Raw genomic sequence first — 113007 nt, 5'->3', positions numbered from 1 at the left:
GCTGCAGCAGGGTGAAGCGCTGCCCTATCAGCGTCCCAGCGTCGCCAACGACGACCTGGCGTTTTTGCAGTACACCGGCGGCACCACCGGCATCGCCAAAGGGGCAATGCTGACCCACCGTAATATGCAGGCTAACCTTGAGCAAACCAAGGCGACCTACGGCAAACTGCTGCGCGACGGCAAAGAGAATGTGGTGACCGCGCTGCCGCTCTACCATATTTTCGCGCTAACGGTGAACTGCCTGCTGTTTCTCGAACTGGGTGGTCAGAACCTGCTAATTACCAACCCGCGCGATATACCCGGCTTCGTAAAATCGCTGTCGAAATTTCCCTTCACGGCGATTACCGGCGTCAACACGCTGTTTAACGCGCTGCTGAACGATGCGCAGTTTAATAAACTCGACTTTTCCACGCTGCGCCTTTCGGCGGGCGGCGGCATGGCGGTGCAGAAAGCGGTGGCGGAGCGCTGGGAAAAGCTCACCGGCCACTATTTGCTGGAAGGATACGGCCTGACGGAGTGTTCGCCGCTGGTGTCGGTTAATCCCTATGACATTACCGAACATACCGGCAGCATCGGCCTGCCGGTGCCTTCGACCGACGTGCGCGTAGTAGACGATCAGGGCAACGATGTCGAACCTGGCGCGCCGGGCGAGCTCTGGATCCGCGGCCCGCAGGTGATGGCGGGCTACTGGCAGCGGCCAGACGCCACGGAAGAGGTGCTGAAAAATGGCTGGCTCCTCAGCGGCGATATTGTTACCGTTGACCCGCAAGGCTTTATCCGCATCGTGGACCGCAAAAAAGATATGATCCTCGTCTCAGGTTTTAACGTTTATCCCAATGAGATTGAAGATGTCCTGATGCAACATCCCAAAGTGCGGGAAGCGGCGGCGATTGGCGTGCCGAGCGATCTCTCGGGCGAAGCAGTGAAAGTCTGCATCGTGAAGAAAGAGGCGTCGCTGACCAAAGAAGAGCTGCTCGACCACTGTCGGCGTCAGCTGACGGGCTATAAGGTCCCGAAAATTATTGAGTTCCGTGACGAGTTGCCGAAAAGCAACGTCGGGAAAATCCTGCGTCGCGAACTGCGTGATGAGGCCCGACCCAGCGCAAGCTGACGTCAGGCAAGATTTCTGGTTGAACGCCGGCGAAGCCCGGCGTTTTTATTGATGATGAGATGGAGCGCCGCGCGCAGTCTGTCGCGGTGAAAACGAGATTTGAATTATTCCCTGATCGACCAAAATGAGCAGCTGGCCGTTGTTTGCCAGAAGGCCCGCCAGCATGCGGCCGTCGCGCTCGACACCGAATTCGTCCGCACCCGCACCTATTATCCACAGCTGGGCCTGATTCAGCTGTTCGATGGCGAACAGCTGGTGCTGATCGATCCGCTGACCATCAGCGACTGGACGCCGTTCATTGCGCTGCTGAGCGACACGCAGGTAAAAAAGTTTCTGCACGCGGGCGGCGAAGATCTCGAAGTCTTCCTGCACCGTTTCGGCGTGCTGCCGCAGCCGATGATCGATACGCAGATTCTGGCGGCCTTCAGCGGTCAGCCGCTCTCCTGGGGTTTTGCCGCGATGGTGGCGCATTTCACCCAGGTCACGCTGGATAAGAGCGAATCGCGCACCGACTGGCTGGCGCGCCCGCTGACACAGCGTCAGTGCGACTACGCTGCGGCGGACGTGCACTATCTGCTGCCGATCGCGCAGCAGCTGATGACCCTGACCGAGGCGGCGGGCAATATGGCCGCGGCGCTCAGCGAATGCGACCAGCTCTGCCAGCGACGTCTCGACGTCCTGCAGCCGCAGGAGGCCTGGCGCGATATCACCAACGCCTGGCAGCTGCGTCCCCGCCAGCTGGCGGCGCTGCAGCTGCTGGCGGCATGGCGTCTGAATGTGGCGCGCGAAAAAGATATGGCGGTCAACTTCGTGGTGCGCGAAGAGAATCTGTGGAAAGTGGCGCGCTTTATGCCGGGCTCCATGGGCGAGCTGGATCACCTTGGCCTGTCAGGCCATGAAATCCGCTTTCACGGCAAAACCCTGGTGGCGCTGGTGGCCGACGCGCAGGCGCTGCCTGAAGAGGCGCTGCCGCCGCCGCTGGGCAACCTGGTGGATCATCCGCACTACAAGAACGTATTCAAGGCGATCAAGGCGCTGGTGCAGGACGTGAGCGAGGAGACCGGTTTCAGCCAGGAGCTGCTGGCGTCGCGCCGTCAGATTAATCAGGTATTGAGCCAGTACTGGGGACTCAAGCCGCAAACGCGCGTGCCGGAGCTGCTGGCAGGCTGGCGCGGCGATCTGTTTAAAACCCGCATTGAGGCGATTCTGGCGCAGTACTGACAGGAAACATTCCCCTGCTGAGCAGCAGGGGAATATCAGGAAACCGACACCGTCATTTGGCCGCTTCTTCCGTTTCTGGCAGCGTCACGTTCAGTTCCAGAATGGAGATATCATCGCCTTTCTGGTCAAGCTGGACGGTGACCATATCTGGATCGATCTTCACATATTTGCAAATCACTTCCAGAATGTCGCGCTTAAGCTGCGGAAGATAGTGGGGCTCACTGTCGCCCCTTCTGCGTTCTGCCACGATAATCTGCAGCCTTTCCTTGGCTATGTTGGCAGTGTTCTTCTTCCGGGATAAAAAGAAATCGAGTAATGCCATGGTTTATCCCCCGAACAGGCGTTTCAGGAAACCCTTCTTCTCTTCTTCGATAAAGCGGAAGGGACGTTCTTCGCCGAGTAACCGATCTACGGTATCAGCATAGGCTTTGCCGGCGTCGGAATTCGTGTCGAGGATCACTGGTTCGCCCTGGTTAGAGGCGCGCAGCACCGACTGGTCTTCCGGGATGACGCCCACCAGAGGAATGCGCAGGATCTCAAGCACGTCTTCCATGCTCAGCATGTCGCCACGATTCACGCGGCCAGGGTTATAACGGGTCAGCAGCAGGTGCTCTTTAACTGGCTCCTGGCTGTTTTCGGCGCGGCGAGATTTAGAGGCGATAATACCGAGAATGCGGTCGGAGTCGCGCACCGACGACACTTCCGGGTTGGTGGTGATAATCGCTTCATCAGCAAAGTAGAGCGCCATCAGCGCGCCGGTCTCAATGCCTGCCGGGGAGTCGCAGACAATAAAGTCGAAATCCATCGCCGCCAGATCGTTGAGCACTTTTTCCACGCCTTCGCGGGTCAGCGCGTCTTTATCGCGCGTCTGGGAGGCGGGCAGGATATGCAGCATCTCGGTGCGCTTGTCTTTGATCAGCGCCTGGTTCAGCGTGGCGTCGCCCTGGATAACGTTAACGAAGTCGTAAACCACGCGGCGTTCGCAGCCCATGATCAGGTCCAGGTTACGCAGGCCAATATCGAAATCGATGACGACCGTTTTTTTGCCTTTTTGCGCTAAACCGGTGGCGATGGCCGCGCTTGACGTGGTCTTGCCAACGCCCCCTTTACCGGATGTAACTACAATAATGCGTGCCATAAATATTGATTTCCTTAACAGAAGAAAAGGGGCCTAATTAAGTGTCTGGATAGTCAGCGCGCCCGCTTCGAGGCTAAGGCGCGCGGCTTTACCAAAAAATTCCGCCGGGATTTGATCCATGATCCAGTACTCGCCGGCGATGGAGACCAACTCTGCTGCCAGGTTGGTGCAGAAAATCTGGCTGTTGCGATCGCCGCCGGCGCCCGCTAGCGCGCGTCCTCGCATCATGCCGTAAATATGAATGTTGCCGTCGGCGACCAGTTCGGCGCCGGCGCTCACGCTGTTGGTAACGATCAGATCGGCGTTACGCGCGTAAATCTGCTGTCCGGAACGCACCGGCGTGGTGATGATGCGCGTTTTGCTCGCCACCGGTTCTGCGGGGGCGGCAGGTTGCGCCGCTGGCGCTGGCGTTTCGTTGCGCCGCACGCTCTCTTTGCCTTCCGCCAGTACCGGCAGGCCGGCGCGGGCGATCATGCGTTTCAGCGCCTCGTCTTTACAGCCGCTGACGCCAACGATGCGCAGTCCGGTCGCGGCGATCGCCTGCTGCAGCTGTTTCCAGTTGACGTTGCCGTTAAGGGCCGCCACGTTAAGTACTACCGGCGCGTTTTTTAAGAAATCCGGCGCCTGATCGATTTTGTCCTGAAGCGCCTTGCGAATCACTTCAGGTTCGGGATGGTGCAGATGAACAACAGACAGGGTAAAACTGCTACCTTTGAATTCGATTGGCGTTTGTGACATCTGTCCCACTCAGTCCTGTTTTCTCGCCCGGCGAACAAACGTCGATAAAATCATCATTTCAGTCCATCCGGTGAATATTCGAAGTTCTGCAAGCATGTTATAGTTACTGTTATTTCCAGGCAAGCCACCATCCAGGTTTATTCGAGTAAAAAATATGTTTTGTGTGATCTACCGAAGCCCGACCCGTGACCAGACTTATCTTTATGTTGAAAAAAAGGACGATTTCTCCCGCGTGCCCGAAGAGCTGCTGCGAGGCTTCGGCAAGCCGCAGCTGGCGATGGTGCTAAACCTGGACGGGCGCGATCGTCTGGCCAACGCCGACATCAATAAAGTTAAACAGGCGCTTATCGATCAGGGCTATTATTTACAAATCCCGCCGCCGGTTGAAAGTTTGCTAAAAGTTCATCTTGAGTCGGCAAAAAAAGATTAATTCAGATTCATCTGTAAATATAATCAGTGCTTCCTGATTCTTCAGCATAATTATATATAACGATTTCCAGCAAAATAAAGGCGCGATTACCGCGCCTTTTACTGTTCATTATTCTTTATTGCCCGCTTGCTGGCGATAAATCCACCGCCCCGGCAGCATATATTCATGCTTTTTTGACAATTTACGCACACTAATCTTTGCTAAAGCATCTTATCATGGCCGTCACGGCGGGCTAAAGATCCGCTGAACCGCAAACATCAACGTGCCGGCGTGGCTGGCAACACATTAACCAGAGCAGGGGATTAGCATGTATCAGCATCGTAACTGGCAGGGCGCCTTGTTGGATTTTCCGGTTAACAAAGTGGTCTGCGTTGGCAGCAACTATGCGAAACACATTAAGGAAATGGGCAGCGCTACGCCAGCTGAGCCGGTGGTGTTTATCAAACCGGAAACCGCTATCTGCGATCTGCGTCAGCCGCTCTCTCTTCCCTCCGCCTTTGGTGACGTGCATCACGAGGTCGAACTGGCCGTGTTGATCGGCGCCACGCTTAAGCAGGCGGGCGAAGAGCACGTGGCCAAAGCGATTGCCGGTTACGGCGTGGCGCTGGATTTGACGCTGCGCGATCTGCAGGCGGGATTCAAAAAGGCAGGCCAGCCGTGGGAAAAATCGAAGGGCTTTGATAATTCCTGTCCGCTCTCCGGCTTCATTCCCTCAGCGGAGTTTCCGGGAGATCCGCAGGATACCGAGCTTAAGCTGGTGGTGAACGGCGAGGTGCGTCAGCTCGGCAGAACGTCCGATATGATCCATAAAATTCTGCCGCTTATTGCCCATATGAGCCAGTATTTCACCCTGCGCGCGGGCGATGTGGTGCTGACCGGCACGCCGGAAGGGGTAGGCCCGCTGCGCTCGGGCGATACGCTGGAAGTGTCGCTGGCCGGCCACGGCATCAGTACGCGCGTGCTGTAAAGCTTGCAACGCCGCGCCTGACCCGATATAAGGTGCGGTTTTGTGATTAACCCGGACGCAGCCATCATGAGTGAACTTCCTTTCTGGCAGACAAAACGCCTCGATCAAATGAACGACGACGAGTGGGAATCCTTATGCGATGGTTGCGGCCAGTGCTGCCTGAATAAGCTGCAGGACGCCGATACCGATGAGATTTACTTTACCAACGTCGCCTGCAATCAGCTCAATATCAAAACATGTCAGTGCCGCAACTATGAGCGCCGCTTCGAATATGAAGAGGACTGCATTAAGCTGACGCGCGAGAACCTGACGCAGTTTAACTGGCTGCCGCGCACCTGCGCCTATCGCCTGTTGGGCGAGGGAAAAGGATTGCCGGCGTGGCATCCGCTGGTGAGCGGATCAAAGTCGGCGATGCACGCGCAGCGTATTTCAGTGCGCTATATCGCAGTGCGGGAAAGCGAAGTGCGCGACTGGGAAGATCATATTATCGATCGTCCCGACCGCAACGGATAGGCGTTAAAAAGCTGGCAGTGAGAGCGCGGATGCGGGTGACCAGGCCCGTTTGCAAAGACGCGAAAAGCGTCATCCATGGCGCGGGACGCTCTGCGCTTTGTTCCATGTCACCCGCCTTGTCAGATATTAGCGGGAGAAAATATCCCGGCCTTTCGGTTTCAGCGGCTGCGCAATCAGTACCGCGATGGCCACAATCAGGTAGGCGGCGAACACCACAATCATCCACTGCGGCATGCTCAGCGTCAGGAAGGCCCAGCTGCGCTCGGCACAGTCACCGCTGGCGACGAACACCGACGGCAGCCACTTGTCCAGCGGCAGCCAGGTCGGAAAGCGCGCGGCGAAGTCGCAGGTGGTAAAAGGATTGGGATGAAGCTGGATCATCGTATGTTCATACGAGAGGCGTAGTCCCTCCCAGGCGCTGTAGATCCAGATAGCCAGCCCGGCCCAGCGCAGCGGTGATTTAGGCGCGATGGCGCCGACGATGCCCGCGCCCATGACGCCAAACAGCGCGCAGCGTTCATAAATGCACATGACGCATGGCTTCAGGCCCATCACATGCTGGAACCATAACGCCGTCAGCTCCAGCGCCAGCGCTGTTAACGCCAGCAGCAGCCAGGCGGCGCGACCGCGCGAACATTGATTCAGATATCGCAACATCTTGCTTTCCCTGTAAACGGTAGTGCCACGCAGTGTAAACCAAAAGCGCGCCGGTGCCAGCCATGCGCTGGCGAAAATCCTGGTCAATTTGGGCTTTACCTGATCCAGTCCGGGCATTTACATCAGCGGCGTCGCTATCCATCCCCACTGCTGCAAAATGTCGGTGACCGGCTCCAGCAGCCAGTGAAGAGAGACAAAGCCCACCAGCGACATCACGATAGTGAAGGGCAGCGCCATCCACACCATACGTCCATACGAGAGACGGATAAGCGGCGCCAGCGCGGACGTCAGCAGGAACAGAAACGCCGCCTGACCATTGGGCGTCGCCACCGACGGCAGATTAGTGCCGGTATTGGTCGCCACAGCCAGCAGTTCATATTGCTGCAGATCGATCGCGCCGTGGGCAAAGGCCTGTTTCGCCTCGTTGATAAACACCGAGCCAACAAAAACGTTGTCAGATATCGATGAGAGCAGGCCGTTAAAGATGTAATACCAGCTTAGCTGGGCATGCGGCTCAGCCTGCAGTACAAAAGCGATGAGCGGGCTGAAGAGCTGCTGCTCGACAATCACCGCCACCACGGCGAAAAACACCGTCAGTAGCGCGGTGAAGGGCAGCGCTTCGGTAAAGGCCTGGCCGATGGTGTGCTCGTCCGTGACGCCGCACAGCGCGGTGGCGAGCACGATCACCGACAGGCCAATCAGGCCGACCTCCGCCAGATGCAGCGCCAGCGCGACGATAAGCCAAAGGCCGATAGCCGCCTGAATCCACAGTTTCAGCCGATCCTGGCGCGTGCGCTGCGCCTTCTCCTCGCGATCGCTCTGCAGCAGAATGACGCGAACCGCGTCCGGCAGCGTGGCGCCGTAGCCGAACAGGCGAAAGCGCTCGACCAGCAGGCTGGTGAGAATGCCGCACAGCAGCACCGGCACCGTAACCGGCGCCATACGCAGGAAAAAGCTGGCGAAATCCCATCCGGCGGCATGAGCGATAATCAGGTTCTGCGGCTCGCCCACCATGGTCATCACGCCGCCCAGCGCGGTACCGACGCCAGCCTGCATCATCAGGCTGCGCAGAAAGGCGCGAAACTGCTCTAGCGTGGCGCGCTGATCGGGATCCGTCGCGCCGTAGTCGGGGTCGGAAGAGACGCGATGGTAGATCTGATAGAAACCTACGGCGACGCTGATGACGACGGCGACCACGGTCAGCGCATCAAGAAAGGCGGAGAGAAACGCGGCCGCCAGGCAAAAGGTGAGGCTGAGCAGCACCTTTGACCGCAGCGACAGCAGCAGCCGCGTAAAGACGAACAGCAGCAGTTGCTTCATGAAAAAGATGCCGGCGACCATAAAGATCAGCAGCAGAAGCACTTCAAGGTTATCCGCCAGCTGATGCTTGACCTGTTCGGCGCTGGCCATGCCGATGGCGATCGCTTCCAGCGTCAGCAGGCCGCCGGGCAGCAGCGGGTGGCATTTCAGCGCCATGCCGAGCGTAAAGATAAATTCGGCAATCAGCAGCCAGCCGGCAAGAAACGGGCTGACGAAAAAGAACAGCAGCGGATTGACGACCAGAAACGCCAGCAGCAGCTTTTTGTACCAGTCAGGCGACTGACCGAGAAAGTTGCGATGCAGCGCCTGACCCCAGGTGATCTCCATGGCGAAAAGTCCTGTATGAAAAAAGATGGGCAAAGGGTAATCAGCGAATCAGCGAGGCGCAATCTTCCCTTGCCGGATTGCGCGCGGCCGCTGATTTTTGCGCCAGCCCGCGCTTTTAATCCCTGCTCAGTCTATACACGCCCAGGACGTCTGGTATGATGAGTGCCATTTCGACAAAGAAAGCAACGAGAACATATCGCTATGGTCATTAAGGCGCAGAGCCCTGCGGGATTTGCTGAAGAGTATATTATTGAAAGCATCTGGAACAGCCGCTTTCCTCCTGGGTCCATCCTTCCCGCTGAACGTGAGCTTTCTGAACTTATCGGCGTAACCCGCACCACGCTGCGTGAAGTGTTGCAGCGTCTGGCGCGCGACGGATGGCTGACGATTCAGCACGGTAAACCGACCCGCGTAAACGACTTCTGGGAAACCTCTGGTCTGAATATTCTGGAGACGCTGGCGCGTCTGGATCACGATAGCGTGCCGGTGCTGATCGATAACCTGCTGTCGGTGCGCACCAATATCGCCTCGATCTTTATCAGCCGCGCGCTGCGTCACCATCCCGACAAGGCGCGCGCGGTGCTGGAGAGCGTCGCCGGCATTGAGGATCAGGCCGATGCCTATACCGAGCTCGACTACCGCGTGTTCCGCGGTCTGGCCTTCGCTTCCGGCAACCCGATTTACGGTTTGATTCTTAACGGTCTGAAAGGGCTTTATACCCGCGTGGGACGCTACTATTTCTCTAATCCAGAGGCCCGCGAGCTGGCGCGTAATTTCTATTCGCGACTTGAGGCGCTGTGCGTTAAAGAGCCGTCGCAGGATCAGATTGTCGATGCGGTGCGCGAGTATGGCCGTCGCAGCGGCGAGATCTGGCACAGCATGCAGAAAAGCATGCCGGAAGATCTCGGCAGCAAACGCTAAAAGCGGAAAACCGGACTGCGTCCGGTTTTTTTATGCCTGTGAGTCAGGTGCGGTCGCGGGTAGCATGAACAGATCGCAAAGACGCTCAAGGCATCCCTGCGCGCTCGGCCCGCGGCATCCCTGCCGCGGGACGCTTTGCTCTTCTGTTCATGCTGCCCGCTTCCTGAACAGATGTGCGGCCTGAAAAAAAACCGGACGGCGTCCGGTTTTTTCTTTTTACCTGTCTCTCAGAGCGCGCTGCCGCGCGTCGGACAGCGGTCCAGCAGCTCGACGCTGCCGTCTTCGTTCTGCTGCTCGAGGATCACATCGAACCCCCACAGGCGATGAACGTGCTTCATCACCTCGCGACGGCTCTTGTCGAGCGGCGTGCGGCTTTGCGGCACGTAGCGCAGCGTCAGCGAGCGGTCGCCGCGCAGGTCGACGTTGTAGACCTGAATATTGGGTTCCAGATTGCTCAGGTTGTACTGCGCGGAAAGCTGCTGGCGAATGGCGCGGTAGCCCGCTTCATCATGGATGGCGGCGATCTCGAGATAGTTGTTGCGGTCGTCGTCCAGCACGGTAAACAGGCGGAAATCGCGCATTACCTTGGGCGACAGGAACTGGCTGATAAAGCTTTCGTCCTTGAATTCGCGCATGGCGAAGTGCAGGGTCTCCAGCCAGTCGGAACCGGCGATATCCGGGAACCAGTAACGATCCTCCTCCGTCGGCGACTGACAGATGCGCTTAATATCCTGGAACATCGCGAAGCCGAGCGCGTAAGGATTAATGCCGTTGTACCAGGGGCTGTTGTAAGGGGGCTGGAACACCACGTTGGTATGACTGTGAAGGAACTCGATCATAAAGCGTTCCGAGACTTTCCCCTCATCATAAAGATGATTAAGGATGGTGTAGTGCCAGAAGGTCGCCCAGCCCTCATTCATCACCTGCGTCTGCTTCTGCGGATAGAAATACTGGCTCACCTTGCGCACGATGCGCAGGATCTCGCGCTGCCACGGCTCCAGCAGCGGCGCATTCTTCTCCATAAAGTAGAGCAGGTTCTCCTGCGGCTCAGAGGGATAGCGCGCCGCCTCGACCTGCACCGCCTCTTTCTCGCGGCGCGGCAGGGTGCGCCACAGGGTATTCACCTGGCTTTGCAGGTACTCTTCGCGGCTCTTCTGCCGCGCTTTCTCTTCCTGTAAGGAGATTTTCTGCGGACGCTTATAGCGATCGACGCCGTAGTTCATCAGCGCGTGGCAGGAGTCGAGCAGCCGTTCGACCTCTTCGACGCCGTAGCGCTCTTCGCAGTCGGAGATATATTTCTTCGCAAACAACAGATAGTCGACGATAGAGCTGGCGTCGGTCCAGCTGCGGAACAGGTAGTTATTTTTGAAAAACGAGTTGTGGCCGTAGCAGGCGTGCGCCATCACCAGCGCCTGCATGGTCATGGTGTTCTCTTCCATCAGATAGGCGATACAGGGATTGGAGTTGATCACAATCTCATACGCCAGTCCTTGCTGCCCATGCTTATAACGCTGCTCGGTTTCGATGAACTTTTTGCCGAACGACCAGTGAGCGTAGTTGATCGGCATACCGACGCTGGAGTAGGCGTCCATCATCTGCTCGGAGGTAATCACTTCAATCTGATGGGGATAGGTGTCGAGTCGGTAGAGTTTGGCTACGCGGTCTATTTCCGCAAGGTAGACATCGAGCAAATCAAATGTCCAGTCCGGTCCATCGCTGAGTCGTTTGCTGTCCTTAATCGGATCGTCAAAGATTGTCGTCATAGCGCACCTCTGTTTTGCAAACAGGCCTGCCCGCTGCGAGCAGCCGGTTTCGGTAATTTCAAGGCTCATCCCTAAGAAAGAGAACCCCAAAAACAGGCGAACACTTCAATGATAGCCCACTGTCACCTATCTGATCGCGGAACTCAACTGAATTATTCGGCACAAAATCATCTGAAAAAGAGCGCAAAAGCATTTGATGAACGCTTGTCAGCCTAAATGGCGAAAAGTTGGGATAAAATGCTGTTTATAAGAAGATTGTATGGCGTTGGCTTATTCTCCTGAAATAAGTGGATATTGCCGCATACGCTATTATTAACTGCTAAGAAGCGGTAAAAAGGCGCATAAGTTACTGATTTTGTCTCTGACCAACGATTTTAGTGTTCGAAAAAGTGAAAAACATGTGAAATAAGTTAATGAGGTAAGGGCTGTTACCGGCAGGTGTGAATGCGCTGGTATTGCCCTGCAGTCTAGTGAATTATGCTTTTGAATTTGCCGGTGGGGGCGATATGCACGTAGTGATTCTCGGTAGTGGTGTGGTTGGCGTGGCGAGCGCCTGGTATCTGGCGCGCGCGGGCCATCAGGTGACGGTGCTGGATCGCCAGCCCGACGCTGCGCTGGAGACCAGCGCAGGCAACGCGGGGCAGATCTCGCCCGGTTACGCGGCGCCCTGGGCCGCGCCGGGCGTGCCGCTAAAGGCGGTTAAATGGATGTTCCAGCGTCATGCGCCGCTGGCTATCCGCCTGGACGGCAGCAGCTTCCAGCTGGAGTGGATGTGGAACATGCTGCGCAACTGCGACATGCAGCACTATCAGCAGAATAAAAGCCGCATGGTGCGCATCGCCGAATACAGCCGCGACTGCCTGAAGGCGCTGCGCGAAGCGACCGGCATCGCCTATGAAGGCCGGCAGGGGGGCACGCTGCAGCTGTTCCGCACTCAGCAGCAGTTTGACAGCGCCAGCAAAGATATTGAGGTGCTGCGTGAGGCGGGCGTGCCTTACGAACTGCTGCACGCGCACGAGCTGTCGCGCGTCGAGCCGGCGCTGGCGACCACGCAGCATAAGCTGACCGGCGGGCTGCGCCTGCCTAACGATGAAACCGGCGACTGCCAGCTCTTTACGCAAAAGCTGGCGAAAATGGCGCAGGAGGCGGGCGTGGTGTTTCGCTTTAATACGCCGGTCGATCAGCTGCTGCGCGAAGGTAACCGCATTTACGGCGTGAAGTGCGGCGACGAGGTGATCAAAGGCGACAGCTACGTGGTGGCTTTCGGCTCCTACTCTACCGCGCTGCTGAAGCATATCCTCGATATCCCGGTCTATCCGCTGAAGGGATACTCCCTGACCATTCCGGTGAAAAATCCGCAGGCTGCACCGGTCTCTACCATTCTCGACGAAACCTACAAAGTGGCGGTTACCCGCTTCGACAACCGTATCCGCGTGGGCGGCATGGCGGAAATCGTTGGTTTTAACAACAAACTCTTGCCTGCGCGGCGGGAAACGCTGGAGATGGTGGTGCGGGATCTTTATCCTGAAGGCGGTCATATTGAGCAGGCCAGCTTCTGGAGCGGTCTGCGCCCTATGACGCCAGACGGAACGCCGATTGTCGGACCGACGCCGCTCAGCAATCTCTATCTGAATACCGGACACGGCACGCTCGGCTGGACGATGGCCTGCGGCTCCGGTCAGCTGCTGGCCGACCTTATCAGCGGCAAAACCCCGGCGATCGCCGCCGACGATCTGTCGGTATTCCGCTATTTGCCGGGTTTTACCCCGTCATCGTCACCATTACGCAACGCGAACGCCACGCGTTAACAGTCAGGGAGAGGGAGTATGTCACGTCCAGTTTTCGCCACGATCGATCAGCAGGCGCTGCGGCATAACCTGGCCATAGCGCGCCAGGCGGCGCCCGGTGCGCGCGTCTGGTCGGTGGTCAAAGCCAATGCCTACGGGCACGGCCTGGCTCGCGTCTGGGAGAGCCTGGCGCAGACCGACGGCTTCGCCCTGCTGAATATGGAAGAGGCGATCCTGCTGCGCGACAGCGGCTGGCGTAAACCGATCCTGCTGCTGGAGGGCTTTTTCCATGCCGAGGATCTGCAGCTGATCGATCGCTATCGCCTGACCACCAGCGTGCACAGCAACTGGCAGATCAAAGCGCTGGCGGAAGCGCGGCTCTCGGCGCCGGTGGATATCTACCTCAAGGTCAACAGCGGCATGAACCGTCTCGGCTTCCGGCCTGAGCAGGCGCACGGCGCATATCAAAAGCTGCGCGCGCTGGAAAACGTCGGCGATATTACGCTGATGGCGCACTTTGCCGATGCGGAAAACCCAGAAGGGCTGATCGCGCCGCTGCAGCGCATTGAACGCGCCGCCGAAGGGCTCGCGATTCCCCGTTCGCTCTCCAACTCCGCCTGCACGCTCTGGCATCCTGAAGCGCATTACGACTGGGTGCGCCCCGGCATCATTCTTTACGGCGCGTCGCCCAGCGGCGACTGGCAGGATATCGCCAGCACCGGCCTGAAGCCGGTGATGACGCTTAACAGCGAAATCATCGGCATCCAGCAGCTGAGCCGCGGCGACGGCGTTGGCTACGGCTATCGCTACCATGCGCAGCAGGAGCAGCGTATCGGCGTGGTGGCGTGCGGCTATGCCGACGGCTATCCGCGCCACGCGCCCACCGGCACGCCGGTGTGCGTTGACGGCGTAATGACCCAGGTGGTTGGGGCGGTCTCGATGGATATGATTACCGTCGACCTGACGTCCTGTCCGCAGGCGGGCATCGGTTCAACGGTCGAGCTGTGGGGCGAGCAGGTGAAAATCGATCAGGTGGCGAAAGCGGCCGGCACGGTTGGCTATGAGCTGATGTGCGCGCTGGCGCCGCGCGTGCCGGTCAGGGTTATTTAAGCGCGGTCAGCGAGCCCCGTATCTTCTTACTGCAGCGCCAGGCGATGAACGCCAGCGCTGCGCCCGCCAGCATCATCAGCGCCAGCGCGCTCTTTTCTGCCACGGGCAGCATGACAATCAGCAGGCTGCCCGCCGCGCCGCCCGCCATCTGAATAAATCCCTGCAGCGCCGCCGCTACGCCAGCCTGCTGCTGGTAGGGCTCCAGCGCATAGCTGGTGGCGGGGCCGACGGTAAAGGCCAGGCCCGCGACCGACACGGCGACCGGCAGCATATAGAGCGCCCAGTGGCTCTGCGCGCCCTGCGGCAGCAGATGCATGCCGGCGAACAGCAGCAGCGCGCCTGCCAGCATGGTAATGAAGCCCATCGCCAGACAGAACGGGCGGCCCGCTTTGCGGATCGCTTTATTGACGAAGGCGCTCACCAGCATGATCCAGAAACCGTTGGCGCCAAAGGCGAACGAAAACTGCAGCGGCGTCAGGCCGCCTTCGGTCATCAGCACGTGCGGCGCCAGCGAAACATAGGTCAGCACCATGCCGAGCGCGCCCGCATTGGCGAAGGCGAAGGCGAGAAAGCGCGGCTGACGCAGGATAGCGCCATACTGCGCCAGCGGCACACCCTTTACGCGCAGCGTATTGGCGGGGCGCGTCTCCGGCAGCCCGACGAGGACGATAACCGCGATGAGCAGGCCGTAGGCGCACAGGAACCAGAAGGGCGCGCGCCAGTCGAAGGCGCTGGCGAGCAGGCCGCCCAGTAAAGGCGCCAGCGCGGGCACGATATTCAGCGCGCCGTTCAGAAAGCCGTAGGCGCGCGCCGCGTCGTCGCCGCTCAGGCGATCGCGCACGCCGCTAAAGGCGACGACGGCGCTACAGCAGACCGCGCAGCCCTGAATCAGGCGCGCCGACAAAAACATCGGCCAGCTGGTGGCGGTCGCCGCCACCGCGCTGCCCGCCACGTAAAGCGCCAGGCCCAGCAGCGCGATCGGCTTGCGGCCGTAGTTATCCACCAGCGGGCCGGTCACCAGCTGTCCTAAGCCCATTACCAGCAAGAAAACGGGAATGGTGGTCTGGATCAGGCTGACCGGCGTATTCAGGCCGACGGCGATTTCAGGCAGGGTGGGCAGATAGAGATCGATGCCCAGCGGCGCCAGCAGCACCAGGCTTAACAGCATCAGGGTAAATTTTTGCATAAAAACCAGAGGGTGAAGGTCTTGTTAAAACAAGCGGGAAGGGTAATGAGTTGAGGGCGAAAAGAAAAGCGGAAAATAGGATGCCCGCCGTAAAGCGGGCATCCTGAACGCCCTTAGTAGGCGCCGTCGCGGCGCAGCACCACGCCGGCGGTTTTAAACAGAATGGCTATATCAGTCCATAGCGCCCAGTTCTTCACATACCAGGAGTCGAAGTAGACGCGCGTATCGTAGTCGATATCGTTGCGGCCGCTGACCTGCCACAGGCCGGTCATGCCCGGTTTCGCCATCAGATAGTAGTCGACGTCACCCGCATAGCGCTCCAGCTCCGCCTCGATAACCGGACGCGGCCCCACCAGGCTCATCTCGCCGCGGATAACGTTCCACAGCTGCGGCAGCTCATCAAGACTGGTTTTGCGCAGGAAGCCGCCAATGCTGGTGATGCGCGGATCCTTTTTCAGCTTAAAGTCCTTGTCCCATTCGGCGCGCGCCTCTGCGCTGGTGGCCAGCAGCTGCTCCAGCACCTCTTTCGAGTTGGTCACCATTGAGCGAAACTTCAGGCATTTAAACTTCTCGCCGTTCTGGCCAATACGCTCGTGACCGTAGATGGCGTTGCCGCCGTCGCGTTTCACCATATAGCAGAGCAGACCGAAAACCGGCGCAAGGAACAGCAGCAGCAGCGAGGCGACCACGATATCGAAGCCGCGCTTCAGGAAGCGCGAGGAGCGCTTGGCGAGGCTGTTGCTGACGCGCAGGATCATCACTTCGTGGCTGAAGATAAACGACATATCGGTGCCGTAGAGCGGCACGCCGCGCAGCGTCGGGATCACGGAGATCGAGCGGCAGTTCATTTTCGACAGGAATTTCAGCCAGGTATCGCGCACCACCTGCTGTTCAAATTCGGTGGCGACGATAAACTGCACGTTGTCGCGGTCAATGGTCTGCCAGTTAATGTCCTGCTGTTTGATAACGGGCACGCCGTTAACAGACGGCGGATTATTTTCGTCGTCAGTGCTGATAAACGCCTGCACGTTATAGCCGAGTATCTCTTCACTCTGCAGCGCAGCATAGGCTTCCATGGCATTTTTGCCCGACCCGATAATAATGGTCTCTTTTTGCCACTGCCCGGCGCGGTTAATGGCGCGTTTGACGGCGGCGCGCATCAGCGGCAGCAGCAGCAGGGCGTAGCTCCAGCTAAACAGCCAGACCATGCGCGAAAAGTCCCACTTGGAAAAGGCGATCAGCGCCAGATCCAGTAGCGAAAACACAAACAGCGTTTTCACCACTTCTTTAAGTTCAAACCAAAAGGGTTTGCGGTAGGTGTAGTGACGCATGCGCATCCAGAAATAAGCGGTGCACAAAACGGAAAGCGCAAACTGCGCAATAAAACGGTACTCAATTTGATGAGGCGGAATAAACCCATCCAGGTCGCCCCAGATTCCCTGAATAGTGGCGGCGGATAAAAACAGCGCCAGATTAAGGGCAACCAGATCGGAAAAGCTTAACGCCAGCTTTGCGATGATATTTTTTCGCGTCCCGCTCCATGAGCGGCTCGCATCATTCATTACCAGTGTACTTGCCATAACACCTGCTCTCTTTTTTCTTAAGTAAAAGATGGCCTGACCAGAATCAAGTACGCGCTCAGGAGTGGACAACCGAAAAACCAAAACAATTGTTCTCGGTTCATTACAGTCGTTAGAGCCATACAGGCTGCAGTGAAGAGGTAAAACAATTACGTGATTTTTGTCACGGAAATCTGCAGCAGCGGTTAAGAGTATGCAGGAGATATTTGACAGAGTTAATACGGAACAAATCCTAAAAAACTTTTTTTGCCTAAAGTTTTAAATATATAACTTATTGAATTCAGTAGTTAAAGTGATGAAAGGGCGGGAAACAGCCAAATATTTCAGACAACTTTTTCGGAATTACCGCCAGGCGCAATCGCTGGCGGCGAATTGTGCGATCAGGCAGGTTTTTTTAATACCCAGTGGTCTTGCTGTTTATCGTAATGCCCAATTTGTAAATCCACCGGTTCGCCATCAATCCAGGCCGGCACGCTCGTGTCGTGGTCCCAACCGTCGAGTTGATAACTCAGGGCGGGATTGGTTTGACAGGGAATACTGACGGTCTGCAGATTATCGCTGTCGAGCTCGGCATCAATAATCTCATAACGACCAATTTTAACGACGTGTCCCATAACTCTCTCCCGTTTGCTGGACCAAATAATGAGCATAGCCGTTTCCGCTGGAATATCGAGCCGCAGCGCCTCAGATTATTCTCGTTCTTCAGCGACGCGCACCCCAATTTTAACGATGCGGTTATCTTCTTTTTCCGCCACCGTCCAGGTAATGTGATTCCACTCAACGTGATCGCCCACCACTGGCGTACCGCCAAGCATGCTCATTACCAGCTGGCCAAGCGACTGCAGGTCGTTGGTCTCTTCGCCCAGCTCCAGCCCGTAAATCTGGGCCACGTCGCGCAGACGCGCATCGGCGTCGAGAATGAAGTCGCCGAAAAAGCGCTGATCCAGCGAGACGGGCGGCGACTGGCTGAACATTTTGCCCAGCGCGGGCAGATCGCGTTCGCGGCCGATAACGCAGATCACGTCGCCTTCCTTTAGTCGGGTATTCGCGTTCGGGTGCATCAACACGTTATCGCGGAACAGCGCGGCGATGCGGGTTTCGCGCGGCATTTGCAGATCGCGCAGCGCCGCTCCGACGCACCATTTGTCGGCGCTGATCTGATAGACGAACTGCTCCCAGGGATTTTCCGGATGGATATCCAGACCGACGCGGCTGATAGGCGACGCCGTGGGCGGCACCACGACGCGCGCTTTCTTTGCCGCAAAGCCGAGCGACGTGCCCTGCAGCATTAGCGACACCAGCACCACGAAGAAGGCGATATTAAAGTAGAGCGAAGCATTTTCCAGTCCCGCCATCATCGGAAAGACCGCAAGAATAATCGGTACCGCGCCGCGCAGGCCGACCCAGCTGATAAAGATGCGCTCGCGGCCGGTAAAGCCGCGGAAAGGCAGCAGTCCCACCAGAATCGACAGCGGACGTGCCACCAGAATCAGCCACAGCGACAGGATCATCGCCGGCACCGCGATATGCCACAGATCGGAGGGGGTTACCAGCAGGCCAAGCACGATAAACATGCCGATCTGACTGAGCCAGGCCATGCCGTCAAAGGTCTGCAGAATGCCGTGACGGTTGCGGATCGGCCTGTTGCCGAGCAGAAAGCCGCAGAGATAGACCGCGAGAATGCCGCTGCCCTCCAGCATCGTAGTCAACGCGAACACCAGTATGCCGCCGCTCAGCGCCAGCAGCGGGTAGAGGCCGGTGGCCAGGCTGATGCGGTTGATGAGCTGCTGCAGCGCCCAGCCGCCGCCCAGCCCCAGCACGATGCCCAGACCGAACTGCTGCACCAGATGCACCAGGAACATCCAGTCGAGCCCGGTTTCGCCTTTCTGGATCATCTCAATCAGGGTGATGGTTAAAAACACCGCCATAGGATCGTTGCTGCCCGACTCAATCTCGAGCGTAGAGCTGACGCGCTCGTTCAGGCCTTTGTCACCCAGCAGCGAGAACACCGCCGCAGCATCGGTGGAGCCGATAATGGCGCCGATAAGAAAGCCCTGCATCAAATCGAGCCGGAACAGCCAGGCGGCCGCCAGGCCGGTCAGCCCGGCGGTAATCATTACCCCGACCGTCGCCAGCGAGAGTGCCGGCCCCAGCGCCACCTTAAAAAGAGCTGGCTTTGGTGCGCATGCCGCCGTCGAGCAGAATCACCGCCAGCGCCAGGTTGGAGATCAGATAGGCGGCGGGGTAGTTGTCAAAGGCGATGCCGCCAATGCCGTCGACGCCGGTCAGCATGCCTAAAGCCAGAAATATCACCAGGATAGGGATACCGAGCCGAGAAGAGAAAGAACTGAGTAAGATGCTTGACGCAACCAGCACAGAACCGATGATAAAAAGGCTGTAGACAATATTGTGGTTCAATGTGCTCTCCTGCGGTTACGACAATGATAAGAAGGCTGGCGCGGGTAATGGCCGTGCATCTGAAAAAGAAGATGCGTAATCAGTGAGTTGTCAGCACGTAATCTCTAATTATACGAATTGATTTTTCTGTTTGAGCTAAGGCTTAATGTGCAAAAAAAAGGCCTTGTTCGTCAAGAGGATTAATGGCGGGTATTTTAGCAGGTATTCGCGGGATTAAATAAAAAAGCCGGTCAGCGACCGGCTCAGAGCATCAGGCTTCCGCTGCCTGTTTGTGAAACAGCTCGCGAAACACCGGGTAAATATCTTCCGGCTCGCGGATATGCTGGATAGCGAAATTATCGAACATCGCCTGCAGATGTTCATATTCGCGCCATAGCGTCTGGTGCGCACGTCGGGTTATCTCGATGTAGCTGTAGTAGCGCACCACCGGCAGAATGTTCTTCGCCAGGATCTCGTGGCAGAGCGGCGAATCGTCCGCCCAGTTATCGCCATCCGACGCCTGGGCAGCATAGATGTTCCACTGCGAGGGATCGTAGCGCTCCTTGACCACCTCATCCATTAGCTTCAGGGCGCTGGAGACGATGGTGCCGCCCGTTTCCTGCGAATAGAAGAACTCCTGCTCATCGACCTCTTTCGCCTGCGTATGGTGGCGAATATAGACCACATCTACGTTTTTATAGGTCCGGCTCAGGAACAGGTAGAGCAGAATATAGAAACGCTTCGCCATATCCTTTGTCGCCTGGTCCATTGAGCCGGAGACATCCATCAGGCAGAACATCACCGCCTGGCTGGAGGGCTCAGGCCGTTTTTCAAAGTTCTTATAGCGCAGGTCAAAGGTGTCGATAAAGGGCACGCGCTCGATGCGCGCGCGCAGTTCAGCGATCTCTTTGCGCAGGCGCTCCTCTTCCAGCAGCTGCGCCGGCTCCGCTTTCTCAATCGCGGTCAGCGCCTCTTCCAGCTCATGCATCATGCGGCGCTTACCTGCGGTCATCGCGGTGCGTCTCGCCAGCGAATTTTGCAGCGACCGCACCACGCTAATGTTGGCGGGCACGCCGTTAGAGGTAAAACCGGCGCGATGGGTTTTATATTCATTCAGCTGACGATGCTGGTTCTTACGCAGATTCGGCAGCGCCAGATCTTCGAACAGCAGGTCGAGATACTCGTCTTTGGAGATCTGGAAAACGAACTCATCCTGACCTTCGCCATCCTGACTGGCGTTGCCCTGACTGCTGCCTCCGCCGCCGCCGCCGCCCTGAGGCCGCTCGATACGGTCGTTCTGCACGAAGTGGTCGTTGCCGGGATGAACGCGATGGCGGCTGCCGCCGCGTCCCTGATGGAAAATAGGTTCGTTAATATCGTCAACGGGAATGGAAACGGACTCGCCACTTTCAACGTCGGTTACCGAACGCTTATTGATGGCCTCCGAGATAGACTGTTTGATTTGCGACTTATAACGGCGCAAAAAGCGCTGTCTGTTGACTGCGCTTTTATTCTTGCCGTTGAGTCGCCGATCGATGAAGTAGGCCATAAAACTCCCCCAAACGTTGTAAGCAGGTCGGGCAGCGGCCCGACCTTATGGGTATTAATGCCAGCGCATCAACGTGCTTACGCGTTGTGATCAGGACGATTTACGCACGCGCAGATACCATTCGCACAGCAGACGCACCTGCTTGCGGGTATAGCCTTTCTCCATCATGCGCTCGACGAAATCGTCATGTTTCTTCTGTTCATCCGTGGAGGTTTTGGTATTGAACGAGATAACCGGCAGCAGCTCCTCGGTGTTCGAGAACATTTTTTTCTCGATCACGGTGCGCAGCTTCTCGTAACTGGTCCAGTTGGGATTGCGGCCGTTATTCTGCGCGCGGGCGCGCAGCACGAAGTTCACAATCTCGTTGCGGAAATCTTTCGGGTTGCTGATCCCGGCCGGTTTCTCAATCTTTTCCAGTTCCGCATTCAGCGACTCGCGGTCAAACAGCTGTCCGGTATCGGGATCGCGGTACTCCTGATCCTGAATCCAGAAATCGGCATAGGTCACGTAGCGGTCAAAGATGTTTTGGCCATATTCAGAGTAGGACTCCAGATAGGCGGTCTGAATCTCCTTGCCGATAAACTCGGCGTATTTGGGGATCAGATAGCCTTTCAGGTGCTCCAGATACTTCTCTGCCTGATCCTGCGGGAACTGCTCGCGCTCAATCTGCTGCTCCAGCACGTAGAAAAGGTGCACCGGGTTCGCCGCCACTTCGTTGTGATCGAAGTTAAACACCCGCGACAGGATTTTAAACGCGAAGCGGGTAGAGAGGCCGTTCATGCCCTCGTCAACGCCGGAGTAGTCGTGATACTCCTGCCAGGATTTCGCTTTCGGGTCGGTATCCTTCAGGCTTTCGCCGTCATAGACGCGCATTTTCGAATAGATGCTGGAGTTTTCCGGCTCTTTCAGGCGCGACAGGATAGAGAACCGGGCCAGGGTTTCCAGCGTGCCGGGCGCGCAGGGCGCGGTCGCCAGTTCGCTGTGGTTAAGCAGTTTCTCGTAGATTTTGATCTCTTCGGAAACGCGCAGGCAGTAAGGCACCTTGACGATGTAGACGCGGTCAAGAAACGCCTCGTTGTTTTTGTTGTTGCGGAAGGTCACCCATTCCGATTCGTTGGAGTGCGCCAGGATAATGCCGTTAAACGGCAGCGCGGAGATCCCCTCCGTACCGTTGTAGTTCCCTTCCTGCGTCGCGGTCAGCAGGGGGTGCAGCACCTTAATCGGCGCCTTGAACATCTCAACGAATTCCATAATCCCCTGGTTAGCGCGACACAGCGCGCCGGAATAACCGTAGGCGTCGGGATCGTTTTGCGCGTGATTCTCCAGCTTGCGGATATCGACTTTACCCACCAGCGCGGAAATGTCCTGGTTGTTCTCGTCGCCAGGCTCGGTTTTGGCGATCGCCAGCTGTTCAAGAATCGACGGCCAGACTTTCACCACTTTGAAGCGAGTGATATCGCCGCCGAATTCATGCAGGCGTTTCGCCGCCCAGGGGGACATTATGGTGCCGAGGTAGCGACGCGGCACGTTGTACTCTTTTTCAAGGATATTGGCGTCTTCCTGCGGATTGAACAGGCAGAGCGGATGATCGTTGACCGGGCTGCGTTCGCCGTCTGCGCTTAACACATAGATAGGCACGCGCTGCATCAGCGCTTTCAGACGCTCTGCCAGCGACGATTTACCGCCGCCGACGGGCCCAAGCAGGTACAGGATCTGTTTTCTCTCCTCCAGACCCTGCGCGGCATGTTTCAGATAGGAAACGATCTGCTCTATGGCCTCTTCCATGCCATAGAACTCTTCAAAGGCCGGATAACGGCCAATCACACGGTTGGAGAATATTCTGGAAAGGCGTGGCTCCTGAGCAGTGTCGACCATTACTGGCTCACCTATAGCCATTAACAGTCGCTCTGCGGCGTTGGCGTATGCACTGCGATCCTGCTTACAGATGGCAAGAAATTCCTGCAGTGTGAACTCTTCGTCCTTGGCAGCTTCATAACGCTGACGATAGTGATCGAATATATTCATAGCGATGCCCGTCCTTTCGTTTTTAGCACAGGTAAAGGAGCGTAATTAAAGGCTCATGCAGCTCCCGGAAGATATTCTCTTTTGAGTACAGCAACCCTTATGCCAACCTGATGTATTGTTATCGGGGTACACACTTCTTATGGTCACTCTGCTCGTACTAAGACTCACGGCTTACTTTTAACTGTAGAAGGCATTTAGGAAATTTCCTCCGCATAATTTTACTATTTGGCGATATATCAATAACAAAGTCAGATTGTTGCAAAGCCAGCTTTGCGTCAACCAAAGGGAAAAGAGAGTAGAATCCGGCAGATGTGCCGCTTTCAGCCGCTCTGTTAAAGAGCACCTCAGATTATGGTTAAACCGGCGAGCAAAAATCGTTAAACTTCGTAGTGATTTTTATATTTATGGAAGAAATAAATTGTGAACCAATTCAAACTTAAAGCGCCTAGCGCGATTATTTGTGCTCTTTTTTTCGCTAATACCGCTGCTGCTGAATCCCTGTCGCTTGGCGCATCAGTGATTTACGCGCAGTCTCCCTATCGTGGCGGCCAGGATCGCTATTTGCCGGTTCCCGTCATCAATTACGAGGGCGATAATTTCTGGTTCCATACTCTGCAGGGCGGTTATTACCTGTGGAAAGATCCGCAAAATCAGCTCTCTTTGACGCTGCTCGGTTCGCCGCAGCAGTACGATCCGGGCGATAACGATCTGGGCGACATGAAAGGCCTTGATAAGCGTCGTATGACGCTAATGGGCGGCGCCACCTATAACCACATGGCGGAGTGGGGCATCCTGCGCACGGCGCTCTTGGGCGATGTGCTGAACAACAGCAACGGCATTATCTGGGATATGACCTACCTCTACCGCTTCGACTTCGGCGATTTCAGCCTGACGCCGGGCGTCGGCGCGATGTGGACCAGCGCCAACCAGAACCGCTATTACTATGGCGTCTCCAGCCATGAGTCGGCGCGTACCGGTATCGACCGCTATCAGCCTGACGACAGCTGGTCTCCCTACGTCGAGCTGAGCGCCAGCTATCAGATCACGCCGCAGTGGAACGCCAGCCTGGTCGGACGCTACACCCGCTTCGACAGCGAGATTAAAGACAGCCCGATGATCGACAAGAGCGGGCAGACCACGCTCTGGACCGGCATCAGCTACAGCTTCTGATTGGCGCGATTACGGGGCAAATTCTTAACCATGCACCATATGGGTGCCCAGACTTGATGCAGGAGCAAACGGATGAACAAAGCGATCGCTTTTGATGAGCATACGCGATTACCCGCGATAGGTCAGGGCACCTGGTATATGGGCGAAGAAGCCGCGCGACGCCGTGAAGAGGTCGCCGCGCTGCGGGCGGGGCTCGATGCGGGCCTGACGCTGATTGACACCGCCGAAATGTATGCAGACGGCGGTGCGGAAGAGGTGGTCGGCGAGGCGCTGCGCGGACGGCGCGACGACGCGTTTCTCGTGTCGAAGCTATATCCCTGGAATGCAGGCGAAACGGATGCGATTGACGCCTGCGAGCGCAGCCTGCGGCGGCTCGGCACCGACCGGCTGGATCTCTATCTGCTGCACTGGCGCGGCAACGTGCCGCTTGAAGAGACTGTTCGCGCAATGGAAACCCTTCAGCAGCAGGGCAAAATCCTGCGCTGGGGCGTTTCTAATTTTGACGTCGACGATCTGCAGGAGCTGCTGGAGGAGCCTGGCGGGGCACGCTGCGCCACCAATCAGGTGCTGTATCATCTCGCGTCGCGCGGCATCGAGTTCGATCTGCTGCCCGTCTGCCAGCAGCATCAGATGCCGGTCATGGCCTACTGTCCGCTGGCGCAGGCCGGAAGGCTGCGCCAGGCGCTCTTTTCCAACGAGACGCTGGTGGAGATTGCACAACAGAAGGGCATTAGCGTCGCGCAGCTGCTGCTGGCGTGGGTTATCCGCAAAGAGGGCGTGATGGCCATTCCGAAGGCGAGCTCGCAGGCGCACGTCAAAGAGAACGCGGCGGCGCTGCAGATCCGGCTGAGCGATGATGAGCTGGCGCGAATCAATCAGGCGTTTCCGCCGCCGCAGCACAAGATGGCGCTGGATATCGTCTGAGCGTAAAGCAACGCCGGCGTTCAGCTGGCGCGATGGCGAGTGACACGTAACGGTCGCCAGTCGCTCGCACTTCTGGCGCGGGACGCTTTGCTCTGCGTTCCGTGTCACTCTCTTTCTAAATCAGGCAGTTGCCTGATCTGTTTTAAGCTTTCTGCCGCAGGCGGAAGGTGGTCGCCAGTCGCGCCGGTTTTTCGCCCGCGCTGCGCATCGGTTTCGAGATGCGCGCCGTCTCCACGCAAACCATGGTTTTATAGCCGTCGTTGGCCATGTCCGCCATGCTGCATGAAAGCTCAACGCCTGGGTTCCAGGTCACCACGTCGCTGTGATGATGGTGATAGACCTCAATTACGCGCTGCCCCTGTTTATCCTGAATCAGCGAGCAATCCTCCGGCTGGGTGAAGACGCGGTCAATGCGGCCCGGATAGGTCTGTTTGCCGCTGGAGGTTTGCTCGCTGTTGTTGTCGACCTTGTCGATAAAGCGCGAACCCAGCCCGCTTACCTCTACGCCGGCGATATCGGCCACCTGGAAATAGCTGTGCAGCGCGCCGGTCGCAGTAAAGTCGCCGTGGGCTTCCAGCTCGATCTCGCAGTGCTTGCCGAGGCGGAAACGGGCGAACAGGGTAAAGTCATGCGGCCATAATTTTTTCGTCTGCGGCGTACTCTCCAGCACGAAGGTCAGCATGACGTTCTCTTCATTCTCATCGTGCGCCGACAGCGTCCAGGACTGATTGCGGGCGAAACCGTGCGCCGGTTCGCCTTCCGGCCCAAACCACGGCCAGCAGATGGGCACACCGCCGCGAATGGCTTTGCCGGCAGCAAAAAGCGATTTTTCGCTCAGCCAGATAACCGGCTTTTCTCCGCTCGGCTGCCAGGCGATAAGATGCGCACCCTGAAGCGTAATCGCAGCACGCACCTGAGGGTGGCTCACCACAATTACCGGCAGATCGCCCAGCTGACGCTGCGAGAGGTAAGGGGAGATCTGCTTCACCACGGGCAGCGAGAAAATTTTATCTTGCATAACCGAATCCTTCCTGTTGCTACGAAAAAAAAGGGCGACCGAAGTCGCCCTTGTTGTCTGTCGTGACCGGTCTGCTTATTTAGCAACCAGCGCGATCAGGTCGAGAACTTTGTTTGAGTAGCCGGTTTCGTTGTCGTACCAGGAAACCAGTTTCACGAAGTTGTCGTTCAGCGCGATGCCGGCTTTAGCGTCGAATACAGAAGTCAGCACTTCGCCGTTGAAGTCGGTAGAAACCACGTCGTCTTCAACGTAGCCCAGCACGTCTTTCATTTCGCCTTCTGCAGCGGCTTTGATTGCTGCACAAATGTCTTTGTAAGAAGCCGCTTTTTCCAGACGTACGGTCAGGTCAACAACGGAAACGTTCGGAGTCGGTACGCGGAACGCCATGCCGGTCAGTTTACCGTTCAGCTCCGGCAGGACTTTGCCCACGGCTTTCGCTGCGCCAGTAGAAGACGGGATGATGTTCTGAGATGCGCCGCGGCCGCCGCGCCAGTCTTTGTGAGACGGGCCGTCAACGGTTTTCTGCGTGGCGGTGGTCGCATGAACGGTGGTCATCAGACCTTCGACGATGCCGAATTTGTCGTTGATGACTTTCGCCAGCGGTGCCAGGCAGTTGGTGGTGCAGGAAGCGTTAGAAACGATGTCCTGGCCAGCATATTTGTCGAAGTTGGCGCCGCGAACGAACATCGGAGTGTCGTCTTTAGACGGACCGGTCAGCACGACTTTTTTCGCGCCGGCGGTGATGTGTTTACGTGCGGTTTCGTCAGTCAGGAAGATGCCGGTCGCTTCAGCAACAACGTCAACGCCTGCTTCGTCCCACTTCAGGTTAGCCGGGTCTCTCTCAGAGGTAACGCGGATTTTTTTGCCGTTAACGATCAGCGCGCCGTCCTGTACTTCAACGGTACCGTCGAAGCGGCCGTGCGTTGAGTCGTACTTCAGCATGTAAGCCATGTAGTCCGCGTCTAACAGATCGTTGATCGCAACGATTTCGATGTCAGAACGCTGCTGAGCAGCGCGGAAAACGATACGGCCGATACGACCAAAACCGTTGATACCTACTTTGATAGTCATATATTCCACCAGCTATTTGTTAGTGAATAAAAGGTTGGCTGTAAAATTACAAAAACCTTACCAGGCGTCAAGCGGAATCGTGTCAATAGTTGCGACAGGTCAATCCGTTCGACAGGAATAATTTGTTGCGCAACCGCTTGCGCAACAAGCGTGTTGAGATGATGCCGAAACCCGATTGCTGAATATAAAGGGATAGCGTTAGCAAAAGGTGATCGAGGTCACAAATCTACGCTGCGAAAGGAAAGTATGGTCGCTAAGCACGAAAAAAGCCTCGGCATTGTTATTCATTTGTTAGAATAGTAGACGATTTTTTCAGAATGACACTCTCCGGAACCACTCAAATGGCTAAAGAAACCGCATCCGAAGCAAAAATTGCGCAATTGTCTGAAATGCAGCGCTATGTGACCCAGCAGCGCGGCACGGAACCGCCTTTCAGCGGCGCGCTTCTGCACAATAAACAGGAAGGCATCTATCACTGCCTGGTCTGCAACGCACCGCTGTTTCTCTCGGAAACCAAGTATGACTCCGGCTGCGGCTGGCCGAGTTTCTATCAGCCGGTAAGCGACGACGCGATTCGCTATCTGGAGGATGACTCTCACGGTATGCACCGCATCGAAATCCGCTGCAATAACTGCGACGCGCACCTGGGGCACGTCTTCCCGGACGGGCCGCAGCCGACCGGCGAACGCTACTGCGTTAACTCGGCGTCGCTGAGCTTTACCGACGAGCAGGGCGACGAACAGCGGGGGTGAAGAATGAAACAACAGCTTGAGGCGATGGTCGACGCCATGACGCCTGAGGTCTACGAACGGCTGGCGACGGCGGTGGAAACCGGGAAATGGCCGGATGGCGTGGCGCTGTCGCAGGCGCAGCGCGAGAACTGCCTGCAGCTGGTGATGCTCTATCAGGCGCGCCACAACGAGGCGCCGCAGCATATGACCATCAGCAAGGGCGGCGAAATGGTGACGAAATCGAAGCGAGAGCTGAAAGAAGAGTTCGGTATCGACGCTGAGATTACGCGCATCAACCTGCACTGAACACAAGGCCGACATTGCATCGGCCTTACTTTATTCCGCTAAATCAGCACCGCGCCCTGCGCCTTCATCTGGGCGAACGCGATATCGCTGTCTTCAGGGCTGAGATTCACGCCGCGACAGCCTTCCTTCACCACCGTCACCTGATAACCCAGCTCCAGCGCATCCAGCACGCTGTACTTCACGCAGTAGTCGGTGGCAATGCCCAGCATCACAAGATGGGTAATGCCGCGCGCCTGCAGCCAGCTGTCCAGCTCGGTTTTGCGCCGATGACCGTTGTCGAAAAAGGCGCTGTAGCTGTCGACGTCGACATCCTGTCCCTTATGGAATACCGCATCGATCAGGTTGCGATCGAGGCCGGGATGAAGCTCAGCGCCGGCGGAACCCTGAATGCCGTGATCCGGCCACCAGATCTGCGCCAGCCCGTTGAGTTCGCCCAGCGTGTAGACCGGTTCGCCGGATACCGAGGCGAAGCTGCCGTGGTTAGCCGGATGCCAGTCTTGCAGCGCCAGCACGCACTCGCCGCGCGCGCGGAATTCGCGCGCATAGCGGTTGGCGACCGGCACGGTCATATCGCCTTCATGCACGGCCATGGGGCCGCCGGGACAAAAATCGTTTTGAATATCTATGATAATGAGGGCCTGCTTCATAACAGGTGGCTCCGTAATTAGTCTTCGGTCAGTTCACCGCGCAAATTTTGTTGCATCCTGGCGCGGATCTCATCGCAGGAGAGCGACTGACTCAGTAAAAAGTGGAGCTTGGTCAGCGCGGCTTCCACCGTTAAATCAAATCCGCTTATGACGCCCGCGTGCTCAAGGGCGTTGCCGGTAGCGTAGCCGCCCATGTTCACCTTGCCGGAAATACACTGGGTCAGGTTAACCACCACAATGCCGCGCTCGCTCGCCTGCTGCAGCTCGGCGAGAAACTCGGCGTTCTGCGGCGCGTTACCGACGCCGTAGGAACGCAGGATCAGCGCTTTTACCGGCTGGCGTAAAAAGTTGCGCACCACATCCGCCGAGATGCCCGGATAGATGGTGACGACGCCGATAGGCTGCGGCGTAATGGTATGCACCTTCAGCGGCCCCTGGCCCTGCGGCGCGGGCGGCGTATTCAGCCGGCGAATATGAATGCCGGCTTCCAGCAGGGCGGAAAGGTTCGGCGATGCAAAAGCGTTAAAGCCGTCAGCATGCGCTTTCGTGGTGCGGTTGCCGCGATAAAGCTGGTTGTTGAAAAACAGCGAGACTTCATTCACGGGATAGTTCGCCGCCACGTAGAGCGCGTTCAGCAGGTTTTGCTGGCCGTCAGAGCGCAGCTCCGCCAGCGGGATCTGCGAGCCGGTCACGATAACGGGCTTCGCCAGGTTCTCCAGCATGAACGACAGCGCCGAAGCGGTGAAGGCCATGGTATCGGTTCCGTGCAGGATAACAAATCCATCGTAGCGATCATAATTTTGTCGGATATCTTCCGCGATAGCCTGCCAGTCTTCGGGCGTCATATCGGAAGAGTCGATCAGCGGATCGTATTCATGGATGGTGAAATCCGGCATCTCAGGGCGGTGGAACTCTGGCATATTCGCCAGCTGTTGCTGCAGGTGACCTGAAACCGGGATGTAGCCTTGCGCGGAGCGCTGCATGCCGATGGTGCCGCCGGTATAGGCGACATAGATGTTTTTCTTTTGCATCAGAAACTCAGACTTGCCGTAAAACGCGCAGTATAAGGGGAAAGCGGGGGAAAAGCAGCCCGGTCGAGGACCGGGCTGCGAGCTTCATCGCACTTCGCCGCAGTTCAGACAGAACGCATAGCGATTTTGCGGATCGTTGAGGTTATTCAGCAGGCCGGGCTGCTGTTTCATGGCGCTCATTACGTCCAGCATCGGCGCGGGCAGCCAGGCTTTCAGCGTGGTCGGCAGCACCGCCTGCGCCGAGGCGTTGACCTGGCTGAGCAGCATATCGAACATGCCCGGCTGATCCTGATACCAGGCGAGCTGCGGCTTCGCGACCTTCGCCAGTTCGCCCGCTTTCTTCACCGCATCGTCAAAGTCGCCCAGCGCATCGACCAGGCCGTTGGCTTTGGCGTCGCTGCCGGTCCAGACGTGACCCTGCGCGATAGCGTCGATTTGCTCCGGCGTTTTATGACGTGAAGCGGCGACCAGGCCGACAAAGTTGCGGTAGCCGTTTTCAATCGTCAGCTGCATCAACTGCTGCACTTCGGTCGGCAGCGCTTTGGTGGAGGCCACGTCCGCCAGCGGCGAGGTAGCGACACCGTCCGTATGCACGCCGATGCTATCCAGAATGTTCTCCAGCGTATTGATGACGCCGAAAATGCCGATGGAGCCGGTCAGAGTACTCGGGCTGGCGACGATGTAGTCTGCCGGCGTTGAGATCCAGTAGCCGCCTGAAGCCGCCATGCCGCCCATAGAAACGACGACGGGCTTACCGGCCGCATGCGCCGCCGCCAGCTCTTCACGGATCGCTTCGGAGGCCGTAACGCTGCCGCCAGGGCTGTTGACGCGCAGGATAATCGCCTTGATTTTGGGATCGAGGCGCGCATCGCGGATTTGCGCGGCGGTAGTGTCGCCGCCGACGTTGCCCGGGGTCTCCTCGCCGTCCATAATCGCGCCGCTCGCCATCACAACCGCGATATTGCCATCCTGCTGGGTCGGCTGTTTCACGTTGTAGTCATAGATGCTGACGCTGTGGTAGTCGTTGTTGGCTTTATCCCAGCCGAAGGTTTTCACCAGCTCCTGATCGACCGCCGCGCGGCTGTCCAGCACGTCCACCAGCTTGTTGTTGAGCGCATATTTGGCGGTATCGCCATTTACCGCCTCAAGACCGGCGATCACCGCCGCCGCCCCAGGGAACAGCTGATCCGGCGTAATTTGACGGTTGCCCGCCACGGTATTCAGATAGTTCTGCCAAAGCTGACCGACCCAGCGGCTGTCGGCGTCGCGCGCCGCCTGCGACATGTCGTCGCGCAGGAAAGGTTCGACCGCCGATTTGTAAGTGCCGACGCGGAAAACGTGGGAGTTAACCTTCAGCTTATCCAGCAGCGTCTTATAGTAGAGGCCGTTGGTGGCGAAACCGTGCAGATCGACCGTGCCCTGCGGCGAGAGATAGATTTTGCTTGCGTAGCTGGCGAGATAGTACTGCGCCTGGCTGTAGCTGTCGCCCAGCGCAAAAATGGGCTTGCCGCTGTCGCGGAATTCGCGCAGCGCTTTGCCGACGTATTGCAGAGAGGGCTGATCGCCGCCGGCGAAGTCGCGCAGATCCAGCACCATGCCGGTGATGTTTTTGTCGTTTTTGGCCTGACGAATGGCGTCCACCACGTCAAACAGCGAGTTCTCCTGCAGACGATCGCTGCTTGCGCCCAGCAGCTGACGCCCCAGTTTGCTCAGCTTGTTGCTGACCGAGGGCTTATCCACCAGCACGCCGGTGAGGTCGACTTTCAACGCGCCTTGCTGCACCGGCGTCGATCCGCTGCCGGAACCGCTGACCTGCAGCCAGATGCCGACGCCGACCAGGATTAAAAAGATCAGGAACAGATTGAGAATAAACTCCCTGATAAAATTCAGCACCCGCCATGTCCATCGGAACAGACCGGCAATAATTCGCCACAATGTGCGCATCAGACTCTCCATTTTCGCTAGCGGAAAGCGGTCGCCGCGCGGCTCCGCCTTCCATGACGCCCTCATCCTAAAGAGCGGCGCGGAAAATGTCAGCAGGAAATCGCGGCGGACTGTTACAAAAGATCAGGCTGTGCCAGGATTAGCCAACGCGTTATGACATCAGGAGAAAATCATGGATGCACTTGAATTACTGATTAATCGTCGCTCGGCCTCGCGGCTGACCGAACCGGCGCCCGCCGGCGAAAGCCTGCAGAACATTATCCGCGCCGGAATGCGCGCGCCGGATCATAAGTCGCTGCAGCCGTGGCGTTTTGTTATCGTCGAGAATGAAGGGCGCGATCGGCTGAGCGCGCTGCTAGAAGATGCGGCGCGCGAGGCGCAGCTGGAGGAGAAGGCGATCGATAAAGCGGCGCGCTCGCCGTTCCGCGCGCCGATGATCATTACCGTTATCGCCCACTGCGAAGATCATCCCAAAGTGCCGCGCTGGGAGCAGGTGGTATCGGCAGGCTGCGCGGTAATGGCGATGCAGATGGCGGCGGCAGCGCAGGGCTTCAACGGCATCTGGCGCAGCGGTCCCTGGACCGACAACGCGCGCGTGCGCAGCGCCTTCAACTGCCGCGAACAGGACGCTATCGTCGGTTTCCTCTATCTCGGCACGCCGCAGCTAAAATCGAGCACCACCGTGGTTCATCCCGACACCGCGCCTTTCGTCAGCTATTTCTAGCCGACGCCGACTCTCTTTCCGTGCAGCGTAGCGGGTTGCGCGGATCCTGCGCGACCGATCCCGAAGTGACCCGCCAGAGCTTACCTCCTTATCAGGAAACGTCTAAGATAGCGCTGCGTCTCTGTCGCGTTAGCCGAATGGCCCTCATACCCTGAAGTAAAGGATCTTGCTGACTCATGCGTTTGTTTATTGCGGAAAAACCGAGCCTCGGCCGCGCGATTGCCGATGTGTTGCCCCAGCCCCATCGTCGCGGAGAGGGCTTTATCGCCTGCGGCGACGATCAGGTCGTCACCTGGTGCGTCGGGCACCTGCTGGAGCAGGCGCAGCCGGACAGTTACGACAGCCGCTACGCGCGCTGGTCGCTGGCCGACCTGCCGATCATCCCGCAAAAATGGCAGCTGCAGCCGCGTCCCTCGGTGGCGAAGCAGCTTAAAGTCATTGAGAAGCTGCTGAAGCAGGCCAGCGAAGTGGTGCATGCGGGCGACCCCGATCGCGAAGGTCAGCTGCTGGTGGACGAAGTGCTCGACTATCTGCAACTGCCGGCGGAAAAACGCAGCCGGGTACAGCGCTGCCTGATCAACGATCTGAACCCGCAGGCGGTGCAGCGGGCGGTCAGCCGACTGCGCGAAAACCGCGAATTTATTCCGCTTTGCGTTTCGGCGCTGGCGCGCGCGCGCGCCGACTGGCTTTACGGTATCAATATGACGCGCGCCTGGACGCTGCTGGGGCGCAACGCGGGCTATGACGGCGTGCTGTCGGTGGGCCGCGTGCAGACGCCGGTGCTGGGTCTGGTGGTGCGCCGCGACGAAGAGATCGAAAACTTCGTTCCTAAAGATTATTTCGAAGTCAAAGCCCATATCGTCACGCCGGACCAGCAGCGCTTCGTCGCCAGCTGGGTGCCCAGCGACGCCTGCGAACCCTGGCAGGATGAAGAGGGGCGGCTGCTGCATCGCGCGCTGGCGGATCACGTGGTCGCCCGCATCGCGGGCCAGCCTGCGTTGGTCACCAGCTACAACGATAAGCGCGAAGGCGAGGGCGCGCCGCTGCCGTTCTCGCTCTCCAGCCTGCAGATTGAAGCGGCAAAGCGCTACGGGCTAAGCGCGCAGACGGTGCTGGACACCTGCCAGAAGCTCTACGAAACCCATAAGCTGATCACCTATCCGCGTTCCGACTGCCGCTATCTGCCGGAAGAGCACTTTACTGGCCGTCATGCAGTGCTGAAGGCGATTCAGACGCATGCGGGCGCCATGACGCCGCCGGACGACTTCAACGCCGATCGCCGCAACCGCTGCTGGGATGACAAAAAAGTGGACGCGCACCACGCCATCATCCCTACCGCGCGCGCCAGCGCGGTGCGGCTGACGGAGAACGAGCAGAACGTTTACGCCTTGATTGCCCGTCAGTATCTGATGCAGTTCTGTCCCGACGCCATTTTCCGCAAATGCGTTATCGAGCTGGATATCGCGGGCGGCAAATTCGTCGCCAAAGCGCGTTTTCTTGCCGAAGCGGGCTGGCGCGCGCTGCTGGGCAGCAAAGAGCGCGACGAGGAAAACGACGGGACGCCGCTGCCGGTGGTGGCGAAGAATGACGAACTGCTGTGCGAGCGGGGCGAGGTGCTGGCGAAGCAGACGCAGCCGCCGCGTCCGTTCACCGATGCGACGCTGCTCTCCGCCATGACGGGTATCGCCCGTTTTGTGCAGGATAAAGAATTAAAGAAAGTGCTGCGCGCGACCGATGGTTTAGGAACGGAGGCTACGCGCGCCGGGATTATCGAACTGCTGTTCCGCCGCGCGTTTCTGGTGAAAAACGGACGCTATATCAACGCGACGCCTGCGGGGCGAGCGTTGATCCACTCGCTGCCGGAACTGGCGGCGCGGCCCGATATGACGGCGCAGTGGGAGTCGACCCTGACGCGCATAAGCGAAAAGGCGTGCCGCTATGAGGAATTTATGCAGCCGCTGGTCGGCACGCTGACCGAGCTGATCCATCAGGCGCGCCAGCAGCCCAGCGCGATGGCCTTTCGCGGACTGCCCGCTTCAGGGCAGAAGAAACGTCCTAAACGAACGGCGAAACGAAAAGTGAAGGAGAGCGAATAATGCGTTATAGCGCAGGTTTATGCTTTATCGTGGCGCTGGTGAGCGGCTCGGCCGTCGCCAGCCCCTCGCACGGGCATCAGCAGGAGTACAGCGCGGGCGGCAATGCGGATGTGGTGGTCGATATGCCGCCTGAAGTCTGGACGCAAAATCAGAGCAGCGCGCCCAGCTGTCAGCAGTGCTGTATTTTCGAGAATCGCAACTACAGCGAGGGCGCGGTGGTGAAATCGGAGGGGGTGCTGCTGCAGTGCGCCCGAGACGAAAAGGTGCTCGGCACCAATCCGCTGATCTGGAAAATCGTGAAATAAACGGCGTGGCACTCGGCCACGCCGTCGTATCAGAACGCGAAAGTTGACCAGACCGGCGCGTGGTCAGAGGGTTTTTCCATGCTGCGAATGTCGTAGTCGATTCCTGTCTCCACGCAGCGGACGGCCAGCGGCTGGCTGGCCAGCAGCAGATCGATGCGCAGCCCACGATTGTCGTCGAACCCCTTTGAGCGGTAGTCGAACCAGGAGAAACGGTCGCTCACCTCGGGATTTTTTTCGCGGAAGGTATCCACCAGTCCCCACTTCAGCAGGCGATCCATCCATTCGCGCTCTTCCGGCAGGAAAGAGCACTTTCCGGTGCGTAACCAGCGTTTGCGGCTCTCTTCACCGATGCCGATATCGAGATCGGTGCTGCTGATATTCATGTCGCCCATAATCAGCACGGGCTTATCCGCCAGCAGGCTCTGCTCAAGCCAGGTTTGCAGATCGCGATAGAACTTCTCTTTCGCCGGGAATTTGGTCGGATGGTCGCGGCTCTCGCCCTGCGGGAAGTAGCCGTTGATAACGGTGATATCGCCTATCGGACTCGGGATCTCCGCCATAATCAGGCGGCGCTGCGCCTCTTCATCGTCGCCGGGAAAGCCGCGACGTACCGAAACGGGCTGCACTTTGGTCATCAGCGCCACGCCATAGTGGCCTTTCTGGCCGTGATAAAAGACGTTGTAGCCGAGTTTCGCCACCTCTTCGAGCGGAAACATATCGTCATGGACTTTGGTTTCCTGCAGGCCGATAACGTCAGGCTGATGTTGTTCGACGAGCGCTTCAAGCTGATGGGGGCGGGCACGCAACCCGTTGATGTTGAATGAAACAAATTTCATGGCGTAGACCAGTGTGCTGAGAATGTTGCGCCGGATGGTAGCGATTTTTCAGCAAAAAGTCATGGAGATGCGTGCGGTGCCTGTCGGGAAAATCAGGAGAATGTATTTAATACGGGAGAGAGTGTAAGGATGGTGGTGGGAGAAGGATTATTCGGCGCCTTGCGCCTCACCCTACGGGCCGCGCCTTGCGCGTTGTCTCGCTGCGCTCGACCCGAACCTTCGGTCGAAGCTTCTCATCCTTCTCCCCGAATTATCGGGAAAATCAGGAGAATGTATTTAATACGGGAGAGTGTAAGGATGGTGGTGGGAGAAGGATTCGAACCTTCGAAGTCTGTGACGGCAGATTTACAGTCTGCTCCCTTTGGCCGCTCGGGAATCCCACCTGGGAAATGCTAATAATGACCGCTAAGGCGAAGAAACGATTCAGATGGTGGTGGGAGAAGGATTCGAACCTTCGAAGTCTGTGACGGCAGATTTACAGTCTGCTCCCTTTGGCCGCTCGGGAATCCCACCACTGGCCTGAATCATTGTGCCTTAAAGCGGGGCGCATCATACCAAATGCGGTCAGCGTGTAAAGCGCCCAACTGAAAAATGTGAACCGTTTGCCCACTTTTTGCCCGTGGCGCTGAATTCACAAACGATTCAGCGCCCGATGCGCTTAAAGAATAATCGTGCGGTTGCCGTAAACAAATACGCGCTGCCCCAGCACTTTATAGAGCGCGCGGCTTAACACGTTCTTCTCCACGTCGCGTCCCGCGCGCATCATCTCTTCGGCCGTATAGCTGTGATCGACGTTAATCACGTCCTGCATGATGATCGGACCCTCATCCAGGTTATCGTTCACGTAGTGCGCCGTGGCGCCAATGATCTTCACGCCGCGCTCGTAGGCCTGATGATAAGGACGCGCGCCGATAAACGCCGGCAGGAACGAGTGATGGATATTGATGATCTGGTTCGGATAGCGCTGCACAAAGGCTGGCGTCAGCACGCGCATATATTTCGCCAGCACCACGTAATCGGGCTGGTAACGGTCGATCTCGTCTGCCATCAGGTTGTCGTGCTCTTCGCGCGACAGCCCTTCATGACTGACCAGTACGAAAGGAATATCGAAACGCTCAACCAGCGAACGCAGAGTGTCATGGTTGCCGATAACCGCGGCAATCTCCATATCCAGCCCGCCGAACGCGCTCTTCATCAGCAGATCGCCCAGGCAGTGCGCCTCTTTCGTGACCAGCACCACCACGCGACGGCGGCCAGCGCTGTTCAGCTCGCGCGTCGATCCGGTCGGCAGCGCGCTGTCTAAATCCGCCAGCAGCGTGTTATCGTTGAAAATGCCTTCGAGTTCGGTGCGCATAAAAAAGCGGCCGGTGCGATGATCAACGAATTCATTGTTTTGCACGATATTCAGCTCGTGCTTGTAGCAAATATTGGTGATTTTAGCGATCAGACCTTTCGCGTCAGGGCAAATGGTACGTAAAACTTTTCGTTGCATAGTTTGCGCTTGCATCTCGATCAGAGTCCTGTCAAAGCGATTGGGTAAAACCGTTGGGCCGTATGCTGTTCAGCCGCAACATTTCTTGTATTTTTTATCGGAGCCACAAGGACAGCGATCGTTGCGCCCTACGGTGGGCGCCGTTCCGTCGACATAGTACCAGCGATGATCCTCGCGAAGAAAGCGAGAACGCTCGTGGATTGTGCTTATCTGCGAATTTTCGCGGTAACGCGCAAAAAAAGTGACGAAAGCTTCATTATCATGGCTTCCATGATTACAACAGGTTACATTCAGGCTTAGCCACTCGGTACCGGCAAAACTTTCGGATAATCGCTGCGCCATATCGGGCAGACGTTTGTCGGGATGCCAGCTGGCGACCAGCCAGTCGCTGTTTTGCCTGGCGTAGGCGGTATAGCGCGAGCGCATTAACTGTTCAGCCGATTCAGGCAGCCGTTCGCCCGTCAGAAAGGGCGCGCAACATAAGCTATACTGCTTCCCGCTGCAGCAAGGGCAGGGTTCGGACACAATAACTCCTGTGAGCGATAAATTAAGATGACGCCATATGGTAGCCGACCTGGCGCAGTGAAGCTATGCACAGTCGATGGCGACAGAGGGTAAATGAGAAAGGTTAAAATCGGACTGGCGTTAGGGTCAGGCGCAGCCAAAGGATGGGCGCATATCGGTGTTATCAATGCCCTGACGCGAGCGGGCGTCGAAATCGACGTGGTGGCAGGCTGCTCCGTCGGCGCGCTGGTCGGCGCGGCTTATGTCAACGACCGCCTGCCGCAGATGGAGAAGTGGGTCAGCGCCTTTCGCTACTGGGATGTTATTCGTCTGATGGACCTTTCCTGGCAGCGCGGCGGTTTGCTGCGCGGCGAGCGCGTCTTCAACCATGTGCGTCAGCTGATTACTCAACATCGCCTCGAGAGCTGCGGCAAGCCGTTCGGCGTGGTGGCGACCAACCTCAGCACCGGCCGAGAATTATGGCTTACCGAGGGCGATCTGCATCAGGCTGTGCGCGCATCCTGTAGTATGCCAGGCTTATTGCCGCCGGTCGGCTACAATGGTTACTGGCTGGTGGACGGCGCGGTGGTGAATCCCGTACCCGTTTCGCTTACGCGCGCCCTTGGTGCGGATATCGTTATCGCTGTCGATCTTCAGCATGACGCGCATCTGATGCAGCAGGATCTCCTGTCTGTCACGCCGCAGAACAGCGACGAAGCGGTTTCGGCCGCGGCCCTGAGTTGGGCTAAAAAAATACGTCAGCGGCTGGTGGGATTGACCCATCGCCGCACCACGCAAACGCCGGGTGCGATGGAGATTATGTCGACATCCATCCAGGTGCTGGAAAATCGCCTGAAGCGCAACCGTATGGCAGGCGATCCTCCCGATGTGCTGATTCAGCCGTTTTGTCCGCAGATTTCGACGCTGGACTTTCACCGCGCAGAAGAGGCTATCGAGGCAGGCAGGGCCGCCGTTGAGAAAAAAATGGATGAACTATTACCGCTGGTGCGAAGCAGATAATCAGGTTGTTCATTCACAGGTGTTACTTCGGCTAATTCTGAAAGGCGCAACTGCGTTTTATGAACCACTATTGATTGATCTGGTACGCAGGGGGAAAGAATGGAGAAACCACTAATCGGCAAAAAGATACTCATTGTCGAAGATGAGGTCGTTTTCCGTTCTCTGGTAAACAACTTCTTGCTGGCGCTCGGCGCCAGTACGTTTGAAGCCGGCGACGGCATTGATGGCATTGGCTATCTGCAGCAGCACGATGTGGATCTGGTGATCTGCGATCTGGAAATGCCGCGTATGAACGGCATTCAGTTTGTCGAGCATATCCGCACGCGCGGCAACAGCGTGCCGATTCTGATTATCTCGGCGACTGAAAATATGGCGGATATCGCCCATGTTTTGCGCCTCGGCGTGCAGGACGTGCTGCTTAAGCCGCTGAAAAATTTCGAGCGCTTCCGCGAAGCGGTCTATGAATGTCTCTATCCTTCGATGTTCACCTCCAAGGTGGAAGAGGACGAGCAGCTGTTTCAGGACTGGGACGCGCTGGTGCGCGATCCGGCCGCCGCCGCGAAGCTGCTTAAACAGCTTCAGCCGCCGGTTCAGCAGACGGTGGCCAATTGCCGCGTCAACTATCGACAGCTCACCATGGCCGAACAGCCGGGGCTGGTGCTGGATATCGCGGCGCTCTCCGACAACGATCTCGCTTTTTACTGTCTTGACGTCACGCGCGCTGGCGATAACGGCGTGCTGGCCGCGCTGCTGCTGCGCGCGTTGTTCAACGGTCTGCTGCAGGAGCAGCTTTCCGGCCAAAAACAGCGGCTGCCGGAGTTAAACGGTTTGCTGCGTCAGGTCAATCTGCTGTTGCGTCAGGCCAATCTGAGCGGACAGTTTCCGCTGCTGGTCGGCTATTACCACCGCACCTTTCAAAACCTGATTCTGGTTTCTGCTGGATTAAACGCCACGCTTCATGTTCACGCCCACCAAATTCAACTCAGTAACGGCGTTCCCCTTGGCACTATGGGAAGCACGCATCTTAACCAAATCAGCCAGCGGGCTGACAGCTGGCAATGCCACGTCTGGGGCGCTGGAGGCAGGATCCGCCTGATGTTATCGGCTGATGAATAGGCGAAAAAATTTAATTTCGCCGGGGTCTGAAGACAGGTCCATAGGTTAGCTTTACACTTGGGTAATAGTCTTAAATTCTGCGGATTGACTCCTTCCAGGATAAATCCGTTCGATGGTAACTGATATACTCATTCCCGAATTTCAACCGACATATCAAGTATTAACTTGAACGGCCTATAAGAGAGGTATCTTGATGTCTGCCTATAAGTCCAAAGTAAAAAAAGCGGTAATCCCTGTAGCAGGTTTGGGCACCCGTATGCTCCCTGCGACAAAAGCGATTCCGAAAGAGATGTTACCGCTGGTCGATAAGCCGTTAATTCAGTATGTCGTTAACGAGTGCATCGCAGCAGGAATTAACGAAATTGTGCTGGTTACGCACTCTTCTAAAAACTCCATTGAAAACCACTTCGATACCAGTTTTGAGCTGGAAGCGATGCTGGAAAAACGCGTTAAGCGTCAGCTGCTGGACGAAATCCAGTCAATCTGTCCGCCGCACGTGACCATCATGCAGGTGCGTCAGGGCATCGCGAAAGGCCTGGGCCACGCCGTTATGTGTGCGCACCCGCTGATTGGCGACGAGCCGGTTGCGGTGATCCTGCCCGACGTGATTATCGACGAGTACGAATCCAACCCGACTAAAGATAACCTGGCGGAAATGCTGAGCCGTTTCGACGAGTCAGGCCGCAGCCAGATTATGGTTGAGCCGGTCGCGGACGTGACCGCTTACGGCGTTGTTGACTGCCAGGGTGCCGAGCTGCAGCCGGGCGACAGCGCGCCGATGGTTGGCGTAGTTGAGAAGCCTAAAGCCACCGAAGCGCCTTCTAACCTTGCGGTCGTTGGCCGTTACGTTCTCTCTGCGGACATCTGGCCTCTGCTGGCGAAAACCCCTCCGGGTGCAGGCGGCGAAGTACAGCTGACCGACTCTATCGCCATGCTGATGGAGAAAGAGACAGTAGAAGCTTACCACCTGAAAGGCGTAAGCCATGACTGCGGTAACAAGCTTGGTTATATGCAGGCATTCGTTGAGTACGGTGTTCGCCATCCAGTGCTGGGCAAAGATTTTTCTCAGTGGCTCGATAGCGCAGTTGGCAATAAAAAGTAATTCATAAACACAGGATAACTCAATGAAAGTCACTGTATTTGGTATCGGCTATGTCGGTCTGGTTCAGGCTGCGGTGTTGGCCGAAGTCGGACATGACGTTCTCTGCATTGATGTCGACGCGAAAAAAGTCGAAAACCTGAAAAAAGGCATCATCCCCATTTTTGAACCCGGCCTTACGCCGCTGGTTATGTCGAACTATGAGGCGGGTCGCCTTAAGTTCAGCACTGATGCGGAAGAGGGCGTCAATCACGGCGTAATGCAGTTTATCGCCGTGGGTACGCCGCCAGATGAGGACGGTTCGGCTGACCTTAAATATGTGACCGCCGTTGCTCGTACCATTGCGCAGCACATGAAGGATCACAAGGTTGTGCTGGATAAATCCACCGTTCCCGTCGGAACAGCGGATAAAGTGCGTCGCGTGATGGAAGAGACCCTGCGCGATCGCGGCGTCAGCCTGACGTTTGACGTGGTATCCAACCCGGAGTTTCTCAAGGAAGGCGCAGCCGTCAACGACTGCATGCGTCCTGAGCGCATCGTGGTGGGTACGGATAATGAGGAAGTCGAAGAGCTGTTGCGCGAACTCTATGAGCCGTTCAACCGCAATCACGACCGAATGATTGTTATGGATATCCGCAGCGCGGAGCTGACCAAGTACGCGGCGAACTGCATGCTGGCGACCAAAATCAGCTTCATGAATGAGATCTCCAACCTTGCCGAACGTCTGGGTGCGGACGTCGAGAAAGTGCGTCAGGGCATCGGTTCTGATTCACGTATCGGCTACCACTTCATCTACCCAGGCTGCGGCTACGGCGGTTCCTGCTTCCCGAAAGACGTACAGGCGCTGATCCGCACGGCTGAGTCGATCGGCTATAAGCCGCGTCTGCTGCAGGCGGTGGAAGATGTCAACGATAGCCAGAAAACCAAGCTGCCCACTTTTATCAAACGCCACTTCGGCGACGATCTGAGCGGTAAAACCTTTGCTGTCTGGGGTCTGTCGTTCAAGCCGAACACCGACGATATGCGTGAAGCCTCCAGCCGCGTGCTGATGGAATCGCTGTGGGAAGCCGGCGCAAGCGTTCAGGCGTTCGATCCGGAAGCGATGGACGAAGCGCAGCGCATCTATGGTCACCGCAGCGATCTTAAGCTGATGGGCACCAAAGAAGCGGCGCTGCAGGGCGCGGATGGCCTGGTCATCTGTACCGAATGGCAGAACTTCCGTGCGCCGGACTTTGACGTAATTAAAAATTCCCTTAAAGAACCCGTGATTTTTGATGGTCGCAACCTGTATGATCCAGAGCGTATCAGCAAACGCGGTTTCGTTTATTATGCAATCGGCCGCGGAGCGTCTATTCAAATTGCGTAATTAACGAGGGAAGTATGAACATTCTGGTCACCGGCGCCGCAGGCTTTATTGGATTTCACGTCACTCAACGCTTGCTGGCCGCCGGTCACCAGATTGTCGGCATCGATAATCTCAATGACTATTATGATGTCGGCCTGAAACAATCTCGTCTTGATTTAATCGCACAGCACCCCAGCTTCAGGTTTATTAAAATGGAGCTGGCGGATCGCGCCGCCATTGCCTCGTTATTCGAACAACACGCCTTTCAACGCGTCATTCATCTGGGCGCGCAAGCGGGCGTACGCTATTCTATCGATAATCCTCACGCCTATGCCGACGCCAACCTGATTGGGCATTTAAATATTCTTGAAGGATGCCGTCATCATAAAATCGAGCATCTGCTCTACGCCTCCTCCAGTTCTGTTTATGGCCTGAATCGTAAAATGCCATTTTCGACGGACGACAGCGTCGATCATCCGGTTTCGCTTTACGCAGCGACGAAAAAAGCCAATGAGCTCATGTCGCATACCTATTCGCATCTTTATAACCTGCCAACGACCGGCCTGCGTTTTTTCACCGTATATGGTCCATGGGGCCGTCCGGATATGGCGCTGTTTAAATTCACCCGCGCCATGATCGCCGGTGACGCAATCGACGTCTATAACCGCGGCGAAATGAAGCGCGACTTTACCTATATCGACGATATTGCCGAAGCTATTGTGCGCCTGCATGATGTTATTCCACAGCGCGATGAAAGCTGGACGGTGGAAACGGGCTCGCCTGCCACCAGTTCTGCACCGTACCGCGTATATAACATCGGAAACAGTCAGCCGACCAGTCTGATTAAATATATTGAGGCGATTGAAAAAGCGTTGGGCGTAACGGCGAAGAAAAATTTGCTGCCGATGCAGCCTGGCGACGTGCTGGAAACCAGCGCAGATACCGAGGCGTTATATCAGGCGATTGGCTTTAAGCCGCAGACCAGCGTGGAAGAGGGCGTAGCGCGCTTTGTCAGCTGGTATCGTGAATTTTACAACGTCTGATAAAAAAGGAAGCCTGCGCTTCCTTTCCCTGATGAATCCGGGGTCACCTAACCAGTGACCCAAATGATTGAAGCACTATCAGTTATTACAGCAGAAAGCTGTCCAGCTGTTTACCTTCTTCTTCGATCGCTTTTTTGATTACAGCAGGCGTACGGCCCTGACCGGTCCAGGTGCGGGTTTCGCCGTTTTCATCGACATACTGATATTTAGCGGGACGCGCAGCGCGTTTAGTTTTACCTGGCGCTTTAGTTTCAGCAATTGTGCTTAACAGCTCATTGGGATCGATTCCATCCGCCAACAGCATTTCTCTGTATTGCTCAAGTTTACGCGTGCGCTCTTCACTTTCTGCTTTAGCATGCGTCTCTTCTTCGCGGCGCTCATTAACCACGACTTCGAGTTTTTCCAGCATTTCTTCCAGCGTTTCCAGTGAACACTCTCGAGCCTGCGCGCGTAATGTACGGATATTATTAAGGATTTTTAGTGCTTCGCTCATTGTCCTGATCTCTGAATATATTAATGAAGAGGTGTTCTGCCCGCTAATAATAGTGGCGGCAAAAAATTACTGCAATAGTAAAATAAGTGGAACGGTAAAGAATGAAAATTAAATTTTCCATCGGGGTTTAATCAAATGAAACGATAAGACAGTTGATATTCGCGCCCTGGCACGTTATGAAAAATCTGAAACTTTAAAGTGAGCAGCACTTTCAGAGTGGCGTAAGGTCAGTACCGGTAGGGCAGAGTGCCGCTTTACAATAAAGTTCAGGTACAAATCATTAAAAAAAACAGCAAAGACGAAGCGTGTTTTTTCTCTTGCTGGCGAAGTTGTAAACAGTCTGCACGAAATAATCGCCGCCATAATTTGCGTTTATCTGTGATAGAATTCCGCCCATTCTGTTTGCAATGCTTTGAGAAACCACGCTAATGGCTCAGCTCTATTTTTATTATTCCGCAATGAATGCAGGGAAATCCACCGCGTTATTACAGTCGTCTTACAATTATCAGGAACGCGGCATGAGAACCCTGGTCTATACCGCTGAGATCGACGATCGCTTCGGTGCAGGCAAGGTCAGCTCCCGTATTGGTCTTTCTTCGCCGGCGGCGCTGTTTAACGCGCAAACGCAGCTGGATAGGGAGATCGCGACAGAACATGCGCGCCAGCCGGTGCACTGCGTGCTGGTAGACGAATGCCAGTTTTTGACGCGCGATCAGGTCAAGGCGCTCTCCGACGTCGTGGACAATATGGATATCCCGGTGCTCTGCTACGGACTGCGCACCGACTTTCGCGGCGAGCTCTTTGGCGGCAGCCAGTATTTGCTTGCCTGGGCCGACAAGCTGGTTGAACTGAAAACCGTCTGTCACTGCGGTCGCAAGGCGGGTATGGTACTGCGGCTCGACGCCGAAGGCCGTCCTTACAGCGAGGGAGAGCAGGTGGTAATCGGCGGCAACGAGCGTTATATCTCGGTATGCCGCAAGCATTACAAGCAGGCGATTGAGCAGGGATCGCTGGACGCCATTTACGGCCGGCAAGAACCCGCCTGACGCCGATTCCCGACAGCCATAAAAAAACCCGCCGAAGCGGGTTTTTTCTTACTGGCCGGTTATCAGGCTTTTTTCGCCTTCTTCTCGGCTTTCTCCAGTTTCACCGGCTGTGCGGCCTGCGCCTGCGCCACGTCGGCGAAGGGTTCGGCGTATTCGCGGCCGTAGAAGGTATCCATCATAATCTGTTTCAGCTCGGCAATCAGCGGATAGCGCGGGTTAGCGCCGGTGCACTGATCGTCGAAGGCGTCTTCGGCCAGCTTGTCGACTTTTGCCAGGAAGTCCGCTTCCTGCACGCCGGCTTCTCGGATAGAGGTTGGAATGCCCAGTTGGGTTTTCATCTCATCCAGCCACGCCAGCAGCTTCTCGATTTTCTGCGCGGTGCGGTCGCCAGGCGCCGACAGACCTAAATGATCTGCGATTTCCGCGTAGCGGCGGCGCGCCTGCGGACGGTCGTACTGGCTGAACGCCGTCTGTTTCGTCGGGTTATCGTTAGCGTTATAGCGGATAACGTTGCAAATCAGCAGGGCGTTGGCCAGACCGTGCGGGATATGGAACTCGGAACCCAGCTTGTGCGCCATAGAGTGGCAGACGCCAAGGAAGGCGTTCGCGAAAGCGATACCGGCGATAGTGGCGGCGTTATGCACGCGTTCACGCGCAACCGGGTTTTTCGCTCCTTCCTGATAGCTGGCCGGCAGGTTCTCTTTCAGCAGTTTCAGCGCCTGCAGCGCCTGGCCGTCGGAGTATTCGTTAGCCAGCACCGAGACATAGGCTTCCAGCGCGTGCGTTACCGCATCCAGGCCGCCGAAGGCGCAGAGCGAACGCGGCATATCCATCACCAGGTTGGCGTCGACAATCGCCATGTCCGGGGTCAGGGCGTAGTCCGCCAGCGGATATTTCTGACCGGTGGCGTCATCCGTCACTACGGCAAACGGCGTCACTTCCGAACCGGTGCCTGAGGTAGTGGTGATGGCGATCATGCGCGCTTTCACGCCCATTTTCGGGAATTTATAGATACGTTTGCGGATATCCATAAAGCGCAGCGCCAGCTCTTCGAAGTGCGTTTCAGGATGTTCGTACATCACCCACATGATTTTCGCGGCATCCATCGGAGAGCCGCCGCCCAGCGCGATAATCACGTCAGGTTTAAAGCTGTTCATCTGCTCGGCGCCTTTACGCACGATGCTCAGCGTCGGGTCAGCCTCAACTTCAAAGAAGACTTCGGTTTCGATGCCGTGCGATTTCAGCACGCGCGTCACCTGATCGGCGTAGCCGTTGTTGAACAGGAAGCGGTCGGTGACGATAAAGGCGCGTTTCGCACCGTCGGCGGCCACCTCTTCCAGCGCAATCGGCAGCGAGCCGCGGCGGAAGTAGATGGATTTCGGAAGTTTATGCCACAACATGTTTTCTGCTCGCTTAGCCACGGTTTTCTTGTTGATAAGGTGTTTCGGTCCCACGTTTTCGGAAATGGAGTTACCGCCCCATGAGCCGCAGCCCAGCGTCAGAGAAGGCGCCAGCTTGAAGTTGTAGAGGTCGCCGATACCGCCCTGAGAAGCGGGGGTATTGATCAGAATACGCGCGGTTTTCATGCGGTCGCCGAAGAAGTTCACGCGCGCTTTCTGGTTGTCCTGGTCGGTATAGAGGCAGGAGGTGTGGCCGATGCCGCCCATCGCCACCAGTTTCTCCGCTTTCGCCACGGCGTCTTCGAAATCGCTGGCGCGGTACATCGCCAGCGTCGGCGAGAGTTTTTCATGGGCAAAGGGTTCGGACTCGTCCACCAGCTTCACTTCGCCAATCAAAATCTTGGTGCTGCTCGGCACGCTGATACCGGCCATTTCGGCAATTTTGTACGCCGGCTGGCCGACGATGGCCGCGTTAAGCGCGCCGTTTTTCAAAATGACGTTCTGAACCGCTTTCAGCTCCTCGCCCTGCAGCAGATAGCCACCGTGGCTGGCGAAGCGCTCGCGCACCGCATCATAAACCGAGTCAACCACGATAACCGACTGCTCGGAGGCGCAGATAACGCCGTTATCGAAGGTTTTGGACATCAGGATAGAGGCGACGGCGCGTTTGATATCGGCCGTTTCGTCAATCACCACCGGCGTATTGCCCGCGCCGACGCCGATCGCCGGTTTACCGGAGCTGTAAGCGGCTTTCACCATGCCGGGACCGCCGGTCGCCAGAATAAGGTTGATGTCAGGATGGTGCATCAGCTGATTAGAGAGTTCGACAGACGGCGCGTCGATCCAGCCGATGATATCTTTTGGCGCGCCGGCGGCGATGGCAGCCTGCAGCACGATATCCGCCGCTTTGTTGGTGGCTTCTTTGGCGCGCGGATGCGGTGAAAAGATAATGCCGTTACGCGTTTTCAGGCTGATCAGCGCTTTGAAAATCGCCGTTGAGGTCGGGTTAGTGGTGGGAACGATACCGCAAATCAGGCCGATAGGCTCAGCGATGGTGATGGTGCCGAACGTATCGTCGGTATCCAGCACGCCGCAGGTTTTTTCGTCTTTATAAGCGTTGTAGATATATTCTGAGGCAAAGTGGTTTTTGATAACTTTATCTTCGACGATACCCATGCCGGATTCGGCGACCGCCATTTTGGCGAGAGGGATGCGGGCGTCAGCAGCGGCGAGGGCGGCAGCGCGGAAGATGGCGTCAACCTGTTCTTGAGTGAAGTTGGCGTATTCACGCTGTGCTTGTTTTACGCGTTCTACCAGTGCGTTAAGTTCAGCGACATTAGTAACGGCCATGGTGCTCTCCTGAAGGAAGTTAAACTCTGTTAGTAAACCTGCCTGGAGTCCTGATTATAGCCATGCTGCGCTAATATTTTGGCCTAAGCCAAAAAGCCAGAATTTTCGTTGGCTTACTGAAAGAGTTTTCGCACGGGTCAAACAATTTTGCTAAAAACTTTCGATGGGAAAAGATTACCTGGAATGGGGTAGATGAATATTGATTCAGATCAATTTAAGCCCAAGCTGACACCTTTCAGCAGCCATTTTTGCCAAAGATTGAGAGGCCGTCGTGCGCCGACCGGTTTTATTTCTGCTTTGCGCCGCCCTGGCGCGACAGGCTCTCTGTTTTGCCCTGAAGCAGCAGAATTTTCTGTTTTGTTGACTGGTTAACGCGGCAGTTTTTGCGTAAATTAAGCGCGATTTCTTTTCCCTCATCGGAGCGAACCGTGAACCCTGCGTTGCTTGATCTTTCGGGCTATATCAAATTCTTTGTTGGCCTGTTCGCGCTGGTGAATCCAGTCGGCATTATTCCCGTTTTTATCAGCATGACCAGCTATCAGGCGGCGGCTGAGCGTAATAAAACCAATATGACCGCGAACCTGGCGGTCGCCATTATTCTCTGGACCTCGCTGTTTCTCGGCGACGCCATCCTGCATATTTTCGGCATCTCCATCGACTCCTTCCGCATCGCGGGCGGCATTCTGGTGGTCACCATCGCCATGTCTATGATCAGCGGCAAGCTGGGCGAAGATAAACAGAATAAGCAGGAGAAATCGGAAACCGCCATTCGCGAGAGTATCGGCGTGGTGCCGCTCGCGCTGCCGCTGATGGCCGGACCTGGCGCTATCAGCTCGACCATAGTCTGGAGCACGCGCTACCACAGCTGGCAAAACCTGTTGGGCTTTAGCGTGGCGATTGCGCTCTTTGCCTTTTGCTGCTGGCTGCTGTTCCGCGCCGCGCCGCTGATGGTGCGCGTGCTCGGTCAGACCGGCATTAACGTGATTACGCGTATTATGGGCCTGCTGCTGATGGCGCTCGGTATTGAGTTCGTGGTTACCGGCATCAAAGCGTTATTTCCCGGGCTGGTGAATTAAGGCAGCTTAATTTCCAGCGCAAACGCTGTTATGTCTCTTAATGGTGCAATTGCACGTTTTATTGCACCATTATAATGCAATTATTCCTGCGGCTTAATCTGCTGCAAAAATTATTAAGCAAATTACTTGCCCGCCTGTCGCGCCAGACGCGATATCTTCCCGCTGTGACTATTTTCACATCATAAAATGTCAGCGCTCGCTGAAATGGCATCATAAACTGGCATGAAAGCTGCAATTACCTGCTTTTTGTTTTCACAATGAAGAAAAAGGCAGAAGGGTTGCGCATTCCCGCGCGATCAGGAAAGCGAAAGCGCGAGTTGACGCGGAAAAACCGCTAATCTGCTGTATAAACAGGGTGATAAGCATTATTTCCGCGAAAAAATTAACGCTATCCTCCTGCATGCAGACGTGATAAAAGAGAATCAGGTAACATTTTTGTTATTTTTACTTTGTCGGCAGAGCAGGCGTTCTGCTAATTTTCGGCGCAATAGTTTTTCATTTGGTCTCAAAGTAAGAACGCTTCTTGCTTATGAGCTAAAGGGCTTATGAAGAAGGGTTAACTTTTTTGATGAAATGGAAGATTACGCCGCTGTCACTCAGCTTAATGATACTCTCCGGCGCCGCGCACGCCGCGACTGTTCCCCCGGGTACCGAACTCGCCGCCACGCAAAATATCGTGATCAATAACGGCACAGAGGTTTCTTCGCTCGATCCGCAAAAGACGGAGGGCGTGCCGGAATCGCGCATTATCTCCAACCTGCTGGAAGGGCTGGTGACCACCGACAACACCGGCGCTATCGTGCCGGGCGTGGCGCAGTCGTGGCAAAACGAGGGCGGAAAAGTCTGGACCTTCACCCTGCGCGACAACGCGAAATGGAGCAACGGCGCGCCGGTTACCGCGCACGATTTCGTTTACAGCTGGCGGCGTCTCGCCGATCCCAAAACCGCCTCGCCTTATGCCAGCTATCTGCAGGCGGCGCACCTCCGCAATATCGACGAGATCATGGCGGGAAAAGCTCCGCCTGACAGCCTCGGCGTCAGGGCGCTGGACGATCGTCATTTGCAGGTCACCCTGAGCGAACCCGTGCCCTATTTTATCTCTATGCTGGCAAATACCGCGTTGTCGCCGGTCAACGCGGCGACGGTAGAGAAGTGGGGCGATGCCTGGACGCGTCCCGAGCACTATGTTGGCAACGGCGCCTATCTGCTGAACGAGTGGGTGATCAACGAGAAGCTGGTGCTGAAGCGCAATCCCGGCTACTGGGATAACGCCCGCACGGTAATCGAGCAGGGCACCTTTCTGCCGATCGAGTCGGACCATAACGACGTCAACCGCTATCGCAGCGGCAACACCGATATGACCAACAGCGTGGTGCCGCCCGAACTGTTCCGCAAGCTGCAGGGCGAACTGGGCGATCAGGTGAAAGTCAGCCCGCTGCTTTGCACCTTCTACTACGAGATCAACAATAAAAAACCGCCGTTTAACGACGCGCGCGTCCGTACCGCCATCAAGCTGACGCTGGATCGCGATATCATCACGCAGAAAATTATGGGGCAGGGCCAGATTCCGGCTTATAGCCTGACACCGCCTGCGACGGCGGGCGTCACGCTGACGCCGCCGGCCTGGTTCACCTGGAGCCAGGCGGAACGCAACGCGGCCGCTAAAAAACTGCTGGCCGAGGCGGGCTATAACGCCCAGCGTCCGCTGCGCTTTACGCTGCTCTACAACACCTCCGATCAAAACAAAAAGCAGGCGATCGCCGCCGCCTCGATGTGGCAAAAGAACCTCGGCGCGCAGGTCAGCCTGCAGAATCAGGAGTGGAAAACCCTGCTGGAGACGCGCCATCAGGCGCAGTATGACGTGGTGCGCGCCACCTGGTGCGCCGACTACAACGAGCCCTCTACCTTTCTGAATATGCTGATCGGCAACGCCTCAATCAACACGGCGTTTTACCACAGCGAAAACTATGACCGTCTGCTGGCGCAAACCCTATCCGCCAGCAGCGAAGCGGCGCGCGCCGCGCTCTACCAGCAGGCTGAAGCACAGCTCGACAACGACTCGGCGATTGTGCCAGTTTATTACCGCGTCAGCGTGCGGCTGGTGAAACCCTGGACAGGCGGTTTTACCGGCAAAGACCCGCTCGATATGACCGATTTGAAATATTACTTCATTAAAAAGCACTGAGGCTGACCCGGCAACATAAGCCGGGAAGCCCGCGCGGTGCTGAAGCCTTTCGGGGCAAACAACTATCCTCAGCCAAAATGAGGAACCCGCTAACGGGGGACGCCGAGACGGCTTGCCGTGTCGGTGAAGATAAAAAACTGGAGTGTAATAATGAACCACATCACGAAAAAAAGTCTGATTGCTGCAGGCGTTCTGGCAGCAATGGGCGCACTGGCAGGGAATGCACTGGCAGCAAAGGTTCCGGCAGGCGTTGAACTGGCGGCGAAACAGGAGCTGGTGCGCGGCAACGGCGATGAAGTGCAGTCGCTGGATCCGCACAAAATCGAAGGCGTGCCGGAAGACAACGTGGCGCGCGATCTCTATGAGGGACTGCTGGTTAGCGATAGCGATGGCCATCCGATCCCGGGCGTGGCGGAAAAATGGGAAAACAAAGACTTCAAAGTCTGGACCTTCCACCTGCGTAACAATGCCAAATGGTCAAACGGTGAGCCGGTGACCGCGCAGGACTTCGTCTACAGCTGGCAGCGTCTGGCCGATCCGAAAACCGCATCCCCTTACGCCAGCTACCTGCAGTATGGCCACATTGAGAACGTCGATGATGTTATCGCCGGGAAAAAACCAACCTCGGACCTGGGCGTGAAAGCGCTGGATGACCATACCTTGCAGGTCACGCTGAGCGAGCCGGTGCCCTATTTTTACAAGCTGCTGATTAACGCCGTTATGTCGCCGGTCTACAAGCCTGCGATTGAAAAATTTGGCGACCAGTGGACGCAGCCGCAGAACTGGGTCGGCAACGGTGCCTTTAAGCTGGAAGCGCACGTGATCAACGAGCGCATCACCCTGGTGCGTAATCCACAGTACTGGGACAACGAACACACGGTACTGAACAAGGTGACCTATCTGCCGATTAACTCGGAAGTCAGCGACGTTAACCGCTACTTCTCGGAAAACGGCAGCGACATGACCTATAACAACATGCCGATCGAGCTGTTCAAAAAGCTGCAGCGCGAAAATCCTAAAGAGCTGCATGTCGATCCCTATCTCTGCACCTACTACTACGAAATCAACAACCAGAAAGCGCCGTTTACCGATCCGCGCGTGCGCGCCGCCCTTAAGCTCGGTCTGGACCGCGACATTATCGTCAACAAAGTGCTGGCGCAGGGCCAGCTGCCGGCCTATAGCTATACGCCACCGGCTACGGACGGTATGGATATTCTGCCGCCGGACTGGTTCAAGTGGTCGCAGGACAAGCGTAACGAAGAGGCGAAAAAACTGCTGGCCGAAGCGGGCTACACCGCTGACAAGCCGCTGACTTTCAACCTGCTGTACAACACCTCCGATCTGCACAAGAAGCTGGCTATTGCCGCATCTTCTATCTGGAAGAAAAACATCGGCGTAAACATCAAGCTGGAAAACCAGGAGTGGAAAACCTTCCTCGACACGCGTCATCAGGGCAACTTTGACGTCGCGCGCGCCGCCTGGTGTGCGGACTACAATGAGCCGACCTCCTTCCTGAACACCATGCTTTCTGACAGCAGCAACAACACCTCTCACTATAAGAGCGCCGAGTTCGACAAAGTGATCCACGATGCGATCAAGGCGGCAGACGACAAGGCGCGGGCGGCGGATTATGCCAAAGCTGAGCAAATCATGGATAAGGACAGCACTATCGTGCCGGTTTACTACTACGTAAACGCGCGTCTGGTGAAACCTTACGTCGGCGGTTATACCGGCAAAGATCCGCTGGATAAAACGCTTAGCAAGAACTTCTACATCATCAAACACTAATAGCAAACAGGCTATCGGCAAGGGCGGCGCGCTGTGCGCCGCCTTTATGTACTTTGTACGCTTTGTGAAGCAATAAGCCTGGTAGGTACGGCAATGTTAAAATTTATCCTGCGTCGACTGCTCGAAGCGATCCCCACGCTCTTCGTGCTGATCACTATCTCATTCTTTATGATGCGCCTCGCGCCCGGCAGTCCTTTTACCGGCGAGCGCACGCTGGCGCCGGAAGTGATGGCGAACATCGAAGCGAAGTACCACCTGAACGATCCCATCGGCAAACAGTATCTGGATTACCTGATCCAGCTGGCGCACGGCGACTTCGGCCCTTCGTTTAAATATAAAGACTATACGGTTAACTATCTGGTCGGCCATGCGTTCCCGGTCTCGGCCAGGCTGGGCCTGGCGGCCTTCGTGCTGGCGGTGATCCTCGGGGTGACGGCGGGCGTCATCGCGGCGCTCAGGCAAAACAGCCTGTGGGATTATGCGGTGATGGGGGTCGCCATGACCGGCGTGGTGATACCCAGCTTCGTGGTGGCGCCGCTGCTGGTGCTGCTTTTCGCCATCACCCTGAAATGGCTGCCCGGCGGCGGCTGGAACGGCGGGCAGCTGCGCTATATGGTGCTGCCGATGGTGGCGCTGTCGCTGGCCTATATCGCCAGTATCGCGCGTATTACCCGCGGCTCGATGATTGAGGTGATGCACTCTAACTTCATCCGCACCGCGCGCGCCAAGGGACTGCCGCTGCGCCGCATCGTGCTGCGCCATGCGCTTAAGCCCGCGCTGCTGCCGGTGCTCTCCTATCTCGGCCCGGCGTTTGTCGGCATCATCACCGGCTCAATGGTCATCGAGTCGATTTACGGCCTGCCCGGCATCGGCCAGCTGTTCGTTAACGGCGCGCTGAACCGTGACTATTCGCTGGTGATGAGCCTGACCATACTGGTCGGCGTACTGACCATTATTTTTAACGCGATCGTCGACGTGCTCTACGCCGTGATCGATCCGAAAATCCGTTACTAACGCTGGAGCTCGCAATGATGTTGAGTAAGAAAAACAGCGAAGCTCTCGACGCCTTCAGCGAAAAGCTCGAGGTAGAAGGGCGCAGCCTGTGGCAGGATGCGCGTCGCCGTTTTATTCATAACCGTGCGGCGCTGATTAGCCTGCTGGTGCTGGTGCTGATTACGCTATTTGTTATTTTCGCCCCGATGTTCGCGCAGTTTAACTATGACGACACCGACTGGGGCATGATGTCCGCCGCGCCGGACACCACGTCCGGCCACTGGTTCGGCACCGACTCCTCCGGGCGCGATCTGCTGGTGCGCGTCGCCATTGGCGGGCGCATCTCGCTGATGGTAGGCGTCGCGTCGGCGCTGATCGCGGTCATTGTCGGCACCCTTTACGGCTCTATCGCCGGCTATCTCGGCGGCAAAACCGACTCGGTGATGATGCGTATTCTGGAGATCCTGAACTCCTTCCCGTTTATGTTCTTCGTGATCCTGCTGGTGACCTTTTTCGGCCGCAATATCCTGCTGATTTTCGCCGCTATCGGCATGGTTTCCTGGCTCGACATGGCGCGTATCGTGCGCGGCCAGACGCTGGGGCTGAAGCGTAAAGAGTTTATCGAAGCGGCCCACGTCGGCGGCGTCTCTACCACCAGCATTGTACTGCGCCATATCGTGCCGAACGTGCTGGGCGTGGTGGTGGTTTACGCCTCGCTGCTGGTGCCGAGCATGATCCTGTTCGAATCCTTCCTGAGCTTTCTCGGCCTCGGCACGCAAGAGCCGCTGAGTAGCTGGGGGGCGCTGCTGAGCGACGGCGCCAACTCGATGGAGGTGTCGCCGTGGCTGCTGCTGTTCCCGGCCGGTTTTCTGGTGGTGACGCTATTCTGTTTCAACTTTATCGGCGATGGCTTGCGTGACGCCCTCGACCCGAAAGATCGCTAAGGAGTTTCCCGATGACTATTCATGAATTTCAGCCGGCGATGGCCGCCCGCGCGGGAAGCGACCTGTTACTGGAAGTGAAAGATCTGCGCGTCACCTTCCAGACGCATGATGGCGACGTTACGGCGGTCAACGATCTGAACTTCTCGCTGCGCGCCGGCGAAACCCTGGGCATCGTCGGCGAGTCGGGGTCCGGCAAATCGCAAACGGCGTTCGCCCTGATGGGGCTGCTGGCGAAGAACGGCCGCATCGGCGGCACGGCGCTGTTCAACGGCAAAGAGATCCTCAACCTGCCGGAGAAGGCGCTGAATAAGCTGCGCGCCGAGCAGATAGCGATGATTTTCCAGGATCCGATGACCTCGCTTAATCCCTATATGCGCGTCGGCGACCAGCTGATGGAGGTGCTGAAGCTGCACAAGGGGCTGAGCAGCGCGCAGGCGTTCGAGGAGTCGGTGCGTATGCTCGACGCGGTGAAAATGCCGGAAGCGCGCAAGCGCATGAAGATGTTCCCGCACGAGTTTTCCGGCGGTATGCGCCAGCGCGTGATGATTGCCATGGCGCTGCTCTGCCGGCCCAAGCTGCTGATCGCCGACGAACCGACCACGGCGCTCGACGTCACCGTCCAGGCGCAGATCATGACGCTGCTGAATGAGCTGAAGCGCGAGTTCAATACCGCAATCATTATGATCACCCACGATCTGGGCGTGGTGGCGGGCATCTGCGACAAGGTGCTGGTGATGTACGCCGGCCGTACCATGGAGTATGGCCGCGCGCGCGACGTCTTCTACCAGCCGGCGCATCCCTATTCGATCGGGCTGCTGAGCGCGGTGCCGCGTCTGGACGCCGAGGGCGAAAGCCTGACCACCATTCCCGGCAACCCGCCGAACCTGCTGCGCCTGCCGCAGGGCTGCCCGTTTCAGCCGCGCTGCCCGCATGCGATGCCGATCTGCACCCAGGCGCCGCCGCTGCTGCCGTTTGGCGAAGGGCGCCTGCGCGCCTGCTTTAAGCCGGTGGAGGAGTTAGTATGAGTACCGTCGCTGAGAAAAAAGTATTGCTGGAAATCGCCGATCTCAAGGTGCATTTCGACATTAAAGATGGCCGCCAGTGGTTCTGGCAGCCGCCGAAATCGCTCAAGGCGGTGGACGGCGTTAGCCTGCGCCTTTACGAGGGCGAAACCTTAGGCGTGGTCGGCGAGTCCGGCTGCGGCAAATCGACGCTGGCGCGCGCTATCATCGGCCTGGTGAAGGCCACCGACGGGCGCGTCGCCTGGCTGGGTCGCGATCTGCTCGGGCAGAGCGAAGAGGAGTGGCGCAAGGCGCGCAGCGATATCCAGATGATCTTCCAGGATCCGCTGGCCTCGCTTAACCCGCGCATGACCATCGGGGACATCATCGCCGAGCCGCTGCGCACCTATCATCCGAAGATGCCGCGTCAGGAAGTGAAAGATCGCGTCAAAAACATGATGATGAAAGTGGGCCTGCTGCCGAACCTGATCAACCGCTATCCCCATGAGTTCTCGGGCGGCCAGTGTCAGCGTATCGGCATCGCCCGCGCGCTGATCCTTGAGCCGAAGCTGATTATCTGCGACGAGCCGGTTTCGGCGCTCGACGTCTCGATTCAGGCGCAGGTGGTGAATCTGCTGCAGCAGCTGCAGCGTGAGATGGGGCTGTCGCTGATCTTTATCGCGCACGATCTGGCCGTAGTGAAACACATCTCCGACCGCGTGCTGGTGATGTATCTCGGCCACGCCGTCGAGCTGGGCACCTACGACGCGGTCTACAACAACCCGCAGCATCCCTACACGCGGGCGCTGATGTCGGCGGTGCCGATCCCCGATCCGGATCTGGAGAAGAACAAGCAGATCCAGCTGCTGGAAGGGGAGCTGCCGTCGCCCATCAACCCGCCGTCAGGCTGCGTGTTCCGCACCCGCTGCCCGATCGCCGGCCCGGAGTGCGCGAAAACGCGTCCGCTGCTGGAGGGAAGTTTCCGCCATGCGGTCTCCTGCCTGAAGGTGGATCCGCTGTAATAAAAAAAACGCCGGGCAGTGGCCCGGCGTTCATATTGTCGATCAAGCCCGCAATCGGCGCAGGCCGCTTATTCGCGCCAGAGAATATGACACAGCTTATGGTCTTTCTCGCGGCACAGCAGCACGCGCGCGAACACGTCGGTAATCGGCTCGCCGTCCGCTTCGCCGAGCCCAATCACCACCTCAGAGAAGAAGTCCGGGTTAAGATCGAAATCGACGTGCTCTTTCCAGTCTTCCGAGGGATCGAACAGCTCTGCGCCGCCGCGCTCTTCAAACTGCAGGTTGAAAAGAATAATATCCGCCGGATCGAGGTTGTCGCCTGCCAGTTCAAGAAAAATGTCGTAGGCCTGTTCCAGCGTTTCGTCTTCGGTAAGGCGATTATTTAAATCCATGATCGATCCTGTCTGCCCTGAGGCGCGTTGCAATTTCCGCTCGTTTTACAGTAAAGGACTAAAGAAGTAAAACAGTCGTTCAACGATGCGCTGCCACCAGGCACGTTTTGACCATCGTTTGCCGTCCAGCAAACGCGAGCGCGCGATATAGTCGTCCTGCACGCAGGCCAGATCGCTGCCGAAGCCGGCGTCGTCCACCACCAGCGTAATTTCAAAGTTTAGCCACAGGCTGCGCATGTCGAGATTCACCGTGCCGACCAGGCTGAGCTGGCCATCCACCAGCACGCTCTTGGTGTGCAGCAATCCATCCTCAAACTGATAGATCCTGACGCCCGCCTCCAGCAGTTCGCTGAAAAAGGCGCGGCTCGCCCAGCCGACCAGCAGCGAATCGTTATGGCGCGGCACGATGATGCTCACCTCGACGCCGCGCAGCGCCGCCGTGCAGATGGCGTGCAGCAGATCGTCGCTCGGCACGAAGTAGGGCGTGGTCATAATCAGCTGCTCGCGCGCTGAATAGACGGCGGTCAGCAGCGCCTGATGGATCATATCCTCCGGGAAGCCCGGCCCGGAGGCGATGACCTGTACCGTATGGCCGCTCTCGCGTTCAAACGGCATTATGTTGCCGTCGGGCGGCGGCGGCAGAATACGCTTGCCGGTCTCAATCTCCCAGTCGCAGCTGTAGACGATGCCCATGGTGGTGGCGACCGGGCCTTCCATACGCGCCATCAGGTCGACCCACTGGCCAACGCCCGCGTCCTGCTTGAAATAGCGCGGATCCACCAGGTTCATGCTGCCGGTGTAGGCGATATAGTTGTCAATCAAGACCACTTTGCGGTGCTGGCGCAGATCCATACGGCGCAAAAACACGCGCAGCAGGCTGACCTGCAGCGCCTCCACCACGTCAATGCCGGCATTGCGCATCATGCCGACCCAGGGGCTGCGGAAAAAGGTGACGCTGCCCGCCGAGTCGAGCATCAGACGGCAGTGCACGCCGCGCCGCGACGCCGCCATCAGAGATTCGGCCACCTCGTCCGCCAGCCCGCCGGGATGCCAGATATAGAACACCATCTCAATATTGTGGCGCGCCAGCTGGATATCGCGGATAAGCGCCTGCATTACGTCGTCCGAACTGGTGAGCAGCTGCAGCTGATTGCCTTTCACGCCGGCGATGCCCTGGCGATTCTCGCAGAGCTGGAACAGCGAGCGCGCCACGTCGCTGTGTTCGGTGGCGAAAATATGGCTGCGCTGCCTGAGATCGCTCAGCCATTTTGCGGTGGCGGGCCACATGGTGCGCGCGCGCTCCGCGCGGCGCTTTCCCAGATGAAGCTCGCCGAAAGAGAGGTAAGCGATAATACCCACCAGGGGAAGGATATAGATAATCAACAGCCAGGCCATGGCGGAGGTGACCGTGCGGCGCTTCATCAATATACGTAGCGTGACGCCGGCAATCAGCAACCAGTAGCCAAACAGCAGCAACCAGCTGATTAGAGTGTAAAAGGTGGTCATTAAGTGGACATCCCGTTCGCGCTTGGTCAGAGAAGTTTACGTGCTGGCAGGCGACAACGAAACCCCCAATCGCCGCCGGGATCGATAAGAGATCCGAGTTGGCATTAGCGTGGAGATCTTTATAATGCGGCCGCGTGATGTCGAAGCAGGAGAGAAGGTGATGAGAAAAAGCAGAAATGAAGTAGCGCGCTGGAGAATGTTGCGGCAGGCGCATCGCCGTCGCGCCCGCTGGCTGGAAGGCCAGTCGCGTCGCTACAGCCGGATCCACGCGATTCGCCATCAGCTGGCGCAGCAGCAGCGCCGTTCGATTCTGTTTATCACGCAGAATACCTGACCAGAGCCGCCCCAGAGGCGGCTTTTTAGTGGCCTCTGGCGACCAGCACCACATTCACCAGCTGCGCCGCCGCGGCGATTACGATCAGCATCACGATAAGCTGTTTTTTCTGCTTCCATCCGTCACGCCGCCAGATCAGCAGCGCTTTGACGATCAACCCGAGAGCCAGCGCCAGCAGCGCAATCACCAGCCATTGCATCGCGTCCACTCCATGCAAAAGAAATAAAAATGGCTTCGGCGCGGACGCGGAAGCCATCGTGACAAAATCGGTCGGAGGATCAGAAGACGCGTTTAAAGGGTTTTACCGAGACGTTTTTGTAAACGCCGGCCGCGATATAGGGATCGGCCTCTGCCCAGGCCTGCGCGGCTTCCTGCGAGCTGAACTCCGCGATAATCGCTGAACCGGTAAAACCGGCGACGCCAGGATCGTTGCTGTCGACAGCCGGCATCGGTCCGGCGACGATCAGACGGCCTTCATCCTGCAGCAGCTGCAGGCGCGCCAGATGGGCAGGGCGCACCGAGGTGCGTTTTTCCAGAGAATCAGCGTTATCTTCGGCGTAGATAATGTACAGCACTTGAAAGCCCCCATTGGCTCATCATATTTTTGCAACACGGTAAGGGATCGTAAATAAGAGTGCAAACGAAAGATGGCGTAATGCATAAGGGGCAGCAGGCCAGGTTAAAAAACGGCGATATCTGACCATTTTTCAGCAGTTATTGAAACTGATTGCTATTTGCATTTAAAATCGTGGCTTCATTCTCTTACTGCGACTGCTATGACCACGTTGACAATGCCCATTTTAAAACGTACGCCTGTTTCCGTGCTGCTTTCCGTTGTCCTGCACGGTTCAGTTATCGCCGGCATTCTCTATGCCTCGTTTCATCAGGTAATCAACGTTCCTAAGGTATCGCAGCCGATTAGCGTTAGCCTGGTCGCGCCGGAAGTGCAGCCTGAGCCCGCACCTGTGGTAGAGCAGCCAGCGCCACAGCCGGAGCCGGAGCCTGCTCCGGAACCTCAGCCGGTGCCGGAACCGCCCAAAGCCGAGCCGGTGCCGATTCCGGTACCGCAGCCCAAACCTAAACCAAAGCCCAAACCTAAACCGAAAGTAGAGCACAAGCGCGAGGTGAAGCCGCGTCAGGAGGCGAAGCCGCAGGAGAACCCGTTCAAGCAGGACGCGCCGACGACCCAGACCAAACCGACAACCGCGCCGAAATCGACGCCGTCGCCAACGCCGTCGCAGTCAACCTCGCAGGGGCCGAAGGCGCTCAGCGTGTCGAAACCGGGATATCCCGCGCGCGCGCAGGCGCTGCGTATTGAGGGGCGCGTGCAGGTACAGTTTGACGTTGGTGACGACGGGCGCGTGGAAAACATCGCTATTCTCGCCGCGCAGCCGCGCAACATGTTCGAGCGCGAGGTGAAACAGGCGATGAAGCAGTGGCGCTATCAGCCAGGGCGTCCCGGCAAAAACCTGAAGATGACGATTGTCTTCAGAATCAACGGCGGCTCCAGCATCGAATAAAAAAAGCGGTCATCTGACCGCTTTTTCACTACTCCGCCGGTGCGAGATTAGCGCGTCCCGGCGGCAGCGGGCGCGATTTGCCCTCATTATCCACGGCGACATAGATAAACACCGCCTCGGTGGCGCAGTAGGTCTGACCGATAGGTTCCGATGAGACTTTTTTGATCCACACTTCGACATTAATGGTCATAGAACTGTTGCCGGTGCGGATACAGCGCGCGTGGCAGCTTACCACATCGCCGACCGCTACCGGCTTGAGAAACGACATGCCGTCGACGCGCACCGTCACCACGCGTCCTTCCGCAATCTCTTTCGCCAGAATGGCGCCGCCCATATCCATCTGCGACATCAGCCAGCCGCCGAAGATATCGCCATTGGCGTTGGTGTCCGCCGGCATCGCCAGAGTACGCAACACCATTTCGCCTTGCGGCAACTTATGTCTTTCGTCCATTGCTCGACTTCTTATGCAGGTGAAGGCGCGCTGCGCCCGTGAGGCCCGATCTTACCGGGTCGCATTTATTTTTCTTCTTGCTGCGGCATCTGTCGCCAGATGTAAAGTCCGCTAATCAGGGTAAACAGCAGGGTAAGGGCGGTCAGACCAAATACTTTAAAGTTAACCCAAAAGGCTTCAGGCAACCAAAACGCGACGTAAATATTTGCCAGGCCGCAGGCGAGGAAAAAGATCGCCCAGGCGACATTCAGACGGCGCCAGCTGCTTTCCGGCAGCTGGATCTCTTTGCCCAGCAGGCTTTTGATCAGCGGCTGCGCCATAAAGAACTGGCTGTAGAGCAGCGCCAGCGCGAACAGGCTGTAGATCACCGTAACTTTCCATTTAATAAACTCATCGTTATGGAAAACCAGCGTCAGGGTGCCGAAGATCGCCACCAGGGCGAAGGTAAAGATGGTCATCTTCTCTAGCTTGCGATAGAGCACCCAGCTCACGACCAGCGCAAGGCCGGTGGCGACAATCAGCGCGCCAGACGCGACGAAAATGTCGTAAAGCTTATAGAAAATAAAGAAGACCACTAAGGGAAGGAAATCGAGTAACTGCTTCATAGTCATTCCAGTTCAGCGAAAACAACACAAAGCCGCGCGCCCCTCAGGGCGCAGCGCGCTTAACGAACCAGCATATAGAGCCGGAAAAGATAGATAAGCAGCAGGGCGGAGATCAGGTTGCCGATAGCTGTGATGGCGATGGCCAGCACGTTATCAGGCAGCGCCGTCAGCGAGGAAGAGGCGAACAAGAGCGCCATTTTCGCCAGCAGCCAGAGAATAATCGCTGGCGCGATCAGCCTGACGTTTTTCCATGCCAGACGGGAACTGGCGCGCATCGCTGCGAAGATGCCGCTTTTTTCGCTCGCCAGAATCACCGGAGACAGCGACAGCAGAATCGCCAGAATTATGCCAGGCACCATCAGCACCATAAAGCCCAGCTGCACCACCAGGGTGATAAGAAAGGTTTGCAGCAGAAGCTTTGGCAGCAAGGGGGCGGAGGCGCCGATAGCGCGCAGCGCGCTGATGCGCTGTCCGGCGGAGACCATCGGGATCAGGCAGAGCATGCCGCCCAGCAGCAGCGTATTGCCGATCAGCGCGGAGAAGGTGCCGGCCGCAGAGGCGCGCAGCAGAATGCGCTGTTGCTCCGGCGACATATTTTGCACCAGTTCAAACAGCGAAGAGGCGCTGCTATCGCCCTGCTGAAGCTGAGCCAGCTGATCGCCGCCTGGGGTAAAGGCGTGTACCAGAATGACCGTGATGAAGGCGGTCAGTAACGACATCAGCACGATGGTCAACAGCTGGTGGCGGAAAAAATTTCCTGTGTCACGGTATAACGAGCTTGCCGTGATAGACATGTACTCTCCTTGGTGGAACCGGGTTGATTAACCCGCCGATTGTACATGGTCTGGCCCGGCGCTGGCACCCGCAGCGCGATAACTTTCTGTCATGGAAGGTAAAGGAGGGTAAAAGAGGGCGGCGGCAGGCCTAAACTACTCAGGACCGTACGATCGTGGCTGACAGGATTGTGTGTGCAGGAGTTACGTCAGGAGAAAGTTAACCAGCCAAAAGACTCAATCGACCTCCAGTCTGAAATTAATTTTCATGCCTGTCATTATAATAATTTTGCAATTTATAGCCCGGTCATGCCGGGCTTATTCATACGTTAAGCAGTCGATCTTTCATTCCATGCTTCTGTATTTTGAATGTTTCAATCGATAATGCGCCAGGTGATTCTTTCATACTGCAAGCTAATATTTCCTACATGATTAATCTTATCGTTATCCGCTAAATTAACATTAGGGACGCCGCAGTTAACGCCCGTAATTTTTACGTTTTTCATTAAACTGTATAATAACAAACCTTCTGTCCTGCGTCATTTATGTGATAGAAGAGAATTTCGGCGCTTTTCAAGGTTTGCCTGTAGCAGCGGCTTTATAAAAGTATGGGTTAGAACTATCGACTTCATTTTCGATCATCATGGATGAATGCTGGCGTGTTCCAGTAATTTTAACTTTAGCGCCATCCACTGGTAGGTTTATGCCATGACTAAGAACGATGATTTCTATATTACCTTACCGAGCTTGAAACGTCTACCGAGCCTTTGATATCTGCACCACCATCATCTTTAAGCCACATATAAGCAGGAATAGGCATTCTAGATGCCCCTTATTTTTTTGATTACCTTCATTGTTAAGATGTAAAACAGGATGCTTATAATCAACATTATGCCCCAATCTATATATGAATAAGCATCATACATTGAATCAGCGCTTTCATTACCGTTGATAAGTAAAGAGAATTCTCTAGCGATATCATAATTTATGTATAGCTCCGGCGAAGGTAATATATGACCAGCACAAAAAAACAATAGAATAAAATAGAAAAATTTGACAAATTTACGGGCAAGATGTTTTAAAGCCACCAGCAGCCACCTCCACCCATCCGCGAGCCATAAGTGATCGTCTACAGGGAACCGGAATAAGCGAGGTATTCATAAGGGCATTTCGAATTGTGGCAAAATCCGAAATATTGGCAATTGTTATACATCCTTTTGAGACGGTTCCGGGGTGTAGTCTAAAATTACCTCTTTTTACGCCCTCAATCCAGGCGTAATCATCAATCGTCCATCCATCGCGCCAAAGAGCAAACCAGTCAGTTCTGCCAAATTCACGACGTCCAGTGAGTTTATTAAGCTCATCATGTATTTCTGCTTTCTTTTGAGAGAACCAATTACCTTCTTTACGATCAACAATCCAGTATTTGCCAAGAGGTATAGGGCCGATGTTTGGAATTACCCCACAATTCGCATTATTTCGGTAAGCGCCCAGCCCAGAATGGGCCATAAATACTCCGACGCCATAAAGATTGAAAGGTGCATAATCAGCACCATTAAGAATCATCTTTCCATGTAGAGCCATGCTCGATCCTTAAGTAAATTAGAGGTTAGTTGGTCGTCTGTAGTAGGCCAAAGCAAATCTTGCACAAGGATAACAGAAGCCAACTCTTTCCAATATTATGCAATGTGACTATCCAGTAAACAGTCAACGTGAATTTTTTAATCCTCATTTGATAACTTATGTAACTTGGAAATTACTCTCACAGGATGCGCTGTATGTATATGCCGTTTATTTTAGGCGGTTATGCCGCGTGAATATGAGATAAAGATCGCATTCAGCAATGCTGTTGCAATGGACGTAAAAGGTCGTCAGATAGTCACTACCATCGACTTTCGGGTGACGCTTGAAAGGTACAACCACATCTGGACGCAAGACCAGTGCAACCGCTGGCTCAAACGTTATCAGCCATTCTTTTTGGAGCAGGTCACAGAGCGGGGCGAAAACCGAATCTGGGCACTGCGCAACATGGGATATGTTACCTGATGGGTTTTCAGTCGTCTGCGCAGGATTATATTGAGCGCCGTCTCACGGTTAACGACCTTGTGGTGCATAACCCTAGCTCTACGCTGATAGTCGAACGTGATAACGGGCTGCTGATAATTGACCGCATTGCGCATATTGCGGTTGGCGATAAAGTTGTGCTGCTGCATGAAGGGGAGACGCTAATAGCTCGTATGGGTGAGCAATGTTTGATTACTGAAGATTGGCGGCGCATTGCCGGGGAAGAGCTAGAACATATGATAATACTTGGAAAAATTACTTATGAAATTCTGAGGGTATGGAGTATTAATAGCCTAATCTAGTCATCTGAGGTCTATTAAGTTTAAGATCATTTTTTCATGATTCTTGTATTGCAATTCATCGGCATAAAAAGCAGCCTTTATAGGCTGCTTGAATTAGGAGTTTGATATATGCGAAAGGTTCTGAACCTCTCCTGTGAGATTTTTTTAACTAAGCCAGTCAAGAAGGCTGCAATTTTTACGGGAAGCCGCAGAGGCTTCAATGAAATGTAAAAAAATAGAGAGGTAATGCCTTATTAACTCAGAATCAGATATATTGCCTGGTAAACCTAATGTATATCCCTTAGATTCAGCATTCATGAACAAACCTCTTTTGGGAATGCAGAACATAACATTCCCGATATCGACCATTTTTCGCTGCTCAATCCATTCATCCGCTACTTTAGGTAAGCTTGCCAAAGTTGACTGATATGCAAAAGCACTTACTAAAGGGTAAGTAGCAAGACCCTGATCTAGATTTCCACTTACAGCTACTTTTAAGCCATCTGGATTATTCGGATGTAATGCCCAGGCTAGGTTTAGTACTTGGTTTACATCGGTGTTTACGAGGTTGGATTTTATCTCAATCACTCTGTGAACACTATCTATTGGATAAACTCCATTAGTTTCAGAGTCAACAACCGGAGGGATTTGTCGTTTGTCGTATATGATAATGTCAGCCTGCGGCGAAGACCGATCCCATTTATCAATAATAATTCCTGAACCTACTCCAAAATGATAGGGAAGTATTGATCTCAAAATTTCGGCTATAAAGTTTTCTCTTAAGCTTCCTTTTACAACAGGATGCGCAATTTGAGAGATGGCATCAGAAGTTTGCAACGCGCTTGTTATCTTGTTTTCGAGGATGCTAGTAAGAAATTTGCTGGGCATTGTTAACCAAACCTTTAGTATAGGAATTCAGTAAACCACTTCTAATATAAATGCTGCTAGTATTTCAATTGTCTTTAATAAATTAATTCTGAAATGTTAACTTATATCAAATTTCAAGATGAACTATTCGCGTCTTAACGTATGGGCTGCGCCTTTTGAAATAGGAACGTCAGACGCAGCCATAAAAGCAAGATGTGTACACGGCCGTGTACATAATCCATTAGTCCCCAATCTAACCAGCTTCCTGAGCCTTTCCAGCATTGGTTTTAGGTGTTTTTTCTGCCATATAAGGTAAAGAAGGGTGAAAAAGAGGCGGCAGACCATAGCGAGCGCGGGCGCGATCGCAGGCTTCGTTATAAATGCCGTTTTCACCCGACATGGCGAATTCGCGACAGGGCGAGGGGCGCTGCGCATAGATGCCGCAGGAGGTGCAGCTGCCCGGCTCGCCCAGCAATGCCACGCAGCGCGGTTCACGCGCGTTGGTGCCGCGCATATTGCGCATCAGCAGGCTCAACGGCTCGGTGAGTTCGGCCGGAACAGCGCCGCCGGCGTCATCGGCTTCAGCCCAGTAAAAGGAGACGCGGAAATGGGCGCAGCAGGCGCCGCAGGTCATGCAAGGGTTTACATTATCGCTCATTTGATCGCCCGCCACTCCTGAGGCATCGAACCAAAATCAACACGGGAAAAAAGCAAAATAGTCACGCCGCTAAATTTCTTCAAGCGAAATTTCACGTAAGACTGCAGGGCTAAAATTGATCTAAATCAATGTCTTGTTTTTTAAGTGGTTTTTCGTGATTGATTTAGATGCATTTTTTGCCAAATCCCGTTAGAACGTTGCCCACAACGTCACACCATAATTCCCCCCGTTTATCTTGTGCAAAGGAGTGATCATGAAACTGGCAAAATGCGCTTTCTTACTGGCAATGGCTCTACCGCAACTGGCGATGGCTCATGAAGCAGGCGATTTCTTTATGCGCGCCGGCAGCGCGACGGTTCGTCCTACCGAAGGTTCCGATAATGTGTTGGGCATGGGCGGTTTCGACGTCAGCAACAATACCCAGCTCGGCCTGACCTTTACCTGGATGGCGACCGACAACATCGGCGTCGAACTCCTTGCGGCGACGCCGTTCCGCCACAAGGTGGGCCTGGGCGCCACCGGCACCCTGGCAACGGTACGCCAGCTGCCCCCGACCCTGATGGCGCAGTATTACTTCTTCGACAGCCAGAGCAAGGTGCGGCCCTACGTCGGGGTGGGCATCAACTACACCACCTTCTTCGATACGGATTTCAATCAGACCGGACGTGACGCCGGGCTCAGCGACCTTAGCGTGAAAGATTCGTGGGGCGTGGCGGGACAGGTCGGGCTCGACTACCAGATTAACCGCAACTGGATGCTGAACGCTTCGCTCTGGTATATGGATATCGACACCGAAGTGAAGTTCAAGGCGGGCGGCAAGCAGCAGAATATCGATACGCGCATCGATCCTTTCGTCTTCTTTTTCGGCGCGGGCTACCGCTTCTGATAAAAAAAGGCCGCGAATCGCTCGCGGCCTTTTGCTTTTTGACGTCTGCGTTATTTAATCTGCATATTGTTCACAACAGACTTCACGCCTTTAACGGTACGGGTCACTTCTACCGCGCGGCTGGCCATCTGCGGCGAGCTGACAAAACCGCTAAGCTGGACGCGGCCCTTAAAGGTTTCAACGTTAATCTCGCGTGATTTGAGTTCATCGTCATTCAGCAGCTGTGCTTTGACTTTGGTGGTGATTACCGTGTCGTCGATATAACCACCGGTACCTTCCTGCTTCGCCGTCGGCGCACAGGCGCTCAGCGTTAGCGCAACAACCACGGCGACCAGCGCGCCTGCAAGGACTTTAAACAATTTCATCGCTTCTCTCCCTGTCTCGAACAAGATGCGCCGTTACCATAACGGCGCGCAAATCAAGTGTGGGCGTGAAAAGCGAAAGCGGCAACGTCGGGATGTAAAAAAGAGTGAAAAATCATGCTCCCTCAGCGGAGAGAGCATGAAAAGATCAGCGGGTGGCGGCTTTCAGGCTGCTGGCGAAGGCGGTCAGTTTCGCCAGCATCTCTTCCGGCTGCGCATGGTGCTGCTCAATGATTTTCACAATCGCCGAGCCGGAGATGGCGCCCGCCGCGCCCGCGCTGAGCGCCTCTTTGACCTGCGCCGGTTCGGAGATGCCGAATCCCTGCAGCGGCGGCGCGGCGTTGTATTCGCGCAGTTTGTCAATCAGGCGCTGCAGCGGCAGGCTGCTGGCGCGATTTTCCGCGCCGGTCACGCCTGCGCGCGACAGCAGATAAGTGTAGCCGCGGCCGTGAGAGGCGACCTCGCGCAGCAGATCGTCGCTGGCGTTAGGCGGACAGATAAAGATCGGCGCGATACCGTGGCGCAGCGCCGCCTGGCGGAACGGCGCCGACTCTTCGACCGGCACATCCGCCACCAGCACTGAATCAACCCCCGCTTCGGCGCAGCGCGCATAGAAGGCGTCGATGCCGTTGGCGAACACCAGGTTGGCGTACATCAACAGGCCGACAGGCAGATCGGGATATTTGCTACGCACGCTGCTGAGCAGTTCGAAACACTGCGCGGTTGTTGTGCCAGCCGCGAAGGCGCGCAGGGTGGCGTTCTGAATGGTGGGACCATCCGCCAGCGGATCGGAAAAGGGAATGCCCAGCTCCAGCGCGTCGGCGCCGCCCGCGACCAGCGCGTCGATCACGTTTAACGACAGCGCCGGCGAGGGATCGCCCAGCGTCACGAAGGGCACGAAAGCGCCTTCTTTGCTGGCCTGCAAACGCGTAAAAAGCTGTTGATAACGCTCCATCAGATTTCTCCCTGCGCAGTCAGAATATCGTGAACGGTGAAGATGTCTTTATCGCCGCGGCCCGAAAGGTTAACGACCAGCAGCTGCTCTTTCTCTGGATTCGCGCGGACCATCTTCAGCGCGTGGGCGAGGGCGTGCGACGACTCCAGCGCCGGAATAATGCCTTCTGCACGGCAGAGTTCCTTGAAGGCAGCCAGCGCTTCATTATCGGTAATCGACACATAATCGGCGCGGCCGATGCTGTTGAGGTGCGCATGCTGCGGGCCAACTGAGGGGAAGTCGAGGCCGGCGGAGATAGAGTAGGACTCTTCGATCTGCCCCTCGTCGGTCTGCATCATCGGCGACTTCATGCCGAAATAGATGCCGACGCGGCCATGCTTGAGCGGCGCGCCGTGCTCGCCGGTCTCAATGCCGTGGCCGGCAGGCTCGACGCCGATCAGCCCGACGCTCTCCTCATTGATAAAGTCGGCGAACATGCCGATGGCGTTCGAGCCGCCGCCGACGCAGGCGATAACCGCATCAGGCAGGCGCCCCTCTTTTTCCAGAATCTGCGCTTTCGTCTCTTCGCCGATCATGCGCTGGAACTCGCGCACGATAGTCGGGAAGGGATGCGGGCCCGCCGCGGTGCCAAGCATATAGTGCGCGGTCTCGTAGCTGCCGGACCAGTCGCGCAGCGCCTCGTTGCAGGCGTCTTTCAGCGTGGCGGAGCCGCTGTGCACCGGGATCACCTCGGCGCCCATCAGTCGCATACGGAAGACGTTAGGAGACTGGCGCTCGACATCTTTCGCGCCCATATAGATGCGGCACTTCATGCCGAGCAGCGCACACGCCAGCGCCGAGGCGACGCCGTGCTGGCCCGCGCCGGTTTCAGCGATGATTTCATTTTTGCCCATGCGTTTCGCCAGCAGCGCCTGGCCCAGCACCTGGTTGGTTTTGTGCGCGCCGCCGTGCAGCAGATCTTCGCGCTTCAGGTAGAGGCGCGTTTTCGTGCCTTTGGTCAGGTTGCTGCAGAGCGTCAGCGCCGTCGGGCGTCCCGCATAGTTTTTCAGCAGATCGGTGAATTCCGCCTGAAACGCCGGGTCTTTCTGCGCATCGACAAAGGCCGCTTCCAGCTGTTGCAGCGCCGGCATCAGGATCTGCGGCACATACATGCCGCCAAAGTCGCCAAAATAGGGGTTCAGTAGAGTCATGGTTTCATCTTCCTTATAGGCCCGCCGCAGCGGGCCTGACAAATCAGTAGGCGCGCAGCGTGCGGAAAACCGCCGCAATTTTGCTGGCATCTTTGATGCCGGGCGCGCTTTCCACGCCGGAGTTGAAGTCAAGGCCCGCGCAGCCGAGGCGCGCCGCTTCTACGCAGTTGTCCGCGCCCAGGCCGCCGGCAAGCAGCACGTCGCTTAAATCTTGATCCTGCAGCAGCGACCAGTCAAAGCGTTCGCCGCTGCCGCCGTTGCCGTTGTCAAAGACGTAGCGGTCGACGTGCGGCCAGTCGCGCGCGGGCAGCGCGCTTTTAATGCTCAGCGCTTTCCAGATGGCGACGCCGGCGGGCAGCGCGGCGCGCAGCTCTGCAACACAGGCGCGATCTTCGTCTCCGTGCAGCTGAACGGCGCTCAGGCGCAGCGTCTCGGCCAGCGTGACAACGTCACTAATAGCGCTGTTGCGGAACACGCCGACGTAGCGCAGCGGCGCGCCGGCCATGACCTGCTGCGCCTGCGACGCGTCGAGTCGGCGCGGCGAACCCTCGGCGAAGATCAGGCCACCGTAAAGCGCGCCGGCCTCAAAGGCGGCGCGCGCGTCTTCCGCTCGCGTCAGCCCGCACACTTTGTTATCGCCCAGCAGCACGCGACGCACCGCAGCCGCCAGGTCCGGCTCTTCCATCAGCGCCGAGCCGATCAGGAAGCCGTTGGCGAAGTGGCTCAGTTCGCGCACCTGCGCATAGTTATGAATGCCCGATTCGCTGATCACCGTCACGCCGTGCGACAGGCGCGGCGCCAGCTGACGCGTGCGGTCGAGATCGATCGACATATCGCGCAGATCGCGGTTGTTGATGCCGACCACTTTCGCTTCCAGCGCAATGGCGCGCTCCAGCTCGTCTTCGTTGCTGACCTCGGTCAGCACGCCCATCTTCAGGCTGTGCGCCACGGCGGCCAGCTGGCGATACTCGTCGTCGTTCAAGACCGACAGCATCAGCAGGATGGCGTCAGCCTGATAGTGGCGCGCCAGGTAGATCTGATAGGGATCGATAATAAAGTCTTTGCACAGCACCGGCTGCGTAAGCGCCGCGCTGACGATCGGCAGAAAGTCGAAGCTGCCCTGGAAATATTTCTCGTCAGTCAGCACCGAGACGGCGGAGGCGTAGTGGCGATAAACGCCCGCGATGGCCGCCGGGTCGAAATCGTCGCGGATCAGCCCTTTGGAAGGGGACGCTTTTTTGCACTCCAGAATAAACACGGTGCGCGCGCCCTGCAGCGCGTGATAAAAGCTGCGGGAGGCGGGCTGCACGTCATTCTGAAAGGAGGCGAGCGGCTGTTGCGCCTTGCGCGCTTCGACCCACTGCGCTTTATCCTGAACAATCTTCTCTAAAATCGTACCTTGCATGGTTATCCTCTTGCTGCCAGAGCGACAACGCGTTCATAGGCTTGTCCGCTGCGGATCGCCTGAAGCGCACGCTGCGCGTTTTCACGCAAATCTTCATGACCGAATACTTTCAACAACATCGCCACGTTGACGGCGACCGCTTTCTCATGGGCCTGCTGGCCATTACCCTGAAGTAAACGGGTCAGAATGTCACGGTTTTCTTCCGGCGTACCGCCCGCCAGCGCTTCCTTGGGATGGAAACCGAAACCGAAGTCTTCCGGCGTGAGCTGATAGCGGGTGATTTCGCCGTCGCGCAGTTCGGCGACGTGGGTTTCGCTGTGCAGCGCCACCTCATCCATACCGCCGCCGTGCACCACCGCGGCGCGCTGGTAGCCCAGCACCTTCAGGGTCTGGGCGATCGGCAGCACCAGTTCTGGGCTGTAGACGCCGATCACCGCCAGCGGCGGCCGCGCCGGGTTGATCAGCGGGCCGAGTACGTTGAACAGCGTGCGGGTTTTCAGCTGCTGGCGCACCGGCATCGCATGGCGAAAGCCGGTGTGATACTGCGGCGCGAACAGGAAGCAGACATTGAGGTCGTCCAGCGCCGCGCGCGCCTGCTCGGCGGGCATATCCAGGCTGATGCCGAACGCCGCCAGCAGATCGGAGGAACCCGACTTGCTGGAGACGCTGCGATTGCCGTGCTTCGCCACTTTCAGCCCGCAGGTGGCGGCGACGAAGGCGCTGGCGGTGGAAATATTGATGCTGTTGCTGCCGTCGCCGCCGGTGCCGACGATATCGGCAAAGGCGTAGGTCGGGCGCGGAAAGGGGCGGGCGTCTTCCAGCAGCGCGCTGGCGGCACCCGCGATCTCCTGCGGCGATTCGCCGCGCACCTTCATGGCGATCAGCGCGGCGGCAAGCTGCGTCGGCTCCAGCTGACCGGTAATAATGGCGCTGAACAGCTGATGGCTTTCGCCCTGAGTCAGCGACTGCGCCTGATAGAGTTTTTCCAGGATGGCATGCATGATCATTCTCCCTGTGATGTCGCCAGCGCCCAGGCCAGCGTCTGCTCCAGCAGACGGGCGCCCTGAGTGGTCAGGATGGATTCAGGATGGAACTGGAAGCCGCAGACGCGATCGGCGTCGTGGCGCACCGCCATCACCATGCCGTTGTAGCTGGCGTTGACCGTCAGCTCCGTCGGCGTATTGCTGCCCACCAGCGAGTGATAGCGCGCGACCGGCAGCGGGTTGCTCAGTCCGGCGAACATCGCTTCGCCGTCGTGATTCACGGCGGAGGCTTTGCCGTGCAGGATTTCGCCCGCCTGGCCGACATGGCCGCCGTAGGCTTCGACAATCGCCTGGTGACCGAGGCAGATGCCGATAATCGGCAGGCGCCCGCGCAGGGTTCGCAGCAGCTCCGGCATGCAGCCGGCGTCTTTCGGCGCGCCCGGGCCCGGCGATAGCATCAGCACCGGATTCTCCATGCGCTGCAGGCGTTCGGTCAGGACCGAAGCCGGCACGCTGTTGCGGTAGATCACCACGTTGTGGCCGAAGGCGCGCAGCTGATCAACGAGGTTATAGGTAAAGGAGTCGATGTTATCGAGCAGCAGGATATCGGCCATCAGAAAATCTCCTGGCAGTGATGGGCAGTCGCGATGGCGCGCAGCACGGCGCGCGCTTTGTTGCGGCTTTCGTCCGCTTCAGCATGCGGGTTGGAGTCGAGCACCACGCCGGCGCCCGCCTGTACGGTGGCGACGCCGTCCTCCACCCAGGCGGAACGAATAACGATACAGGTGTCGAGGTCGCCGTTGGCGGTGAAGTAGCCGACCGCGCCGCCGTAGCTGCCGCGGCGCGTGCCTTCCGCTGCGGCGATCAGCTGCATGGCGCGCACTTTCGGCGCCCCGCTCAGGGTGCCCATGTTCATACAGGCGCGGTAGGCGTGCAGCACGTCGAGGTCTTCGCGCAGCGTGCCGACCACGCGCGACACCAGATGCATCACGAACGAGTAACGGTCGACCTTGGTCAGGTCGGCGACGTAGCGGCTGCCCGGCACGCAGATGCGCGCCAGATCGTTGCGCGCCAGATCCACCAGCATCAGATGTTCGGCCAGCTCTTTATGATCGGTGCGCATCTCCAGCTCGATGCGGCTGTCGAGATCGCGATCCAGCGAACCGTCGGCGTGTCGGCCGCGCGGACGCGTGCCGGCAATCGGGTAGATCTCGATCTGGCGCGTGGCGGCGTCATACTTCAGCGAGCTCTCCGGCGAGGCGCCAAACAGCGCGAAATCGCGATCCTGCATAAAGAACATGTAGGGGCTGGGATTGCTGTTTTTCAGCGTGTCGTAGGCGGCGAGCGGCGACGGGCAGGGCAGTGAAAAGCGGCGCGACGGCACGACCTGGAAAATTTCGCCGATGCGAATCGCTTCCTGCATCTGACGCACGGTGTCGCAATAGGCTTCGTCGCTCTGGCTGACGCTCAGCGTCATCTGCTCGACTTTCTGCACCGGCAGCGCCGGCGCGGGCTGCAGCATCTGGCCGTGCAGCTGCTCGATACGGCTTTGCAGACGCTGGAATTCGCTGGTGGAGGGGCAAAACAGGCTCGCCTGCAGCGTGGCGCTGCGCGTCTGATGATCGAGCACCAGCAGCGTCTCTGCCAGGTAGAAGCAGTAGTCGGGGCAGCGCTGCTGATTGTCCAGCGCGGGCAGCTCCTCAAAGCCCGCCACCAGATCATAGGCGAACAGGCCGCCCAGCAGCACCGCTTCGCGCTCGTCCGCCGGTGCGTTCACCAGGCGTGGGATCAGGCGCAGCGCGTCGAAAACCGACAGCGCCTGCAGGCGTGAGTCTTCATCCTGCACCGCGTCGGCGGACGGGAAGTGCAGCTCGCGGCCGTCCGGACGCGGTTCGATTTTCACGCCGGCAGGCAGCGCCGCGTCGAGCAGCGGCAGCAGCGCGCGACCGTTTTCCGACAGGGCCTGCACCGTTACGCAGGATCCCAGCGCGCTGACGCGCAGGGCGCTGTCGACGATCAGCAGACTCTTAAGATTCTGTTTGCTGTCGATATCTGCCGATTCGAGCAGCAGCGTTGCCGGACGTGCGCCGCATAACTGATGAAACACTGCGGCCGGATCTTCGCGGTAGGGCGCGGTGCCGGTAATCAACTTCACTGTAGGTTTCGCATTTGGCATGATGTTCTCTCTGAAATTCGCCTAAAAAAAAGCCCGCTTTAAGCGGGCTCGGGTCTCTGCACTGCGTTACGCAAGGGGTGCTGGACGTTGCCCGTCGGGGGAAACATCGCGCCACCAGCCTGCAGAAAGCATCAAAATCGTCGCCATGACAGAGAACCCGTTTAGTTGTGAACTTGTGTACTAGTTAACGGGTTCAAAGGATAAAAGTCAATACGCTTTTTCACCCGCGCATAAAATCGTTATCATGCTGGCCGCTTCATCGTGCAGCAGGAGTGCCATTTGAACGAGATTGCCCGTTTTCCTCTTTATGATTTACACAGCCACACCCGCGCCTCCGACGGGCTGTTGACGCCCGAGGCGCTGGTAGAGCGCGCCGTCGCTATGCGCGTCGGCGTACTGGCGATTACCGATCACGACAGCGTGGCGGGCGTGGCCGCGGCGCAGCGCGCCGTTAGCGAGCAGGCGCTGCCGCTTAAGGTGCTGGCGGGCGTAGAGGCGTCAACGCTGTGGGAAAACCATGAGATTCATATCGTTGGGCTGAACATCGATATCAGCCATCCGGCGATGATCCTTTTTCTGGCGGAGCAGGCGCGCTGTCGTCAGGCGCGCGCAGAGCTGATCGCCGAGCGCCTGGAGAAGGCGCGCATCCCTGGCGCGCTGGCTGGCGCCGCGCGGCTGGCGGATGGCGGTGTTATTACACGCGGCCACTTCGCCCGCTTTTTAATGGAGCAGGGCAAAGCCGATACGGTGGCCCAGGTGTTCAAAAGCTATCTGGCGCGCGGCAAAACCGGCTACGTTCCACCGCAATGGTGTACAATTAAACAAGCCATTGATGCCATTCACCATTCTGGCGGCTGTGCGGTGCTGGCGCACCCAGGCCGCTACGGTTTGTCGGCGAAGTGGCTGAAGCGGCTTATCGCGCATTTCCGCGAAGCGGGCGGCGACGCTATGGAAGTCGCGCAGTGCCAGCAGGCGCCCAATGAACGCGCGCAGCTGGCGCAGTACGCCCGCGATGCCGATCTGGCTGGATCGCAAGGTTCCGATTTTCACCAACCCTGTCCGTGGATTGAGCTGGGCCGCAAACTCTGGCTGCCGGCCGGCGTCGAGCCGGTATGGGAACGTTTCCCGGCGCTGGCGCCCGCAGGCTCTGACGCGGACAGGTGATACGAGGTTTTTTATGAGTCAACTGTTTCACATTCACCCGGACAATCCGCAGCCGCGCCTGGTTTCGCAGGCGGTCGACTACCTCAACAAGGGCGGAGTGATCGTCTATCCTACCGACTCCGGCTACGCGCTGGGCTGTCGTCTGGAAGAGAAAAACGCGCTGGAGCGTATCTGCCGCATTCGTCAGCTGGACGGCAATCACAACTTCACGCTGATGTGTCGCGATCTGTCGGAAATCTCCAACTATTCGCAGGTGGATAACAGCGCCTTTCGCCTGCTGAAAAACAACACGCCGGGCAGCTATACCTTTATTCTGAAGGCGACCAAAATCGTGCCGCGTCGTCTGATGAACGACAAGCGTAAAACCATCGGGCTGCGCGTGCCGTCCAATCCGATTGCGCTGGCGCTGCTGGAGGCGCTCAACGAGCCGATGATGTCGACCTCGCTGATCCTGCCGGGCAACGATTTCACCGAATCGGATCCGGAAGAGATCCAGCACAGCATTGGCAAGCTGGTCGATTTAATTATCGACGGCGGCACGCTGGGACAGCAGCCGACAACGGTTGTCGATCTCACCAGCGATGCGCCCGCGATCGTGCGCGAAGGTTCAGGCGATACCCGGCCTTTCCTGTAACAGCCTGGTCAGGCGCCGCTCTGCGCCGTCTGACCAATATTTTGTTTCAGCCAGTTTTGAAAGTCGGAATAGGGAATATAGAGCGACACATCTTTTAAAACGGTTTTTCCGCTGCTGCTGCTTTTTATTTCATCGCTGAAACCGACAATCACACCGCCCAGCGTATTATCCGCATTATAGACCGCGCCGCCGGACATCCCTTTCACTACGCCTGCATTTGACGCCATCGCCATACAGGGTTTTTTATTCCAGCTGTTGCGAATGGCAGTGCGCGCTAAATTACTGCCCGACGATTCAACCGGCATGGCGGAAATAAAACTGTAGCCGTACATTTTGACCGGATCGCCGATGGCGCCGCTGCGGAATTTCGCCAGCGTGGCCGCGTCATTTTTGTGGTAAATGATCGCCAGATCGCAATAGGGGTGATACGCCTTTACGCGCTGCACGGCAAACTTCGCCACGTGCGCCGCCGTCAGGCTATATTCAGGCGTGATGGGAATGCTGCTGCCCAGCGTGCCGAGCCCGAGAACCGTAGGAATGCCGGTGAAACTCATGTCCACGTGCTGCATTGCCGTACGGCTATATTCGGTATGGCCCACAGAGCAACCGCTCAAAGCCAGCGCAGCAAACGCCGGCCATAAGAACAGTTTTCTCATGGTGATTATCTTCATGCTGGCATGTCGGAAAATCCCTGGTGAAGATTTTTGACATGCAATTTCAGACTCATCATTGAGCCGTATTAACGCTGCATTTCCGGTAGCGCCGGTTTATTTTTTAGAGAAACTGCAAAGAGTAAGTTAAATTCTCGTTAATCACTTTCGCTGGGGCAACGCTATAAGATTAATAATACGAAAGTGATTATTTGCGTTTCTGGCTCTGATTCTACCGTTAAATAATATGGAGACAAGCGATTAAGATTAATCTTAAAAAGAAATGCGAATAAATAGGGTAATAAACCAATCTGTGGTTTTAAAGGCAGGTTTAAAGTGGGGTGGGCATGCAGGTAACGCGTTCTGCGTGAAATTATCAGAATAATATACTGCTGAGGCAATCAATGCCAGATGAAAAAATGCGACAGGAATGCGCGCAAAGATTAACGTTCTTTTAATTGTGTCGTATGTCTAATGAATCCTCTGCTGCCGCGATACATTAGCAGCAGCAATCAGAGCCGGCGGCGCGTAAAAGTATTTCCGCTTCAGCAGCTTGGCGAGAAAAATGCGCAAAGCGCCTGTTTGCGGCAGATTAATCATTGCCCTCCGCGAAGAGGGCAGTTGCCAGGAAACAGGTCGAGTCATCGCCGCTGCCAGCTGTGATATTCCGCCTTGCGCCGTCCCGGCGCGGTCTCCGGCAATCGCGCCAGACCCACCAGGGAGATCGCTCCCAGCACCCCGACATAGAGCGCCAGCCCATACCAGTGGCCGTCCGTGACCTGCAGGATTTTAACCGCGGCCAGGCCGAGAATGCCGCTGCCGATCAATGAGCCGATTTGCCAGATCACCGCGATGCCGCTGCAGCGGATATGGGTAGGAAACAGCTCGGGGAACCACGACGCCTGCGGCGCGTAACACATGCTGTGGCCCAGCGTCAGCGCCACGATCATGGCGATCTGCGTCAGCCAGTAGCTGTTTTGCTGCAGGGCGAGGAAAAAGGGCACGATTGCCAGCACGATCAGCAGCGCGCCCAGCAGATAAACCGGTTTGCGCCCGATACGATCGGAAAGCGCGCCCATCAGCGGAATGGCGAAAATTTCCAGTATCACCGCCACAATCATGCTCTCCATCAGAATATTGTTGTCGAGCTGGTTCGCTTTGCCCCATGCCAGAATGATCACCGTAAACAGCGCGAAGGCGCAGGCTTCGATCAGCTTTGCGGCCACCCCGTTCAACACCAGCCCCGGATAAGCCTGGATCACCTCTTTGAGCGGCCGCGACTCTGCCGCTTTCGTGGCGCGTATCTCGGCGAACACCGGCGACTCGTCAATACGCAGGCGGATAAACAGCCCGACGATCACCAGCAGCGCGCTCAGCAGAAAGGGCACGCGCCAGCCCCAGCTCATCATCTGATCCGCCGTCAGCAAGGCGTTCAGGACGGCGAACAACGCCAGCGGCAGCAGAAAGCCGGTCGGCGCGCCAATCTGCACCCAGCTGGCGAAGTAGCCGCGCCGCGCGGGCTGCGCATACTCCGCGGTCATTAGCACCGCGCCAGCCTGCTCGCCGCCGACGCCGAAACCCTGCAGCAGACGGATAAGGATAAGGGATATCGGCGCCCATATGCCGATGGTGGCGTAGGTCGGCAGCAGGCCGATGCAAAAAGTGCCCAGGCCGACGATGAGAATGGTGACCACCAGCGCTTTTTTACGGCCCACCTTATCGCCGATATGGCCGAAGATAATCCCGCCGACCGGCCGCGCCAGAAAGCCGACGGCGTAGGTGGCGAAGGCGGCCAGGGTACTGACCAGGGGATTATCGCTGGGAAAGAAGAGGTGGCCGAAGAACAGCACCGCAGCGGTGCCGTAGGCGAAAAAATCATAATATTCCGCGGCAGTGCCGATGGCGGATGCGCTGGCGACCCGGCGAATCACGCTCTTGTTGTCGGCGCCTGCGGCGCTCGCGCGCGCGGTCGGGGAAAAGAGAGAAGTCATAGCAGTAACCCTTATGTCAGAGGTTGGGCTACCATACAAGTCTACATGGAGATCTGTTGCGAAGATGATCACAGTTGTTAAATAAGAGTCACGCCAGCTATCCTGATTAAGCAGGTTACAAAGCCGTAAATAAAAGGTATAATAAGCGGAATGCCATAACTTAAGTTATTGATTTTAAAGAATTTTAACCCAAATGACGCCTGGGAAGGCGACAGTGAGGCCGCTATGAGCGAAAAGTTACAGAAAGTCCTGGCACGTGCAGGCCACGGTTCCCGTCGTGAAATCGAAGCAAAAATCGCCGCCGGTCGCGTCAGTATCGACGGCAAACTCGCCACCCTGGGCGACCGCATTGAAAATGACAAATCCCTGAAAATCCGCATCGACGGCCATCTGGTTTCTATCGCCGAGTCGGCGACGGAAGTCTGCCGCGTGCTGGCCTACTATAAGCCTGAAGGCGAACTCTGCACCCGCAGCGACCCGGAAGGCCGTCCAACGGTGTTCGATCGCCTGCCGCGTCTGCGCGGCTCCCGCTGGATTGCGGTGGGACGTCTTGACGTCAATACCTGCGGACTGATGCTGTTCACGACCGACGGCGAGCTGGCGAACCGTTTGATGCATCCGAGCCGCGAAGTCGAGCGCGAATATGCCGTGCGCGTATTTGGTCAGGTCGACGATGATAAAATTCGTCAGCTGAGCAAAGGGGTGCAGCTGGAGGATGGCCCGGCGGCCTTTAAAACGCTGCGCTTCGCCGGCGGCGAAGGGGTCAACCAATGGTATAACGTCACCCTGACCGAAGGACGCAACCGCGAAGTGCGCCGCCTGTGGGAAGCGGTTGGCGTGCAGGTCAGTCGCCTGATGCGCGTGCGCTACGGCGATATCACGCTGCCGAAAGGCTTGCCGCGCGGCGGCTGGATGGAGATGGATCTGACGGCGGTGAACTATCTGCGCTCGCTGGTGGGCATGGATGACGAGACGGTCACCAAGCTGGCGGTAGAAAAAGATCGCCGCCGCACCAAGGCGAATCAAATTCGTCGCGCGGTTAAGCGCCACACGCAGGTGAGCGGCAGCGGTCGACGCAGCAGCAACGGCGGCGGCAAACGCGGCTAATAAAAAACGCAGCTCACGGGCTGCGTTTTTTTTGGCTACCAGTCGATGCCTTGCTGCGCCTGGATCCCGGCGTCGAAGGCGTGCTTCACGGGCCGCATTTCGGTCACGGTGTCCGCGCGCTCGATGAGCGCGCGATGGCAGCCGCGCCCGGTCAGGATTACGCTCTGATGCGCCGGACGCGCCGCCAGCGCGCGTTCCAGATCGTCCAGCGACAGATAATCCATGCTCACCATATAGGTAATCTCGTCGAGCAGCACCAGATCCAGGGTATCGTCCGCCAGCATGCGCATGGCATGCTGCCACACCGACTGACAGGCGGCGGTATCGGTCGCGCGGTTTTGCGTCTCCCAGGTAAAGCCGGTGGACATCACCTGAAACTCCACGCCGTGCTGCGCCAGCAGATTGCGCTCGCCGTTGGGCCATTCACCCTTGATAAACTGGATAACGCCCACCTTTTTGCCGTGCCCTACGGCGCGCAGCGCGGTGCCGAAAGCGGCGGTGGTTTTGCCTTTGCCGTTGCCGGTAAAGACCATCATGATGCCGCGCGTTTCCGTCGCGGCAGCGATACGCGCGTCAACCTGCTCTTTCAGCCGCTGCTGCCGCTGCTGGTGGCGATCGTCGCCCATTACTCTGCCGCTCCGGGTTTACGGCCGGGCTGCGCATCAAAACTGATGCCGGTTTTACGGCGGCTGTCGTCGCCCATGACATAAAGGTAGAGCGGCATTAGATCGGCCGGCGTTTTCAGCTTGTCAGCATCTTCCTGCGGGAAGGCAGAGGCGCGCATTTTGGTGCGCGTGCCGCCAGGATTGATACAGTTGACCCGCAGCGACTGGTTCTTATATTCATCCGCCAGCACCTGCATCATGCCTTCGGTGGCGAACTTCGACACCGCATAGGCGCCCCAGCCGGCGCGGCCGGTACGGCCCACGCTGGAGGTGGTGAAGACCAGCGAGCCGGCGCTTGATTTCAGCAGCAGCGGCAGCAACGCCTGGGTCAGGAAAAAGGTGGCGTCGAGGTTAATCTTCATTACCTGCTGCCAGATCTGCGGATCCAGCTCGGCGAGCGGCACGATCTCCCCCAGAATGCCGGCGTTGTGCAGCACGCCGTCCAGGCGCGGAAACTGCTGCGCCAGCTGGTCGGCCAGCTGCTGACAGGATGCCGGCGTCGCCTGCGCCAGATCGAACACCAGGCAGTGCGCCGGGCGCAGGCCGAGCTGAGCGATCGCCTGCTGTGTTTGTTCCAGCCGCGGCAGGTTGCGGCCGAGCAGGATAACTTCCGCGCCGTAGCGCGCATAGGTGATGGCGGCTTCGCGGCCAATGCCGTCGGAGGCGCCGGTGACGAGAATGATGCGGTTTTGCAGCAGGTCGTTTTTCGGTTGATAGTGCACGACGTTTTCCTTGAGCGCGTAAACGGGTTTTGGGCTTTATGCCTCAATTCTCTGGAGGGTGCAATCATCCGCAGGCGCTTTCTGTGCCGGCCGCTGGCATTTCAGGCGACGTGAGGCGCTAAACCCGGTAAACTCTCCGATCGGTGCTAATTCTCTGTTTAATAAGGCGGCAGAATGGATTTACTCTCCAACTATGGATTATTTCTCGCTAAAGCGGTGACGGTGGTCATCGCGGTCGCCGCCGTCGTGGCGATTATCGTTAACGCGGCGCTGCGCAAGCGCGGCCAGGCGGCCGGACAACTGCGGCTGACGCATCTGGGCGACGACTATCAGCAAATGAAGGACGATCTGCAGCTGGCTAAAATGAAGCCGCAGGTGCAGAAAGTGTGGCTAAAGCAGCATAAAAAAGCGGAAAAGCAGAAGGCGAAGGCGGAGAAACGCGCCGCGAAGCAGGGCGTCGTCGAGAGCCAGAAGCCAACGCTCTACGTGATCGATTTCAAGGGCAGCATGGACGCCGGCGAAGTCACGGCGCTGCGTGAAGAGGTTTCCGCCGTGCTGGCGGTGGCGGAGAAGGGCGACGAGGTATTGCTGCGGCTGGAGAGCCCGGGCGGGGTGGTGCACGGCTACGGCCTGGCGGCGTCGCAGCTGCAGCGCCTGCGCGATCGCGGGCTGCGCCTGACGGCGGCGGTGGATAAAGTGGCCGCCAGCGGCGGCTACATGATGGCCTGCGTGGCGGATCGCATCGTGGCGGCCCCTTTCGCCATCCTCGGCTCCATTGGCGTGGTGGCGCAGATCCCGAACTTTAACCGTCTGCTCAAGCGCAACGATATCGATGTCGAACTGCATACCGCCGGGCAGTACAAACGCACTCTGACGCTGTTTGGCGAGAATACCAACGAGGGCCGCGAGAAGTTTCAGGAAGATCTCAACGAAACGCACCTGCTGTTTAAAGAGTTTGTGCATCAGATGCGTCCGTCGCTGGATATCGACAAAGTCGCGACGGGCGAACACTGGTATGGCCGCCAGGCGCTGGCGTTGAATCTTATCGACGATATCAGCACCAGCGACGAGCTGATCATCAGCCAGATGGAACTCTTCAACGTGCTGGGCGTGCACTATGCGCGTCGCCGCAAAATGCTCGACCGTGTCACCCACAGCGCCGGCTCGGTAGCGGAACGCCTGCTGATGAAGTGGTGGCAGCGCGGCGAGAAGCCGCTGCTTTAACGGCCCGTCAGGCTGCGAGCGAATGCCCAGGCGGGGCGTTCGCTCGCAGCAGCCGTCCGCAAACAAACCCGGCTGACGCCGGGTTCTTTATGCCAGGTGATAGCGCGACGAGAGCGTCAGCGCCAGATATTTAAAGACGTTGAACACCGCCGTGGTTTTCGCCGTCGGCAGCCCTTCGTCATCAAGAAAAAAGGGGCCGCGAAATACCAGCACGTCGCCCTGCTGAATCACCTCGTCAGCTTCCAGACCGGCAAAATAATCGTCATGTTCGCGAATAAGCGAATTGGCTTTTTCCAGTAGCGCCTGGCGTGAAATGGGTTGGGTATTTTTCTGCATTGAATATCGCCTTTTTGACATGCACAAAATCCTTTCTATATTACGTGCCAAAAGCGCTGCGCGGCAAATCAGCAAAACGCGTGAAAATCTGGCGCAAAATTCAACTGAGTGCTAATTAAGTTGCGTAACGAATTTTATCAGGTAGAGTGTGGGCGATTCAGATTTCAGGGAGATCACACCGGGAAGTGTGATTGTGTCAGATGAAAAAGTCGCTCTTATTCATACCCTTGCATAAACATATGCCAGCTGGCCCGAGATTGACCCCGCAGCCTTGAAAAGCAAAAAAGGCGCAACAATATTGAACCCACTGGGTTTCTGGGCATCAAATCCTCTCCCGTTTATCAGGACGTTTTCATTAGGTAAAGGTACATATGGGTAAAGCACTCGTCATCGTTGAGTCCCCGGCAAAGGCCAAAACAATCAATAAATACCTCGGTAGTGACTACGTGGTGAAATCCAGCGTCGGTCATATCCGTGATTTGCCGACCAGTGGTTCAACCGCGAAAAAGAGTGCTGACGGGGCCGGCGACAAAAAAGCGAAAAAAGTTAAAAAAGATGAAAAGGCCGCGCTGGTCAGTCGCATGGGCGTCGATCCCTATCACGGCTGGAAAGCGGATTATCAGATCCTGCCCGGCAAGGAAAAAGTCGTCTCCGAACTGAAAGCGCTGGCGCAAAACGCTGACCACATTTATCTCGCAACCGACCTTGACCGCGAAGGGGAAGCCATCGCCTGGCACCTGCGGGAAGTCATCGGCGGCGACGACAAGCGCTTCAGCCGCGTCGTGTTCAACGAAATCACCAAAAATGCGATTCGTCAGGCGTTTGAAACGCCGGGCGAACTAAATATCGACCGCGTCAACGCCCAGCAGGCGCGTCGCTTTATGGACCGCGTCGTCGGTTATATGGTTTCGCCGCTGCTGTGGAAAAAAATTGCGCGCGGCCTTTCTGCCGGTCGCGTACAGTCTGTGGCGGTGCGTCTGGTCGTTGAGCGCGAGCGGGAAATCAAAGCGTTCGTGCCGGAAGAGTACTGGGAACTGAACGCCGATCTGCATACCGCGAAAGGCGACCTGCTGGCGATGTCGGTCACCCACCAGAACGACAGCCCGTTCCGTCCGGTTAACGGCGAGCAGACCCAGGCCGCCGTCGCGCTGCTGGAAAACGCCCGCTATGAAGTGGTGGATCGCGAAGATAAACCGACCAGCAGCAAGCCCGGCGCGCCCTTTATCACCTCGACGCTGCAGCAGGCGGCGAGTACGCGGCTCGGCTTCGGCGTCAAGAAAACCATGATGATGGCGCAGCGCCTGTATGAAGCGGGCCACATTACCTACATGCGTACCGACTCCACCAACCTGAGTCAGGATGCGCTGGCGATGGCGCGCGGCTACATCGACGAAAACTTCGGCAAAAAGTATCTGCCAGAGACGGCGAACACCTACGCCAGCAAAGAGAATTCCCAGGAAGCGCATGAGGCGATCCGTCCCTCCGACGTCAACGTCGTGGCGGAGAAGCTCAAGGATATGGAAGCGGACGCTCAGAAGCTCTACCAGCTGATCTGGCGTCAGTTCGTCGCCTGTCAGATGATGCCGGCGCAGTACGACTCCACCACGCTCACCGTCGCCGCCGCCGGCTTTAAGCTGAAGGCGAAAGGGCGCACGCTGCGCTTCGACGGCTGGACGCGCGTGATGCCTGCGCTGCGTAAAAACGACGAAGACCGTACGCTGCCGCACGTCGCCAAAGGCGAAACGCTCGATCTGCAGCAGCTGACGCCAAGCCAGCACTTCACCAAGCCGCCCGCGCGCTTCAGCGAAGCCTCGCTGGTGCGCGAGCTGGAGAAGCGCGGCATCGGCCGTCCGTCCACCTACGCCGCCATTATCTCGACCATTCAGGATCGCGGCTACGTACGCGTGGAGAACCGCCGTTTCTATGCCGAGAAGATGGGCGAGATTGTCACCGATCGGCTGGAAGAGAACTTCCGCGACCTGATGAACTACGACTTTACCGCCACCATGGAAGACAGCCTTGACCGCGTCGCCAATAACGAGGCGGAATGGAAAGGCGTACTGGATAACTTCTTCAGCGACTTTACTCAGCAGCTGGACAAGGCGGAGAAAGATCCGGAAGAAGGCGGCATGCAGCCGAACCCGATGGTGCTCACCTCTATTGACTGTCCGACCTGCGGACGCAAGATGGGCATCCGCACCGCCAGCACCGGCGTCTTCCTGGGCTGTTCGGGCTATGCCCTGCCGCCGAAAGAGCGCTGCAAGCAGACCATCAACCTGATCCCGGAAAACGAAGTGCTGAACGTGCTGGAAGGCGACGACGCTGAAACCAACGCGTTGCGCGCCCGTCGCCGCTGCCAGAAGTGCGGCACGGCGATGGACAGCTATCTGATCGATCCGCAGCGCAAGCTGCACGTCTGCGGCAATAACCCAGAGTGCGACGGTTACGAAATCGAGCAGGGCGAATTCCGCATCAAGGGCTACGACGGTCCGGTAGTGGAGTGCGAGAAATGCGGTTCGGAAATGCACCTGAAAATGGGGCGTTTCGGCAAGTATATGGCCTGCACCAACGACGACTGTAAAAACACGCGTAAAATCCTGCGTAACGGCGAGGTTGCGCCGCCGAAAGAAGATCCGGTGCCGCTGCCTGAACTGCCGTGCGAGAAATCGGACGCCTATTTCGTGCTGCGCGACGGGGCGGCAGGCGTGTTCCTCGCGGCTAACACCTTCCCGAAATCGCGTGAAACCCGCGCGCCGTTAGTGGAAGAGCTGCAGCGCTTTAAAGATCGTCTGCCGGAAAAGCTGCGCTACCTGGCTGAGGCACCGGCGACAGATGCTGACGGCAACAAGACGATGGTGCGCTTTAGCCGTAAAACCAAACAGCAGTATGTCGCCTCCGAAAAAGAGGGCAAAGCGACGGGCTGGTCGGCGTTTTACATCGACGGCAAGTGGCAGGAAGCGAAAAAGTAATTTCCTCTCTTTATCTAAGGCCAGCGCTGCTGGCCTTTTTCTTAGCCTTATATCAAAACGTTCTACATTCCTTCTCACGATGATATAGTGGTTATAGCATTTCCGACATGTTCCTGTGCTTTGCCTCTTTTCTCACCGATCCGGCGAAAATACGTCAATCGGGGATGCTGCTCTGTAGCTTACTGGGATGGAACAGATATGAAATTGCAGCAGTTGCGCTATATCGTCGAAGTGGTTAATCACAACCTGAACGTCTCTTCGACAGCAGAAGGCCTTTACACTTCTCAGCCGGGCATCAGTAAGCAGGTGCGCATGCTGGAGGATGAGCTGGGCGTGCAGATCTTTGCACGTAGCGGCAAACATTTAACTCAGGTTACTCCGGCTGGCGAGGAGATCATTCGCATCGCCCGCGAGGTGCTGTCCAAAGTCGATGCGATAAAATCGGTGGCGGGAGAGCATACCTGGCCGGACAAGGGCTCGCTCTATGTGGCGACAACCCATACCCAGGCGCGTTATGCATTGCCTGGCGTAATTAAGGGCTTTATCGAGCGCTATCCGCGCGTCTCTTTGCATATGCATCAGGGTTCGCCGACGCAGATCGCCGAAGCGGTCTCCAAAGGCAACGCCGATTTCGCCATCGCCACCGAAGCGCTGCATCTCTACGACGATTTGATTATGCTGCCGTGTTACCACTGGAATCGCGCCATCGTGGTGACGCCCGATCATCCGCTGGCGGGCAAGGGCCAGGTCTCTATCGAAGAACTGGCGGAATATCCGCTGGTGACCTACACCTTCGGCTTTACCGGACGGTCGGAGCTGGATACCGCCTTTAACCGCGCTGGACTGACGCCGCGTATTGTTTTCACCGCAACCGACGCAGACGTTATTAAAACTTATGTTCGCTTAGGCCTTGGCGTGGGCGTTATCGCCAGTATGGCAGTCGATCCCATCGCCGATCCCGATCTGGTGCGCATTGAGGCGGCGGAAATTTTCACCAACAGCACCACGAAAATCGGCTTCCGGCGCAGCACCTTTTTGCGTAGCTATATGTATGATTTTATTCAGCGCTTTGCGCCGCACCTGACGCGTGATGTGGTCGATGCGGCGGTTGCGCTGCGCTCTAACGAAGATATCGAAGCAATGTTCAAAGATATCAAGCTGCCGTTTAAGTAGCTCCGCGTTTCGTTTAGCATTGCTAAAGGCTGCCCTGGGCAGCCTTTTTTGTGCGTAGTCGTTAGCGCCACCTTAATGTCGAAAAATGTTTTTATTTTTTTGTAAATGAAACATTGATCACATGTTTTTCTGTTTGCGTTACTTAAATGAGAAACAGTACACAATTTTAACTTTGCCGCTTTGCGCCATGCCAGGATTATTCCCATACTCCAGTTAAGACCTGATGTGAAAGCGCTTTTTATCAGGACTTATAAAGTTAACTCAAATTTGAAATGGCCCTAATCGTAATTTAACTCAAATTTGCAATCTAATAATTCAATTAAGGAAATGTATCGCGGTTCATTATTCCTTAAGTTTTCAGGCCACGTTGATTAATAGCGTTAATCGTTGTGCTCAATAAAAATAACTGGATTTTCGGCCTTAATGAGTTTAGGATTCCTCCTAAATCTTAATCGATGTTATCAATCGTTTTATTGAGAGTGATTATCAAAAACTATGGCTACGAGACTGACTGTACAACCGGACTTCCGGGCAAAAAGCACCAAGGTTGAGCGCTCTGGTAACACCCGTCGCAAAGCCTGGTTAACCGTAATAGCTGCTTCTGCGCTGTTCTGGGTAGTTGTAGCATTGATGATCTGGCGTATATGGGGCTAAACCATGTGGGCAAACACACTCAGCCGTAAACAGTCGTTATCCGCGCCTCAGCTTCAGGCGCCTGCCTGTAAAGGCAAAGAGAGCAGCGTGACGGAACGCAAAGTGACTATCCCGGATAGCTGGGAACTGAGTGAAAATCAGCGTCACTTCATCGAGTCTTTCATGGACACGAAAGCTAAATAAGCTGTCAGCGTAACTGGCTTCGCCAGCGTAATACTTCTTTCCGGTTATCCGGCGGGCAGATTAAAAGCCCACTCTTTTACACTCAGCATAAAAAAGGTGTCATCTGTCTGATGACTGCAGGATTTTTTACGCCCGAATTCGGGAGGAGTGACGTATGAATATGACTATCAATAGCACTAAGATCTCCTGGCTGAGCGCATATGCATTCTCGTTTGCATTCTGGGCAGCGGCCGTATGGATTGCTGTATAACCTGAAAGCGGTATTTCTTCTTATTCTTTTCGCCAGCGCCCCGCAGAGTCTGCGGGGCGTTTTCGTTTGTCTGCGCAATGGTGTAGCATTTCGTGTTGTAATCAAAACGTTAAAGAAAATGTAGTCTATCTTTAACATAAACCTTGTTCTCTCTGAGGTTAACGCGATCACGATAAGAAAAGGAGGAGCTATGTCGGACACCCTACGCCAGCAGAGTCAGGACACGCTGCAGGTCGACAAGCAGCAGTATCATATTTTCAGTCTACCCCGCGCCGCCCAACACCTCGGCAACATCGACCGCCTTCCCAAATCATTAAAAGTGCTGCTGGAGAATCTTCTGCGCTGGCAGGATGGCGATTCCGTGACGGAAGAGGATATTCAGGCGCTGGTTGGCTGGCAGGAAAATGCCCATGCCGATCGAGAGATTGCCTACCGTCCTGCGCGCGTGCTGATGCAGGATTTTACCGGCGTGCCGGCAGTCGTGGATCTGGCAGCGATGCGCGAAGCGGTGAAGCGCCTCGGCGGCGACGTAGCGAAGGTCAATCCGCTCTCGCCGGTCGATCTGGTTATCGACCACTCCGTCACCGTGGATCACTTCGGCAACGACAGCGCGTTTGAAGAGAACGTCGAGCTGGAGATGGCGCGCAACCATGAGCGCTATGTCTTTTTACGCTGGGGCCAGAAAGCCTTTAATAAATTCCGCGTCGTGCCGCCGGGCACCGGCATCTGCCATCAGGTAAACCTGGAGTATCTCGGCAAATCGGTCTGGCATGAACAGATCGACGGCAAACAATTCGCCTGGCCAGATACGCTGGTCGGCACCGACTCGCATACCACCATGATCAATGCGCTCGGCGTGCTGGGCTGGGGCGTCGGCGGCATCGAAGCCGAGGCGGCGATGCTCGGACAGCCGGTATCCATGCTAATCCCGGACGTGGTCGGTTTTAAGCTGACCGGCAAGCTGCGTCCCGGTATTACCGCCACCGATTTAGTGCTGACCGTGACGCAGATGCTGCGCAAGCATGGCGTGGTCGGCAAGTTTGTGGAGTTTTACGGCGACGGGCTGGCGGATCTGCCGCTGGCTGACCGCGCGACTATCGCCAATATGGCGCCGGAGTATGGCGCAACCTGCGGATTCTTCCCGATCGACGACGTCACGCTGGGCTATCTGACGCTCACCGGGCGCGATGCCGAGCAGGTCGCGCTGGTGGAAGCCTATGCCAAAACCCAGGGGCTATGGCGCAATCCGGGCGACGAGCCGATCTTCACCAGTTCGCTGGCGCTTGATATGGACAGCGTTGAATCGAGCATCGCCGGCCCCAAACGCCCGCAGGATCGCGTTTCCCTCGGCGATGTGCCTGCCGCGTTCAACGCCAGCAACGAGCTGGAGGTGAATCATACTCAGCCGGCGCATAAATCGGTCACTTATACCGATAGCCGCACCGGCCTCAGCCATGAGATCGAGGACGGCGCCGTGGTGATCAGCGCCATTACCTCCTGCACCAACACCTCCAACCCGAGCGTCCTGATGGCGGCGGGGCTGCTGGCGAAAAAAGCGGTTGAGCGCGGCCTGAAGCGTCAGCCCTGGGTAAAAGCCTCGCTGGCGCCGGGTTCGAAAGTGGTTTCCGACTATCTGGCGGTCGCGCAGCTGACGCCTTATCTCGACAAGCTGGGCTTCAACCTGGTGGGCTACGGCTGCACCACCTGTATCGGTAACTCCGGGCCGCTGCCCGACGAGATTGAGGCCGCGATTAAAGAGGGCGATTTGACCGTCGGCGCCGTGCTTTCCGGCAACCGCAACTTCGAAGGCCGCATTCATCCGCTGGTGAAAACCAACTGGCTGGCGTCGCCGCCGCTGGTGGTCGCCTATGCGCTGGCGGGCAATATGAAGATCAATCTGCAGACCGAGCCGCTGGGGCAGGATGCGCAGGGCAGGGACGTTTTCCTGAAGGATATCTGGCCGTCGCCGGAAGAGATCGCCACTGCGGTGCAGCAGGTGACCAGCGACATGTTCCATAAAGAGTACGCCGAGGTGTTCTACGGCACCAAAGAGTGGCAGGAGATCAAAGTGAGCGAAGCGGCCACCTATGCGTGGGACGAGGGCTCTACCTATATTCGCCTGTCGCCGTTCTTTGACGATATGGAGCGCGAGCCGAAACCGGTTAAAGATATCAAAGGGGCGCGCGTGCTGGCGATGCTTGGCGATTCCGTGACCACCGACCATATTTCGCCCGCCGGCAGCATCAAAGCGGACAGTCCGGCGGGAGGCTATCTCCAGTCGCACGGCGTCGACCGGGCCGACTTCAACTCCTACGGCTCACGCCGCGGTAACCATGAAGTGATGATGCGCGGCACCTTCGCCAATATTCGTATTCGCAACGAGATGGTGCCCGGGGTTGAGGGCGGCTATACGCGCCATATTCCCAGCGGCGAGCAGCTGGCAATTTATGACGCGGCGATGAAATATCAGCAGGAGGGCACGCCGCTGGCGGTGATCGCCGGTAAAGAGTACGGCTCCGGTTCGAGCCGCGACTGGGCGGCGAAGGGCCCGCGTTTACAGGGCGTGCGCGTGGTGATCGCCGAGTCGTTCGAGCGTATCCACCGTTCCAACCTAATCGGCATGGGCATTCTGCCGCTGGAGTTCGCGCCGGGCGTGACGCGTAAAACGCTGCAGCTGACCGGAGAAGAGGTGTTTGATATCGACAACCTGTCGCAGCTGCAGCCGGGCTGTACGGTGCAGGTCACGATGACGCGCCCGGACGGCACGCAGGAGACGCTGGAAACGCGCTGCCGCATCGATACCGGCAACGAACTGACCTATTATCGCAACGACGGCATCCTGCACTACGTTATTCGCAATATGCTTAACTAAACGCAACGCCGGGGAAACCCGGCATAGGATCATAAACGGCTAACGCGGACGGCAGGGGCCGATCGCGAAGAGAGCCAAAACGGCATTTCTGCCGGCTCGACCTGCGCCTTTCATGGCGCAGGTCGCTTCGCTCCTCAAACCCTGCCGCCCGCGTCTCAGCACTGAAGCTGGCTCAGCAGCTATTCCGATTTCGGCAGCAGATGCCCCATCTTCGCGGCTTTGGTATCCAGATAGTGCGCGTTCTTCGGGTTGCGGCCGACGACCAGCGGCACGCGCTCAACGATGTTGATGCCCGCTTCGCTGAGGATCTCCACCTTACGTGGATTATTGGTCAGCAAACGGACTTCGTTCACGCCCAGCAGCTTAAACATATCGGCGCACAGCGTGAAGTCGCGTTCGTCCGCCGCAAAACCGAGCTGGTGATTGGCTTCGACGGTGTCATAGCCTTTATCCTGCAGCGCATAGGCGCGGATCTTGTTCAGCAAGCCGATATTGCGGCCTTCCTGACGATGGTAGAGCAGGGCGCCGCGACCCTCTTCGGCGATGGCGTTCAGCGCCGCTTCCAGTTGAAAACCACAGTCGCAGCGTAAACTGAACAGCGCGTCGCCGGTCAGGCATTCCGAATGAACGCGCGCCAGCACGGGCGTGTTATCGCTGATGTCGCCGAAAATGAGCGCGACGTGATCGTGACCGGTTGCCAGTTCTTCAAAACCTACCATGAGGAAATCGCCCCAGGGCGTGGGCAGTTTGGCTTCTGCCACCCGTTTAAGCTGCATGTGACTCTCCAGAACCTTCAGAGGATGCGCTATTCTAAAACAGCGCACAGGCCAGTATGGCCTGAAAAAATTGGCAATATTGTGCCACAACGTGAAGTTGGGCTGGTAATTTGTCAGAGCGATTGTAGTGATAAAGCACGATTATCCAATGCGCAATAAGTTATGTTATTATTTTTTAAGATAAAGTTATTTGCAAGCGGCAAAATGAGGCCGTACCAGAGGAGAAAGGATGCTGCAGATTTTGCGTCGCACTACGGCAGGCATGTTGCTGCTGATGATCATTCCGCTCGTGGTCTGGGCGACAGGCTGGCGCTGGCAGCCGGGCGAAAGCGACGCGCTGCTGCGCGTCCTTTACTGGATGACTGAAACCGTTACGCGCCCCTGGGGCACCCTGACCAGTCTGTTGCTCAGCCTTTGGGTGCTCTGGTGCCTGCGCTTTCGCCTCAGGCCCGCGCTGCTGCTGCTGGTGATCATGAACGTCACCATTCTCACCGGGCAATACACCAAATCCTATATCAAGGATCAGGTTCAGGAGCCGCGCCCGTATGTCGTCTGGCTGGAACATAACCACGGCCTCGACGATCGCGAGTTTTACAGCATGACGCGCAAAGAGCGCGGTCAGCGCGTCGATCAGCTGCTCGCCAGCGACCAGATGCTGCCAGGCTGGCTGAAGCGACACTGGGCGTTTGAAACCGGCTTCGCTTTTCCTTCCGGCCATACGCTGTTCGCCGCCAGTTGGGCGCTGCTGGTGTTGAGCCTGCTCTGGCCGCGCCGCCGCTATGTCACTATTGCGGTAGTCGGCGTCTGGGCGGGCGCGGTAATGGCCAGCCGTTTGCTGCTGGGCATGCACTGGCCGGGCGATCTGGCGGTGGCGGTAGCGCTTTCCTGGCTGCTGGTCTCCCTGGCCACCTGGCTGGCGCAGCGCTTTTGCGGTCCGCTCACCTTGCCGCCGGAAGAGCGAAAGGAAGTGGCGCAGCGGGAAAACGGATTGTAATTCCGGACTTTATCCCCATATTATTGATTGCGTTCGCGTAAAAGCGATGCGCCTGGCGCTGCAGGGAGCAGCATTGTTGCCGCTTTTTTGGCATACTTCTACCGGATAACCTCACAACAGGATGCACTGTGAAATATTTGCTGATTTTCTTAGTGGTATTGGTCATTTTTATCATTTCCGTCACATTAGGCGCGCATAACGACCAGGTCATCACCTTCAATTATCTGCTGGCGCAGGGCGAATTCCGTATCTCTACGCTGCTGGCTGCGCTGTTCGGCGCGGGATTTATGCTGGGCTGGGCCATCTGCGGTCTCTTCTGGCTGCGCGTCCGCGTCTCGCTGGGGCATGCGCAGCGCAAAATCAAACGTATGCAGACGCAGCTGGATAAAAGCGCGCCGCCTGCCGCCTCATCGACCGTCGCCGCGGGTCGGGAATAGTCCTCCATGCATGAATTGCTGTTTCTGTTATTGCCCGTCGCCGCGGCTTACGGCTGGTATATGGGGCGACGCAGCGCGCAACAGGACAAGCAACAGGAAGCGAGTCGCCTGTCGCGGGATTACGTTGCAGGCGTTAACTTTCTGCTCTCCAACCAGCAGGACAAAGCGGTCGATCTCTTTCTCGATATGCTGAAAGAGGATAGCGGTACGGTGGAGGCTCACCTGACGCTGGGCAATCTGTTTCGCTCGCGAGGCGAGGTGGATCGCGCGATACGCATTCACCAGTCGCTGATGGAGAGCGCTTCGCTCAACTACGATCAGCGCCTGCTGGCTATCCAGCAGCTGGGCCGCGACTATATGGCCGCCGGGCTTTACGATCGCGCCGAAGATATGTTCAAGCAGCTGACGGATGAGACCGACTTCCGCATCAGCGCGCTGCAGCAGCTGCTGCTGATCCATCAGGCGACCAGCGACTGGCATCAGGCGATAGAGGTCGCCGAGCGGCTGGTGAAGCTGGGCAAGGATAAGCAGAAAGGTGAGATCGCCCACTTCTACTGCGAGCTGGCATTACAGGCGATGAGCAGCGACGATCTCGACCGCGCCATGAGCCTGCTGAAAAAGGGCGAGGCGGCCGATCGCCAGAGCGCGCGCGTGTCGATCATGATGGGGCGCATCCTGATCGAAAAAGGCGAGTATGCTAAAGCGATCGACCATCTGCAGCGCGTGCTGGATCAGGATAAAGAGCTGGTGAGCGAAACGCTGCCGATGCTGGAAACCTGCTACCAGCGCCTGAACCAGCCCGACGCCTGGGCGGCCTTTCTGCAGCGCTGCGTAGATGAGAACACCGGCGCGGCAGCCGAGCTCTATATGTCTGATATCCTTGAGCGTCATGAAGGGCCGGAAGCGGCGCAGCTCTATATCAATCGACAGCTGCAGCGCCATCCCACCATGCGCGTTTTCCATCGCCTGATGGACTTCCACCTGCACGAAGCGGAAGACGGGCGCGCCAAAGAGAGCCTGATGGTGCTGCGCGACATGGTCGGCGAGCAGATCCGCACCAAGCCGCGCTACCGCTGCCAGAAGTGCGGCTTCACCGCCCATGCGCTCTACTGGCACTGTCCTTCCTGCCGCACCTGGTCTTCGGTTAAACCGATTCGCGGACTCGACGGTCAATAGCCGACCGTCGCGCCGTTTTATGCCTTAATCTCTCTTAGTTACAACATACTAGAAAAACGATGTGAGCGTCTGCTCGGCAATGTGCAACTTGTCGCCATGCAGGCGGCGAGGGCGCCGCAAACGTTGTCCCTGGCGGAAGGCGCGGGTAGAATGCTTGCCGTTTGTCCCCTTTGCCTGTCGCCGTCAACTACGAGGAAATGCCATGCCTTTATCGTCAACCGTGACCGCGTCGCCCATTGTGGTGGCGCTCGACTATCACGAACTCAACAGCGCATTGCGTTTCGTCGACCAGATTGATCCGCAGAGCTGTCGCTTAAAAGTCGGCAAGGAGATGTTTACGCTGTTTGGGCCGGCGCTGGTGAAGGCGCTGCAGCAGCGCGGCTTCGAGGTCTTCCTCGACCTTAAATTTCACGATATCCCTAACACTACCGCCCATGCGGTTGCCGCGGCGGCCGATCTGGGCGTCTGGATGGTGAACGTGCACGCCAGCGGCGGCGCGCGCATGATGAACGCCGCGCGTGAAGCGCTGCTGCCGTTCGGAAAGGATGCGCCGCTGCTGATCGCCGTCACGGTGTTAACCAGCATGGACGCCGAGGATCTGCGCGGCCTCGGCATTACGCTGTCGCCCGCCGAACAGGCGGAGCGCCTGGCGAAGCTAACCCGCGAGTGCGGCCTCGACGGCGTGGTCTGCTCGGCCCATGAGGCTGCGCGTTTCAAAACCGCTATCGGCGCCGATTTTGCGCTGGTGACGCCGGGCATCCGCCCGGCAGGCAGCGACGCCGGCGATCAGCGCCGCATCATGACGCCGCAGCAGGCGCAGCAGGCGGGGGTAGACTATATGGTGATCGGGCGTCCGATTACCCAGTCGGCCGATCCCGCCGCCGCGCTGTCAGCTATTTTAACCTCGCTTAAGGAGTCCTCATGAGCCGCGACAATCCGCTGGTCTACTCGACCGACGTGGGCCGTATCGAGCAGCCGCAAGAGAAAGTCGAACGCCCGAAAGGCGATGGTATCGTGCGCATTCAGCGTCAGACCAGCGGCCGCAAAGGCAAAGGCGTTTGCCTGATTACCGGACTCGATCTCGACGACGACGCCCTGAATAAACTGGGCGCGGAGCTGAAGAAAAAATGCGGCTGCGGCGGGTCGGTGAAAGAGGGCGTTATCGAGATCCAGGGCGACAAACGCGATCTGCTTAAACAGCTGCTGGAAGCCAAAGGGCTGAAGGTAAAGCTGGCGGGAGGTTGAATAAAAATCGGGCTACGTCTGTAGCCCGATGGTTATGTTGATACGCTGTGTAGCCTTTTATTATTAAAACGGCTTTGCGGTCATTAATGGACCTGATGACCGATAACGCCGCCCACCGCCGCGCCGCCCAGCGTGCCGAGCGCGCTGCCGTGCGTTAACACTGAGCCACCAATTGCGCCGGCGCCGGCACCGATAGCGGTGTTACGATCGCGTTTTGACCAGTTTGAACAGCCGCTCAGCGCGACAACTAAAGTGGTAGCCAAAACAGCTGCGGTAATACGTTTCATGGTTGTTGTCATAAACTTCTCCTTGATTGTGCTCACAGAGGCAACACACTCAGTATAGGTGTTTTTTTCCTCTGTTCTTATATCTACCCGTATTACGCCATCGCTTCTTCCCTGAAGATGCCGATATGCCTTTCACTATGGACAATGTTGTCTCGGGCAGATAAATGCAGTCGGCAAACAGATCCGCCCATTGCATGAGTGAATTCTAAGCCTTATGCAAATTTTCCGAAGATGGAAGATTCCTAATTCGCGCCACAATTTTTATTTATCAGCCGTTTTCCGCCTCTTTTCCAGCCACTCTCTCCATAAGCTTTTTAGCCAGCGCCTGCACAATTCAGAGATCAATCTGAGCAGGAGAAAACAATGCTGGAACAACTCAAACAGCAGGTTCTGGAAGCGAACCTGGATTTGCCGCGCTACAACCTTGTGACCTTTACCTGGGGCAACGTTAGCGCGGTGGATCGCGAACAGGGTTTACTGGTGATCAAGCCTTCGGGCGTCAGCTACGCCAGCATGCAGCGCGACGATATGGTGGTGGTCGATCTCGCCAGCGGCGAGGTTGTCGAGGGAAACAAGCGTCCTTCATCCGATACCGCCACCCATCGCGCGCTCTATCTGGCCTGGCCGGAGGTGGGCGGCATCGTGCATACCCATTCGCGCCACGCCACCATATGGGCGCAGGCTGGCCGCGCGATCCCGGCCTGGGGCACCACGCACGCAGACGATTTTTATGGCGAAATCCCCTGTACCCGCGCCATGCGCGATGACGAAATTCAGCACGACTACGAGTGGAATACCGGCGGCGTGATTATCGAGACCTTCGCCCAGCGCGATCTCTCGCCCAGCGCCATCCCGGCGGTGCTGGTGAACTCTCACGGGCCGTTCGCCTGGGGACGCGACGCCCATGCGGCGGTGCACAGCGCAGTGGTACTGGAAGAGGTGGCTTATATGGGGCTGTTCAGCCCGCAGCTGCGCGCCGATCTGCCGCCCATCAATCAGACGCTGCTCGACCTGCACTATTTGCGCAAGCACGGCAAAAACGCCTGGTATGGCCAAAAAGAGTAATTCGCTGCGCCAGCGAGGTTAAGGATGACGCACGCATCAACACGCAGGCGTCATCACCGAAGGGTAAGGCGTTTCGCACTAAGGGAAACGACACTACTTTGCCTTCGGTTGATGCCGCCTGCGTGTATAGAGAACAACCGCTAATCCACTTAGCGGTTTCTCTGGTATGGCGACGCCGATCAAAATAACGAAACATACCGGCAGGTAAAAATAAAACAGCGTTTCATTTTTACGATGCGATCACTGTTTTCCCTCGCTGCCACCCGTACTTTGCTGTCACGCCCTCGGGCATAAAAACGCACCTCCCTCTGGACAGCAAAGGTGATCTGTTATGCATATCAAACGTGCTATCGATAAAATTCCTGGCGGCATGATGCTCATTCCGCTCTTTCTCGGCGCGCTTTGCCACACGCTGACGCCCGGGGCCGGCAAATACCTGGGCTCCTTCAGCAATGGCCTGATGACCGGGACGGTGCCGATCCTCGCCGTCTGGTTCTTCTGTATGGGCGCCTCTATCAAGCTGAGCGCCACCGGCGCGGTCCTGCGTAAGTCGGGCACGCTGGTAATCACTAAAATCGCGGTGGCCTGGCTCGTGGCGGCGATCGCGTCCCGCCTCGTGCCGGAGAACGGCGTCGAGGTCGGCATGTTCGCCGGGCTGTCGACGCTGGCGCTGGTGGCGGCGATGGATATGACCAACGGCGGCCTCTACGCCTCGATCATGCAGCAGTACGGCAGCAAAGAAGAGGCGGGCGCTTTTGTGCTGATGTCGCTGGAGTCAGGCCCGCTGATGACCATGGTCATCCTCGGCACGGCCGGCATCGCCTCTTTTGAACCGCACGTCTTCGTCGGCGCGGTCTTGCCGTTCCTGATCGGCTTTGGCCTCGGCAATCTGGATCCGGAACTGCGGGAGTTTTTCGGCAAAGCGGTGCACACGCTAATTCCCTTCTTCGCCTTCGCGCTGGGCAACACCATCGACCTCAGGGTGATCGCGCAAACTGGCCTGCTGGGCATTCTGCTGGGCGTGGCGGTTATCGTCATTACCGGCATTCCGCTGATTATCGCCGACCGGCTGATTGGCGGCGGCGACGGCACCGCGGGCATCGCCGCATCGAGCACGGCGGGCGCAGCGGTGGCAACGCCGGTGCTGATAGCGGAAATGCTGCCGCAGTTTAAACCGGTTGCGCCAGCCGCCACCGCGCTGGTGGCGACATCGGTGATTGTTACCTCCGTGCTGGTACCAGTGATAACTGCTGTCTATTCAAAACGCGTTAAGCGTTCTCGCGTTGCGGTTGGCCAGCGCGCGGCAATTAAGTAACCCCGCTTAAGCATCCCCGACCGCTAAGTCGGGGATATCTCTGGATTTTACTTTATAAATCAAACTCTCATTTGGTCTGGCCTCTCTCTGCATTACGCTGATGTGGCGTTTAACGCATCAAATAAACAGAGGATGAGACGATGACAGTAATTAACCAACCAACCTGCCGACTGTTCACCGAAGTGGGACAGACCACCCAGCTTGCCGCGTACTACGAAGAGGGCCGCCGCACCATGTGGATGATGCTGCGGGCGCAGCCGCGCCCCAGCTTCAACCATGAATTAATCGAGGAGATCATGAACCTGAGCTATGCGGCCCAGCGTTCCGGTCTGCCGATCGATTTCTGGGTCACCGGCTCGCTGGTGCCGCAGATGTTCAACGCGGGCGGCGATCTGCGCTTCTTCGTCGAGTGCATTCGCAACAACCGGCGCGAGGCGCTGCGCGCCTATGCGCGGGCCTGCGTCGACTGCATTCACTCGGCGGCGCGCGGCTTCGACACCGGCGCGGTCACCATTGCGATGATTGAAGGCAGCGCGTTAGGCGGCGGCTTCGAGGCTGCGCTGGCGCACCACTTTATCCTGGCGCAAAACAATGCGCGGCTCGGCTTCCCGGAGATCGCTTTCAACCTGTTCCCCGGTATGGGCGGCTACTCTTTAGTGGCGCGTCGGGCCGGAATGAAGCTGGCGGAAGAGCTGATATGCGAAGGGGAGTCGCACAGCGCCGAATGGTATGAGACGCGCGGCCTGGTGGATAAGGTGTTCCAGCCCGGCGAAAGCTACCGCTGCACGCGCACCTTTATCGATACGCTGCGGCCGAAGCTGAACGGCGTGCGCGCTATGTTGAAGGCGCGCCAGCGCGTTCTGCAACTCTCGCGCGCCGAGCTGATGGATATCACTGAGGACTGGGTCGATTATGCCTTTACGCTGGAACCGAAAGACATCGCCTATATGGAACGTCTGGTGCAGTTACAAAACCGCCATAGCGCATCCTTGCGTAAAGCGGGCTAATAACGCGGAGTTTTAAACGCGGGCAGGATGCTTAGCCAGCCAATGCCCGAACTGTTCTGCGGGCATTGGTTTTGCGTAGAAATAGCCCTGACGCCCGTCCACGCCGTTGAGGAGAACAAATTCTTCTTCCGCTTTCGTCTCAATGCCCTCGGCGATGACTTCCAGCGTCAGCGCCTTAGCGACGGCGACAATAGCGCGCACCAGCGACTGAGAGACCGGCTGCTCGTTAATATTGCGAATAAAACTTTGATCGAGCTTGATAGCGTTGATCGGCACGCGTGCCAGCTGCGACAGCGAAGAGTAGCCCGTGCCGAAATCGTCGAGATGCACCTGCGCGCCCAGCTCCTGGAACTGCTTCATCAGGGTCAGCGCCTGCGCTTCGTTTTCAATCAGGCAGCTTTCGGTCAGCTCGATATCGATCGGACACTCGGTCAGCCCGCTGTCCATCAGCGCCAGCTTAAGATCGCTGTAGATGCTCTGGTCGATCAGCTGCCGCGCCGAGACGTTGACCGCCACGCGTAGATGAATGCCTTCTTCGCGCCAGGCCAGAATCTGCCGCAGCACGGTCAGCATAACCCAGCGCCCGAGCGGCACAATCAGCCCCGACTCTTCGGCATAGGGAATAAAGTCGGCGGGCGAAACCATGCCGCGCTCCGGCGAATTCCAGCGCACCAGCGCTTCCGCGCTGCGCACCACGCCGTCGCTGTCGAGCTTCGGCTGATAGAACACCGTCAGGTGATCCTGATCGAGCGCCTTGCGCAGGTTGGTGTCGAGCCAGAGATACTCAAATACGCGCTGATTCATTTCAGCGGCGAAGACGCAGAACTTGCCGCGCCCGTTCTCTTTGGCGTGATACATCGCGGTATCGGCGTTGCGAATCAGGCTCTCGCGATCTTCGCCGTGCAGCGGCGCCAGCGCGATGCCGATAGAGCAGCCGCTGTAGACCTCAATCAGGCCGATGCGAAAGGGCTGGCGCAGGCGCTCGAGAATGCGCGACGCCATCGCCTCCAGCGCCGCCTGGCTGGTATGCTCCGCCAGCACCACGAACTCGTCGCCGCCGAGGCGCGCCAGCGTCTGGTCTTTCCCCAGACAGCTAAGGATCGCCAGCGACACCGCCTGCAGCAGCTGATCGCCGAACATATGGCCGTAGGCGTCGTTCACCTTCTTGAAATTATCGAGATCGAGGTAGACCACGCCGGTCTCATCCTCTTTCGCCAGCTCCAGCGCCAGGCTAATTTGCTGGTGGATCGCGTTGCGATTAGGCAAACCGGTCACGGTATCGGTGTTCGCCATCACCCGCAGGCGCTCCTGAGCCCGTCGCTCCTCGGTTATGTCCGTTCCGGAACAGATGAGGAAAATTTCATTTTTCCCGCTACCGCTGTGAACGAACTTATTACGAAACAGAAAGAGTCGCTGGCCCTTACGGGTCTTCACCCAGCGTTCCACCTCATAGGAATTGCCGTCGCGAAAGAAACCGGCGATGTTGCGGCGCGAGGCGGCCGCTTCCTGTTTGGTCATAAACAGCTGGAAAACGTTGCGGCCGATCACCTCGTGCTCGTTGAGGCCGGTGTACTCCTCGCTGAGGCGGTTGAAGCGCTGAATATTGCCGCGCTGATCGACAATCACGATCACCGAGTTGGCTTCTGAGACCACCTGTTCGGCAAACGAAAGCCCCAGCGTCAGGTCGCGCGCGACGGCGGAGGTATCGCCCCACGCGGAGGCGGTGCCGGCCCAGCTCGACTGGTTTACCTTGCGGCCGACGAAATGCATCGGCACCGGCGTGCCGTGCAGCGGCAGCGTCAGGTTCACGCTGGAGGTGATCACCGGCATGGCGCGCAACAGGCTGGCCTGCGCGGGCGTCAGCGCAACGGCGATGTTGGTGTGCGCGTTTTCATCCTCTGCAAAATGCAGGGCGTCGCTGTCGGTGGTCAGGCGCCAATGAGGGCTGGTCGTGCCAAACAAGGTATACAGCAACGTTTGCCCTTGTTCATCGGTCATGGAAAGGTCCTCCGGGGGAGTGCTCTACTGGCGTTATCTCATTATTTTATCAACAGTATTCGGCATCTCACTTCAGCACAAGATGCCAGCCAAATATATTTTCCGGTCTGATAAAGAATGGCACAAAAAAGCCCCGCGTCGCGGGGCCGATTTGCCTGCTTAACAAGGACATTTTCCCAGCTTGCCTGCCTGACTGGGGAACCGGGCATCAAGACAGTAACGATGAAAATCGCGCTCGCTCATCGGGGTCAGGTCCGGGTGTTGACGCTGCATATGCTGAAGATAATTTTGATAATCCTGCACGCCCACCATCAGACGAAAACTTTGCTGCACGCCGCGCCACAGCGTTCGCCAGCTAAAGCGCCTGGGGGCGTCGAGCGGGCGGCAGCGGGTAATGGTGTCGAGGCGCGCCGGACGGACGGCGCGGCGAATCGCATCAGACATGATGAACCTCCTTACGCAGCGACGGCTCCGCTTCGTGCGTGGTCGGCACGTTGCTGCGCAGGGCGCGGCGGATCACGAAGAAGGCGGCGATCAGCATGGTGACCGCCACCAGCATAAAGAAGCCGCACAGCACGGCGTTAATCTGGTTGCTGAACACGATGGTTTGCATATCCGCCACGCTCTTCGCCGGGGCGATAATCACGCCTTCGTCGATGCCTTTGCGGAACTTGTTCGCCTGCGCCAGAAAACCGATAGAGGGCTTCTCATGGAAAATCTTCTGCCAGCCCGCCGTCATCGAGGTGATAAACAGCCAGACGGTCGGCAGAATCGTCACCCAGGCGTAGCGCTGCTTCTTCATCTTAAACAGCACCACGGTGCCGAGGATCAGCGCCATCGAGGCGAGCATCTGGTTGCCGATGCCGAACAGCGGCCACAGGGTATTGATGCCGCCCAGCGGATCGACGACGCCCTGATAGACGAAAAAGCCCCAGCCGGCGACCGCGACCGCCGTGCCCGCCATATTGCCCGCCCAGGAGCGGTTATTCGCCAGTGACGGCACCACGGTGCCGACCAGGTCCTGCACCATAAAGCGACAGGCGCGCGTGCCGGCGTCCACGGCGGTCAGAATAAACAGCGCTTCGAACAGGATAGCGAAGTGATACCAGAAGGCCATCATCGCGCGGCTGTTGAAGACGTCGGTGATGATATGCGCCATGCCCACTGCGAAGGTCGGCGCGCCGCCCGCCCGCGACAGCACCGAAGCCTCGCCGACGTCGCGCGCGATGCCCGAGAGCATCTCCGGCGTCACCACGAAGCCCCAGCCGTTAATCACCTGCGAGGCGCTCTCTACCGTCGTGCCGATCAGCGCCGCAGGGGAGTTCATAGCGAAGTAGACGCCGGGATCGATAACCGACGCGCAGATCAGCGCCATGATGGCGACGAAAGACTCCATCAGCATCGCGCCGTAGCCGATAAAGCGGATATGGCTCTCACGCTCCACCAGCTTCGGCGTGGTGCCGCTGGAGACCAGCGCATGGAATCCGGAAATGGCGCCGCAGGCGATGGTGATGAACAGGAACGGGAAAAGCTGGCCAGAGAAGACCGGGCCGCTGCCGTCGATAAAGCGCGTCACCGCCGGCATCTTCATCTCCGGCATAGCGAACAGGATGCCGACCGCCAGCCCGACGATCACGCCGATTTTCAGGAAGGTGGAGAGATAGTCGCGCGGGGCCAGCAGCAGCCAGACCGGCAGCACCGAGGCGACGAAGCCGTAGATCACCAGCACCCAGGTCAGCGAGGTGCCTTTCAGGGTAAAGAAGGGGCCCCAGTAAGGATCCTGCGCCACGTTGCCGCCGTAGATAATTGCCGCCATCATCAGCACAAAGCCGATCAGCGACACCTCCGCGATCTTGCCGGGACGGATAAAGCGCATATAGACGCCCATCAGCAGCGCAATCGGAATGGTCGCGGCGATGGTAAAGAGTCCCCAGGGCGAGTTGGCCAGCGCTTTCACCACCACCAGCGCCAGCGCGGAGAGGATGATGATCATCACGCCGAGCGCGCCGAGCATGGTAATCACGCCGGCAAAGGCGCCCAGCTCCTGGCGCGCCATTTCGCCCAGCGAGCGGCCGTCGCGGCGGGTAGAGATAAACAGCACGAGGAAATCCTGCACCGCGCCCGCCAGCATTACGCCGACGAGGATCCAGATGGTGCCGGGCAGAAAGCCCATCTGCGCCGCCAGAATCGGCCCGACCAGCGGCCCGGCGCCGGCGATAGCGGCGAAGTGATGGCCGAACAGCACCCATTTATTGGTCGGTACATAGTCGAGGCCGTCGTTGAAGCGCTCGGCGGGCGTACGGCGGCGATCGTCCAGCTCGAAAATATTGCGGGCGATAAACAGGCTGTAAAAGCGATAGGCGATGCTGTAGCAGGCGACGGCAGCCACCACCAGCCAGACGGCGTTAACGTGCTCGCCGCGGTTTAACGCCAGCATGGCGAATGCGCCTGCGCCGACTAACGCCACCGCTAACCAGATGGCGCTGGTTTTGACGTTCTTCATGACCTCACTCCTTGTATGAACCGAAAGGGACGTTCAAAGACAACGAGTCAAAGGTAATGTAATGGAATGTAAGTGAAAGTTAATGTGTCGAGAAGTGTGAAGCGGGGAACAAATTTAACATTTGTGTAAAGAGAGAAGTGAAAATGCGGGATAACAGCGATTATCCCGCATCTTTTCATGCTCAGACGGCCGGGCGGGCCACCACGCTGCGCGTTTCCATGCGCACTTCGGCGATGGTCACGTCGATCACGTCGGTCACGCGGAAGGCGACTTCGCCTTTGATCTGCACGGTGCCGTTCTCCTGGCTACACACCAGTTCGTCGCGCACCGCGTGGATTAAGGGCGCCGGAATAAAGGCGACCGCGCCGTTCTCCAGCAGGCGCACGCGCATGCCGCCGCGCGAGACGTCGATAATCTCGGCGCTGAACTTGCGGTCGGTGCCGGCGTGCGGCGCCAGCCAGCGCGCGTAGAGCCAGTCGCCAACGTCGCGCTCCGCCATACGGTTCAGGCGACGACGCTCGCCCATGGTCGTCGTCAGCGCCTCATCCGGACGCGCACCTTGCTCACCGCGGATAATCGCTTTCAGCAGACGATGGTTGATCATGTCGCCCGATTTACGGATCGGCGAGGTCCAGGTGGCGTACGCCTCCAGGCCCAGGCCGAAATGGGGACCCGGCTCGGTGCTGATCTCGGCGAAAGACTGGAAGCGACGGATGCGGCTGTCGAGGTACTGCGTCGGCTGCGCGTCGAGCTGACGGCGCAGCTGGCGGAAACCTTCCAGCGTGGTGATGGCGGCGGCGTCGACGTTGACGCCGTGGCTGGCCAGCACGGCGGCGGCCTGCTCGGCGTTGGTGGCGTCGAAGCCGGTGTGCACGTTATAGACGCCGAAGCCCAGCTTCTCGCGCAGCACCTTACCGGCGCAGACGTTGGCGAGGATCATCGCCTCTTCCACCATGCGGTTGGCGATGCGGCGCGGCTCGGCGACGATATCCAGCACTTCGCCTTTCTCGCCGAGAACAAAGCGGTAATCCGGACGATCTTTAAACACCAGCGCATGGTTCTGACGCCATTCGCTGCGCGCCAGGCAGATGCGGTGCAGCAGACGGATCTGCTGGGCGATCGCCTCGCTCTGCGGCTGCCATTCGCCGCTGTTCTCCAGCCAGTCGGACACCTGGTCATAGACCAGCTTGGCTTTCGATTCGATCCAGGCGGCGAAGAAGTGCACGTCGTCGCCCAGCGAGCCATCCTGCGCCACGGTGACGCGGCAGGCCAGCGCCGGGCGGCGCACGTTGGGACGCAGCGAACAGACGTCGTCGGAGAGTTCGCGCGGCAGCATCGGGATATTGAAGCCCGGCAGATAGTTGGTGAAGGCGCGCTGCGCCGCCAGCTTGTCCAGCTCGCTGCCTTCCGGCACGTAGGCGGTGGGATCGGCGATAGCGATAGTCAGACGCAGCGTGCCGTCGGCGTTCTCTTCGACGTAGAGCGCATCATCCATATCTTCGGTGCTGGCGCTGTCGATGGTGACGAAGTCGAGCGCGGTAAGATCCTCGCGCGTCAGCTGTTCGTCCACCATCTCGCCAAAGCCGACCTGCGGCGCTTCGCGCTCCAGGTTATGGCGCGACAGGGTAACCCACCACGGCGCCAGATGATCGTCGGCTTTAACGATAAATTCGGTCAGTTCGGCGTAGAAACCGCGGTCGCCTTTCAGCGGATGGCGGCGCATTTCGGCAACGGCCCAGTCGCCCGCCTGGAAATCATGGCTCAGGCCACGCACCGCACGGCAGGGGATCGCGTCTTTTAACAGCGGATGGTCCGGAACGATGGAAAGACGGTCGTCTTTCTTCTGCACGCGGCCGACAAAGCGGCTGAGAAAGGGTTCGATCAGCGTTTCAGGCTCGGCGCTTTCACGATCTTTGTCGCTGTGGATGATGGCGGATACCCGGTCGCCGTGCATGACTTTCTTCATCTGCGGCGGCGGAATGAAATAGCTTTTCTGCGCGTCGACTTCAAGGAAGCCGAAACCTTTTTCGGTGCCTTTAACGACACCTTCTGCGCGGGGAGTCTGCGCGTGGAGCTTCTCTTTAAGCTGCGCGAGCAGCGGATTATCCTGGAACATAGTCAGTTTAGTTTCGTGGCCTAAGAGCGGCTGCTAGTTTTACGCGAATCAGGGGCGCGCGGCAAGGCAAAAGAGGGTAAAAAAGCCGGATTAACCGGCTTTTTACTAAGGAAACTCTGCGCTTACGCGATGCGCTGAGTCGGCAGAGAAACCGACAGTTCCAGCTTCACCGGAACCGATTTGGACGTCGGCGTGCCGCTGATGTCGCCGAAGCTGTTAAGCGGAACCAGCGGGTTGGTTTCCGGATAATAGGCCGCGAGGTTGCCGCGCGGAATATTGTAGGGCACCAGTTTAAAACCGCTGACGCGACGCGAGATATTGTCGTTCCACAGGGTTTCGATATCCACCAGCTGACCTTCCGTAAAGCCGAGGGCCTGCATATCTTCCGGGTTGATAAACACCACTTCGCGCTGGCCGTAAACGCCGCGGTAACGGTCGTCGAGGCCGTAGATCGTGGTGTTGTACTGGTCATGCGAACGCAGGGTCTGCAGCGTGAAAGGCACTTCGGCCACGTCCAGCGGGAAGAGCGAGGCGGGCAGCGCCGCGCTGCTGAATTCCGCTTTCTGCGTCGGGGTGTTGAAGCGCAGATCCGCCGCCGCGTTGCCAAGGTAGAAGCCGCCCGGCTGGTCGCACTTCTCGTTGAAGTCGGCGAAGCCCGGAATGGTGGCGGCGATATGGTCGCGGATCAGGTTGTAGTCGGCGGCCAGCTTCAGCCACTGCACCTTCTCGTCGCCCAGCACCGCGTGGGCGATGCCCGCCACGATAGCGGTTTCAGAGCGCTGCGTCTCCGCCAGCGGAATGCCGATGCCTTCGGAGGCGTGCACCATGCTGAAGGAGTCTTCTACGGTGATGAACTGGTTGCCGGTCGCCTGGGTGTCGCGCTCGGTGCGGCCCAGCGTCGGCAGGATCAGGCTCTCCGCGCCCGGCACCAGATGGCTGCGGTTGAGCTTGGTGCTGATATGCACCGTCAGGCCGCAGCGCTGCAGCGCCTCTTCGGTGCGCGGGGAGTCGGGCGCCGCCGCGGCGAGGTTGCCGCCCAGCGCGATCAGCACTTTGATCTCGTCGCGCAGCATGGCGTTCAGCGCTTCAACGGTGTTGTGGCCGTGCTCGCGCGGCGGCTCGAAGCCGAAGTGGCTGCCGAGCGCGTCGAGGAACGCTTTGCTCGGCTTCTCGTCGATGCCCATGGTGCGGTTGCCCTGCACGTTGCTGTGGCCGCGCACCGGGCAGAGGCCTGCGCCTTTCTTGCCGAGCTGGCCGAACAGCAGCTGCAGGTTCACGATTTCGCGTACCGTGTCCACCGAGTGTTTGTGCTGAGTGATGCCCATCGCCCAGGTGACGATAACGCGATCTGCGCTCTGGTAGATGGCCGCAGCTTCGCGGATCTGCGCTTCGCTCAGGCCGGACTGCTGCACGATCTGCATCCAGTCGGTGTTGTCGACCGCGTCGAAATAGGCTTCCACGCCGTGCGTGGTGGCGTTGATAAAGGTTTCGTCGAACAGGCCTTTCGCGTCGGCCGCCACGCGCGCGCGATGGGTTTCCAGCAGCGCTTTCACCATGCCGCGTACCGCCGCCATATCGCCGCCGAGATTCGGCTGGTAATAGGCGGAGCTGATGGTGCCCGCTTTAGAGGTGACCACTTCCAGCGGCTTTTGCGGATCGGCGAAACGCTCAAGTCCGCGCTCGCGCAGGGTATTGAAGGTGACGATCTTCGCGCCGTGATCGGCGGCGTGACGCAGGCTGTGCAGCATACGCGGATGGTTGGTGCCCGGGTTCTGGCCGAAAACGAAGATCGCGTCGGCATGGTCGAAATCGTCGAGGCGGATGGTGCCTTTGCCGACGCCGATGCTGCGCTTCAGACCGGCGCCGCTCGCTTCGTGGCACATATTGGAGCAGTCCGGGAAGTTATTGGTGCCCGCCAGGCGGCCGAACAGCTGATAGAGCCAGGAGGCTTCGTTGCTGGCGCGGCCCGAGGTGTAGAGCTCCATCTGGTTCGGGTTGTCCATCGCCTTGATATGCTGCGCGATCAGCGCAAAGGCGTCGTCCCAGCTCACCGGCTCGTAGTGATCGGTTTCGGCGTTATAACGCATCGGGTGGGTCAGGCGGCCCTGATACTCCAGGAAGTAGTCGCTCTGCGCATAAAGTTTGGTGACGCTGTGCTGGGCGAAGAAATCGGTGTCGACCACGCGACGCGTCGCTTCCCAGGTCACCGCTTTGGCGCCGTTTTCACAGAAACTGAAGGTGCTTTTATTGTCGTCGCCCCAGGCGCAGCCCGGGCAGTCGAAGCCGCGCGCTTTGTTCATGCGCATCAGGTTGCGCATATTTTTCAGCGCAGCTTTGCTGTCTAAAACGAAACGGGTGGTGGCTTCCAGCGATCCCCAGCCGCCCGCAGCGGCGCGGTAAGGCTTAATTTTGCGTTTGAATTTCATGGTGAGTGCAGGCTTATGTTTTTTTGTAGGAAGTTTGTTATCAGGATATATCCTGACGGTGAGGGAAGTGTGCGACTGCAATCATAAGTTGTCTAATTGATTGACTTAATGGTGCGATAGCCGCCGTTTATCGTGCCGCCTATAAAATTGTGATGCTGTTCAAATTTTACTCTCTGGCAACCTGCTGATAACGGGAGTTACTGGCGCATCGGGTCAATACTTGCCTCTTCATCTCTTAAGGGGCGCACTCCATGAAACAGCTCACCAGCCAGATCCATGCGTTTGGCAAAGCGTTGATGATGCCGATCTCGGTGATTGCGGCAGCGGGTATCTTTCTTGGCCTCGCCGCCGCGATGCAGAACCCGGCGATTACCGGCGACGCCTTTGCCCAGATGCAGGTGCCGCAGCTGATTATCGGTTTCATCCGCAAAGTGGCGGGCGCGCTCTTCGCCAACCTGCCGGTATTCTTCGCCGTGGCGAGCGCCATCGGCCTGGCGAAGGCGGAAAAGCCGACGGCGGCCTTCGCCGCGGTAATCGGCTACATCACCATGAACGTCGGCATCAGCGCCACGCTGGCGGCAAAGGGGCTGACGGCGGCGACCACTACGCCGGCCGCGCTACAGCAGGCGGGCATGGACCAGACCACGGCGATGATGACCTCGGCGGAATATATCCAGATGCTGGGCATCTTCACCTACAACATGAGCGTGCTGGGCGGCGTGATTGCCGGGCTGCTGACGGTACTGCTGCACAACCGCTTCTATACCCAGCAGCTGCCGACCGCCATCAGCTTTTTCGGCGGGCGCCGCTTCGTGCCAATCGTCACCGTGGTTGTTCTGCCGCTAGTGGGCGTGCTGCTGGCGCTGATCTGGCCGACGCTGGGCGCGGGCATCGCCTGGGTAGGGGAGATGATCGGTAAAAGCGGACAGTACGGCGCGTTTCTGCTCGGCACGGCGGAGCGCATTTTGATCCCTACCGGGCTGCACCACATCCTCAATGAAACCGTGCGCTTTACCCCGATTGGCGGCATCGCCATTGTCGACGGGCAAACGCTGGTGGGAGCACTCAATATTTTCAACGCGTCGCTGACCCATCCCGGCTCGGTGCCTGACGACGCGCTGCGCAACGCTACCCAGTTTCTCGCTCAGGGCAAAATTCCGGTGATGATGTTCGGCCTGCCGGCCGCCGCGCTGGCTATCTATCACACCGCGCGCCCTGAACATAAGCAGCGGGTCAAGGCGCTGATGATGGCGGGCGCGCTGACCTCTTTCACTACCGGCATCACCGAGCCGCTGGAGTTCTGCTTTATTTTCGTGTCGCCGGTGCTCTATCTGCTGCACGCGCTGCTGACCGGTCTCTCTTTTATGCTGATGTCGATGCTGCACCTGATGATCGGCAACGTGCAGGGCGGCGTGATCGATCTGGTGGTGTTCGGCATGCTTGGCGGCAGCAAAACGCACTGGTGGTGGACGCTGGCGCTTGGCGTGGTCTATGCGCCGCTCTACTACTATGCATTCCGCTTTATTATCACCCGCATGGGCGTCGAGACGCCGGGACGCGAATCAGAAGATGAAAAGCCGCAGCAGGTGGCGGCGGACGAGCGCACGAAGGTGATTATCAGCGGCCTGGGCGGGCAGGCGAACATTGAGGATGTCGACTGCTGCTTTACCCGTCTGCGCGTCAGAGTGAAAGATATGAAAGAGGTGGTGGATCAGACGCTGCTCACGACCGGCGCCAACGGCATCAACCGCGTCAGCGAGCACGATATTCAGGTTATCTATGGTCCGCAGGTCGAGAAGATCGCCAACGAGGTCAAAAGCGCGCTCGGCGTGGCCTGAAGGATTTACGTCTACACTTATCAGACTGGAAGCGAACGAGGAGACGGAAATGTTTAAACATAAAACCAACGAAGAACGTAAACAGGAAGGGGACGTCAGCAAGAGCGCTCCCGAGAGCACGCCGCACGTTCACAACGCCTATGAAGAGGACGATCATCCGGCGACCGATGCGCCTGCTGAACACGGCGAGATTCCGCGTACCCGTGACGATCATAATGATGACACGAAAGATCCCTACGAGGACCGCGAAAAGAAATAGCACCACGGCGCATTCCCACCTTGCTGAATCGGTAAGTAAAGGTGGGAATCACGCCATCACGACTGAAGAGTGAACTGCCAGGAACCGATCGCTTTGCGCTCAAGCACCATGATCTTTTCTTTGCCGTCGATGACCACGAAATATTGCTCTTTGACCTTCAGGCGCTTAGGAAAATTTTCGTTTCCTTCATAGCGAACCGTGACTTTATTACCAAAGATCTCCACCTCTGCGCTGATATCGAACTGCGGAAGATAAATTTTATTTTTCACCTCTTTCTCCTTCTTATATCTAATTCATATTCTTAGCCGCGCTCAGCGCGCCGTAAAGAGTGTAACAGCAAAATTCTTTTTTACTTGCTTGCAATGGCTGCCAATGCGTGCGTAAATGAACGCCTGGTCTGATAAGCAGACAACCACATCCTCTGTTTTTGTCGTCTCTCTCATTTACGTTAGCGCCGCGCTTAAGCCTCTCTTTTTTGAGTTTTATCTCAATCTTACCGATGTGCCTCTGCAATTGAGCTATCATTATTTACAGGCTTAAAGTAAAGAGAACTTATGCCTGATAACATGCTCGGCACGGTTAAAGGGTTTAACGCAGAAAAAGGCTTCGGCTTTATTTCGCCTGATGAGGGCGGCAAGGATGTGTTCGTGCACTTTTCTGCTATCTAAGGCAATGACTTCCGCACTCTCGTTGAGGGGCAGAAGGTAGAATTCACTATGCAGCATGGTCCAAAAGGTCCATCGACTGCCAACGTCACAGGACGCTAAAAATTATTTCAGTTATGATGTCTCTTCGCTGCCCGCACTGTCAGGGCTCGCAATACCGCCGCTCCGTTTATGACGTTAACGTCAAAAACCCGCTTGGCGCTAAATGTATTTTTTGTAAATCGGCTATGATTCAAATAAAACCGCAACCCATCGCTGCCTGATTTTCTTTTTGTTCATCCGAATTACTCTACTTATTCAAGGTCGCCATCGGGCGGCCTTTTCACGTTTTGAACTAAACGATTTGGCCACCGATTAAAAAGCGGGCTGGTTGGTGAGTGGTAAGAATAATCCTGGTCAACAGCATTGACATCGCCAGCAAGGTACCCGAAGATCTTCTTCAGGATGAATCACTTTTAAGTGGGTACAGGGAAAAGCGCAACATAATATTCCTCCACAAAGTTATGCTTTTATGTCATTGACAGGTAAAGAAAATAGACATTAAACAATTAATTTACCTCTGTAATCATGGAGCCGATAACAATTAATCCCTCGCAATCCCCGCTAATCCCTGAAGCCCGCGCGGCACAACCATCCAGCGACTGATTTCTATCCTCCATCATCATTCTGCATCCTTAAAAGTCACATCTGAACCCGCCAAAATCTGTACATGTGTTAGTACATAAAATCGGTTACTCTTCAAAGCCACGCATTTTATGTACTAACGGTGATGGCATGGCGCTCACAGATAGCTACCTCCGCTCAGTTCTGGGCAAAGAGCATGAAAAGGTATTCGAGAAAACCGATCGCGATGGTCTCTCTATCCGCGTGTCCAAGAAGGGGAAGATAGTCTTCCAGATGCGTTACATGTTCGCTGGCAAGCAGCGGCGCGCTGATGTAGGCAGTTACCCGGCTCTGGGGCTGAAAGAGGCTCGTGATGAGCTGCTAAAAATCAGGCGGGCACTTGAGGAAGGTATAGACCCTCAAATGTACCTGGCTTCGCGGTACGAGAAGAACGTCAACGCCATGACAGTTGAAAATGTTATCCGCGAGTGGGATCGGGTTTATGCTCAGGCCAATATTAAAGGCGCGCCGGGGATTATTCGCTCGTTTGAGATCCACGTCTTCCCCAAGATAGGCCATCTTCCACACGATTCTGTCAGTACTCATGCCTGGATAGAATTAATAGAATGCGTACAGAAGAAGGTGCCAGGCATTGCCAGACGCATTCTTACTTCCACGAAGCAGGCCCATGCGTGGGCAATGCGTCGCAAAATCGTAGAGACTGTACCGGTAGAAAGCCTGAAGGCGCACGACCTTGGCATGAAGGTAAACGTCACTAAGCGCGTGCTGACTGATGATGAAATCAGAGTCCTGTATGAGGCTTTTGATAAAACCTCAATGCGCCGGAAAAACGTGTTGCTGATGCAGCTTGTGCTGCTGTTCGGTTGCCGATCGGGTGAGATGATCCAAAGCAAAAGAGCGCATTTTGATTTTGACGAGGGGGTCTGGACGGTTCCGCCTGAGAACCATAAGACCGGTAACAAAGGAAAGCCAATCAGGCGCCCAGTAATCCCTGCTGCGAGAGAAATGCTGGAAGAGGTAATGGCGCTCAGTGAGCATCCTGAATACCTGTTTCAAAGCGCACTTGTTAAAGATAAGGGAAGGGCACTGAATAGCGCTTCCGCGCTCGGGCTGCCTAAAACCATCATTCATTATTACCAGCGAACCAGAGGGGAGATCATGCCTCACTGGTCGATGCACGACCTGAGGCGTACGGCGAGGACGCGGTGGTCATCAATAGCGCCACCGCATGTGTGTGAGGTGATGATGGGGCATACACTGCCGGGAGTCTGGGCGGTGTATGACCACAACGACTATTTAGATGAGCAAAGGAAGGCATACACAGCCTGGTGGGCAATAGTGATGAGAATAGTGAACGGCGAGAGTAACGTGAGATCAATCGTCACCATGTAGCTTGCCAAAGCTTTCAATATCGCGCCTCAGGAACAGGCCGTGATGCGCTGGGTCAGGGAAGCCGCACATACGCTTCTGACCTGTTTTGCGATCGCGACTGTTCCAGTTGCGGATGGTTTTTACTGAGCGTCGGAAAAATGCCGCAGTCTCTTCAAACGTCATATATGGCGATTCCATATCTACTCCTTATCCGGCCAGTACCAGGCCACGGCTAAGCAAATAAAAATGGCGAGCCATGTAAGGAACTCGCCGGGGGAGATGTCGCTGATGGTGTTCATATCTAACCTGCATTAAAGGAGCCAAGGCAGACACAAGCATCCATAGGCTTTAATTCCTCTGTTACGGTAGCTCCCACATCAAAGTTTGAGTCATGTTGGTATGACCCTCGTGCTGCTTCCTTTGCAATAATCAGGGCCTCATCG

General features: G+C 57.2%; 104 protein-coding genes, 2 tRNA genes, 1 other RNA gene and 4 pseudogenes (1 of these 111 only partly in view). 55 read left to right on the top strand and 56 right to left on the bottom strand.

Going from position 1 to position 113007, the window contains the following annotated elements; translation table 11 throughout:
• Together fadD and rnd are read left to right on the top strand one after the other, a co-directional pair.
• Positions 1-1111 carry the 3' portion of a long-chain-fatty-acid--CoA ligase FadD gene (fadD, locus tag HA46_RS08930; protein ID WP_143807615.1) on the top strand. The gene continues 566 nt to the left of window position 1, outside the view, so only the last 1111 of its 1677 coding nucleotides appear in the window; the start codon falls outside the window, past its left edge; its stop codon occupies positions 1109-1111.
• Positions 1112-1210: 99 nt separating this feature from the next.
• A complete protein-coding gene (rnd, locus tag HA46_RS08925; RefSeq protein ID WP_033791220.1) occupies positions 1211-2332 on the top strand; it encodes a ribonuclease D in 1122 nt (373 codons plus the stop codon).
• 52 nt (positions 2333-2384) lie between these two features.
• Here the strand turns inward: rnd and minE are convergent, their stop codons facing one another.
• The 3 genes from minE to minC are packed head-to-tail and all read right to left on the bottom strand — an operon-like array spanning position 2385 to position 4208.
• On the bottom strand, positions 2385-2654 hold the full coding sequence (minE, locus tag HA46_RS08920) for a cell division topological specificity factor MinE (protein ID WP_033746630.1): 270 nt from the start codon (positions 2652-2654) through the stop codon (positions 2385-2387).
• Between the two features lie 3 nt (positions 2655-2657).
• On the bottom strand, positions 2658-3470 hold the full coding sequence (minD, locus tag HA46_RS08915; RefSeq protein WP_033746633.1) for a septum site-determining protein MinD: 813 nt from the start codon (positions 3468-3470) through the stop codon (positions 2658-2660).
• 33 nt (positions 3471-3503) lie between these two features.
• Positions 3504-4208 carry a septum site-determining protein MinC gene (gene minC / locus HA46_RS08910; RefSeq protein ID WP_033791219.1) on the bottom strand — a complete coding sequence of 235 codons (705 nt, stop codon included), beginning with the start codon at positions 4206-4208 and terminating at the stop codon, positions 3504-3506.
• Positions 4209-4362: 154 nt separating this feature from the next.
• Here minC and HA46_RS08905 point away from each other — a divergent pair, with 154 nt between their 5' ends.
• The 3 genes from HA46_RS08905 to HA46_RS08895 all read left to right on the top strand — a co-directional run bounded on the left by HA46_RS08905 (position 4363) and on the right by HA46_RS08895 (position 6118).
• The gene (locus tag HA46_RS08905; protein WP_033791218.1) at positions 4363-4638 is read left to right on the top strand and encodes a YcgL domain-containing protein; all 276 of its coding nucleotides are present in this window, start codon (positions 4363-4365) and stop codon (positions 4636-4638) included.
• A gap of 307 nt (positions 4639-4945) precedes the next feature.
• Complete coding sequence (locus tag HA46_RS08900) at positions 4946-5605, top strand: fumarylacetoacetate hydrolase family protein (RefSeq protein WP_033791216.1); 660 nt, start codon at positions 4946-4948, stop codon at positions 5603-5605.
• 66 nt (positions 5606-5671) lie between these two features.
• A complete protein-coding gene (locus HA46_RS08895) occupies positions 5672-6118 on the top strand; it encodes a YcgN family cysteine cluster protein (RefSeq protein ID WP_033747936.1) in 447 nt (148 codons plus the stop codon).
• Positions 6119-6244: 126 nt separating this feature from the next.
• Here the strand turns inward: HA46_RS08895 and dsbB are convergent, their stop codons facing one another.
• Positions 6245-6775, bottom strand: a complete 531-nt coding sequence (gene dsbB, locus HA46_RS08890) for a disulfide bond formation protein DsbB (RefSeq protein WP_033791403.1) — start codon at positions 6773-6775, stop codon at positions 6245-6247.
• 117 nt (positions 6776-6892) lie between these two features.
• Positions 6893-8422 carry a sodium/proton antiporter NhaB gene (nhaB, locus tag HA46_RS08885; protein ID WP_084883729.1) on the bottom strand — a complete coding sequence of 510 codons (1530 nt, stop codon included), beginning with the start codon at positions 8420-8422 and terminating at the stop codon, positions 6893-6895.
• Between the two features lie 201 nt (positions 8423-8623).
• Between nhaB and fadR the strand changes: the two genes are divergently transcribed.
• Complete coding sequence (gene fadR, locus HA46_RS08880) at positions 8624-9343, top strand: fatty acid metabolism transcriptional regulator FadR (protein ID WP_033746644.1); 720 nt, start codon at positions 8624-8626, stop codon at positions 9341-9343.
• 227 nt (positions 9344-9570) lie between these two features.
• On the opposite strand, the gene HA46_RS08875 is transcribed toward fadR, so the two are convergent.
• Entirely contained in the window at positions 9571-11106 is a 1536-nt protein-coding gene (locus HA46_RS08875; protein WP_033791210.1) for a SpoVR family protein, read from the bottom strand.
• 506 nt (positions 11107-11612) lie between these two features.
• Here HA46_RS08875 and HA46_RS08870 point away from each other — a divergent pair.
• Both HA46_RS08870 and dadX read left to right on the top strand, forming a co-directional pair.
• Positions 11613-12914 carry a D-amino acid dehydrogenase gene (locus HA46_RS08870; RefSeq protein WP_084883727.1) on the top strand — a complete coding sequence of 434 codons (1302 nt, stop codon included), beginning with the start codon at positions 11613-11615 and terminating at the stop codon, positions 12912-12914.
• A gap of 18 nt (positions 12915-12932) precedes the next feature.
• The gene (gene dadX, locus HA46_RS08865; RefSeq protein WP_084883724.1) at positions 12933-14003 is read left to right on the top strand and encodes a catabolic alanine racemase DadX; all 1071 of its coding nucleotides are present in this window, start codon (positions 12933-12935) and stop codon (positions 14001-14003) included.
• Here the strand turns inward: dadX and HA46_RS08860 are convergent.
• The 6 genes and pseudogenes from HA46_RS08860 to yeaG form a co-directional block, all read right to left on the bottom strand.
• Positions 13996-15189, bottom strand: coding sequence for a multidrug effflux MFS transporter (locus tag HA46_RS08860; protein WP_033791205.1), 1194 nt, complete (start codon positions 15187-15189; stop codon positions 13996-13998). The genes dadX and HA46_RS08860 overlap by 8 nt on opposite strands.
• A 113-nt stretch (positions 15190-15302) precedes the next feature.
• Positions 15303-16769 (bottom strand): undecaprenyl-phosphate galactose phosphotransferase WbaP, encoded by a 1467-nt coding sequence (wbaP, locus tag HA46_RS08855; RefSeq protein WP_033746661.1) that lies wholly within the window; start codon positions 16767-16769, stop codon positions 15303-15305.
• Between the two features lie 380 nt (positions 16770-17149).
• Positions 17150-17383: a DUF1480 family protein gene (locus tag HA46_RS08850; protein ID WP_033791402.1), complete on the bottom strand. Its 234-nt coding sequence runs from the start codon at positions 17381-17383 to the stop codon at positions 17150-17152.
• A gap of 75 nt (positions 17384-17458) precedes the next feature.
• Positions 17459-19187, bottom strand: a pseudogene (locus HA46_RS08845) (potassium/proton antiporter).
• 250 nt (positions 19188-19437) lie between these two features.
• On the bottom strand, positions 19438-20715 hold the full coding sequence (locus tag HA46_RS08840; RefSeq protein WP_084883721.1) for a YeaH/YhbH family protein: 1278 nt from the start codon (positions 20713-20715) through the stop codon (positions 19438-19440).
• 90 nt (positions 20716-20805) lie between these two features.
• Positions 20806-22740, bottom strand: a complete 1935-nt coding sequence (gene yeaG, locus HA46_RS08835; RefSeq protein ID WP_033746670.1) for a protein kinase YeaG — start codon at positions 22738-22740, stop codon at positions 20806-20808.
• A gap of 420 nt (positions 22741-23160) precedes the next feature.
• On the opposite strand from yeaG, the gene HA46_RS08830 reads away from it, so the two are divergent.
• Both HA46_RS08830 and HA46_RS08825 read left to right on the top strand, forming a co-directional pair.
• Positions 23161-23910 (top strand): MipA/OmpV family protein, encoded by a 750-nt coding sequence (locus HA46_RS08830; RefSeq protein WP_084883719.1) that lies wholly within the window; start codon positions 23161-23163, stop codon positions 23908-23910.
• Between the two features lie 72 nt (positions 23911-23982).
• Positions 23983-24834: an aldo/keto reductase gene (locus HA46_RS08825; RefSeq protein ID WP_084883717.1), complete on the top strand. Its 852-nt coding sequence runs from the start codon at positions 23983-23985 to the stop codon at positions 24832-24834.
• 142 nt (positions 24835-24976) lie between these two features.
• On the opposite strand, the gene HA46_RS08820 is transcribed toward HA46_RS08825, so the two are convergent.
• Together HA46_RS08820 and gapA are read right to left on the bottom strand one after the other, a co-directional pair.
• Positions 24977-25852 carry a D-hexose-6-phosphate mutarotase gene (locus HA46_RS08820; RefSeq protein WP_084883715.1) on the bottom strand — a complete coding sequence of 292 codons (876 nt, stop codon included), beginning with the start codon at positions 25850-25852 and terminating at the stop codon, positions 24977-24979.
• 75 nt (positions 25853-25927) lie between these two features.
• Positions 25928-26923, bottom strand: a complete 996-nt coding sequence (gapA, locus tag HA46_RS08815) for a glyceraldehyde-3-phosphate dehydrogenase (RefSeq protein WP_033791193.1) — start codon at positions 26921-26923, stop codon at positions 25928-25930.
• 341 nt (positions 26924-27264) lie between these two features.
• Here gapA and msrB point away from each other — a divergent pair, with 341 nt between their 5' ends.
• Positions 27265-27675 (top strand): peptide-methionine (R)-S-oxide reductase MsrB, encoded by a 411-nt coding sequence (msrB, locus tag HA46_RS08810; protein WP_084883713.1) that lies wholly within the window; start codon positions 27265-27267, stop codon positions 27673-27675.
• A gap of 3 nt (positions 27676-27678) precedes the next feature.
• The gene (locus HA46_RS08805; RefSeq protein ID WP_033791189.1) at positions 27679-27960 is read left to right on the top strand and encodes a YeaC family protein; all 282 of its coding nucleotides are present in this window, start codon (positions 27679-27681) and stop codon (positions 27958-27960) included.
• Positions 27961-27998: 38 nt separating this feature from the next.
• Here the strand turns inward: HA46_RS08805 and pncA are convergent, their stop codons facing one another.
• From pncA to sppA, 3 genes are all read right to left on the bottom strand, one after another.
• Complete coding sequence (pncA, locus tag HA46_RS08800; RefSeq protein WP_033791187.1) at positions 27999-28607, bottom strand: bifunctional nicotinamidase/pyrazinamidase; 609 nt, start codon at positions 28605-28607, stop codon at positions 27999-28001.
• A gap of 17 nt (positions 28608-28624) precedes the next feature.
• Positions 28625-29638, bottom strand: a complete 1014-nt coding sequence (gene ansA, locus HA46_RS08795) for an asparaginase (protein WP_033791185.1) — start codon at positions 29636-29638, stop codon at positions 28625-28627.
• An 84-nt stretch (positions 29639-29722) separates the two neighbouring features.
• Positions 29723-31582 (bottom strand): signal peptide peptidase SppA, encoded by a 1860-nt coding sequence (sppA, locus tag HA46_RS08790; RefSeq protein ID WP_084883711.1) that lies wholly within the window; start codon positions 31580-31582, stop codon positions 29723-29725.
• 172 nt (positions 31583-31754) lie between these two features.
• Between sppA and HA46_RS08785 the strand changes: the two genes are divergently transcribed.
• From HA46_RS08785 to HA46_RS08775, 3 genes are all read left to right on the top strand, one after another.
• Positions 31755-32306, top strand: coding sequence for an NAD(P)H nitroreductase (locus HA46_RS08785; RefSeq protein WP_084883709.1), 552 nt, complete (start codon positions 31755-31757; stop codon positions 32304-32306).
• 176 nt (positions 32307-32482) lie between these two features.
• Entirely contained in the window at positions 32483-34402 is a 1920-nt protein-coding gene (locus HA46_RS08780) for a DNA topoisomerase III (protein WP_033791181.1), read from the top strand.
• Positions 34402-34707 carry a YnjH family protein gene (locus HA46_RS08775; RefSeq protein ID WP_084883706.1) on the top strand — a complete coding sequence of 102 codons (306 nt, stop codon included), beginning with the start codon at positions 34402-34404 and terminating at the stop codon, positions 34705-34707. The genes HA46_RS08780 and HA46_RS08775 overlap by 1 nt, the downstream gene beginning before the upstream one ends.
• Positions 34708-34736: 29 nt before the next feature.
• Here the strand turns inward: HA46_RS08775 and xthA are convergent, their stop codons facing one another.
• The 6 genes from xthA to HA46_RS08745 form a co-directional block, all read right to left on the bottom strand.
• Positions 34737-35543, bottom strand: a complete 807-nt coding sequence (gene xthA, locus HA46_RS08770; protein WP_084883703.1) for an exodeoxyribonuclease III — start codon at positions 35541-35543, stop codon at positions 34737-34739.
• 130 nt (positions 35544-35673) lie between these two features.
• A non-coding RNA gene (locus HA46_RS08765) (RtT sRNA) lies at positions 35674-35801 on the bottom strand.
• 40 nt (positions 35802-35841) lie between these two features.
• Positions 35842-35926: transfer RNA gene (locus HA46_RS08760), tRNA-Tyr, on the bottom strand.
• A gap of 45 nt (positions 35927-35971) precedes the next feature.
• Positions 35972-36056: transfer RNA gene (locus HA46_RS08755), tRNA-Tyr, on the bottom strand.
• Between the two features lie 145 nt (positions 36057-36201).
• The gene (purU, locus tag HA46_RS08750) at positions 36202-37050 is read right to left on the bottom strand and encodes a formyltetrahydrofolate deformylase (RefSeq protein WP_033791175.1); all 849 of its coding nucleotides are present in this window, start codon (positions 37048-37050) and stop codon (positions 36202-36204) included.
• Positions 37051-37104: 54 nt separating this feature from the next.
• Positions 37105-37560: a YchJ family protein gene (locus tag HA46_RS08745; RefSeq protein ID WP_084883701.1), complete on the bottom strand. Its 456-nt coding sequence runs from the start codon at positions 37558-37560 to the stop codon at positions 37105-37107.
• Positions 37561-37653: 93 nt separating this feature from the next.
• Between HA46_RS08745 and rssA the strand changes: the two genes are divergently transcribed.
• From rssA to HA46_RS08720, 5 genes are all read left to right on the top strand, one after another.
• Positions 37654-38559 (top strand): patatin-like phospholipase RssA, encoded by a 906-nt coding sequence (gene rssA, locus HA46_RS08740; RefSeq protein WP_033791170.1) that lies wholly within the window; start codon positions 37654-37656, stop codon positions 38557-38559.
• Between the two features lie 99 nt (positions 38560-38658).
• Positions 38659-39675 (top strand): two-component system response regulator RssB, encoded by a 1017-nt coding sequence (gene rssB, locus HA46_RS08735; RefSeq protein ID WP_033746709.1) that lies wholly within the window; start codon positions 38659-38661, stop codon positions 39673-39675.
• A gap of 193 nt (positions 39676-39868) precedes the next feature.
• Positions 39869-40777 carry a UTP--glucose-1-phosphate uridylyltransferase GalU gene (gene galU / locus HA46_RS08730; RefSeq protein ID WP_033746712.1) on the top strand — a complete coding sequence of 303 codons (909 nt, stop codon included), beginning with the start codon at positions 39869-39871 and terminating at the stop codon, positions 40775-40777.
• Between the two features lie 22 nt (positions 40778-40799).
• Complete coding sequence (locus HA46_RS08725) at positions 40800-42140, top strand: UDP-glucose dehydrogenase family protein (RefSeq protein WP_033791168.1); 1341 nt, start codon at positions 40800-40802, stop codon at positions 42138-42140.
• A 14-nt stretch (positions 42141-42154) separates the two neighbouring features.
• Positions 42155-43162, top strand: a complete 1008-nt coding sequence (locus HA46_RS08720; RefSeq protein ID WP_084883700.1) for an NAD-dependent epimerase — start codon at positions 42155-42157, stop codon at positions 43160-43162.
• Between the two features lie 85 nt (positions 43163-43247).
• Here HA46_RS08720 and hns read toward each other — a convergent pair whose 3' ends face one another.
• Positions 43248-43655 carry a histone-like nucleoid-structuring protein H-NS gene (gene hns, locus HA46_RS08715; RefSeq protein ID WP_033746720.1) on the bottom strand — a complete coding sequence of 136 codons (408 nt, stop codon included), beginning with the start codon at positions 43653-43655 and terminating at the stop codon, positions 43248-43250.
• Between the two features lie 428 nt (positions 43656-44083).
• On the opposite strand from hns, the gene tdk reads away from it, so the two are divergent.
• Positions 44084-44701: a thymidine kinase gene (gene tdk / locus HA46_RS08710; protein ID WP_084883697.1), complete on the top strand. Its 618-nt coding sequence runs from the start codon at positions 44084-44086 to the stop codon at positions 44699-44701.
• A gap of 62 nt (positions 44702-44763) precedes the next feature.
• Here tdk and adhE read toward each other — a convergent pair whose 3' ends face one another.
• Positions 44764-47451: a bifunctional acetaldehyde-CoA/alcohol dehydrogenase gene (gene adhE, locus HA46_RS08705; RefSeq protein WP_084883694.1), complete on the bottom strand. Its 2688-nt coding sequence runs from the start codon at positions 47449-47451 to the stop codon at positions 44764-44766.
• Positions 47452-47643: 192 nt separating this feature from the next.
• Between adhE and HA46_RS20805 the strand changes: the two genes are divergently transcribed.
• The 8 genes from HA46_RS20805 to oppF all read left to right on the top strand — a co-directional run bounded on the left by HA46_RS20805 (position 47644) and on the right by oppF (position 56460).
• Positions 47644-47823, top strand: a complete 180-nt coding sequence (locus HA46_RS20805) for a hypothetical protein (RefSeq protein WP_143807614.1) — start codon at positions 47644-47646, stop codon at positions 47821-47823.
• Positions 47824-47879: 56 nt separating this feature from the next.
• Complete coding sequence (locus HA46_RS08700; protein ID WP_033747940.1) at positions 47880-48527, top strand: YchE family NAAT transporter; 648 nt, start codon at positions 47880-47882, stop codon at positions 48525-48527.
• Between the two features lie 568 nt (positions 48528-49095).
• Positions 49096-50712 carry an ABC transporter substrate-binding protein gene (locus HA46_RS08695; RefSeq protein WP_033790376.1) on the top strand — a complete coding sequence of 539 codons (1617 nt, stop codon included), beginning with the start codon at positions 49096-49098 and terminating at the stop codon, positions 50710-50712.
• Positions 50713-50862: 150 nt separating this feature from the next.
• Positions 50863-52500, top strand: a complete 1638-nt coding sequence (gene oppA, locus HA46_RS08690; RefSeq protein ID WP_033790374.1) for an oligopeptide ABC transporter substrate-binding protein OppA — start codon at positions 50863-50865, stop codon at positions 52498-52500.
• A 93-nt stretch (positions 52501-52593) separates the two neighbouring features.
• Positions 52594-53514: an oligopeptide ABC transporter permease OppB gene (gene oppB, locus HA46_RS08685; protein ID WP_033790372.1), complete on the top strand. Its 921-nt coding sequence runs from the start codon at positions 52594-52596 to the stop codon at positions 53512-53514.
• A gap of 14 nt (positions 53515-53528) precedes the next feature.
• Positions 53529-54437, top strand: a complete 909-nt coding sequence (gene oppC / locus HA46_RS08680; protein WP_033790370.1) for an oligopeptide ABC transporter permease OppC — start codon at positions 53529-53531, stop codon at positions 54435-54437.
• 11 nt (positions 54438-54448) lie between these two features.
• Positions 54449-55462: an ABC transporter ATP-binding protein gene (gene oppD / locus HA46_RS08675; RefSeq protein ID WP_033790368.1), complete on the top strand. Its 1014-nt coding sequence runs from the start codon at positions 54449-54451 to the stop codon at positions 55460-55462.
• A complete protein-coding gene (oppF, locus tag HA46_RS08670; protein WP_033746742.1) occupies positions 55459-56460 on the top strand; it encodes a murein tripeptide/oligopeptide ABC transporter ATP binding protein OppF in 1002 nt (333 codons plus the stop codon). Before oppD ends, oppF begins: the two co-directional genes overlap by 4 nt.
• Before the next feature lie 68 nt (positions 56461-56528).
• Here the strand turns inward: oppF and HA46_RS08665 are convergent, their stop codons facing one another.
• Complete coding sequence (locus tag HA46_RS08665; RefSeq protein WP_033746744.1) at positions 56529-56852, bottom strand: HI1450 family dsDNA-mimic protein; 324 nt, start codon at positions 56850-56852, stop codon at positions 56529-56531.
• A 45-nt stretch (positions 56853-56897) separates the two neighbouring features.
• Complete coding sequence (gene cls, locus HA46_RS08660) at positions 56898-58358, bottom strand: cardiolipin synthase (protein ID WP_033790366.1); 1461 nt, start codon at positions 58356-58358, stop codon at positions 56898-56900.
• A 160-nt stretch (positions 58359-58518) separates the two neighbouring features.
• On the opposite strand from cls, the gene HA46_RS20800 reads away from it, so the two are divergent.
• Positions 58519-58692: a YciY family protein gene (locus HA46_RS20800; RefSeq protein ID WP_096073261.1), complete on the top strand. Its 174-nt coding sequence runs from the start codon at positions 58519-58521 to the stop codon at positions 58690-58692.
• Positions 58693-58717: 25 nt separating this feature from the next.
• Here the strand turns inward: HA46_RS20800 and HA46_RS21140 are convergent, their stop codons facing one another.
• Both HA46_RS21140 and HA46_RS08655 read right to left on the bottom strand, forming a co-directional pair.
• Complete coding sequence (locus tag HA46_RS21140; protein WP_167626702.1) at positions 58718-58891, bottom strand: hypothetical protein; 174 nt, start codon at positions 58889-58891, stop codon at positions 58718-58720.
• A gap of 79 nt (positions 58892-58970) precedes the next feature.
• Positions 58971-59267, bottom strand: coding sequence for a YciI family protein (locus HA46_RS08655; RefSeq protein ID WP_033790364.1), 297 nt, complete (start codon positions 59265-59267; stop codon positions 58971-58973).
• A 201-nt stretch (positions 59268-59468) separates the two neighbouring features.
• Here HA46_RS08655 and tonB point away from each other — a divergent pair, with 201 nt between their 5' ends.
• Positions 59469-60212, top strand: a complete 744-nt coding sequence (tonB, locus tag HA46_RS08650; RefSeq protein ID WP_084883692.1) for a TonB system transport protein TonB — start codon at positions 59469-59471, stop codon at positions 60210-60212.
• Positions 60213-60240: 28 nt separating this feature from the next.
• Here tonB and yciA read toward each other — a convergent pair whose 3' ends face one another.
• From yciA to HA46_RS08620, 5 genes and pseudogenes are all read right to left on the bottom strand, one after another.
• On the bottom strand, positions 60241-60663 hold the full coding sequence (yciA, locus tag HA46_RS08645) for an acyl-CoA thioester hydrolase YciA (RefSeq protein WP_033790360.1): 423 nt from the start codon (positions 60661-60663) through the stop codon (positions 60241-60243).
• A gap of 65 nt (positions 60664-60728) precedes the next feature.
• Positions 60729-61268 (bottom strand): septation protein A, encoded by a 540-nt coding sequence (locus HA46_RS08640; RefSeq protein WP_033746753.1) that lies wholly within the window; start codon positions 61266-61268, stop codon positions 60729-60731.
• 59 nt (positions 61269-61327) lie between these two features.
• Complete coding sequence (locus HA46_RS08635) at positions 61328-62062, bottom strand: YciC family protein (protein WP_084883690.1); 735 nt, start codon at positions 62060-62062, stop codon at positions 61328-61330.
• A 353-nt stretch (positions 62063-62415) separates the two neighbouring features.
• Positions 62416-62861 (bottom strand): annotated as a pseudogene (locus HA46_RS08630) (Hcp family type VI secretion system effector).
• Positions 62862-63103: 242 nt separating this feature from the next.
• A complete protein-coding gene (locus HA46_RS08620; protein WP_084883687.1) occupies positions 63104-63625 on the bottom strand; it encodes a DUF2778 domain-containing protein in 522 nt (173 codons plus the stop codon).
• Positions 63626-63847: 222 nt separating this feature from the next.
• On the opposite strand from HA46_RS08620, the gene HA46_RS08615 reads away from it, so the two are divergent.
• Positions 63848-64087 carry a hypothetical protein gene (locus HA46_RS08615; RefSeq protein ID WP_084883684.1) on the top strand — a complete coding sequence of 80 codons (240 nt, stop codon included), beginning with the start codon at positions 63848-63850 and terminating at the stop codon, positions 64085-64087.
• Positions 64087-64407 carry a S24/S26 family peptidase gene (locus tag HA46_RS08610; RefSeq protein WP_084883681.1) on the top strand — a complete coding sequence of 107 codons (321 nt, stop codon included), beginning with the start codon at positions 64087-64089 and terminating at the stop codon, positions 64405-64407. Before HA46_RS08615 ends, HA46_RS08610 begins: the two co-directional genes overlap by 1 nt.
• A gap of 144 nt (positions 64408-64551) precedes the next feature.
• Here the strand turns inward: HA46_RS08610 and HA46_RS20790 are convergent, their stop codons facing one another.
• Complete coding sequence (locus HA46_RS20790; RefSeq protein ID WP_143807613.1) at positions 64552-65274, bottom strand: DUF6602 domain-containing protein; 723 nt, start codon at positions 65272-65274, stop codon at positions 64552-64554.
• A gap of 232 nt (positions 65275-65506) precedes the next feature.
• Positions 65507-65911: a YkgJ family cysteine cluster protein gene (locus HA46_RS08605; protein ID WP_084883679.1), complete on the bottom strand. Its 405-nt coding sequence runs from the start codon at positions 65909-65911 to the stop codon at positions 65507-65509.
• Between the two features lie 253 nt (positions 65912-66164).
• Here HA46_RS08605 and ompW point away from each other — a divergent pair, with 253 nt between their 5' ends.
• Positions 66165-66797: an outer membrane protein OmpW gene (gene ompW / locus HA46_RS08600; RefSeq protein ID WP_033790354.1), complete on the top strand. Its 633-nt coding sequence runs from the start codon at positions 66165-66167 to the stop codon at positions 66795-66797.
• Positions 66798-66847: 50 nt separating this feature from the next.
• Here the strand turns inward: ompW and HA46_RS08595 are convergent, their stop codons facing one another.
• From HA46_RS08595 to HA46_RS08565, 6 genes and pseudogenes are all read right to left on the bottom strand, one after another.
• Positions 66848-67162 carry a BON domain-containing protein gene (locus HA46_RS08595; protein WP_033746762.1) on the bottom strand — a complete coding sequence of 105 codons (315 nt, stop codon included), beginning with the start codon at positions 67160-67162 and terminating at the stop codon, positions 66848-66850.
• Positions 67163-67307: 145 nt separating this feature from the next.
• Positions 67308-68114 carry a tryptophan synthase subunit alpha gene (trpA, locus tag HA46_RS08590; protein WP_033790353.1) on the bottom strand — a complete coding sequence of 269 codons (807 nt, stop codon included), beginning with the start codon at positions 68112-68114 and terminating at the stop codon, positions 67308-67310.
• On the bottom strand, positions 68114-69304 hold the full coding sequence (trpB, locus tag HA46_RS08585; RefSeq protein WP_033790352.1) for a tryptophan synthase subunit beta: 1191 nt from the start codon (positions 69302-69304) through the stop codon (positions 68114-68116). The genes trpA and trpB overlap by 1 nt, the downstream gene beginning before the upstream one ends.
• Before the next feature lie 43 nt (positions 69305-69347).
• Positions 69348-70709, bottom strand: coding sequence for a bifunctional indole-3-glycerol-phosphate synthase TrpC/phosphoribosylanthranilate isomerase TrpF (gene trpCF / locus HA46_RS08580; RefSeq protein WP_143807612.1), 1362 nt, complete (start codon positions 70707-70709; stop codon positions 69348-69350).
• A 2-nt stretch (positions 70710-70711) separates the two neighbouring features.
• Positions 70712-72306: pseudogene (trpD, locus tag HA46_RS21305) on the bottom strand (bifunctional anthranilate synthase glutamate amidotransferase component TrpG/anthranilate phosphoribosyltransferase TrpD).
• Positions 72306-73868: an anthranilate synthase component 1 gene (locus HA46_RS08565; protein ID WP_084883669.1), complete on the bottom strand. Its 1563-nt coding sequence runs from the start codon at positions 73866-73868 to the stop codon at positions 72306-72308. The pseudogene trpD and the gene HA46_RS08565 overlap by 1 nt, the downstream one beginning before the upstream one ends.
• 279 nt (positions 73869-74147) lie before the next feature.
• On the opposite strand from HA46_RS08565, the gene rnm reads away from it, so the two are divergent.
• Positions 74148-75032 (top strand): RNase RNM, encoded by an 885-nt coding sequence (rnm, locus tag HA46_RS08560; protein ID WP_033790345.1) that lies wholly within the window; start codon positions 74148-74150, stop codon positions 75030-75032.
• A gap of 13 nt (positions 75033-75045) precedes the next feature.
• A complete protein-coding gene (locus HA46_RS08555) occupies positions 75046-75666 on the top strand; it encodes an L-threonylcarbamoyladenylate synthase (RefSeq protein WP_033790344.1) in 621 nt (206 codons plus the stop codon).
• 8 nt (positions 75667-75674) lie between these two features.
• Here HA46_RS08555 and HA46_RS08550 read toward each other — a convergent pair whose 3' ends face one another.
• On the bottom strand, positions 75675-76322 hold the full coding sequence (locus HA46_RS08550; RefSeq protein WP_179944750.1) for a S1 family serine peptidase: 648 nt from the start codon (positions 76320-76322) through the stop codon (positions 75675-75677).
• 635 nt (positions 76323-76957) lie between these two features.
• Positions 76958-78307, bottom strand: coding sequence for an MFS transporter (locus tag HA46_RS08545; RefSeq protein ID WP_084883667.1), 1350 nt, complete (start codon positions 78305-78307; stop codon positions 76958-76960).
• Between the two features lie 225 nt (positions 78308-78532).
• On the opposite strand from HA46_RS08545, the gene rluB reads away from it, so the two are divergent.
• A complete protein-coding gene (gene rluB, locus HA46_RS08540; protein ID WP_033790340.1) occupies positions 78533-79414 on the top strand; it encodes a 23S rRNA pseudouridine(2605) synthase RluB in 882 nt (293 codons plus the stop codon).
• A gap of 35 nt (positions 79415-79449) precedes the next feature.
• On the opposite strand, the gene cobO is transcribed toward rluB, so the two are convergent.
• Both cobO and HA46_RS08530 read right to left on the bottom strand, forming a co-directional pair.
• Entirely contained in the window at positions 79450-80040 is a 591-nt protein-coding gene (gene cobO, locus HA46_RS08535) for a cob(I)yrinic acid a,c-diamide adenosyltransferase (RefSeq protein WP_033790339.1), read from the bottom strand.
• Positions 80040-80801 (bottom strand): YciK family oxidoreductase, encoded by a 762-nt coding sequence (locus tag HA46_RS08530; RefSeq protein ID WP_033790338.1) that lies wholly within the window; start codon positions 80799-80801, stop codon positions 80040-80042. The genes cobO and HA46_RS08530 overlap by 1 nt, the downstream gene beginning before the upstream one ends.
• Before the next feature lie 174 nt (positions 80802-80975).
• Between HA46_RS08530 and sohB the strand changes: the two genes are divergently transcribed.
• Positions 80976-82025 carry a protease SohB gene (gene sohB / locus HA46_RS08525; protein ID WP_033790337.1) on the top strand — a complete coding sequence of 350 codons (1050 nt, stop codon included), beginning with the start codon at positions 80976-80978 and terminating at the stop codon, positions 82023-82025.
• Between the two features lie 87 nt (positions 82026-82112).
• Here sohB and HA46_RS08520 read toward each other — a convergent pair whose 3' ends face one another.
• Positions 82113-82361 carry a YciN family protein gene (locus HA46_RS08520; RefSeq protein ID WP_084883666.1) on the bottom strand — a complete coding sequence of 83 codons (249 nt, stop codon included), beginning with the start codon at positions 82359-82361 and terminating at the stop codon, positions 82113-82115.
• A gap of 371 nt (positions 82362-82732) precedes the next feature.
• Between HA46_RS08520 and topA the strand changes: the two genes are divergently transcribed.
• The 4 genes from topA (at position 82733) to acnA (ending at position 90462) form a co-directional block, all read left to right on the top strand.
• Positions 82733-85330, top strand: a complete 2598-nt coding sequence (topA, locus tag HA46_RS08515; protein ID WP_033790335.1) for a type I DNA topoisomerase — start codon at positions 82733-82735, stop codon at positions 85328-85330.
• A gap of 198 nt (positions 85331-85528) precedes the next feature.
• Positions 85529-86503 (top strand): HTH-type transcriptional regulator CysB, encoded by a 975-nt coding sequence (gene cysB, locus HA46_RS08510; protein WP_033746805.1) that lies wholly within the window; start codon positions 85529-85531, stop codon positions 86501-86503.
• Between the two features lie 495 nt (positions 86504-86998).
• Complete coding sequence (locus tag HA46_RS08505) at positions 86999-87157, top strand: YmiA family putative membrane protein (protein ID WP_071997406.1); 159 nt, start codon at positions 86999-87001, stop codon at positions 87155-87157.
• A 623-nt stretch (positions 87158-87780) separates the two neighbouring features.
• A complete protein-coding gene (gene acnA, locus HA46_RS08495) occupies positions 87781-90462 on the top strand; it encodes an aconitate hydratase AcnA (RefSeq protein ID WP_084883662.1) in 2682 nt (893 codons plus the stop codon).
• Between the two features lie 179 nt (positions 90463-90641).
• Here the strand turns inward: acnA and ribA are convergent, their stop codons facing one another.
• Positions 90642-91238, bottom strand: a complete 597-nt coding sequence (gene ribA, locus HA46_RS08490; protein ID WP_033790330.1) for a GTP cyclohydrolase II — start codon at positions 91236-91238, stop codon at positions 90642-90644.
• Between the two features lie 229 nt (positions 91239-91467).
• Between ribA and pgpB the strand changes: the two genes are divergently transcribed.
• The 5 genes from pgpB to yciH all read left to right on the top strand — a co-directional run bounded on the left by pgpB (position 91468) and on the right by yciH (position 95090).
• A complete protein-coding gene (gene pgpB / locus HA46_RS08485) occupies positions 91468-92232 on the top strand; it encodes a phosphatidylglycerophosphatase B (RefSeq protein ID WP_033790328.1) in 765 nt (254 codons plus the stop codon).
• 128 nt (positions 92233-92360) lie between these two features.
• On the top strand, positions 92361-92669 hold the full coding sequence (locus HA46_RS08480; protein WP_084883659.1) for a LapA family protein: 309 nt from the start codon (positions 92361-92363) through the stop codon (positions 92667-92669).
• A gap of 6 nt (positions 92670-92675) precedes the next feature.
• Positions 92676-93845, top strand: coding sequence for a lipopolysaccharide assembly protein LapB (gene lapB, locus HA46_RS08475; RefSeq protein ID WP_033790325.1), 1170 nt, complete (start codon positions 92676-92678; stop codon positions 93843-93845).
• A 202-nt stretch (positions 93846-94047) separates the two neighbouring features.
• A complete protein-coding gene (gene pyrF, locus HA46_RS08470) occupies positions 94048-94770 on the top strand; it encodes an orotidine-5'-phosphate decarboxylase (protein WP_208857407.1) in 723 nt (240 codons plus the stop codon).
• Positions 94767-95090: a stress response translation initiation inhibitor YciH gene (yciH, locus tag HA46_RS08465; protein WP_033790321.1), complete on the top strand. Its 324-nt coding sequence runs from the start codon at positions 94767-94769 to the stop codon at positions 95088-95090. The genes pyrF and yciH overlap by 4 nt, the downstream gene beginning before the upstream one ends.
• Before the next feature lie 83 nt (positions 95091-95173).
• Here yciH and osmB read toward each other — a convergent pair whose 3' ends face one another.
• Positions 95174-95389 (bottom strand): osmotically-inducible lipoprotein OsmB, encoded by a 216-nt coding sequence (gene osmB / locus HA46_RS08460; RefSeq protein ID WP_033746828.1) that lies wholly within the window; start codon positions 95387-95389, stop codon positions 95174-95176.
• Between the two features lie 351 nt (positions 95390-95740).
• Between osmB and araD the strand changes: the two genes are divergently transcribed.
• The 3 genes from araD (at position 95741) to HA46_RS08445 (ending at position 98764) form a co-directional block, all read left to right on the top strand.
• Positions 95741-96442 carry an L-ribulose-5-phosphate 4-epimerase gene (gene araD / locus HA46_RS08455; protein ID WP_084883656.1) on the top strand — a complete coding sequence of 234 codons (702 nt, stop codon included), beginning with the start codon at positions 95741-95743 and terminating at the stop codon, positions 96440-96442.
• 331 nt (positions 96443-96773) lie between these two features.
• Positions 96774-97757 carry a 2-keto-3-deoxygluconate transporter gene (kdgT, locus tag HA46_RS08450; RefSeq protein ID WP_084883654.1) on the top strand — a complete coding sequence of 328 codons (984 nt, stop codon included), beginning with the start codon at positions 96774-96776 and terminating at the stop codon, positions 97755-97757.
• A gap of 140 nt (positions 97758-97897) precedes the next feature.
• Positions 97898-98764 (top strand): crotonase/enoyl-CoA hydratase family protein, encoded by an 867-nt coding sequence (locus HA46_RS08445; protein WP_033746837.1) that lies wholly within the window; start codon positions 97898-97900, stop codon positions 98762-98764.
• A gap of 12 nt (positions 98765-98776) precedes the next feature.
• Here HA46_RS08445 and pdeR read toward each other — a convergent pair whose 3' ends face one another.
• From pdeR to HA46_RS08420, 5 genes are all read right to left on the bottom strand, one after another.
• Positions 98777-100762 carry a cyclic di-GMP phosphodiesterase gene (gene pdeR / locus HA46_RS08440; RefSeq protein ID WP_033790314.1) on the bottom strand — a complete coding sequence of 662 codons (1986 nt, stop codon included), beginning with the start codon at positions 100760-100762 and terminating at the stop codon, positions 98777-98779.
• A 159-nt stretch (positions 100763-100921) separates the two neighbouring features.
• Positions 100922-101206, bottom strand: coding sequence for a YbdD/YjiX family protein (locus HA46_RS08435; RefSeq protein WP_033790312.1), 285 nt, complete (start codon positions 101204-101206; stop codon positions 100922-100924).
• Positions 101199-103265 carry a carbon starvation CstA family protein gene (locus tag HA46_RS08430; protein ID WP_084883651.1) on the bottom strand — a complete coding sequence of 689 codons (2067 nt, stop codon included), beginning with the start codon at positions 103263-103265 and terminating at the stop codon, positions 101199-101201. Before HA46_RS08430 ends, HA46_RS08435 begins: the two co-directional genes overlap by 8 nt.
• 181 nt (positions 103266-103446) lie before the next feature.
• Positions 103447-105381 carry an exoribonuclease II gene (locus tag HA46_RS08425; protein ID WP_084883649.1) on the bottom strand — a complete coding sequence of 645 codons (1935 nt, stop codon included), beginning with the start codon at positions 105379-105381 and terminating at the stop codon, positions 103447-103449.
• Between the two features lie 122 nt (positions 105382-105503).
• Complete coding sequence (locus tag HA46_RS08420; protein ID WP_084883646.1) at positions 105504-107807, bottom strand: FdhF/YdeP family oxidoreductase; 2304 nt, start codon at positions 107805-107807, stop codon at positions 105504-105506.
• A gap of 251 nt (positions 107808-108058) precedes the next feature.
• Between HA46_RS08420 and HA46_RS08415 the strand changes: the two genes are divergently transcribed.
• Positions 108059-109645: a PTS transporter subunit EIIC gene (locus tag HA46_RS08415; RefSeq protein ID WP_084883643.1), complete on the top strand. Its 1587-nt coding sequence runs from the start codon at positions 108059-108061 to the stop codon at positions 109643-109645.
• Between the two features lie 49 nt (positions 109646-109694).
• Complete coding sequence (locus HA46_RS08410) at positions 109695-109904, top strand: hypothetical protein (protein ID WP_033746856.1); 210 nt, start codon at positions 109695-109697, stop codon at positions 109902-109904.
• 56 nt (positions 109905-109960) lie between these two features.
• On the opposite strand, the gene HA46_RS08405 is transcribed toward HA46_RS08410, so the two are convergent.
• The gene (locus tag HA46_RS08405; protein WP_084883641.1) at positions 109961-110173 is read right to left on the bottom strand and encodes a hypothetical protein; all 213 of its coding nucleotides are present in this window, start codon (positions 110171-110173) and stop codon (positions 109961-109963) included.
• Positions 110174-110458: 285 nt separating this feature from the next.
• On the opposite strand from HA46_RS08405, the pseudogene HA46_RS08400 reads away from it, so the two are divergent.
• The 3 genes and pseudogenes from HA46_RS08400 (at position 110459) to HA46_RS08395 (ending at position 112585) form a co-directional block, all read left to right on the top strand.
• Positions 110459-110671, top strand: a pseudogene (locus tag HA46_RS08400) (cold shock domain-containing protein).
• Positions 110672-110685: 14 nt separating this feature from the next.
• Complete coding sequence (ymcF, locus tag HA46_RS21300; protein ID WP_244269263.1) at positions 110686-110832, top strand: cold shock small protein YmcF; 147 nt, start codon at positions 110686-110688, stop codon at positions 110830-110832.
• Positions 110833-111343: 511 nt separating this feature from the next.
• Positions 111344-112585, top strand: a complete 1242-nt coding sequence (locus tag HA46_RS08395; RefSeq protein ID WP_084883638.1) for a tyrosine-type recombinase/integrase — start codon at positions 111344-111346, stop codon at positions 112583-112585.
• Here HA46_RS08395 and HA46_RS08390 read toward each other — a convergent pair.
• Positions 112568-112762, bottom strand: a complete 195-nt coding sequence (locus HA46_RS08390) for a MerR family transcriptional regulator (protein WP_084883636.1) — start codon at positions 112760-112762, stop codon at positions 112568-112570. The genes HA46_RS08395 and HA46_RS08390 overlap by 18 nt on opposite strands.
• Positions 112763-113007: the final 245 nt, after the last annotated feature.

The sequence above is a fragment of the Pantoea septica genome, assembly GCF_002095575.1.
Lineage (GTDB): Bacteria > Pseudomonadota > Gammaproteobacteria > Enterobacterales > Enterobacteriaceae > Pantoea > Pantoea septica.
Note: the sequence above shows the minus strand (reverse complement) of the source record. Positions and strands in the feature narration are given on the sequence as shown.

Excerpts from the sequence above, each read along its gene's own strand:
- oppA (WP_033790374.1), top strand. The coding sequence starts at position 50,863 with ATGAACCACATCACGAAAAAAAGTCTGATTGCTGCAGGCGTTCTGGCA.
- HA46_RS08505 (WP_071997406.1), top strand. The coding sequence starts at position 86,999 with ATGGCTACGAGACTGACTGTACAACCGGACTTCCGGGCAAAAAGCACC.
- lapB (WP_033790325.1), top strand. The coding sequence starts at position 92,676 with ATGCATGAATTGCTGTTTCTGTTATTGCCCGTCGCCGCGGCTTACGGC.
- HA46_RS08620 (WP_084883687.1), bottom strand. The coding sequence starts at position 63,625 with ATGGCTCTACATGGAAAGATGATTCTTAATGGTGCTGATTATGCACCT.
- HA46_RS08900 (WP_033791216.1), top strand. The coding sequence starts at position 4,946 with ATGTATCAGCATCGTAACTGGCAGGGCGCCTTGTTGGATTTTCCGGTT.
- HA46_RS08640 (WP_033746753.1), bottom strand. The coding sequence starts at position 61,268 with ATGAAGCAGTTACTCGATTTCCTTCCCTTAGTGGTCTTCTTTATTTTC.
- araD (WP_084883656.1), top strand. The coding sequence starts at position 95,741 with ATGCTGGAACAACTCAAACAGCAGGTTCTGGAAGCGAACCTGGATTTG.
- oppB (WP_033790372.1), top strand. The coding sequence starts at position 52,594 with ATGTTAAAATTTATCCTGCGTCGACTGCTCGAAGCGATCCCCACGCTC.
- wbaP (WP_033746661.1), bottom strand. The coding sequence starts at position 16,769 with ATGGCAAGTACACTGGTAATGAATGATGCGAGCCGCTCATGGAGCGGG.
- yeaG (WP_033746670.1), bottom strand. The coding sequence starts at position 22,740 with ATGAATATATTCGATCACTATCGTCAGCGTTATGAAGCTGCCAAGGAC.
- HA46_RS08415 (WP_084883643.1), top strand. The coding sequence starts at position 108,059 with ATGAAACAGCTCACCAGCCAGATCCATGCGTTTGGCAAAGCGTTGATG.
- nhaB (WP_084883729.1), bottom strand. The coding sequence starts at position 8,422 with ATGGAGATCACCTGGGGTCAGGCGCTGCATCGCAACTTTCTCGGTCAG.
- HA46_RS08870 (WP_084883727.1), top strand. The coding sequence starts at position 11,613 with ATGCACGTAGTGATTCTCGGTAGTGGTGTGGTTGGCGTGGCGAGCGCC.
- pgpB (WP_033790328.1), top strand. The coding sequence starts at position 91,468 with ATGCTGCAGATTTTGCGTCGCACTACGGCAGGCATGTTGCTGCTGATG.
- oppF (WP_033746742.1), top strand. The coding sequence starts at position 55,459 with ATGAGTACCGTCGCTGAGAAAAAAGTATTGCTGGAAATCGCCGATCTC.
- yciA (WP_033790360.1), bottom strand. The coding sequence starts at position 60,663 with ATGGACGAAAGACATAAGTTGCCGCAAGGCGAAATGGTGTTGCGTACT.
- HA46_RS08410 (WP_033746856.1), top strand. The coding sequence starts at position 109,695 with ATGTTTAAACATAAAACCAACGAAGAACGTAAACAGGAAGGGGACGTC.
- HA46_RS08610 (WP_084883681.1), top strand. The coding sequence starts at position 64,087 with ATGGGTTTTCAGTCGTCTGCGCAGGATTATATTGAGCGCCGTCTCACG.
- HA46_RS08840 (WP_084883721.1), bottom strand. The coding sequence starts at position 20,715 with ATGGCCTACTTCATCGATCGGCGACTCAACGGCAAGAATAAAAGCGCA.
- HA46_RS08775 (WP_084883706.1), top strand. The coding sequence starts at position 34,402 with ATGCGTTATAGCGCAGGTTTATGCTTTATCGTGGCGCTGGTGAGCGGC.
- dsbB (WP_033791403.1), bottom strand. The coding sequence starts at position 6,775 with ATGTTGCGATATCTGAATCAATGTTCGCGCGGTCGCGCCGCCTGGCTG.
- rssA (WP_033791170.1), top strand. The coding sequence starts at position 37,654 with ATGAGAAAGGTTAAAATCGGACTGGCGTTAGGGTCAGGCGCAGCCAAA.
- yciH (WP_033790321.1), top strand. The coding sequence starts at position 94,767 with ATGAGCCGCGACAATCCGCTGGTCTACTCGACCGACGTGGGCCGTATC.
- pdeR (WP_033790314.1), bottom strand. The coding sequence starts at position 100,762 with ATGACCGATGAACAAGGGCAAACGTTGCTGTATACCTTGTTTGGCACG.
- HA46_RS20805 (WP_143807614.1), top strand. The coding sequence starts at position 47,644 with ATGAATATTGATTCAGATCAATTTAAGCCCAAGCTGACACCTTTCAGC.
- HA46_RS08545 (WP_084883667.1), bottom strand. The coding sequence starts at position 78,307 with ATGACTTCTCTCTTTTCCCCGACCGCGCGCGCGAGCGCCGCAGGCGCC.
- ansA (WP_033791185.1), bottom strand. The coding sequence starts at position 29,638 with ATGCAAAAGAAAAACATCTATGTCGCCTATACCGGCGGCACCATCGGC.
- acnA (WP_084883662.1), top strand. The coding sequence starts at position 87,781 with ATGTCGGACACCCTACGCCAGCAGAGTCAGGACACGCTGCAGGTCGAC.
- HA46_RS08435 (WP_033790312.1), bottom strand. The coding sequence starts at position 101,206 with ATGTCTGATGCGATTCGCCGCGCCGTCCGTCCGGCGCGCCTCGACACC.
- xthA (WP_084883703.1), bottom strand. The coding sequence starts at position 35,543 with ATGAAATTTGTTTCATTCAACATCAACGGGTTGCGTGCCCGCCCCCAT.
- HA46_RS08420 (WP_084883646.1), bottom strand. The coding sequence starts at position 107,807 with ATGAAATTCAAACGCAAAATTAAGCCTTACCGCGCCGCTGCGGGCGGC.
- HA46_RS08805 (WP_033791189.1), top strand. The coding sequence starts at position 27,679 with ATGAAACAACAGCTTGAGGCGATGGTCGACGCCATGACGCCTGAGGTC.
- HA46_RS08850 (WP_033791402.1), bottom strand. The coding sequence starts at position 17,383 with ATGGGACACGTCGTTAAAATTGGTCGTTATGAGATTATTGATGCCGAG.
- HA46_RS08720 (WP_084883700.1), top strand. The coding sequence starts at position 42,155 with ATGAACATTCTGGTCACCGGCGCCGCAGGCTTTATTGGATTTCACGTC.
- HA46_RS08725 (WP_033791168.1), top strand. The coding sequence starts at position 40,800 with ATGAAAGTCACTGTATTTGGTATCGGCTATGTCGGTCTGGTTCAGGCT.
- HA46_RS08550 (WP_179944750.1), bottom strand. The coding sequence starts at position 76,322 with ATGAGAAAACTGTTCTTATGGCCGGCGTTTGCTGCGCTGGCTTTGAGC.
- oppC (WP_033790370.1), top strand. The coding sequence starts at position 53,529 with ATGATGTTGAGTAAGAAAAACAGCGAAGCTCTCGACGCCTTCAGCGAA.
- pyrF (WP_208857407.1), top strand. The coding sequence starts at position 94,048 with ATGCCTTTATCGTCAACCGTGACCGCGTCGCCCATTGTGGTGGCGCTC.
- HA46_RS08565 (WP_084883669.1), bottom strand. The coding sequence starts at position 73,868 with ATGCCAAATGCGAAACCTACAGTGAAGTTGATTACCGGCACCGCGCCC.
- HA46_RS21140 (WP_167626702.1), bottom strand. The coding sequence starts at position 58,891 with ATGCAATGGCTGGTGATTGCGCTGCTGGCGCTGGCTCTCGGGTTGATC.
- cls (WP_033790366.1), bottom strand. The coding sequence starts at position 58,358 with ATGACCACCTTTTACACTCTAATCAGCTGGTTGCTGCTGTTTGGCTAC.
- tdk (WP_084883697.1), top strand. The coding sequence starts at position 44,084 with ATGGCTCAGCTCTATTTTTATTATTCCGCAATGAATGCAGGGAAATCC.
- HA46_RS08695 (WP_033790376.1), top strand. The coding sequence starts at position 49,096 with ATGAAATGGAAGATTACGCCGCTGTCACTCAGCTTAATGATACTCTCC.
- msrB (WP_084883713.1), top strand. The coding sequence starts at position 27,265 with ATGGCTAAAGAAACCGCATCCGAAGCAAAAATTGCGCAATTGTCTGAA.
- kdgT (WP_084883654.1), top strand. The coding sequence starts at position 96,774 with ATGCATATCAAACGTGCTATCGATAAAATTCCTGGCGGCATGATGCTC.
- pncA (WP_033791187.1), bottom strand. The coding sequence starts at position 28,607 with ATGAAGCAGGCCCTCATTATCATAGATATTCAAAACGATTTTTGTCCC.
- sppA (WP_084883711.1), bottom strand. The coding sequence starts at position 31,582 with ATGCGCACATTGTGGCGAATTATTGCCGGTCTGTTCCGATGGACATGG.
- osmB (WP_033746828.1), bottom strand. The coding sequence starts at position 95,389 with ATGACAACAACCATGAAACGTATTACCGCAGCTGTTTTGGCTACCACT.
- HA46_RS08875 (WP_033791210.1), bottom strand. The coding sequence starts at position 11,106 with ATGACGACAATCTTTGACGATCCGATTAAGGACAGCAAACGACTCAGC.
- HA46_RS08820 (WP_084883715.1), bottom strand. The coding sequence starts at position 25,852 with ATGCAAGATAAAATTTTCTCGCTGCCCGTGGTGAAGCAGATCTCCCCT.
- ymcF (WP_244269263.1), top strand. The coding sequence starts at position 110,686 with ATGATGTCTCTTCGCTGCCCGCACTGTCAGGGCTCGCAATACCGCCGC.
- trpA (WP_033790353.1), bottom strand. The coding sequence starts at position 68,114 with ATGGAGCGTTATCAACAGCTTTTTACGCGTTTGCAGGCCAGCAAAGAA.
- ribA (WP_033790330.1), bottom strand. The coding sequence starts at position 91,238 with ATGCAGCTTAAACGGGTGGCAGAAGCCAAACTGCCCACGCCCTGGGGC.
- purU (WP_033791175.1), bottom strand. The coding sequence starts at position 37,050 with ATGCAAGCGCAAACTATGCAACGAAAAGTTTTACGTACCATTTGCCCT.
- HA46_RS08605 (WP_084883679.1), bottom strand. The coding sequence starts at position 65,911 with ATGAGCGATAATGTAAACCCTTGCATGACCTGCGGCGCCTGCTGCGCC.
- hns (WP_033746720.1), bottom strand. The coding sequence starts at position 43,655 with ATGAGCGAAGCACTAAAAATCCTTAATAATATCCGTACATTACGCGCG.
- HA46_RS08860 (WP_033791205.1), bottom strand. The coding sequence starts at position 15,189 with ATGCAAAAATTTACCCTGATGCTGTTAAGCCTGGTGCTGCTGGCGCCG.
- HA46_RS08635 (WP_084883690.1), bottom strand. The coding sequence starts at position 62,062 with ATGTCTATCACGGCAAGCTCGTTATACCGTGACACAGGAAATTTTTTC.
- minD (WP_033746633.1), bottom strand. The coding sequence starts at position 3,470 with ATGGCACGCATTATTGTAGTTACATCCGGTAAAGGGGGCGTTGGCAAG.
- gapA (WP_033791193.1), bottom strand. The coding sequence starts at position 26,923 with ATGACTATCAAAGTAGGTATCAACGGTTTTGGTCGTATCGGCCGTATC.
- ompW (WP_033790354.1), top strand. The coding sequence starts at position 66,165 with ATGAAACTGGCAAAATGCGCTTTCTTACTGGCAATGGCTCTACCGCAA.
- minE (WP_033746630.1), bottom strand. The coding sequence starts at position 2,654 with ATGGCATTACTCGATTTCTTTTTATCCCGGAAGAAGAACACTGCCAAC.
- HA46_RS08430 (WP_084883651.1), bottom strand. The coding sequence starts at position 103,265 with ATGAAGAACGTCAAAACCAGCGCCATCTGGTTAGCGGTGGCGTTAGTC.
- HA46_RS08555 (WP_033790344.1), top strand. The coding sequence starts at position 75,046 with ATGAGTCAACTGTTTCACATTCACCCGGACAATCCGCAGCCGCGCCTG.
- topA (WP_033790335.1), top strand. The coding sequence starts at position 82,733 with ATGGGTAAAGCACTCGTCATCGTTGAGTCCCCGGCAAAGGCCAAAACA.
- HA46_RS08445 (WP_033746837.1), top strand. The coding sequence starts at position 97,898 with ATGACAGTAATTAACCAACCAACCTGCCGACTGTTCACCGAAGTGGGA.
- galU (WP_033746712.1), top strand. The coding sequence starts at position 39,869 with ATGTCTGCCTATAAGTCCAAAGTAAAAAAAGCGGTAATCCCTGTAGCA.
- cobO (WP_033790339.1), bottom strand. The coding sequence starts at position 80,040 with ATGGGCGACGATCGCCACCAGCAGCGGCAGCAGCGGCTGAAAGAGCAG.
- HA46_RS08520 (WP_084883666.1), bottom strand. The coding sequence starts at position 82,361 with ATGCAGAAAAATACCCAACCCATTTCACGCCAGGCGCTACTGGAAAAA.
- fadR (WP_033746644.1), top strand. The coding sequence starts at position 8,624 with ATGGTCATTAAGGCGCAGAGCCCTGCGGGATTTGCTGAAGAGTATATT.
- rssB (WP_033746709.1), top strand. The coding sequence starts at position 38,659 with ATGGAGAAACCACTAATCGGCAAAAAGATACTCATTGTCGAAGATGAG.
- HA46_RS08905 (WP_033791218.1), top strand. The coding sequence starts at position 4,363 with ATGTTTTGTGTGATCTACCGAAGCCCGACCCGTGACCAGACTTATCTT.
- HA46_RS08390 (WP_084883636.1), bottom strand. The coding sequence starts at position 112,762 with ATGGAATCGCCATATATGACGTTTGAAGAGACTGCGGCATTTTTCCGA.
- cysB (WP_033746805.1), top strand. The coding sequence starts at position 85,529 with ATGAAATTGCAGCAGTTGCGCTATATCGTCGAAGTGGTTAATCACAAC.
- HA46_RS08665 (WP_033746744.1), bottom strand. The coding sequence starts at position 56,852 with ATGGATTTAAATAATCGCCTTACCGAAGACGAAACGCTGGAACAGGCC.
- HA46_RS08825 (WP_084883717.1), top strand. The coding sequence starts at position 23,983 with ATGAACAAAGCGATCGCTTTTGATGAGCATACGCGATTACCCGCGATA.
- oppD (WP_033790368.1), top strand. The coding sequence starts at position 54,449 with ATGACTATTCATGAATTTCAGCCGGCGATGGCCGCCCGCGCGGGAAGC.
- tonB (WP_084883692.1), top strand. The coding sequence starts at position 59,469 with ATGACCACGTTGACAATGCCCATTTTAAAACGTACGCCTGTTTCCGTG.
- HA46_RS20800 (WP_096073261.1), top strand. The coding sequence starts at position 58,519 with ATGAGAAAAAGCAGAAATGAAGTAGCGCGCTGGAGAATGTTGCGGCAG.
- HA46_RS08395 (WP_084883638.1), top strand. The coding sequence starts at position 111,344 with ATGGCGCTCACAGATAGCTACCTCCGCTCAGTTCTGGGCAAAGAGCAT.
- HA46_RS20790 (WP_143807613.1), bottom strand. The coding sequence starts at position 65,274 with ATGCCCAGCAAATTTCTTACTAGCATCCTCGAAAACAAGATAACAAGC.
- rluB (WP_033790340.1), top strand. The coding sequence starts at position 78,533 with ATGAGCGAAAAGTTACAGAAAGTCCTGGCACGTGCAGGCCACGGTTCC.
- dadX (WP_084883724.1), top strand. The coding sequence starts at position 12,933 with ATGTCACGTCCAGTTTTCGCCACGATCGATCAGCAGGCGCTGCGGCAT.
- HA46_RS08785 (WP_084883709.1), top strand. The coding sequence starts at position 31,755 with ATGGATGCACTTGAATTACTGATTAATCGTCGCTCGGCCTCGCGGCTG.
- trpB (WP_033790352.1), bottom strand. The coding sequence starts at position 69,304 with ATGACTCTACTGAACCCCTATTTTGGCGACTTTGGCGGCATGTATGTG.
- HA46_RS08595 (WP_033746762.1), bottom strand. The coding sequence starts at position 67,162 with ATGAAATTGTTTAAAGTCCTTGCAGGCGCGCTGGTCGCCGTGGTTGTT.
- HA46_RS08780 (WP_033791181.1), top strand. The coding sequence starts at position 32,483 with ATGCGTTTGTTTATTGCGGAAAAACCGAGCCTCGGCCGCGCGATTGCC.
- adhE (WP_084883694.1), bottom strand. The coding sequence starts at position 47,451 with ATGGCCGTTACTAATGTCGCTGAACTTAACGCACTGGTAGAACGCGTA.
- sohB (WP_033790337.1), top strand. The coding sequence starts at position 80,976 with ATGGATTTACTCTCCAACTATGGATTATTTCTCGCTAAAGCGGTGACG.
- minC (WP_033791219.1), bottom strand. The coding sequence starts at position 4,208 with ATGTCACAAACGCCAATCGAATTCAAAGGTAGCAGTTTTACCCTGTCT.
- HA46_RS08895 (WP_033747936.1), top strand. The coding sequence starts at position 5,672 with ATGAGTGAACTTCCTTTCTGGCAGACAAAACGCCTCGATCAAATGAAC.
- HA46_RS08615 (WP_084883684.1), top strand. The coding sequence starts at position 63,848 with ATGCCGCGTGAATATGAGATAAAGATCGCATTCAGCAATGCTGTTGCA.
- HA46_RS08425 (WP_084883649.1), bottom strand. The coding sequence starts at position 105,381 with ATGTTCCAGGATAATCCGCTGCTCGCGCAGCTTAAAGAGAAGCTCCAC.
- trpCF (WP_143807612.1), bottom strand. The coding sequence starts at position 70,709 with ATGCAAGGTACGATTTTAGAGAAGATTGTTCAGGATAAAGCGCAGTGG.